The sequence below is a fragment of the Streptomyces sp. NBC_00461 genome (genome assembly GCF_036013935.1).
Taxonomy (GTDB): domain Bacteria; phylum Actinomycetota; class Actinomycetes; order Streptomycetales; family Streptomycetaceae; genus Streptomyces.
Map to the genome: position 1 here is coordinate 9,877,730 of NZ_CP107902.1, position 114,154 is coordinate 9,991,883.

Genomic DNA, 114,154 nt, shown 5'->3' on the forward strand with positions numbered 1-114,154 from the left:
TTCGTCGAGATCATCGGTGTGAGCCCGCGCCTGGAGGAGCAGCGCCTCGCCCGTCGCTCCCGATGGGTGGACCTCATCTGCGCCGAGGCGGAATCGGCCGCCGCGCGGGGAGAGGCGGCCCCGCGTGACTACCGCATCGCCGCAACCGCCTTCATCGGCAGCGTCAACGGCCTGCTTCACGACTGGAGCGCCGGGTGGGTCGACGCGACGCTGGACGAGGTGGTGGACGAACTGGTGCAGCAGTTGCTGGCGATTCTGCGTCCGCCGGGGTGGGCCGCGCCGGCGGACTGACGGGTGCGGTGCGTCCCCTCGGGGGGTATTGCGTGCGCGTGGGCGGCAACCTCGGTGTGCTCGTCTCGGTCGGCGAGCGTGCGATCACCCCGGCTTTAGGACATCCGGAACGTTCACCGAGTCCGGCCCATTCCGCACGCCTGGTCCGTTCTCCGCGCCCAGTCCATTCACCACCCCAGGGCCTTGACCGCGCCCAGTCCCTACACCGCGCCGAGCCCGTTCACCGCGGCCAGCACCGGCGCCACGCCGTCCTCGTCCCGGATCCGCGCCCCCAGTCGCGCCGCGCGCCGCCCGAACGCCGGATCGCCGGTGGCCCGCAAAAGGGCCGCGGCCAGGGTGTCGGCGGTGAGGCGGCGCAGCGGCAGGGCGCGCGGGGCCACTCCCAGGGCGACCAGACGGGCGGCCCAGAAGCCCTCGTCGAACTGGATCGGTACCGGCACGGCGGGTACGCCGGCGCGCAGACCCGCCGCCGTCGTGCCCGCGCCCGCGTGGTGGACCACGACGGCCATGCGGGGGAAGAGCGCGGAGTGCGGGACCTCGTCGACGCTCAGCATGTCGTCGCCGACAGCCCCGAGGCCGGCCCAGCCCCGCTGGATCACTCCCCGCAGCCCGGCCCTGCGCAGCGCGCGCACGATGGCGCCGCTGAGCCGCTCGGGGTCGGGCACGGTGGCGCTGCCCAGGCCGACGTACACGGGAGGTGGTCCCGCGTCGAGGAAGTCCCGCAGAAGGGGCGGGAGTTGGGAAACCGTGTCGTACGGCCACCAGTATCCGGTAACGGTGAGACCCGGCCGCCAGTCTCGCGGCCGCGGTACCACCAGGGGGCTGAAGCCGTGCAGCACCGGCCGCTCCCGGGCCCGCCGGGCCACGGCGGCACTCGCGCGGGGCAGTCCCAGCCGCTCCCGCACCGCGGGCAGCGCCCCGGCGAAGACCTGCTCGACGGCCAGACCCACCCCGTGCCCGGCGATCCGGTTGCCCACGGCCCCCAGTGAGCGGACGCCCAGCATCGGAGGCCCGAACTCCCTTGTGGGGGCCAGTGGTTGGAGCGGCACGTCCAGGTACGGCAGCGACAGTCCCTCGGCGATGGTGTGCCCGAGCGGGCCGACCGAACCGGACAGCAGCAGGACGTCGCTCGACCGGGCGGCCGCCACGAGGTCGTCGGTCATCCGCCCGACCAGTGTGCGTGCCATCGCCACCACCCGCACCAGCTTCCCCACGCCGGTCCCGCTGCGGTGCAGACCACGCCCGCGTGAGGACTCCAGCTCGGCCCGCGGATCCACGGGCAGTGCATGGAAGTGGACCTTCGACCCCGCCACGAGCGGCTCGAAGCGGGCGTGGGTGACCAGGGTGACCTCGTGTCCGGCACGGGAGAGCCCGTGCCCGAGTCCGGTGTAGGGGGCGACGTCGCCCCGGGAACCCGCCGTCATGATCGCTACGCGCACGACCGCCAGTATGGCGCCGCCGCACGCCACTCAGCCAGAACAACCCGTGGAGAGCGGCCAGTTCAGGCCTGTCGCACCCGTTGACTTCCCTCTCTTCGGGGCCTTACTTTCGGCGCGCGACATGTTCGGTTAACCGATCCATGTTCGATATATCGAATATGGATGGAGTGCGCCGCTCGAACGCGTTGTCGAATGCTTTCCCCCCTGGGGTCCCCCCTGTCGAAGGAGCCGCATGTACCCCCCTCCGTGCTCGCCCCGAAGAGGTCTCGTGCACCGGTGCAGGGCCGCCGCTGTACGTCTCCTCGCCCTCGCCCTGACCGCGGCCGCCGCATTGCTGTTCGCGGTGCCGGGCCCGGCGCAGGCGGCGACGGCCCGTCAGATCGCCGTGCCCACCGCCCCCATGGGCTGGGCCTCCTGGAACAGTTTCGCCGCCAAGATCGACTACAACGTGATCAAGAAGCAGGTCGACGCGTTCGTCGCGGCGGGGCTGCCGGCAGCCGGATACAAGTACATCAACATCGACGAGGGCTGGTGGCAGGGCACCCGCGACAGCGGCGGCAACATCACCGTCGACACAGGTGAGTGGCCCGGCGGCATGAGCGCCATCGCCGACTACATCCACAGCAAGGGCCTCAAGGCCGGTATCTACACGGACGCCGGCAAGGACGGCTGCGGCTACTACTACCCGACCGGCCGCCCCGCCGCGCCGGGCAGCGGCAGCGAGGGCCACTACGACCAGGACATGCTGCAGTTCTCGAAGTGGGGCTTCGACTTCGTCAAGGTCGACTGGTGCGGCGGCGACGTCGAAGGGCTCGACGCGGCGACGACGTACCGGTCGATCAGCGACGCGGTCACCAAGGCGTCGGCCGCCACCGGCCGTCCGCTGACCCTGTCGGTCTGCAACTGGGGCAAGCAGAACCCCTGGAACTGGGCGCCGGGCCAGGCCCCCATGTGGCGCACCAGCACGGACATCATCTTCTACGGCAACAAGCCGTCGATGACGAACCTGCTGTCCAACTTCGACCAGACCCTGCACCCCACGGCCCAGCACACCGGCTACTACAACGACCCGGACATGCTGATGGTCGGCATGGACGGCTTCACCGCCGCCCAGAACCGCACCCATATGAACCTGTGGGCGATCTCCGGCGCACCGCTCCTCGCCGGTAACGACCTCACCACCATGACCTCCGAGACCGCCTCGATACTGAAGAACCCCGAGGTCGTCGCCGTCGACCAGGACCCGCGCGGCCTGCAGGGCGTCAAGGTCGCCGAGGACACGAGCGGACTGCAGGTGTACGGCAAGGCGCTGGCCGGCACCGGCAACCGCGCCGTCGTCCTCCTCAACCGCACCTCCGCCGCCCAGAACATCACCGTCCGCTGGTCCGACCTGGGCCTGACCGACGCGTCCGCGACCGTGCGTGACCTGTGGGCGCGCTCCAACGCCGGTAGCCACGGCACGAGTTACACGACCAGTGTCCCGGCGGGCGGCTCGGTCATGCTGACGGTCACCGGGGGGACCGAGGCGTCGAGCAGCACCTACACCGGCACGTCGAGCTTCAGCGGCGTCGCCGCCGGGAGCACCGGGGTCAAGGTCGTCGACGTCTCGTACACGAACAACACCTCCGGTGCCCGCACCGGCACCCTCACGGTCAACGGCCAGCGCTCCACCGCGGTCTCCTTCCCGCCGACCGGAGCCGGCCCAGGCACGATCTCCGTCCAGGTCGGCCTGTCCAAGGGCGCCACCAACTCGCTCACCTTCTCGGGCGCCCCGACCCTCGACTCGATCACAGTCAGACCCCAGCCCGGGACCGACGGCACCCAGGTCGTCGGCAAGCAGTCCGGACGCTGCCTCGACATCTACGACCACACGATCACCAACGGCACCCAGGCCGAGCTGTGGGGCTGCAACGGCGGCCAGAACCAGGCCTGGACGTCCACCTCCCGCAAGGAACTCGTGGTGTACGGCAACAAGTGCCTGGACGCCTACGACAGCGGCACGAGCAACGGCACCAAGGTCGTCATCTGGGACTGCAACGGCCAGAACAACCAGAAGTGGAACATCAACAGCGACGGCACGATCACCAACGTCAACGCGGGCCTCTGTCTGGACGCCTACAACAACGGCACGGCCAACGGCACCTCCATGGTGCTGTGGACATGCGGTACGGGCGACAACCAGAGGTGGACGCTCAACTAGCCCCGGCCCAGGCGCAGGAGAGCAGCACGACACCCGCGGACATGACCGCGGCGCACGCCAGCAGCCAGCCGGCCAGCAGGCGGCGCCGCAGGCCGCGGTAGGACTCCTCGTACTCGCCCCGCAACTGACGGGCACGCTCCGCCGTGCGCTGCCAGGAGGTGCGGGCGAGTGCCAGGTACTCCTCCTCGAACCGGCGCTCCACGTCCTCCCGTTGTGGGTCCGTGAGCCAGTCGAGCCGGGCACCGAAGCGCGCGGCGGCCCGGCGGCCTTCCTCCCGGGCGGCGGACAGGAGCAGATGCCCCTCGATCTCGTTGAGGAGCACCTGGGTGTCCTTGCTGCTCACGGTGCGACCACTTCCCTTTCCGGGGCCGGGGGCCGGACGTGGTGCAGGTCGAACGCCGGGGATTCGCTGCGGATGCGGGGAAGGGTGACGAAGTTGTGGCGCGGCGGCGGGCAGGAGGTCGCCCATTCCAGTGAACGGCCGTAGCCCCACGGGTCGTCGACGCCGACCGGCTTGCCGTACTTGGCCGTCTTCCACACGTTGTAGAAGAACGGGAGCATGGACGAGCCAAGGAGGAACGAGGAGATCGTCGAGACCGTGTTGAGCGTCGCGAACCCCTCCACCGCGAGGTAGTCGGGGATACGGCGCTGCATGCCCTCGGCGCCCAGCCAGTGCTGGACCAGGAAGGTGCCGTGGAAGCCGATGAACAGCGTCCAGAACGTGATCTTGCCGAGCCGCTCGTCGAGCATCTTGCCGGTGAACTTCGGCCACCAGAAGTGGAAGCCGGAGAACATCGCGAAGACGACGGTGCCGAACACCACGTAGTGGAAGTGCGCCACCACGAAGTAGCTGTCCGAGACATGGAAGTCGATGGGCGGCGAAGCGAGCATCACGCCGGTGAGGCCGCCGAAGGTGAAGGTGACCAGGAAGCCGGTGGCCCAGAGCATCGGGGTCTCGAAACTCAGGGACCCCTTCCACATCGTTCCGATCCAGTTGAAGAACTTCACGCCGGTAGGTACGGCGATGAGGAACGTCATGAAGGAGAAGAACGGCAGCAGCACACCGCCGGTGACGTACATGTGGTGGGCCCACACCGTCACGGACAGGCCGGCGATCGCGATGGTCGCGCCGATCAGGCCCATGTAGCCGAACATCGGCTTGCGGGAGAAGACCGGGATGACCTCGGAGATGATGCCGAAGAACGGCAGCGCGATGATGTACACCTCTGGATGGCCGAAGAACCAGAAGAGGTGTTGCCACAGCAGCGCGCCGCCGTTGGCCGCGTCGAAGACATGCGCCCCGAACTTCCGATCCGCCTCCAGCGCGAACAGCGCGGCGGCCAGGACGGGGAAAGCGAGCAGCACCAGCACCGCGGTCAGCAGCACGTTCCACACGAAGATCGGCATGCGGAACATGGTCATGCCGGGCGCGCGCATGCAGATGATGGTGGTGATGAAGTTGACCGCACCGAGGATCGTGCCGAAACCGGAGAAGGCCAGACCCATGATCCACAGGTCGGCGCCGATGCCCGGGGAGCGCACCGCGTCCGACAGCGGGGAGTAGGCGAACCAGCCGAAGTCGGCCGCGCCGGACGGGGTGAGGAAGCCGCCGACCGCGATGGTCGAGCCGAACAGGTACAGCCAGTAGGCGAACATGTTCAGCCGCGGGAACGCCACGTCGGGCGCGCCGATCTGCAGCGGCATGATCCAGTTGGTGAAGCCGGCGAACAGCGGCGTCGCGAACATCAGCAGCATGATCGTGCCGTGCATCGTGAACGCCTGGTTGAACTGCTCGTTCGACATGATCTGCAGACCCGGCCGGGCGAGCTCGGCGCGCATCAGCAGCGCCATGACGCCGCCCATCAGGAAGAACGCGAACGACGTGACGAGATAGAGCGTCCCGATCGTCTTGTGGTCAGTGGTCGTCAACCACTTGAGGTGCCTCATACCCCGCCTGTGTCCGGGCCCGGCACACCGGTCACACTCGGATGACGCGACGAGAATCACGGAAGCGGGTGTGACGATCCGGCCGGTGCCGGACACGAACGGAACATGAGCAACGACGAGATCTTCGCCGCTGCCTATCGCGAGCACTACTGGGCGGTCAGCCGCTATGTCGCGCGGCGACTGGACGGGCGGGCCGACGAGGTGGAGGAAGTGGTGGCGGAGGTGTTCACGGTCGCCTGGCGGCGCCGCTCGGACCTGCCCGGCTCCCCGCTGCCCTGGTTGTACGGCGTGGCACGCAACTGCCTGGCGAACGCGGTACGCGGCTACGGCCGGCGCCGCCGGCTGGTCGACCGGCTGGGCAACGACGAGACCGCGCGCGGCAGGCAGATCGTGGACAGTCCCGACGCGGAGACGGCGGGTTCCTGGGTGCATGACGCACTGGCCCGGCTCTCCGAGGCCGACCGGGAGGTGCTGCGCCTGACGGCGTGGGAGGAACTGGGCATCGACGAGGTCGCCGTTGCCCTCGGCTGCGGCAGCCGGGCCGCGTCGATGCGGCTGCACCGCGCCCGGCACCGGCTCAGAACCGAGATAGACCGCATGCGCCCCGCACCCACGGCCGGTCCGACAGCCGCGAAGGAGCACGACCATGGCTGACGAACTCGAACTCCTGCGCCGCGCCAACCCGGCGCCGTCCGACGGCCCCCACTACGGCGACGGCCCCCTCGACCACCATGCCGAGCGCCGGCTCAACCAGTTGCTGCACGAACGGCCTCCAGGCCGCCGCCGCACCCGGCTCGTGTGGAGTCTCGCGGCCACCGCGGTCGTCGCCGCGACCGTGCTGACGCTGACGCTCGGCGGCCCGAGCACGGCCCCCGCGGTCGCCGCACCCCGCGCGCTCGTCGTCCAGGCCGACTCCACCCCCGTACCCCTGGATCAGCTCGCCGGCCGGGCACAGCAGCAGATCGCCGCGGACGGTGCGCCGAAGCTGCGCAAGGGCACGCACGTGCAGTCCTGGAGCATGGGCATGAGCGAGGACAAGCCCCCGATCACGCTGCCGGAGGAACGAATCGTGCGCTGGAAGGCCGACGGCAGCCACACCGAGCTGGTGGTGGCGACCGACCCGCGACACCCCGGCCGGCCGGTCCTGCGCGACGAGGGCGGCGATCCGCACCTGGTCGAGGACGGCCATGTCATCAGCAGCCAGACGTATCCGCCGAGTTGGAGCGACGCGCCGCCCGAGTCGCCCCCTCCGGCCGACCCGGCCCGGCTGCGGGCCTATCTGCAGGAAGCCGCGTACACCCACCACACTGGGCTGACGACTCCCGAACTCCTCGACGTCGTCGCCGAGTTGCTGGACCACTGGACCCTCGGCGCCCGGGAGTCCGCGACGCTTGCCCGGCTTCTGGCGGACGCCGAGGGGCTGCGCCCGGTCGGCCAGGTGACCGACCGGCTCGGGCGGCGCGGCCAGGCGTACGTGTACGACGCTCCCGGCAACCGCCGGATGCTGATCATGGACCCGTCCACCGGCGCCGTGCTCGGCCTGGAGACCGTCCTGACCAAGGCCGAGCCCGAGTACGGCGTCAGGGCCGGCGATGTCGAGTCGTACAGCGCCTGGATGCGCTGATCACACTCCGAGCTGCCGGGCGGCGGCATCGACGGTCTGCTCCAGCAGCGTGGCGATCGTCATCGGACCGACACCGCCCGGCACGGGAGTGATGAGACCGGCACGCTCCACGGCGGAGTCGAAGTCCACGTCGCCCACGTTGCCCGGGTTGTAGCCGGCATCGATCACGACGGCGCCGGGCTTGACGTCCTCGCCCCGGATCAGCCGCGGCCGCCCCACGGCGGCCACCACGATGTCGGCCTCCCCGGACCACGGAGGACAGGTCCCGGGTGCGCGAGTGGCAGTACGTCACCGTCGCGTCGCGGGCGAGCAGCAGCATGCCGACCGGCTTGCCGAGGATGGCGCTGCGGCCCACGACGACGGCCCGCTTGCCGGACGGGTCGACGTCGTACGCGTCGAGCAGCCGCATGATGCCGCCCGGCGTGCACGACACGAAGCCCGGCAGGCCGAAACTCATCGTCGCGAAGGAGGCGAAGGTGACGCCGTCGACGTCCTTCTCGGGCGCGATCGCCTCGAACGCGGCCCGCTCGTCGATGTGTTCACCCATCGGGTGCTGCAGCAGGATGCCGTGCACGCCGGGATCGTCGGACAGTGAGCGCAGGGTGGCGACGAGTTCCTCGGTGGTCGTGGCCGCGGGCAGTTCCACGTGCCGGGATTCGATGCCGGCCTTGCGGCAGCGGTTCTGCTTCATGCGGACGTAGGTGACGGAGGCGGGGTCCTCGCCGACCAGCACCGTCGCCAGACAGGGCGCCGTGCCGGTGCGGTCGGTGAGGCCGGCCGCCCGCTCGGCGGTGTCCTCGACGATCCGCCGGGCGAGCGACGTGCCGTCCATGAGCCGGGCCTGGGACATGATCCACTCCTGGGCTGGTGTGACCTGATCGCCCAGGCGCACGGCATCGACTCCGCGTGGCCGCTCCCCGGTGGTACTCCACCTCAGCGCCAGTCACGGCCCGCCATGACCCTAACCGATGTCCTCGCTGTGCTGCGGCGGGGCCGTCGGATCGACCCCGGCGAGGAAACCGGTCGCCTGGGCCTCGATGCGAACGGCACCGATGACCCCGGCCCAGCGGGCGACCTCGGTCGCGAGCGCCCTGGCCCCCGCCTCGTCGCCGGTGTCACGGGCCTGGCTGATCACCCGCACGCACGAGACGGCCGACCGCCGGCGCGTACGGGTCCGGCTCACCGATGCGGGAAACGCCGCCTTCGAGCAGCATGCGGCGACGGAGGAAGCGGGCGAGATCGCGCTGCTCTCAGCACTGAGCGCAGTAGAGCAACGGACACTGGCCGAACTACTGCGGAATTTGGCAGTGGCCGCCGAGGCCGGGCAGGACGTACCCGCCCCAGCGCCGCACGGGCCGAGAAGGTCCAGGTCAACCGGGTGCTGACCTGGACCCTCGCGGTTCTGCCTCCTACTCGTCCCATGCCTGGATCAGGATTTCTTCGGTGATCTTTCCGTCGCGCAACGTGATCATCGACTCGGCCAGGACGCGCGTACCGTCCGAGTACTCGCAGGACTGGCTGTAGGCGGCATGGTCGCCCTCGATGATGCAGTGATCCACCTTGTGCGTCATGTCACGGCTGTAGATGTCCTCGAACAGCGCGCCGATCTCGTCGCGACCGTGCAGGACCTTGGGCTTGCTGGGTTGGGTGTTGCGGTCCACGATGCGCACTTGCGCGTCGTCCGCATAGAGCGACAGAAGGTCTGTCGCCGTGTGTCCCTCGACGCCCCGGCGCAGGGTGTCGGCGTTGAAGGCAGGGGTTGCCGCGGTGCCCATGATGACCTCCTTCGAGGGCCGCGACCCGACGAGGAGCGGGCCGCGGAGGGCCTCTCATCCGAGACTCCTCCGCCAGGGCGGCCTCGGCAAGCGCAGCCGGAGCGCTGCCCCTGATGGGTGAGCGCAGCGATGTGCCCGTGTCCGCCGGAGGCCCGGTGACGTTGTGAAAAGCATGATCTCAACACGACGTATCGTTGCCGCGGTTGGTCTCGCCGCCGGCATCACCGCCCTTGCGGCGCCCCTTGCCAGCGCGTCCGACTCGACCATCCAGAACCGGGACGGGAGCGAGCTCAACCCGATCAGCACGATTGACTCCCTCGCCGCGACCGGCATCCCGGCGGACCGCAGGGCCGAGGTGCCGCGCCCCTCCGAGCAGCTGCAGCAGCTGAACCGGCTCAACAACCTCGGGCAGCTGGACCGGGTCGCCCACATGGGAGCCGCGGGGACCGGGCTGCCCGAGGCCCTCTAGCAGACCGACGCCGCATCGCACGCACCTGTCAAGGGCCGCCCGGAACACCGGGCGGCCCTTGACTTTGCCGCAGGCTGGTCGCGTCCCGCCGAGGATCGTGAATCAAATGTCACGTGGCGAACACATGCATCCTCGGCAGCGGCGTGCCCGCCGCCGACGGACCGCTGTCACGCCGCCGTGGGAGCGGCGGATCCGGCGTCGAGGAAGTGGAATCCGGGCCCGGGGTGCATCAGGAAGTCGTGGTGGGAGATGTTCCACGCGTAGGCGCCCGCCAGTGAGAACACCACCCGGTCGCCGGCCCTGAGTCCGGGTGCGGGCACCCGGCGTGCCAGTACGTCCTTGGGCGTGCACAGCTGCCCCGCCACGGTGACCCGGTCGCTCCCGGCGGCCGGACGCGGCCACGGATGCGGCCAGTCCTCCGACTTCAGCACGGTGCAGGGCTGATCGTGGCCCTTGGTCGCCGGGGTCCGCAGATGGTGGGTGCCACCCCGGACGACGGCGAAGTCCTCGCCGTGACTGCGCTTCACGTCCAGCACCTCGGTGGCGTACCAGCCGCAGTACGCCGTCAACGCCCGCCCCGGCTCGATGCGCAGGGTCAGCCCGGGGTGTGCCTCGGTGAGCCGGGCCAGCCCGCTGCCGTACGCGGTCCAGTCGAAGCGGCGCTCCGGCTCGGTGTAGTCGACGGTCATACCGCCGCCGACGTTCACCTCGGCGAGCGGAACACCGAGACCCATGGCCCAGTCCACGACCGACTCGGCCACCACCAGCTGCTCGGCCGCCTCCAGCCCACTGGCCAAGTGGGCGTGAACGCCCCGCAGTTCGAGGTGCGGATACGTGCCGTCGGTCAGCGCCCGGACGACCTCCACGGCCCGCTCCGGATCCAGCCCGAACGGCGTCGGACGACCTCCCATCGCCAGCGAACTCCCCGCCAGCGACCCGTCCGGCACCGGCAGGTTGACCCGGGGCAGCACCGCCACCCGCCGCCCCGGCGCACACCTCCGGGCCAACTCGCCCAGCATGCGGAGCTCGTACTCGCTCTCCACATGGAAACGGCCCACGCCCAGCTCCAGAGCGGCCGTCACCTCGGCCGGCGTCTTGCCGGGACCGCCGAAGGCAAGAGCGCGGCCCGGCACCGCCTTGGCCACGTGGGCGAGCTCACCGCCCGAGGAGACCTCGTAGCCGTCGACGTACGGGCCCAGCGTGCCCAGGATCTCCGGCTCCGGGTTGGCCTTGGCGGCGTAGTACACCTCGACCCGCTCGGGAAGTGCGGCCCGGACGGTGGCGGCATGCGTGCGCAGCGCCGCCAAGTCATAGACGTATGCGGGCAGTTCGGCCGAGGAGAGAGACCGGACGCGGTCGTGGACCGCGGGGGTCGGGTCGGTCATCGGGTGCTCCCGGTCGTGTCGCGCAGGACGTCCTCGGCGAGCGGGGAGGGCAGCCGGACATAGCCGGCGTCCCGGTCCGCCTTGCGTTCCCATCGGGTGAGCAGGTTGGCCTTGGCGGGCAGGGGCACCCCGGCGAGCAGGGCGGCGAGGCGGGGCGGGCAGCCGTAGCGGTCGGAGTACGTCCGGAGCGTGGCGCGCACCCGGGCCCACAGGGCCGCCTCGGCCTGCGGGTGCAGGTCGGCGAGGGCGGCGAGCAGCTCGGCGACGTGGTTGACGAGCAGGCAGTACACGACCCGGTCCCAGCCGCGTTGTGCGTCGTACGTCATCGGGCCCGCGACCTCGGGCGGCAGCGCGGCCAGCGTGTCGGCGTGGTGTTCGGGGACCAGCTTGGTGCCCTCGAGGTCGCGGAAGAGGACCTGGGCGGGCATCCCGTCGGCGCCGACGCAGATCAGGACGTTCTGCAGATGGGGCTCGAAGACCACGCCGTGGTCGAAGTAGGCGGCCAGGACGGGCGGGACGAGCAGGTCGAGGTAGGCCGACCACCAGGCCAGGGTGGTTCGTACGTCCGCCCCGTCGAGCAGGCGGGAGACGTGCGCGGCGCCGGTCGGGTACTCATCGGCGACGGCCGCCGCGAGCAGGGGGACCGTGCCCGGCGCGAGACGGCGCGGCAGGCCCTCGCGGACGATGACGCCGAAGCCCTCGAACAGCTCGCGGTCGACAGAGCCGTCCGGGCCGGGCAGGGCGAGCGTGCGGTAGGCCGGCTCGCGGAGCACGGCGCTGCCCGGGAAACGGTCGGCCAGATCGGCGAGTGCCGGGGCCAGGGCACGGGTCAGGGCGACGGCGCCGGCCAGCTCGTAACTGCTGTTCTTGCGCAGGCAGTTGGTGATCCGGACGTTCAGGCTGAACTTGAGGAAGGTCTCCCCGTCGTACAGGGTCCGCACCGACGCGGTGGCGGCGAAGGGGCGTCCGCCCGGGCCCAGGTCGAGGATGTCGCCGCGGTCGAGCGCGGCACCCAGAGCCGGATGCGCCCGGAGCGTCTCGTACTGCCAGGGGTGGGCGGGCAGCAGCCGGTACCCCTGCGGCACGTCCGCGCGCAGCCCGTCCAGGAGGGCGGTCGCCGACGGGTCCGCGAACTCCTCGGCGATCAGGTGGGCGCGGACGGCGAGGTGCCGTAGTGGGAAGGAGGCGCCGACCTCCGGCGCGTACGCGGCCCAGGCGCGCGGGTCGCCGGTGCGGGCCTTGGGCGTCGGGTGGAAGCGGTGCCCGAACAGCAGCGACCGCTCGGAGGACAGATAGGCCGAGAGACGGTCCTGCGGGAGACGGTCGTCCGGGAGGCGGGCGGAGTGCGGGGCGGCGAGCGTCGTGGAGACGGCGCCGTGGCTGGAGGCGATCTGGTCGAGGAACTCCTCGTTGCGCACGCCCGTGCGCAGCGACAGCTCGTCGTGCGTGTACTCGGCCAGGCGCCGCCAGTCCACCTCCGACCAGCCGCCGTCGCCCTGCTCACTCACGGGGCCGGTGAACCGGTGTGCGCCGAGCAGCGAGGTGCGGCGCAGGGCGATGCGCAGCAGCACTCCGCGGCGCGGCAGCCGCAGCAGGAGGTGGCCGTCGGCGACGACCGACTGGTGCTCGGGTCCGGAGACCTCGCGCAGCAGGCAGTTGAGGAGCGTGTGGGCCACGGCGTCGTCGGCGGAGGGGAGTACGGCCGCGTTGCCGGGCGGGCGAAGCGAGATGGGGGTCCCCCCGGACGAGGTCTGGGGGAGGCTCAGCGAGGGCATCAGCGGCTCCTGCGGGTGCGGTCGTTCAGCGGGGGGAAGGACGAGGTCACCACGGTGGCGACGACGGTGACGGCGGCGGCCGCGCTGCCCGTCAGCACGGGTGCGGCCGGGCCGAAGCGGGCGCTGCCCGCCGCGGCGGCCAGACCGGCGGCGACCGCGCCGGCCTTGGAGAAGAACTCCAGTGAGCCGAACATCCCGCCCGGCGACCGTCCTTTGGCGCAGTCGGCGGCCAGGACCGACAGACACACCAGGCCGAGGGTGAGGCCCGCGCCCAGCAGCAGCCGGACGGCGATCAGCGTCGTCAGGGAACCGGCGATCCCGTGCCCCGCGAGACCGAGCGCGATGCAGGTGAACCCGAGCGCGATCCCGGCCCGGGGCCGGTCGCGGAACGCGGAGTGCACGGCCAGCGCCGACACCAGGTAGCACAGGTGAGGGAGGGCGAACAGCACGCCGGAGAGGGTGGCGGAGGTGCCCGGGAGACGGTCGTCGACCAGGGCGATCAGATAGGGGAAGGAGATGACGGTGGAGAAGACGAAGGCGAACTCCAAGGCGTACAGGGCCTTGAGGGAGATCACCGGCGTCCCGTCCGCGCAGGTCGTCTCGACGGGCCGCGCCGGCTCCGGTGCGGCCCGCTCCGGTTCGGGCAGGGCCGCCAGCAACAGGGCGGCCGTCAGCGGCAGTACGGCGAGCAGGGCGTACTGGCGGTGAGGCGACAGCCAGCCCGACAGCGAGCCGATCACGATCGGCGCCACGACCAGGGCGGCTCGGGCGCTGCCCTGCATCAGGGTCAGCGCCCTGGACAGGGCGGGACCCTCCAGGGCGGCGCCCAGGTACCCGTTGGACGCGGCGAAGGTGCCGCCCAGGATGCCCTGCAGTACGAGCGCGACGGTGAACGTGGCCAGGGAGTCCGACCAGCCCGCGAGGAGAAAGGCCACGGCGAGGCCCAACTGGGCGCGCAGCAGCAGCCGCTTCCGGCCGTGACGGTCGGCGAGCCGCCCCCACAGCGGGGCGCCGAGCGCACCGAACACGGTCGGGACGACGTACAGCACCCCCGCCCAGCGGGCCCCGTGGTCGCCCAACTCCGGCAGGATCTCGGTGAGGTACGGCGGCAGCCCGAGCGCCGCGAAGGATGCCACGAAGTAGCAGCCCGCCACCGCGTGCACATGCCCGCGGGTGAACGCCCGTTCCGGCATGCGCAGGACTTCGGCGCTCATGCCGTGCCCCCGGTGGGCAGCAGGTAGTTGGGGCCGGTCGTGTAGTGCTTGTTGACGTCCGCGGCGCCCGAACGCTCCTTGGAGAGCAGCGTCCCGGCCGTGACCATCGCCTTGACCGGCAACCGCGGTGCATCGAGGACCCGCTCGCGCAGGACCGCACCGGCGTCACCGCCCAGCCGGTCGACGGCCCGGGTGAGCCGGTCGCGTACCAGACCCAGCAGCTCGTCCCGGTGCCGAGCGAGCCCGAACGCGTAGGCCCCCGCGCACAGATGGACCGTGATGGTGGCGAACAGGTCCGCGACGGGTCCGTCCCCGGCGCTGTACGTCCGCGGATCGTCGAAGCCCCACGGCCCTGGCAGCCTGGCGGCCAGCCGCGAGGCGTTCACGCGGGGCCCGTCGTTGTCCTTGAACAGCAACCGCAGGGTGCCCGGCCCCAGCACCAGCGAGACGTTCTGCTGATGCGACTCCAGCGCGATGCCGTAGCCGAACAGGGTCGTCTGCCAGTCGAACAGCAGCGTCAGGAAGGCGTCCAGCAGGGCCAGTGGGTCGCCGCCGTGGAAGCGGTCGGCCAGCAGGTCGAGGACCAGCCGCCCGCTCGGCGCCTCGGCGAGGAGCGCGGCCAGCGGGACGACGACGGAGTCCTCGCGTGCGGCCGGGTGGCGACGGCACAGCACGGCCAGCAGCTCGTGCCCGGCGTGTGCGTACGTGGCCTCGTCGGCGTGCAGGACCGTGTCCCGGAAGCGGGGCTCACGCGCGATCACCGCCTCCAGCAACCGCTGCCCCGCCGCGCCGTCGACGAGGGTGCCCGGCTTGATGGAGCGCTTGTTGCGCAGACCCAACGTGGCGGTGGCCAGAGGGAGTTTGAGGTGCAGGGAAGGATCCGCGGCCACCGCCACCGTGCGCATCGACAGCGTGGGCACGACTTCGAGATGGGCGCGCTCGGCGAGCAGCGCGCTGCCCGCGAGGCCCGTGGTCCGCAGGGCCTCGTCCAGCGGCGCTCCCACGGTCAACGGGTGCACGGGCAAGGCCACGTGGGTGTGCTCGACCTCGGGCAGGCCCAGCAGCGCGGGCGTGGGCCACAGCTCGGGGAGCGGGCCGGTCACGGTCACCGCGGCACGCGGCACGGCCAGCCAGCGCAGTGCGAAGCGGGGATGGAACTCCGGTGCGTACGCCCGCAGTTGTGACTCGGTGAGCCCTGAGCGGCCGCGTGCGGTCGGGTAGACGGGATGGTCGAGGCGGGCGGCGAGAGTGTCGTACGCGAGCCCCGGCCATCCGGCCGGATCGTCCCCGTACCGGTCGGTCAGCCGTCGCATGACGTCGTCCCGCGTGCGGGCGTGCAGCCGCATCGTGTCCAGCGTCTGACGGCACTCCTCGGCGAACGCGTCGAAGCCGTCGCGGTCCTCGGGCTCGGCGAGATCGCGCAGCGCGCCGAGCACGGCCTCGTGCGAGGTCAGCTCGGAGGTGTCCGACTCGCGTGCCAGCAGGGGCAACCGGGCCCGGTACTCGCCCTGGTAGCCGTCCTCGGCGATCGGCAGCAGCAGGGCGTCACCGGCAGCCGGCAGGCGCAGCCAGTCGCCGTCCGGCCGGTGCACGAGAGCGCTGCGGCTGCGCAGCCCGACCACGTCCTCGCGCAGCAGGGCGCCGAGCACGCGGGTGAGCAGCTGCGTCTCGCAGGTGTCCGTCGCGGTCGGCGCGCTCACGACTGGATCTCCCAGCTCCGGGCGGCCAGGAATTCCGCCGACACCCGGTCCACCGTCCGCTGGTCGGTGCCGACGGCCCGCAGCACGCCCAGGTAGTCGCGGTTCGTGCGATACAGCTCGTGTCGCTCGCCCACGGCACGCAGCGGACGGTACGTCAGATGGACGCCGTCGACGGTCAGTTCCCCGGAGTCGGGGGCCTGAACAAGGGTGCCGGCCCGGTCGGCGCACGGGTACTCCAGACGCGCGGCGCCGTCGCGGCGGGCTTCCAGGTGGGCAGGGAGCGGCTCGCCCAGATGGGTGCGCAGCACCAGCTCGAAGAGCGGTATCTCCAGCAGCCGGGCCAGCAGCAGATCGCACTGGTCGCCGATGGCACGGTAGTTGACCTCGATGATCCTGGCGCGTCCCTCGTGCACCACGAACTCGGTGTGACAGGCGCCGAACCCGACGCCCAACGCGTCCAGTTGGGCGAGCACCTGGGCCACGACGGGCTCAGGGTGGGCCGGGACGAAGGTGAGGCGTTCCTCGATGAAGTACGGCGGGGCCGACAACTCGGTGTGGAAGCCGCCCAGCACATGGCGGACCTGCCCGTCGCCCAGCGTCTCCAGGGTGTACAGCTCGCCGGGGAGGTACTCCTCGACGACCAGGACGGCACCGGGCCGACGGTCCAGGATCTCCTTGGCCCGTGTCACGAGCTGTTCCGGGGCGTCGACCAGGACGACGTCCTCGCTGGCCACGCCCTCGCGCGGCTTGAGGACACACGGGTACGGCGCGTCCGAGGGCGCGACGGGCTCCGTGAGCTCGGCCGACCACACGGTGTCCACACCGGTGGCGGCGAGCCGGCGCCGCATCTCGGCCTTGTCCTTGGTGCGCAGCGTGGCTCGCCAGTCCTTGGCGGGGAGGCCGAAGTAGGCGGCGGCCAGGGCGGCCTGGGTCTGGAGGTGGTCGCTGTTGGTGAAGACGGCGTCGGGGCGGTGGTGTGTGGAGATCCGGGTGACGACCGCCCGGTGGTCGCGGACGTCGCACTCCAGGACCTCGATGTCCGGGTGGGTGCGGCGATGGGCGGCGGGCTGGTCGGTGAGGACGGTGACATCCAGGCCCAGCCGGGCGGCGGCGGGCAGGAAGCCCTCGGTGACGGAGTCGGTCGGATTGAGGGCAAGCAGGTAGATGCGCACGGTGTGCAGGCAACTTCCTCTGGCGGGTGGGGGGTTGGGGGCGGACCGGGCGGACGGCGCGGTCCGCCCCCGGGGAACGGGAGTTACTTCTTGGGGAGGTCCACGCCGGTGGCCTTCGCCACGTCCTTGAGCACCTGTTCGGCGGCCTGGACGCCGATGCCGGACATCCACGTCTCGTCCGCGACCTCGTGGACCCTGCCGTCCTTGACGGCCGGGAGGGCCTTCCAGACCGGGTTGGAGGTGACCTGCTTCTTCTGGGTCTTGTCGTCGACGTCGGCGGAGGTGACGAAGATCAGATCGGCGTCGGCCCGGTCGATCTCCTCGGGGCTGACGTCCTTCATGGTGACGTCGGGGTCGTTCGACACCTGGGACTTGGGCCGCTTGAGACCGATGTCGTTGAGGACGACACCGCTGTAGGAGTTGGACTGGTACAGGCGGGTCGGACCGGCGATGAAGCGGACCACGGACGCGGTCGGCATCGTGCCGCCGTCCATCTTCCGGATGGCCTCACCGAGCGCCTTGGCCTGCGTCTCGTACTCCTTGAGCTTGGCCGCGGCCTCCTTCTCCAGGCCCAGCGCCTCGGCGTGCACCTTCAGGTTCTGCTTCCAGACCCCGCCGGTGGTCTCCGTGAAGACGGTCGGGGCGATCGCGCTGAGCTTGTCGTAGATCTTCTCGTGCCGGACCTTCGACGACAGGATCAGATCGGGCTTGAGGGAGGCGATCTTCTCCAGGTTGGGCTCCAGGAGCGGTCCGACGTCGGCGGTGCCGCTCAACTCGCCCTTGAGGTACGTCGGGAAGCCGCCCTCGGTCTTGAAGTGCGGGGCGACCGCGCCGACCGGGTCGATGCCGAGCAGGGTGACGTCGTCCAGCTCACCGGTGTCGAGGACCACGACCCGCTTCGGCTTCGACGGGATCTCGACGTTGCCCATCACGGTCTTGAGGGTGCGCGGGAAGCCGGCCGAAGCCGAGCCGGAGGACTTGGCGGTGTCGCCGCCGTCGGTCTTCTCACTGCCGCAGGCGGCCAGTACGGCCGTACCGAGCACCACGGAGAGCAGCACGGCGAGGAGTCTGCCGATTCCGTGCAGGGGAGAGCGCTTGAACATGGGGGGTCGGTCTTTCTGGTAGGTGCTTACGGGTCAGGCGGACACGGCGGCGTGCCGCACCGCGCTGCTCTTCGGTACGACCAGCGGGGTGCCGGTCTCCGGGTCGGGGATCACCCGGCAGTCCACGTCGAACACGGACCTGACCAGGTCCGCGTCGAGGACGTTCGCCGGGGCGCCGGCGGCGGCGAGACGGCCGTCCTTGAGGACCACCATGTGGTCCGCGTAGCGGGCGGCCTGTCCGAGGTCGTGCAGCACCATCACCACGGTGCGGCCCGCCTCGGCGTGCAGGGCGGCGACGAGGTCGAGGACGTCGAGCTGGTGCCGAAGGTCGAGGAAGGTGGTCGGTTCGTCGAGCAGGAGCAGTTCGGTGTCCTGGGCCAACGCCAGCGCGATCCAGGCGCGTTGGCGCTGACCGCCGGAGAGCTGGTCGACGCTCTGGTCGCGCAGGGACGTGGTGCCGGTGCGCTCCAGCGCCTCGTCCACGGCCTGCTGGTCCGACGCCGACCAGGGGCTCAGCAGCCGCTGGTGCGGATACCGGCCCAGGCGTACGAGCGCCTCGACGGTGATCGCCTCGGGCGTGACCGGCTGCTGGGGGAGCAGTCCCATCCGGCGGGCGAGCGTCCGCGCGGACATGCGGTGGATGTCCGCGCCGTCCAGGGTGACGGTCCCGGCGGCCGGGGCGAGCAGCCGGCTCAGTCCGCGCAACAGGGTCGACTTTCCACAGGCGTTGGGTCCGACGATCGCGGTGACGGCGCCACCCGGCAGCGTCAGATCGAGTCCGTCGACGACGAGCCGGTCGCCGTAGCGGAGCTGGAGGCCCCGCGTGGAGAGCTGGTTGGCGGTGGTCATGTGCGGCTCCTGACGCGCTTGCTGTGCTGCGGTCGCATGTGGCTCGTGGCCGGTTTCCGGGGCGCCCGTCATGCCCGGCTCCTCTGGAGGGGCGAGCTCTGCCGGAACATCAGCACCAGCAGCCAGGGCGCGCCCAGCGTGGCGGTGACCGCGCCCACCGGCAGCCCCTCGATCGGCAGCAGGTGCTGCACCACCAGGTCGGAGGCGAGCAGCAGCACCGCTCCCGTGAGACCGGCCAGCCCCAGCGAGGCGGCCGTGGGCGGACCGGTCACGAACCGCACGAGGTGCGGCACGGCGAGCGCGACAAAGGTCACCGGACCCGCGACCGCGGCCGCGAGGGACGCCAACGTGACCGCGACGAACAGGAGTTGGAGACGAGCGGCCGACGTCCGCAGGCCCAGCGCGCCCGCCGAGTCGTCCCCGAGGTCCAGCACGGCCAGCCGGCGGTGCAGTACGAGGGTGACGGCGAGCGCGAGCACCATGGAGCCGCCGGCTCCCCACACCTCCGTCCACGTCCGCCCGTACAACGATCCGGTGGTCCACTGCAGCGCGGACCCGGCGAGTTCGGCCGGGAAGCGCACGATCATCAGGTTCACGGCGGCGGCCAGTCCCGCCTGCACGGCCAGCCCGGTGAGCACGAGCCGGGTGACGGCGAGCCCGGACCGCCAGGCGAACACGCCCAGCAGCAGGGCCGCGAGCAGGCCTCCGCCGAGGGCCCCGAGCGGGATCAGCGTCTGTGAGGCCCCGGCGGCGATGAGCGCGACCGCGCCCAACGACGCCCCGCCTGTCACGCCCATGACATCCGGGGATGCCAGGGGGTTGCGGAACAGCCGTTGCAGCACACAGCCCGCCGCGCCCAGCCCCGCACCGGCGACGATGGCCGCCACGGTCCTCGGCGCCCGGAACTGCTGCACCACCAGCACGTCTCCCGGATCGCCCAGGCCGACCAGCGCACGCAGCGCCGTGCCCGCGGGCATCCGCATCTCACCCGTCGTCAGGGACACGGTGAGCAGCACGAACAGTGCGACGAGACCGGAGACGGCGAACACCAGGACACGCCGCCGCACCCGGCTGCGGGACACGGACTTCGTACGAACGGTGGCGACGGCGGCGGTCATCGGGCCACCTTCCGGGCCAGCAGCGCCAGCAGGGGCGCACCCAGGAACGCGGTCACGATGCCCGCCTCCAGCTCCGAGGGGCGGATCACCATCCGGCCGAGAACATCGGCCGACAGCAGGAGCACCGGTCCGGCGATCAGGCAGCCGGGCACCAGCAGCCGATGGTCGGCGCCGAGCAGGGGGCGTACCAGATGGGGCGCGGCAAGACCGATGAAGGCGACCGGCCCGGCCATGGCGACCGCCGAACCGGCGAGCAGGACCACCGCGATGCCGCCGGCCAGCCGGATCCAGGTCACCGGCACACCGAGCGCCTGGGCCGAATCGTCGCCCAGGGCAAGGGCGTTGAGCGCGGGGGACACGGCCAGTGCGACCACCAGCCCGAGCAGCAGGGCCGGCAGCACCGGCCACAGCACGTCCAGGGGCCTGCCGGACAGGGAACCGGCCAGCCAGAAGCGGGCCTCGTCGAGGGTGCGCTGGTTCATCAGCATCACCGCCGACGTCCAGGACAGCAGCACGAGTTGGAGCACGGTGCCGCCGAGCGCCAGCCTCACGGGATCGATGTCCCCGGCACGGCGGGCCAGCGCCTGGGCGAACAGGGCGGCACCCGCGGCGCCGGCGAACGCGAACCACACATATTGCACAGGGTCGTTGAGCTTCAGTGCGAAGATCGCGACGACGACCGCGAAACCGGCGCCGGCGTTGATGCCGAGGGTGGTCGGCGACGCGAGCGGGTTGCGGGTGATGCCCTGGGCCACGGCGCCCGCGACCCCGAGCGCCGCGCCGACCGCGAGGCCGATGACGGTGCGTGGCAGCCGCAGCCCGGTGACCACGAGCGCCTCCCGGCCCTGGGCGTGACCGAACAGTGCGTCGGCAACCGTGGACAGGGGCACCGACCGGGCGCCGAGCGCGAGGCTCAGCGCGGTGCAGAGCGCAAGGGCGCCCAGTCCGGCGAGGAACACGGGGACGTGTCTGAGGGCAGGGGAGGGCACACCAGTGGGAGCGGCCCGTTGGGTCACGATCACAAGCCGTGAGCTTAGGTGAGCCTTCCTTTACTTATCAACCGGCTGTGAGGTGACCTCGACCTGGGAGCTCCATGATCCCGGGCTGCGGACGCCCCGTAGATCAAGTCGCCGGGCGTGAAGTAAGGTAAGCCTGACCTTGCTGGCTGTCTTTGAACCTCCCGTGCTGGAGCGCCCATGTCCGTGGCTGTGAAGGCCCACTCCTCCGGTGCCGTCACCCGTGCCCTCGGCGGTGTCTACCGGAAGCTGGGCGAGGTCTGCGAAGCGCTGACCGTGCGGGTCGTGGAACCGGGCCACGAGTCGGCCCCAACCACGGTCACCGCGGCCGAGTTGGCCTCGGACCGGGCAGCGCTCGACGCCTTCGTCGACGCCGAGGCGGCCCGCATCCAGGACCGCTACGAGGTCGCTGCCCGCCGTGACGTCGCCGCCTCGCGGGCCCTGCACGCCTACGCCTGGAACCTCGGCGTGCTGATGGGCGGGACGTGGTACCTCCAGCGGCGCGTGCCCCTGATCGGGCTCGACGACCTGCGACTGGACCTGGCCACAGGCGGGTACGAGATCACACCCGGCGCCGAACTGGCCTGCCTGGCAGGCGACTTGGTCGCCTCCCGGCCCGGTGTGCTGACGCTCCGCCATCAGGACCAGCTGCGGGCCGCGCTGCGCAAGACGATGGCTGATCACATGCGTCCGCTCCTGACCGCGATCGGCCCCACCGCGCGACGCGGGGAACGGTCGCTGTGGGGCATGGTCGCCGACGATCTCGTGTCCGGCATCTGGCACCTCGGCCGGATGCTGGGCCAGGAGGCCGACGCCGTGCGCGCCGCCACCGAAGTGCTGCCGATCGGTATGGCTCCTTACCCGTCCGGCGCCGGCTTCCGTGACCTGGTCGGAGACGACGGCCGACGGCACATCACCCGTACGCGTACCGGCTGCTGCATGTTCTATGCGATCCGGCCCGCCGAGTCCTGCGTGACCTGTCCCCGCACCGGCGACGCGGAGCGGCTGCGCAGACTGGGAAGCTGAGCGGCCGCGCGGACCGGGAAGCGGAGCGCGTCAGTCGGCCGTGGCCAGGAACTGGGTGGCCGCCAGCTCGGCGTAGAGCGGATCGGCGGCGACCAGTTCGCGATGGGTGCCGACTGCACGTACCCGTCCCGCGTCCATGACCACGATCCGGTCGGCCATCGTCACCGTGGACAGCCGGTGGGCGACGACGAGAACCGTCGTCGTACGCGCGACATCGGAGACGGTGTCCCGCAGCGCCGCCTCGTTGACCGCGTCGAGCTGCGAGGTGGCCTCGTCGAGCAGTAGCAGCCGTGGCCGGCGCAGCAGTGCACGGGCGATGGCGACCCGCTGCCGCTCGCCGCCCGACAGCTTGGTGCCGCGGTGCCCCACCAGCGTGTCGAGGCCTTTCGGCAGGCGGGCGACCAAACCGTCGAGACGGGTCGTCTTGAGCACGCGGTCGAGCGCGTCCTCGTCGGCGTCCGGGTTGCCCAGCAGCAGATTGTCCCGCATCGAACCCGACAGCACCGGCGCGTCCTGCTCCACATAGCCGATCGCCGCACGGAGCGGGGGCAACTCCCAGTCCGTCAGGCCGAGTCCGTCGAGGGTGATGGTGCCGGACTCGGGATCGTAGAACCGCTCGATGAGGGAGAACACCGTGGTCTTGCCCGCGCCGGACGGTCCGACGAACGCCGTCATGCCCCGTGCGGGCACGGCGAACGTCACCCCGTGGTGGACGTACGGCAGATCGTCGGCGTACCGGAAACGGACCTCGTCGAAGGCGAGGGCGGCCGGCTCGGCGCCCGTGGAGGGCAACGGAGCGGGCGCGGCGGCCGGTTCGGACGGCAGGCTCAGTGCCTCCTGGATCCGGGCGAGCGCGGCGGCGCCCGTCTGGTACTGCGTGATCGCGCCGACCACCTGCTGGATCGGGGACATCAGGTAGAAGACGTACAGCAGGAACGCGACCAGCGTGCCCACCTGGATGGCGCCGGTCGCCACCCGCGCCCCGCCCACCGCGAGCACCGTGATGAAGGCGATCTGCATCGCGAGACCGGCCGTGTTGCCCGCCGCCGCCGACCACTTGGCGGCCCTCACGCTCTGCCGCCACGACTCCTCGGCGGCATCGTGCAGCGTCCGCTCCTCCCGGTGCTCGGCGCCGGACGCCTTCACCGTGCGCAGCGCGCCGAGGATCCGCTCCAGCGAGGCGCCCATCACGCCGACCGCGTCCTGCGCCTGCCGGCTCGCCCGGTTGATGCGCGGCACGATCACCCCGAGGACCGTGCCCGCGCCGAGGATCACGCCCAGGGTGACGGCGAGCAGCACGGGGTCCACCAGCCCCATCATCACCACGGTCGCGACGAGCGTGAGCCCGCCCGTGCCCAGCCCGACCAGCGAGTCGGTGGTGACCTCGCGCAGCAGAGTGGTGTCCGAGGTGATACGGGCCATCAGGTCGCCCGGCTCGCTGCGGTCCACCGCCGGGATCCGCAGCCTCAGCAGATACGACGACAGGGCACGCCGCGCACCGAGCACCACCGACTCCGCGGTGCGCCGCAGTACATACGAGCCGAGCGCGCCCACCGCCGCGTTGACGACCACCAGGACCGACATGACCACCAGCGCACCGGTGATGGCCCGATCGTGCGACAGGTCGTCGATCAGGCCCTTGGCCACCAGCGGCAACAGCAGTCCGGTGGCCCCCGTGACCAGCGAGAGCAGGGCCCCCACCAGCAGCGCCCACCGATGCGGCCGTACGTAGGCGAGGAGCAACCGCCAGGCGGGCGGGCCGGACACGGTCTCTGCGATGCTCACGGCGCTCCTCGGAATTCGGCTGAAGCGTTCAGGCTACTTCGGCCTCCTCCCGCACGGCCTGCCAGTTCCGTGCCATCGAGAGGGTGAGCGGTCGGCCGGCGTGCGACGTAGGCGTTCGACGCAGGCGGTAGGCCGGTCGAAGGCCCGACTCGGCGAGGGTGCGACCCCGTTCGGACGCTGTGCGCGGATGGCGCCGCCGCCAAGGGCTTCGCCCGGGTACGGGAGGGGCTCGCCGTGGGCGCCACCCTCGACCCCGTGCTGCGCGCCACCCTCGGCCTGGACCTGGCCGTCCTCTACGGCGCGACCATCGGGCCCGTCGACGAGATCGGCCCGCGCACGGCCGTCCTCGCGGCGGATCACGCCGACGTGGTGCTGGTCGAGCCCGGAATGCCCTGCATCTCGGCCCGGCAGGTCGCCGAGACCCTGGTGCACGTGCCGCATCGGTTGCTCGCCCTGGGGGCAGCGGACGGGTACGACGCGCACGCCGTCGCACGGGCCGTGCGGGAGTCCCTGCGGTGAGCGGCGGCGCGGGACCACCGCCGCCGTTACTGATCAGTCACCCGTAGGGTCGCAAGGACGGACAGCGGCCGACGAAGGGCTCACCACCATGGCGCAGGAAGTACGCGGCGTGATCGCGCCGGGCAAGAACGAACCGGTGCGGCTGGACACGATCGTCGTGCCCGATCCGGGGCCCGGGGAGGCGGTGGTACGCGTCCAGGCCTGCGGTGTCTGTCATACCGACCTGCACTACAAGCAGGGCGGGATCAGCGACGACTTCCCCTTCCTGCTCGGCCATGAGGCCGCGGGTGTGGTGGAGTCGGTGGGCGAGGGCGTCACGGACGTCGCGCCAGGCGATTTCGTCGTCCTCAACTGGCGTGCGGTGTGCGGCAATTGCCGGGCGTGCCTGCGGGGCCGGCCCTGGTACTGCTTCAACACGCACAACGCGAAGCAGAAGATGACCCTCACCGATGGCACCGAGCTGTCGCCGGCGCTGGGCATCGGCGCGTTCGCGGAGAAGACGCTGGTCGCGGCGGGTCAGTGCACGAAGGTCGACCCGTCGGTCTCACCTCAGGTGGCCGGGCTGCTGGGCTGCGGCGTGATGGCCGGGATCGGGGCGGCCATCAACACCGGCGGTGTCGGCCGGGGAGACAGCGTCGCCGTGATCGGCTGCGGCGGGGTCGGCGATGCCGCCGTCGCCGGGGCGAACCTCGCGGGCGCTGCGAGGATCATCGCGGTGGACATCGACGACCGGAAGCTGGCCACGGCGCGCGAGATGGGCGCCACGCACACGGTGAACTCCAGGCAGCACGACGCCGTGGAGGCGATCCGCGAGCTGACCGGTGGCTTCGGCGCGGACGTGGTGATCGAGGCGGTGGGCCGCCCGGAGACGTACCAGCAGGCCTTCTACGCCCGCGACCTTGCGGGCACGGTCGTGCTGGTCGGCGTGCCGACCCCGGAGATGAAGCTGGAGCTTCCGCTGCTGGACGTCTTCGGGCGGGGCGGATCGCTGAAGTCGTCCTGGTACGGCGACTGCCTGCCCTCCCGTGACTTCCCGATGCTCATCGACCTGCATCTGCAGGGCCGCCTGCCGCTGGACAAGTTCGTCACCGAGACCATCGAACTCGACGCGGTGGAGAAGGCGTTCGAGCGGATGCACCACGGTGACGTGCTGCGCTCGGTGGTGGTGCTGTGATGACCGCGCGCATCGAACGCCTCGTCACCTCCGGCCGGTTCACCCTCGACGGCGGCAGCTGGGAGGTCGACAACAACGTGTGGATCGTCGGCGACGACCACGAGGTGATCGTCATCGACGCGGCGCACGACGCCGATGCCATCGCCGAGGCCGTCGGGAACCGGCGCCTGTCCGCGATCGTGTGCACCCACGCCCACAACGACCACATCGACGCCGCACCCGCGCTCGCCGACCGCACCGGCGCAACCATCTGGCTGCACCCCGACGACCTGCCGCTGTGGAAGCAGACCCACCCCGACCGCGACCCCGACGCCCATCTGGTCGACGGCCAGGTCATCGAGGCGGCGGGCGCCGACCTCACGGTGCTGCACACGCCGGGGCACGCGCCGGGCGCCGTCTGCCTCTACGACCCCGCACTGGCCACGGTCTTCACCGGCGACACCCTCTTCCAGGGCGGCCCGGGCGCCACGGGCCGCTCGTACTCCCACTTCCCGACGATCATCAACTCCGTCCGCGACCGCCTACTGACCCTTCCGCCCGAGACCAAGGTCCTCACCGGCCACGGCGATGCGACCACCATCGGCGCCGAAGCCCCCCACCTGGAGGAATGGATCACCCGCGGCCACTGAGAGCGGCCGGCGGATACGATCACCGAGCATGACCACCAACACACTCGAAACCATCCATGGCGTACGCGTGCTGCGCGGCGCCCTTGAGGGCCCGTCGCTCGACGGTGAACAGGCCGCGCTCGATCTGATCGGCGATGCGATGGGGCACGACGCGCAGCTGGTCGCGCTGCCCGTGGAGCGGGTGGCGGACGAGTTCTTCCGGCTGAGGTCGGGCATCGCGGGTGCGGTCATGCAGAAGTTCGTGAACTACCACGTCCGCCTCGCCGTCGTCGGCGACATCTCCCGGTTTGTCGCCGACAGCACGGCACTGCGCGATTTCGTCCACGAGACCAACCAGGGCGCCCACATCTGGTTCCTCACCGACGACGACGCACTCGACGCGAGACTGCGGCCGGCCGGGTGACCGGTCCGGGTTCTCAGTAAAAGGCGACAGAAGATGTCCGGCTTCCCCGGCACCCTCGACTCTGACAGCAGTCGTGGGGAAACGGGAGGTCGAAGATGTCCGCACCGCTGAAGGGCAAGGTGGCGCTGGTCGCCGGGGCGACGCGTGGCGCGGGCCGGGGGATCGCGGTGGAACTCGGTGCGGCGGGCGCCACGGTCTACGTCACCGGCCGCACCACCCGCACCCGCCGCTCCGAGTACGACCGCCCCGAGACCATCGAGGACACCGCGGACCTCGTCACCGAGGCCGGCGGCCAGGGCATCGCCGTCCCCACCGACCATCTCGACCCCGCACAGGTCGGCACCCTGGTCGACCGCATCGCGGACGAACAGGGCCGTCTGGACGTTCTCGTCAACGACATCTGGGGCGGCGAGAACCTCTTCGAATGGGAGAGCCCGGTCTGGGAGCACGACCTCGACAACGGACTCCGGCTCCTGCGGCTCGCGGTCGACACGCATGCCATCACCAGCCACCACGCGCTGCCCCTGCTCCTGCGCCACCCCGGCGGCCTGGTCGTCGAGGTCACCGACGGAACCGCCGAGTACAACCGCGACACCTACCGGAACTCCTTCTTCTACGACCTCGCCAAGACGTCCGTACTGCGCATGGCCTTCGCCCTCGGCCACGAACTCGGGCCGCGCGGCGCCACCGCCGTCGCGCTGACCCCCGGCTGGCTGCGCTCGGAGATCATGCTCGACCACTTCGGTGTGGGTGAGGACAACTGGCGCGACGCCCTCGAACGCGTCCCCCACTTCGCCATCTCCGAGACACCGCGCTACGTGGGCCGAGCCGTCGCCGCCCTCGCGGCGGACCCCGACGTGGCCCGCCGCAACGGCGACTCCCTCTCCAGCGGCTCACTCGCCCAGGAGTACGGCTTCACGGACCTCGACGGCAGCCGCCCGGACGCCTGGCGGTACGTGGTCGAGGTCCAGGACGCGGGCAAGCCGGCGGACACCACCGGATACCGCTGAGATCAGGCGGGGGGCACGGGCGGCAGCGGCCAGCGCGCGGAGTGGCCGGGCGGCAGCCCGAGATCGTCGCGTACGGAGGTGTAGTAGCCCTCGCGCCCGGCCCGCTGCCGCTCCAGCAGGCCCTGCCAGGCCGCGGGATCCCGCGTGCCCTCCCGAACGAATCGCTCCATCTCCAGCACCGTGACGATCCACTCCCGGGCCTGCTCCACGACCTTCGGGCTGCCCAGCAGGATGAGCGCCTCGCCATGCGGCTCCCGGGCCGTCTGGACCTCGGCGAGCAGCGGCTCCGCGTCCCGCTGTGACAGGGGATGCGGATGCGGATCGTTGCCGAGGTGCGCCGCCACCCGGTAGGTCAGCGCGACCTGCTGCTTCAACGCCTGGGCCCAGTCCGCGTACACCGCGAACCGCCGTTCCTCCCAACGGGCCACCCGCTCGCGGCGGAAGCGGGCCCGGTCTCCCCGGACGACCGCCAGATACGAGCCGAGCGCGCCGATCACGACGCCTATCAGCGCGGGGAGTTGCTGCACGAACGCGGACATGGACGCACGCTATCTGCCCTGTAGATCTTGGGGGGAGTACGTTCGGCCCATGGCTGACACCAAGCGCTTCGAAGGGTACGGAGTTCTCGTCACCGGCGCCGCCCGCGGCATCGGAGCCGCCGTGGCGCGCAGGCTCGCCGAGGAAGGGGGCCGGGTGCTGGTGACCGACGTGGACGCGCCCGAGGCCGAGAGGACCGCGGCCCAACTGCGTGAACAGGGCCTGGCGGCCGAGGCGTTGGCGTGCGACGTGGCAGTGAGGGCCTCGGTGGAGGCGGCCGTCGCGCACGCCGTCGAGGCCTTCGGCTCGCTGGACGTCCTGGTCAACAGCGCGGCGAGCTGCACCCCCGACACCCCGCTGTTCGAGGACGGGCCGGACGAGGCGTGGACCCGCGACCTCGACATCACCCTGACCGGAACCTACCGCTGCTGCCGCGCCGCACTCCCGCACCTGGCCGCCTCCGGCCGCGGCGCCGTCGTCACCATCGGCTCCGTCAACGCCCTTCAGGACTTCGGCAACCACGCCTACAGCGCCGCCAAGGCCGGCCTTGGCTCCCTGACCCGCACCATGGCCGCACACGTCGCCGCCCGAGGCGTCCGCGTCAACCTCGTGATGCCGGGCACCGTGCGCACCTCGGCATGGGAGGGCCGTGACGACGAGCTGGAGACCCTGCGCGCGCTGTACCCCCTCGGCCGGGTCGGCGAGCCGGACGACATCGCCGCGGCCGTCGCTTTTCTCGCCTCCCGCGACGCGTCCTGGATCACCGGCACCGCGCTCACCGTCGACGGTGGCCTCACCGCGGTCAACACGGGATTCCTCCTGGCGACGCGACAGGAGAGGGACGCTTAGGGTCCGTCCGGCGGATCATGCCGACGTCGCGGGCCCTGGCACGCACTCCTCCACTGCCTTGCAGCTGCACGCACCAGACCCCGCTCGGGTCGGCGACAACGCGCAGTCCCTTCCAGCCGGCCTGATCCGCCCGACAGGCCCTAGCGGTGCCCCTCATCACTCTGTGACCTGGGGCACTGCGAATGTCACCGTTTCGTCGCATCGTGGGGAAGCCTTGCAACCGATCGCGCCGGACGTCGGTCTAGGTGGCAGAGACCGCGGACAGACGACCATTTCGCACGAAAGGCAAGGCCGGCCATGGGGGACATACGCAGACGGGGAGCCGTCGCACTCGGGATCACCGGACTGGTGGCACCGCTCGCACTCGCACTGGGCACCGCACCCGCACAGGCGGCGACGAGCTGCACCACGTCGACCGGGCCCTACCAGAAGAAGGTCGAGAAGTTCCTCGGCCTGACCGTCGACGGCAGGCAGTCCGCCACCGACTGCAAGGCCATCAAGGCGTTCCAGACCAAGCACGGCATCACGCCGAACATCGGCTACGCCGGGTCCGTCACCTGGGGCGTGATGGACCTCATGAACAAGCAGAAGGCCGTCGGGAACAACCCCAACAGGGACGGCGCGTGCCCGACGAACAAGGGCCGCATCGCCTGTGTGAACCTCACCCTCCAGCTCAGCTGGATCCAGGACGGCAGCAGGCTCGTCTACGGCCCCGTCCCGGTCCGCACCGGCCGCGACGGCTACGAGACCCGCACCGGCCTCAAGAAGATCTACTGGCGGGACAAGAACCACGTCTCGAACATCTACAACGTGCCGATGCCCTACAGCCAGTTCTTCGACGGCGGCCAGGCCTTCCACTCGGTCAACCTCAGCATGTGGAACCCGCCGGGCTCGCACGGATGCGTCAACATGACGACCGCCACGGCCAAGAAGTACTGGTCGCTGCTGAAGACCGGCGACGACGTCTTCGTGTACGGCCGCAAGCCGGGCACCTGAGCAGAGCGCAGGCACCCGGCCGGGTGGCTCAGCTCTCCGGCGCGTCCCCGAAGTCCGGGATCTCCAGCCTGGCCCCGCCCTGCCGTGCCGAATCATGCGCGACGATGCCCGGCAGGGTGTAGCGGGCGGCCACCCACGCGTTCACCGACGGCAGCGACCGCGTGTTCACCGCGGTCACGAAGTCGTCGACCAGGAAATGGTGGCTGCCCTCGTGTCCGTTGTGCAGGTTGTCGAACTCCCGCGGCAGCCGGGCCCGGTCGTGCACCGGCGCCGAACCGGAGGTGAAGGCGGCCCGCAGATCCGGCGCGATGTGCTGGAGTGACGGGTCGTCAGGAGCCATGGTGGGCTTGGGCTCCAGCAGCTCGCTGATGTCCTGCACACCCTTCTTGTCCTGCCACAGCGCGACCGTCGCGAGCTGCTCCATGCTCGCGTCGGTGCCGAAGAAGCGGAAGCGGGATTCGCGGATGTGCGAGGGGTAGCCGACCCGCCGGAACTCGTTCGTACGGAACGAACCGCCGCCCGCCACCTCGAACAGCGCGGTCGCGTTGGAGAAGTCGTTGCCGAACTGGCTGACGTCCTTGTCGAAGACACCGTCGCCGCGCTCGTCGACCACACCGATCGCCGACACGCTCACCGCGTGCGTCTGCCACGCGCCGAGCACCCCGCCCACCGAGTGCGTCGGGTAGAGCAGCGGGGGATAGCTGGCGGTCGCCTTCCAGTTCTCGCCGCCGCTGTACTGGTACGCCTCGTAGAACCCCAGGTCCATGTCGTGGACGTAGTCGCCCTCGGCGTAGAAGATCCGCCCGAAGGCGCCCTCGGCGATCTGGTTGCGGGCGTGCACGGTCGCCGGGTTGTACTGGCTCGTCTCGCCCATCATGTAGGTCAGTCCGGTCGCCTTGACCGCGTCGATGATCGCCGCGATCTCCTCCGTGGCGATCGCCATGGGGACCGCGGAGTACACGTGCTTGCCGGCGTCGAGGCCCTGCAGCACCAGCGGGCCGTGCGTCCAGCGCTGGGTGAAGATCGCGACCGCGTCGACCGCCGTCGACTCCAGCATCGCCTCGTACGACGGGAAGGTGCCGGTGAGGCCTTCGGCGGCGGCGAGCTGCTCGGCCCGCTCCGGCAGGAGGTCGGTGACATGGACATCGCTCACGCCGGGATGGGCCAGGAACAGCTTGGCGAACTGGCCCGAGAACTGTCCGGCACCGACGATGCCGAGGGAGAACGTCATGGAAGGCATGCCCTTCATCAGTGGATTCACTGGTCGAGAACCAGGTTGATCTGGCTGTTGGTCTGGTTCAGGCTGGTCACGGACCTGCCGTTGCCGAAGATGTCCTGCATGGCCGGGTGCATCAACGCGTACACGTCGGCCGCGTAGTTGGTGATCGGATAGGAGAACGTCGTGAAGTCCCTCTTGTCGGCGACCGGCTTCGTGAAGGCCGAGACGTCGATGCCCTTCTTCTTGTACGCCGCCACCGCCGCCCGGGTGCCGTCGGGCGTGGCAGGGAAGACGATCCCGTAACTCCCCACCGTCTTCTGGCAGTCGTTCGACGCCAGGTATCGCACCCACTTCTTCGCGCCGGCCTTGTTGCGGGCGTTCTTGGTGATCGAGTCGGCGAGGCCGTTCATCATCGTGGCGCGCTTGCCGGTGGGTCCGGCGGGTGTGAGCGCCGTGTGCATGTCGCGGCCCTTGAACCCGGCGTAGGTGGAGATCATCCACGCCCCGTCGAACGCGGTCGCCGCCTTGCCCGCCGCCACCTGTGTGTTCGCCTGGTTGGACTGGGAGTTGTAGTCGACGAAGGGGGCCATGTAGCCCTTCTTGGCCAGCCCGAAGTACCACTTGACCACCGACTGGAACTTCTTGCTGTCGTACCGGTACTGCGTGCCCCACCGCTTCTTGTCGGTGTAGGTCCAGCCCGCGGAGGCCGCGAAGGTGCTCCACTGGGTCTGTCCGTCGCCGTCCCCGCCGCCGTTGGTGGCGAGGCCGTACACCTTGACGTTGTTCTTGTCGAAGCCGGGCTCATCACCCCGCTTGCCGTTCCTGTCGACGGTGAGATGGGCAATGGCCTTCTCGAAGGTGCCGCCGTCCTTCGGGTTCCAGGACAGCGTGTCGAGCCGTGCGGCGCTGAGGCCGGCCGCGTCGGTCTGCTTCCTGTCGTAGAAGAGGGACACGGTGTCCCAGTCCTTGGGGGCGCCGTAGCGGTGGCCGTCCTGGCCCATCCAGTGGGCGGCGAGGCCCGGCTGGTAGGCGGAGTCGTCGATGCCGAGGTCGTCCAGCGGAGCGAGCACCTTCAGGTCGGCGAACTGGCCGAACTTCTGGATGTGGTCGGTGAACACGTCCGGCTGGGTGCCCGCGATGAAACTCGCCGTGAGCTTGGTCCAGTAGTCGTCCCAGCCCAACTGGGTGATCTTTACGTGCAGTCGGGGGTTCTGCTGCTCGAAGTTCTTTGCGCAGGCCTGGTAGGCGGGCAGCTGGTTGGCGTCCCACAGCCAGTACGTCACCGTGTTCGGGCCCGAACCGGCCGCACCGCCCTTCGCGCACCCTGTGAGGGCCACCAGGCCGAGCGCCAGCGCCCCCGCCAATCGCGTGTGAAGTCGCATCATCAGTCCCTTACTTGATCCCGGTGAAGCTGATGGAACTGACGATGCGGCGCGCGAAGAACCCGAAGAGCAGCAGCATCGGGAGAGCCGCGATGAGGGTCGCCGCCATCAGGCCCGACCAGTCGACGCCCGCCGCCGGGGTCTGCGCCCGGAAGATGGCCAGAGCGACCGTCAGCACGCGCGAGCTGTCGCTGTAGGACACCATCAGCGGCCAGAAGTAGTCGTTCCACGAGGTGATGTACGTCAGCACGGCCAGCGTCAGGACCGGCGTGGACGCCATCGGCAGCAGCACCCGGAAGAAGATCCGCACCTTCCCGGCGCCGTCGAGGAGTGCCGCCTCCTCCACCTCGCGGGGCACGTTCATGAAGAACTGCCGCAGGAAGAAGACCGCGAACGGCGTCATGAACATCGTCGGCAGACCGATGCCCAACAGCGTGTCCACCAGGCCGAGTTGCTTGATGAGGACGAAGTTCGGCAGCAGGGTGAAGATGGTCGGCACCATGAGCCCGGCGAGGAAGAGGCCGAACATCTTGTCCCGGCCGCGCCAGCGCAGTCGGGCGAAGGCATAGGCGGCCATCGACGAGAAGAAGATCTGGCAGACGGTGATCATCGTCGAGACGATCACCGAGTTGAGCAGATAGCGCCAGAACTTCAGTCCGCCGCCCGCGCCGCCCTGCGCGATGGCCTCCTTGGTGGACTCCAGGCCAAGGGCCCGGGCGAAGCCGGAACCCGTGAGGTCGACCGGCAGTGGATCGGTCGGGTGGGCGTTCAGTCCGGCGTTCGAGGACAGCGCGGTGCGCAGGATCCAGTAGAACGGCAGCAGGGTGATGAGGATGATCGCGGCCATCACCGCCCAGGCCAGGATCCGGCCGGGGTTGAGGCGTCGCCGGACGGGCCGTACGCCCGTCGTCGTGGTCACGGCAGTCATGTCGACTCCTTCCGCTCAGCCGAGGTCGCTGTGGCCGGCCCGGGTGAGCCGGTACTGGATGACGGTGATCGCGCTCAGCACGACGAGCAGCGCCACGGACATCGCGGAGGCGTAGCCGAACTGGAAGCGGGCGAACGCCGATTGGTAGATGTAGTACTGGAGGACGTTGGTGGCGTTCGCCGGTCCGCCCGCGGTCGTCACGGCGACCGTGTCGAACACCTGGAACGAACCGATCACCGTCATGATCAGCACGACCGCCAGCACCGGGCGCAGCAGCGGCATCGTGATGCGCCAGAACATGCGCCACTCGCTCGCCCCGTCGACCCGCGCCGCCTCGTACATGTCGTTCGGGATGGCCTGCAGACCGGCGAACAGCAGCAGTGCGGTGTAGCCGACGTGCCGCCACACGTTGATCAGGGCGATCGTCGGGATCGCCCAGGTCTCGTCGGCGAGGAACGGAATGCGGTCGAAGCCCAGCCCGCCGATGATCTGGTTCCCGATGCCCAGCTGGTTGTCCAGGATCCAGAGCCAGACGAGGCCCGCGACGACGTTCGACATCAGATACGGCGTCAGCACGATCCCGCGCAGCAGCGCCGACTGGGTCAGCCGCTGCAGCAGGACGGCGATGGCGAGCGCCGCCACCGTCTGGATCCCGATGTTGATCAGCACGTACTCGACGGTGACCGTCAGCGAGTCCCAGAAGATCGGGTCGTGGACCATCCGCACGTAGTTGTCCAGGCCCACCCACTCGGCCGGGGTGAGCAGGTTGAAGCGGGTGAAGCTCAGGTAGATGCCCCGCAGCGTCGGCCAGAGCAGGAAGACCGTGAAGCCCAGCAGTGCCGGAGCGATGAACACCGCGGCGAGGCGCCCGTCGCCCCCGTCCTCACGGGCCTTGGCCCGCCCCGTCCTCAGGGTGCTCCCTGCTCCCTCGGCGCCGCTCAGTGGCAGGCGCGACGGGGGCCTGCTGGAGGCGATGGTCATCGGAAGACTCCCTCGGCTGCGGCGGCTCATCCTCGGCCACTTACTTTTGGTGCGAAAGAATCCATGCGTCAAGAGTCCGGTCCGGATTCTTTTGAAGTGAGGTCCGGAGCGCTATCCTGGGCTGGTTGCTTTTATGGCGAAAGAAATCATGTGGGAGTCTGACCTTCATGACCACAGTTGCCGCCAGCTGGCTTCCGCTGAGCCCCGGTGAGCGCTCGGTGGCGATCGAGGTGCTGGTCCACGGCCCGCTGTCGCGCACCGAACTCGCCCGGAGGCTCGACCTCTCCGCGGGCAGTCTCACCCGGCTGACCAAGCCGCTGATCGAGTCGGGCCTGCTGATCGAGGCCGCCGAGGCCGGATCCCCGGCGGAGGTGCGTCAGGGGCGCCCCTCGCAGCCCCTGGCGGTCGTCGCCGAATCCCGCTCCTTCATCGGCTTCAAGATCACCGAGGACATGGTCTACGGCGTCGTCACCACCCTCAGGAGCGACATCGTCGCGCGCCACGACCGCCCGCTCGCCACCCACGACCCGGCCGAGGTCGCCGACCTGCTCGCGGAGATGGCGGGTGAACTGGCCCGCTCCCACCCGCGCCTCGCGGGCATCGGCATCGGCGTGGGCGGTCTGGTCGAGGACCGTGCCGTGGTGGGGGAGTCACCGTTCCTGCGGTGGCGGGACGTGCCGCTGGCCGGCCTGGTCGAGGAGCGCACGGGGCTGCCCGTCGTCGTGGAGAACGACGTCGCCGCCCTCGTCGAGGCCGAGACCTGGTTCGGGGCCGGCCGAGGCCTGGACCGCTTCGTCGTCCTCACCATCGGCGCCGGCATCGGCTACGGGCTCGTCCTGGGCGGCAGGCGGGTGCCCTGCGCCGAGGAGGACCGAGGATTCGGCCGTCACTGGATCATCAACCCCAACGGGCCGCTCACCCCTGACGGTGAGCGCGGCAGCGCCGTCTCGCTGCTGACCATCTCCAACATCCGCTACCAGGTCCGCGCCGCCACCGGCCACGACCGGACGTACGAGGAGATCCTCGGCCTCGCCGCCGCCGGAGAACCCATGCCCGCCCGCGTCATCGACGAGGCTGCACGCGCTCTCGGCACCCTTGTCGCCCAGATCGCCAACTTCGCGATGCCGCAGAAGATCCTGCTCGCAGGTGAGGGGGTCGGCCTCATGGATGTGGCCGGAGACACGGTGCGGGAGACGATCACCGCCCAACGGCATCCGATGGCCGCCCCGGTACCCTTGGAGACCAAGGTCTCCGACTTCCACGACTGGGCCCGTGGCGCCGCCGTCCTGGCGATCCGGGTGCTGGTGCTGGGAGCGGCCGAGGTGTGAACTCGACGACCGGCCTTGTCGGATGGACGTGATCAGTAACACGGTCCCGAACGGTCAGATATGTCCATTTTGGTTGGGCTTACTCACAATGCCTTCACCTCCGGAGCCGTATGCTTCACACCATGTCCACCACTGTTGAACCCGCCTCCGATCGCTCGGCAGACGAGGTCAACGAGGAGATCCGGGCCCTGTGGCACCGGTCGGGCGGGACACTGAGCGGCGAGCAGCGCGAGGAATACCAGCGTCTCGTCCTGGAGTGGGCCGCCGCGGCCCCACAGCCGGCGCGAGCGGCCTGAGCACCGGCTGAGGCCCGCCGCGCATCGGAGCCCCGCACCGGGGCACCCCGCACCGGATGGGCCCTCTCCTCGCACTGGCCTCGGCTGTCTGCTACGGCATCGTCGACTTCACCGGCGGCCTGCTGTCCCGCCGTACCTGCCCCCTTCACCGCGATCACCATCCTCGGCCGCGCCCTGCCCGTCGTCCTCGGGCTTGGCCCTCCTGCACGAACGGGTCACCGCGCGGCAGACGGCGGGGCTGCTGGGCGCCGCGGCCGCCATCGTCCTGCTGACGCTCGGCCGACCGGTCAGCTCCAGCGCGCCGAGTAGTAGCGCCGGTACTCCTTGCGGTCCTGCTCGGCGCGGATGTAGCGGGTGGCCACCAGCGCGAGCAGACTGCCACCGATGACCAGCATGCCGGGGCCGACGTTCTTGGGGTTCGCGAGCCGGGCCAGCAGCGTCTCACCGTTCGCGGCACCCGTCGTGGGAGCCGAGGAGCCGGGGGAGGTGGCTCCGGGTGCGATCGCGCTGTGCGTGGCCGAGGTGGACGGCGCGGGCGTCTGCGCCGCGCCCTGCCCGGCGGCCTGCTTCGACACGATCATCTGGACGCCGAGCGCCTGCATCGCCTTCGTCACCGGCTGGAAGAACGTCGTGCCGCCCGAGGTGCAGTCGCCGCTGCCGCCCGAGGTCAGGCCCAGTGCGATGCCGTCGGAGAACATCGGGCCGCCGCTGTCCCCGGGTTCGGCGCACACGTTCGTCTCGATGAGGCCGGTGACGGTGCCCTCCGGGTAGTTGACCGTGGCGTCGAGCCCCTTGACCTCGCCGTCGTGCAGTCCGCTGGTGCTGCCGCTGCGGAACACCCGCTGTCCGACGGCCGGGTCGGCGACGCCGGTGATGCGCACACCGTTGCCCTTGCCGATGGCCACGATGTCGGCTCCGTTGCCCGCCGTGCCGTTCGCGTACTGGACCAGGGAGAAGTCGCTGCCGGGGAAGTTCTGCTGGACCGTCTTGCCCAGCTGCTGGTTGCCCTGGTTGTCGGCGAACCAGATGGACCCCGTCGGCCCGCAGTGGCCGGCGGTGAGGATGAAGTCGCTCTTGCCGTTGGTCACGTTGAAACCCGCCGAGCAGCGCCCGCCGGTCGACAGGATCGGCGAGGCTCCGTTGAGCCGGGTGGTGAACTCGCCCTGGGTGCGCTCCATGCGGACATAACTGCCGATGCCGGTCGCCACCTTGGTCATGCTCGACCAGTCGGTGGCCGAGACGGTGCTGTCGGCCTGCACCACCACCTTGTTCGTCCGGTAGTCCATGACCCACGCGGTGCCGGCGACCCGGGGCGCCGAACGCAGCGTCGCCGCGGCCGCCCTGAGTTCGTTCATGCTGTGGCCGACCATCTTCGACGCGACCCCGGCGCGCTCGACGTCGGCCGCCGCCTTCGCGTCGGTCACCGCGACGACCGGACGTCCGTCGGTACCGATCCAGGTGCCTGCCGTACGGGCCGTGCCCAGACTGGACACGAGCGCGGCACCGGGGTTGTCCGAGGTCCCCGAGTCGCTGAGCGGGAAGGCGGAGGTGCCGGACGGTTCGCTCGCCATGGCGGCCTGCGTCACCATCGCTCCTCCCAGGAGGAGTCCGCCGACGGCCGCCAGCCGCGTCACTCGCCGGACGATCCGTCGTCGTGCGTGCCTCATGCATGGCTCCCGAACCCGAACGCGCGGCGTCAACGCCACGGGGCCCTCCGGTCGTTGAGTGCCCTCTCTCCATACGTGGCAGCGGGCGATCGCGTTCAGCGCGCGGGTGATCTTCTCAGCTCTTGCGGCCCACCCCGCCGTACATGGCCACTTCCCGCGGTCCGCCCCCGTGCGTCTCCTCGGGACGCCAGCGCGAGCACGAGACCACGCCCGGGTCCAGCAGCTCCAGGCCGTCGAAGAAGCGGGCCACCGCCTCGGGGGTGCGCTGGGTCAGCGCCGGGGTGCCGTGCTCGTTCCAGAACCGGACCGCCGCGTCCACCTCGGGCAGTCCGGGGCCGGTGATGGTGTGGGACAGGACGAGATGGCTGCCGGACGGCAGCGCGTCCATGAACCGCCGCACGACACCGGACGGGTCCTCGTCGTCGCGCAGGAAGATGATCACTCCGAGCAGCATCAGAGCCACCGGCTGGGTGAGGTCCAGGGTGTCGGCGGCCCGCTCCAGAACCGACTCGACGTTGCGCAGGTCCTCGTCCAGATGATCGGTGCGGCCCTCCGGCGAGCTGGTGAGCAGCGCGCGGGCATGGGCCAGGACGAGCGGGTCGTTGTCGACGTACACGATCCGCGCGTCCGGGGCCAGACGCTGGGCGACCTCGTGCGTGTTGTCGGCGGTGGGCAGGCCGGTGCCTATGTCGAGGAACTGCCTGATCCCCGCGTCGGCCACGAGATGACGCACGGCGCGTCCCAGGAAGAGGCGGTCGGCACGGGCGTACTCGCCGATGGCCGGATGGAGCTCGCGGATCCGGTCGCCGGCCACCCGGTCGACCTCGTAGTAGTCGCCGCCGCCGAGCCAGTAGTTCCAGATCCGGGCGGTGTGCGGGCGCACCGTGTCGATGCGTCTGCGCAGCGCCGCGGCCGGATCTTCGGTGACTGCCGGGTTCTCCGTCACGAGGTCTGCTCCAGGAATGACTGATGATGCGGTGCGTACGACGACAACTGGCAATCTAGACGGCGGAGTTGATGTCTGCCGAGGGCGAGGGGAACATCTTTTTCGGCGCTGGGTGCCCGTCGCCCCCGCGGAACAGGTCGTTCCAGGTCGGACCGGAGCCCCCTATCTTGTGCCCCATGACCAGGATCCCGCACGACACGTCCGGCGAACCGAATCCCCTCCGCGCACTCTCCCTCGACAGCCTGCGATGTCGTACGAGCATGAAGTGGCGCACCTACCCGGCCGACGTGCTGCCCCTGTGGGTGGCCGAGATGGACGTACCGCTCGCCGAACCCGTCGTCCGCGCGGTGACCGACGCGCTCGCGCTCGGGGACACCGGATACCCGGCGGGCACCGCCTACGCCGAGGCGCTCGCCGGGTTCGCCGAGAAGAGGTGGGGGTGGGACGGGCTCGCCGTGGAGCGCACGGCGATCGTGCCCGACGTCATGCTGGGTGTCGTCGAGATGCTCAAGCTGGTCACCGCGCACGGGGATCCCGTGGTCGTGAACTCGCCGGTGTATCCGCCGTTCTACCAGTTCATCGAGCACATGGACCGGCAGGTCAGCCAGGCCCCGCTCGGCGCGGACCTGCGCCTCGACTTCGGCACGCTGGAGGACACCTTCCGGCAGGCGGTCGCCGGCGGACGCCGGGCCGCCTACCTGCTGTGCAGCCCGCACAACCCGACCGGAACCGTGCACACCGCCGAGGAACTCGCCGCCGTGGCGGCCCTCGCCGACCGGTACGGGGTGCGCGTGGTGGCGGACGAGATCCATGCCCCGCTCACCGCCTCGGGCGTGGACTTCGTGCCGTACCTGAGTGTGCCCGGCGCGGAGAACGGGCTGTCCCTCATGTCCGCGTCGAAGGCGTGGAACCTGGCGGGGCTGAAAGCGGCCCTCGCCCTCGCGGGCCCCGCGGCCGCCGCCGACCTCTCCCGGCTGCCCGAGGAGGTCAGCCACGGCCCCAGCCACATCGGCGTCATTGCCCACACGGCCGCGCTGACCGACGGCACGGCCTGGCTGGACGCGCTGCTCGCGGGCCTCGACGACAACCGGCGGCTGCTCGCAGGCCTGCTCGCCGAACACCTCCCGGCGGTCGCCCACCGGCCGGGCGAGGCCACCTACCTGGCCTGGCTCGACTGCCGCGCCCTCGACCTCGGCGACGATCCCGCGGCCGTGTTCCTGGAGCGGGGGAGGGTGGCCGTGAACTCGGGAATTCCCTTCGGCACCGGCGGGGCGGGGCATGTACGCCTGAACCTGGCGACCTCGCCCGAGGTGATCACTGAAGGCGTACGGCGGATGGCAGCGGCACTCGACTGAACCGGAGGCCGAGTGCACCTGGCGGCAGCGTGCACCAGGCGGCAGGGCGACCAGGCAGCAGACGGGGTGTCATGGACATGTGGCGGCGCCCTGTCATGATGACCCCATGCGCGTGCTGATGCCGGTCCCCGACCACGACTTCGACGTCACCGAGGTGGCCGTGCCGTGGCGGCTGCTCACCGACGCCGGACACGAGGTCGTCTTCGCCACCGAGCATGCCGGAACCCGGCCCGCCGCCGATCCACGGCTGCTGACGGGGGTGCTCCTCGGGCAGCTCGGCGCGGAGGACGAACCCAGGAGGTTCTACGAACAGCTCGCCGCGGCACCGGAGTTCACCGCCACGGTCGCCTGGGCCGAGGTGGACATGACGGCGTACGACGGACTGCTGCTGCCGGGCGGACACGCACCCGGCATGCGGCAGTACCTCGGCTCGGCTCAGCTGCAGGCGCAGGTAGCCCGCTTCTGGGCACTGGGCCGGCCGGTCGGCGCGATCTGCCACGGAGTGCTGGTCCTGGCCCGGACCCAGGACCCCGGCACGGGCCGCAGCATTCTGGCCGGCCGGCGGACGACCTGCCTGCCCAAGTACATGGAGCGCACCGCCTACCTGACCACCGCCTGGCGCCTCGGCCGCTACTACCGGACCTACCCGGCATACGTGGAGGACGAGGTGCGCGCCGCCCTCACGGACCCGGCCCGGTTCGAGCGTGGCCCCCGGGTACTTACCCGGCGCGGCACGGCGAGCGACGACACGCACGCCTTCGTCGTCCAGGACGGCACTCTTCTGTCGGCGCGCTGGCCGGGGGACGCGTACCTCTTCGCCCGCCGCTACCTTGAGCTCCTCGGGGCGTCGGCCGCTCCCTGAGGGCGCCGCCGCACGGTCCCGGACTTCGCCGCACCTGCTTAGACTTCCCGGTATGGACGACTCGTCGCTGGAGCGGCTCGGTGCGGGCAAGTACGTACTGATCACCAGCTACCGTAAGAACGGCACGCCGGTCGCCACCCCGGTGTGGGTGGTGCGCGACGGCGACACCCTCGGTGTGTGGACGCCCGCCGACTCCTGGAAGGTGAAGCGGATCCGGGCCCGCGGCGACATCCTCGTCGGCCCCTGCGACCTGCGCGGCAACCCCACCGGCAGCCAGGTCCCCGCCACCGCGGAGATCGGTGACGAGGCGACCGTCGCCCGCTACCGCGAACTCATCGCCCGCAAGTACGGAATCTCCGGCCGTCTGACCCTTCTCGGCAGCCGCCTGCGTCGGGGCCTGAAGGGCACCGTCGGTATCCGGGTCACGCTCAAGCCCTGAAACGCCGACGGCCGCGCGGTCCTCCCGAGAGGAACCGCACGGCCGCCACCACGGCGCTTCCTGTCCTACGACGCGTCCAGCACCGTGCCGGTCAGCACCGTCTCGCCGGGCTGCGACCCGTCGTTGGTGCCGAGCAGCTGCAGGCGGACGGACTCGGCGGGCTCCGCCACCTGGTCCCCGATGGTGGGCAGCGTCAGCTCCGCGCTCAGCTCACCCGGGGGCACCTCGATGTACAGGTAGACGGCTGCCTGGGACAGCGGACGCTCCGGGTCCGGCTTCTCGCTCGCGACGGATTCGAGCCATTGCGGGTCCACGTCCTTCGTGGACAGCTCCGGACCGTCGGTGACCGGTACGACCAGGTACACCGGGCCGAGGTCCACGTCCGCGGCCTCCGACAGCGTCGCCTTCCACTTCAGGGGCTGCCCCTCGGTCACCCGGTCGGCGATCGGCGTGACCGAGAACGTGGGCATCGGGTCGTCGTTCTGCACGCTGACCCCGCCCCGGTCCGAGCCGATGACGGCGTTCTTCACGGCTTTGACGAATACGTTGTCGTCCACGTCGTCGGAGTAGCGCTTGTTGCCCTTCACCTGGATCGACACGTCGATGCCGTGGCCGCCGGGGTGCACCGTCACCAGGTGCGCCTTCGCCTCGCCGGTGACCGGATCGACGACGTACACGCGGACCTGGCCGGTGCCGCGGCCGGACACCCGCACCGGCACCTGGTACATGCGGACGCCCGAGTCGCCCTCCTTGACCGTGGTGCGGCCGAGGTCCACGCGCGGCAGCGCGGCCTCCCGCACCGCCGGGGTGCCTGGGCGCCAGCCCCAGGCGTCCATCAGCCAGGCCTGCCCCTTGGCCGAACGCGGCGTCAGCTCAAGGGACTTGACGTGCTTCAGGTCGAGACCGGGCCGGGTGGCGGCGGTCAGCGGGACGCGGACCTCGCGGGCCCAGTAGGAGGCGGTCAGCGCGCTGCCAGGCAGTCCGTCGACACGGACGCGGCCGAGCGCGGCCCGCCTGCCGTGGGTGTCGGTGAGGGCCACGTCGAGCCGGGTGCCGGTGGAGTTGGGCGGCACGATCACCCGCAGGGCCAGGTCCTTGGCACCGTCCAGCGAAACCGGTGCGTCGGGCTGTACCCGCGCCGCCGATCCGGGCGCCGACCAGCTCAGCGCCACCGCGCGACGGCCGACCTCACGGGTTGTCTCCCACCCGGCGAAGTGCGGTGAGCCACCCTCGGTGTCGCGCCCGAGGCAGGCCACGTGCCGGTCCGGGTCCACGGCCGAGCACAGCCGTCCGCCCGCCACCGTGACCTTGCCGTCCGGCAGGAACCCGCCCCGGCGGTTCGCCCCGACCGCGTGCGTGAGCACACGCGCGGGGTCGGCCGAGGGTGCGCGCCGGCCCGACCCGTCGAGCAGCGGACGCACCCGGTCGTCACCGGCGACGAACAGCCGGGCCGCCGCCGCGATGTAGGTGCTGCCCGCCTGGTGCTGCTGGTTCGCGGTCAGCCGGGTGGCGGTGCCGGGTGAGCAGACCGGGTCCGGGTGCTCGGGGTCGTCGGAGAAGTCGTCCTGCGCGGGAGCCTGTGCCTGCCCGGGAGTCCACTGCGAGTTGAAGAAGTTGTGGTTGGCGCCGACCACGTACACCGCGCTGTGCAGCGCGGCACCGCGGCTGACCGAGCGGGTGCCGTCGACGTACACCTCGCCCTGCAGATCGGAGACGTCGCCGTCGCAGCCGGGCAGGATCGTCACCGACGCGACGTCCGCGACCGGATTCTGGCCGAAGATCGTCGGTCCGATCAGAACGGTGCCGCGGATGTGCCAGCGCACCGGGCCGTGATATCCGTCCTGCGCCGCGGGCGGCGGGTAGAGGCTGTCCATCGCTGCACGGTTGACGCCCTCGCCGCCGCGCGAGTGGCCGACGAGGAGGACGCGTGAGAGGTCGGCCGCCGGTGCGTTGCGTACGACCGCGGGGGCCGAGCCGGGGTGCGCGGCCCAGTCGGCCCAGCGGGCCAGGTGCTGTCGCACCAGGGACGAGCGGGCCTGGGCGCCGGCGTCCTCGGCGCCGTCGTCCTGGGCGTTGATGCCGTTGGCGGAGATCGACACCGTCACATAGCCCTGGGACGCCAGGAGTTGCTGGTCGAGCAAGTAACCCCGGTAGCTCGGGATCGACTTGGTGCCCGCCGGGCAGGGCCAGGCCATGGAGTCGTCGTCACCGGAGTAGCAGGTGGCGTGGCGGCCGTGCAGGAACAGCGCGAGCGGCCGGTGGCCGGTGGCACCCTTCGGCGCGACCACCACGGCGCGCATCTCGACCGGCTCGGGGAAGCCGGGCAGCTTCACCGGGTCGAGGGCGTACTCACCGGTGGCCGTGCGGTACTGACCCGGCTTGCCGGGGTCGACGGAGTTCGCCGGGAGCCTGGCAGGCGGCTGCGCGGCGACCGCGTCACGCCGGGCGCGCGGGGCGAGCGTACGGCCCGCGGCATCCAACTGCCGCCCTCCGGCCCGTACTTGAAGATCCTCAAGTCGCCCTGTTGCCCCTGCTGCCGTTCCCTGTTCGAGAGCGAGGCGGAAGGTGCGTCCGTCCTTGCCCGATGTCGGGTGACCGAGCAGCCGGTCGCCGGAATAGAAACCGACGCGTGCGTCCCCCATCGGCACGCGGGCGGTCGAGCGCCAGACGAGTTGTCGTGCGTCGTGCGTGCCGGTGATCCGCCAGCCGGGCGGGAGACCGCCGTCGCTGACGGCGGCTGCCGCAGAGGGTCTGGCGTCCGGCGGCGGTGCCGCCTGTGCCAGCCCTGGCGATCCCCCCGCCACCGCGAGTACCGCCGCAGCGGTGACCCATATTCGCCGGGCACGGAACAAGGTTGCCCTCCTCAAGTCCGATGTGCGGGCACCCCGTTGGTCGGCGGGGGGCCTCTCGTGTTCCGGAGGACGACTCGGGGTGTCTGTGGGTTGTCTGTGCCAGGAGATTCGGGTGGGGCCTCGCGGTGCCATCAGGCCAACCGGGGAAGGAGGCATGGGCCCCGGGCTTTCGGGACAGGACCCCTCAATGAGCCGAACTCCGTTGCGCGCCGCCATCGTCGGGACCGGCAGCCGTGCCCAGACCTTCACCCGTGGCCTCGCCGCCCGCCCGGGCCATCTGGTGGCCGCCCTGTGCGATCCGAGCCCGACGCGGATGGCCTTCCACAACCGGGTGCTGGCCGCCGCCGGTGAACCCGCCGCCACCGAGTGGGAACCGGACCGCTTCACCGACATGCTCGCCAAGGAGGACATCGACGAGGTCGTCGTCACGACCGTCGACGCGGCACACGACCGCTACATCGTGCCGGCACTGCGGGCGGGCTGCCGCGTCGTCACCGAGAAGCCCATGACCGTCGACGCGGACCGCTGCGCGCGCATCCTCGAAACGGTCGAGGCCACCGGGAACTCCCTCACCGTCGCCTTCAACTACCGCTTCAACCCGGTGCACGAGACGGTGCGCGCGCTGCTCGCGGACGGCGCCGTCGGCGAGATCCTGTCCGTGCACTTCGAGTGGCTCCTCGACACCCGCCACGGCGCCGACTACTTCCGCCGCTGGCACCGCGAGAAGCGGCACAGCGGTGGTCTCATGGTGCACAAGTCGAGCCACCACTTCGATCTGGTCAACTGGTGGCTCGCCGACGAGCCGCACGAGGTCTTCGGCTACGGACGGCTCGGCTTCTACGGTGCCGAGGCGGGCGAACGCCATGGCCTGCGCCGGGACTACGACCGCGCCCACGGGGCGGCCCCCGCCGACGGCGACCCCTTCGCCCTGGACCTCACCGCCAACGACACCCTCCGTTCCCTCTATCTGGACGCCGAGCAGGACGACGGATACCTCCGAGACCGCAACGTCTTCGGCGGCCCGGTCACCATCGAGGACGACATGGCGCTCCTCGTCCGCTACGCACGCGGGGCCACGATGACCTACCACCTCACCGCCTACTCCCCGTGGGAGGGCTACCGGGTCATGTTCAACGGCAGCGCCGGCCGCCTGGAGTTGGAGGTCGAGGAGAGCCGCTGGGCCCAGCCCCGCACCCCGGTCGCATCGGACAGCGGCGCACTGCACGGAGGCACGGCCGCGGAGCATGCGGGAGGCGCACGACTCACCCTTCGCCCGCTGTGGCGGCCTCCGCTCGACATCCCGCTCGACACCGCGCACGAGGCCCACGGCGGGGGAGACCCGCGCATGCTCGACGCCCTGTTCGGCCCCGTGGACACCGGCATGCCGACGGCTCCGGAGAAGCCGGCCCACCCCACGGCCACGGAACGGGACGGCGCCCTCGCCCTGGCCGTGGGAGTCGCGGCCAACAGGTGCTTCGAGACGGGGCGGCCGGTGGCCGTGCGGGATCTGATACCTGGGCTGTGGGGGCGATGAGGGGTGCCGGTGCGAGCCGTGCCATCGGCCGCAGACGAGCGTTCAGGTTCGGATGGGACTCGGTCGCTCCGTGCCTACATCGAACCGTCTCTCAGGACACGATCGAGTGCCGCCCGGCCTGCGGGGCCCCATGTCGGCTTGCCACCAGGCAGGCCCCGGTCTCCGTTCTGGCCCATCAGCATGAGGAACAGGCTTTTCATGGCGGCCAACCCGCGGGCGCGCCGGATCGTCCCCTCGTCTGCCTGCGCGTATGCCTCGAAGAAGGGTGAGGCGGCGTCGGCGGGAAGGAGGAGCCATGCGGCCGCGAGGTCCCACGCCGGATCGCCGGCGAACATGGCGTCGAAGTCGATCACCCCCGACAGCGTCCCGTCCGAGACGACGACGTTCGCGGGATGAAGATCGCCGTGCACCCAGAGCGGCGGTCCCTCCCACTCGGGCGCCGCGACGGCGTCGTCCCAGACGGCCCGGACATCGTCGGCGAGGTCGTCGGGGACGACGGCATGGAAGAAGTGGTCGAAGCCGTCCGTGCACTTCTTGGGGTGGTCGCCGCGGTCCTCCATGATCGGCGCGTCTTCGGGTGCCTCCGCATGGAGTGCGGTGAGGAAGCCCGCCAGAGTGTCGGCCGCGTGGTCGCCGCGGCTGATGGAGGTGTGGTCCAGCGGCTCGCCGGGGACCCACGTCATGACGGCCCAGGGCTTCGGGAAGCGCGCAGACGGTTCCCCGATCCGTACGGGGTTGGGGACCGGAAGCGGCAGGCGCGGGGCCAGGACGGGCAGCCACCGGCACTCCTTGCGCAGGAGATCCGGGGCACCTTGTGGACGCGGCATGCGCACGGCCAACTCGTCCCCAAGGCGCCACATTTGGTTGCCCCACCCACCCGCCACCTCACGGATGGCCAGCCCTGCGAGGTCCGGATGCTGCTCCTGCAGCAGGTCATGGACCAGGTCTTCGGTGATCTCGATCTCGGAGTCGGTCATGCGAAGCCAGGCTACTGGAGCCCGCCGCCGGTCCGACTCCGGCTCCGCTCGTGATCTCGCACAGGTCGACCACGTGCAGGTCCACATCGTCTCCGAGCCGCCGCCTCGCCAGTGTCAGCAACCCGGCGCCGGCGTCCAGGATCCGACGGCCAGTCACGTCTCCGGCGAGGGCCAACATCGCGGGCCGCTCGTAGTTGCTGCGACAGTTCTGCGACCGATGGGAGCCGAACGGTCCGGGTGTGAGGCAATGGCAGGAGCGCGCTACCGCGACAGCGGACTGGCACGAGTAGCCGTTATGCAGGCTCGGTAGAGCCGGCTCGGGCCTGTATGCGACCCGCCGCTCAGGACCAGGCGCGGAAGGGCTCGTCGATCAGCTGGAACACCGGCTCGCCGCGGACCGGGTCCTTGGCCGTGGACAGCCGGACCCGGTCACCGCTGTGGATGCCGATCAGCGGACCCATGACCCGGCCGCGCACCACGAACCCCTCGGCCATCTCGACGAGCGACACATTGCGCGCGGCGGGGGTGTTGCGGTGCACGACCGTGGAGTGGCGGACCGTGCCCGTGCCCGCACTGCGCTCCGTCCGCAGCTCGCCGCCCTGGCAGACCGGACACAGCAGCCGGTGGTACGTGGCGGTGCCGCACCATGTGCAGCGCTGGAAGAGGACGGTGTCCGAAGCGGCTGTCATGGGTTCGAGGACGCCTGCCGCGGAGCCGGCTGCCTGCATAGCAACGTTTCCTGAGTGGTGGTACACGCTGGTCAACTCCCTGCTCTCGGCCGGAATCCCACGTGCGCGGGTCAACCGTGCACGCACGTGCGCGGCTCACCGTGCCACCGTGCACGCCCACAATGTATGGCACTCAGTGTCACGCGTAAAGGCACTCCGTACCCTCAATTTCGTCCCAGCGCGGACTCGATCTCCTGGACGACCCGCCACAGAGGTGTGTCCCGGCGAGAGACGACGACCACCACGTCCTCGGGCTCCTCCGCGCCGTGGTGTGCGGGAGGCGTGCCGCCGAACGCCGCCCGGACGTACCCCAACGCGTGGTCCACAGCGGCGTCGGAGTCGCCCTTCCCGTCCGAACGCAACCAGGACCGCAGCGCGTTGTTGTGCGCCGCCACCACGGCGGCGGCGATCACGTCGGCCCGCAGGGTCCTGTCGCGGCCGGTGAAACGGGTACGCAGATACTCCGCGAGGGCACGCTCGTAACGCCACACCACGGACAGCTCGTACGCCCGCAGCCCCGGCACCTTCTTGGTGAGGCGGTAGCGCTGCACGGAGAACGTCGGGTTCTCGGCGTACATCCTCAGGACGAGACGGGCCGCGTCACAGACCCGGTGCACGGGCTCCTCCGCCTCACCGCTCTCGGCGAGGAAGGCCGTCATGTCGGCCAGGCACCGCTCGTGGTCGGGGAAGACCACGTCCTCCTTCGAGGGGAAGTAACGGAAGAACGACCGCCGTCCCACACCGGCGAGCGCCACGATGTCGTCGACCGTCGTCTGCTCGTAGCCCCGCTCCAGGAACAGCTGGAACGCCGCCGCCACCAGGGCGTCCCGCATCGGTGGCTTCACGGCCGCCGCCTCCGTATTCATGGACGGAACGTAGCATCGGACCGCGCTGATGGCACTCAGTGCAGCCCTGGCGGGGAACTCGGTGCTCCCACCTTTCCGCGGCGAGCGCATGGAGCGCATTGAGCGCAAAAGTGGAGGGCAACGACCGATACGGTCGCCGGCGCGGAGCTGCGGATCGGGACCGCGGCGCTGTGAACCCCGATTGAATCCCCAGGTCAGACGTTTGCGCGGCAGGCCTGCGGCGGCATACGCTGCGGCACCCGCAGCCGCCGAGGAGCACCCCATGACACGCGCCCGTCCCCGCATCCTCTACGTCACCGACCTGGCGTATCCGGCACGCGGGCGCCGCTATGGCGACGAGGACACCTTCCTCACCTCGCGCCTGCGAGAGGACTTCGACCTCGCCCTGTGCCATCCGCTGGACGCGGCCGCACTCATGGGTGCCTTCGAAGCGGTCGTCGTACGCAACAGCGGACCCGTCCTGTCCTACCAGGAGGCGTACGAGGACTTCCGTGAGCGGGCGATCGGCAGCGGGGCGCGCGTCTACAACCAGCTCTCCGGCAAGGGCGACATGGCCGGCAAGCAGTACCTGCTCGACCTCACCGCCGCGCACTACCCGGTCATCCCCACCGTCGACCGCACCGAGGACCTGCACCGGCTGCCCGAGACGGACCGCTACGTCGTCAAGCCCAGGCTCGGCGCCGACTCCATCGGCCTGCGGATCGTTTCCGCGGACCAGCTGTGCGACCTCGTGGACGGAGACGTTCTCGTCCAGCCGTGCGTCGACTTCGCCTACGAGGTGTCCTTCTACTTCGTCGACCACGACTTCCAGTACGCCCTGTACGCGCCGCACCTCGACCGACGCTGGCAGCTGGAACCGTACGATCCGACCGACGACGACCTCGCATTCGCCCGACACTTCATCGACTGGAACACCGTCGACCACGGTATCCAGCGCGTGGACGCCTGCCGGGCGCCCGGCGGTGAGCTGTTGCTGGTCGAGCTGGAGGACCTCAACCCGTACCTGTCGTTGGACGCACTGGCACACCCGGCACGGGACGCCTTCGTCAGCGCGATGAAGACATCCCTGCACCGCTTCCTCGGCACCCAGGCCTGAGCGCGCTCTCACTTCAGCGCCGAGGCGGAGGGAGACCGCATCCGCTGAACTCCCGGGGCGGCAGCCGCGTATCACTCCTCGGGGAACGGTGGAGGCCCCTGCCACGGGGCGTAAGGAGAGCACAGTGCCCACACCGCCTGTATCCGGGTCGTCGCACGACCGCCCGCCGCTGGAACCGATCCATGTCCTGCGCCCGCGCCGCACCGACGCCCTGGCGGAGTTGTTCCGGGAGATGGAGCAGAGCCGCGCCGATCTTGAGTCCGTCGCCGTGCGGGACCCGCGGTCCTGGGACGAGGGCGAGACGCAGGAACTCCCGCCCGTGCGCACCCGCGACGTCGACCCGCCGCGCGCAGGCGGCCGTTTGGGGTTCGGGCCCGGGCTGCGCCGTGCCGCCGTGACGGTCGCCGTCTCCGCGGCCGCCCTCGTCGGCTTCGGCTGCGCCCTGCTGCTGGTCGGCAGGAACGACGACGCGGCCGCGCAGGAGCCCCAGCCCACCGCGCCCGCGCAGCCGACCGCGACCGCCTCCGCCGCCGCTCCCGGCCCGGCGGACCCCGACGGCGCCGGCACCCTCCGCGACGGCGACAGCGGCCCGGCGGTGACCGACCTGCAGGAACGCCTGCTGCACATCCCCGACGTCTACAAGAACGGCTCCACGAGCGGCACCTACGACGCCACCCTCAGGGAGGCGGTGGCCCGCTTCCAGCTCTGGTATGGCATCAGAGGCGACGAGGACGGCGTCTACGGCGACGACACGCGGCAGGCGCTGGAGTCCCGGACGGCCTCCGGCACCGGCTGACCGGCCGGCCGCCGGCCCTCGAACACGGGGCAACGGGTGCGGAAATCCCTGTGAGTGAGGGACTGCCAGGCGTCACCCTGGGCACAGGGGCGACGCACCCGGCGCCCCGCCCGTTCGACCCGAAAGCCACGCCCATGAACGGCTCCCGCATCCCGGGCCTGGTCCTGCCCGTCCTGTTCCTGGTGGCCCTGGTCGTGGGCGCGCTCTGGTACTGGCGCCATCGTGGCGACGAGTGAACGGTGACCGGCCGCCGAGCCGCGTCACTCTCCGCACCGGCGACCGGTTCGCGTCACCGTCCGCACCGCGGCCGTCTGCTCCGCGGCCGTCTACTCGGGAACCGGCTACTCCAGATCCATCGGAGCCCTGATGTCGAGCAGACACACGTCGTCCCGACGCTCGCCCTCCAGCATCGCGGCGAGCAGCGGCCCCAGGGACAGGGAACCGGGGTCGTCGGAGTGGTGGCTCAGGACGGCCTCGGAGAGCCGCTTCAGGCCCCGGTCGATACTCTCCTCGGGCCGCTCGACCAGACCGTCGGTGTAGAGGATGACGCGGTCGCCCGGTTCGAGCCGGCACTCCGCCTCCACGTAGACCGGTGCCGCACTCGCCCCGAGCAGCATGCCGCGGGGACGGTCGAGATAGCGCACCTGGCCGCCGCGCAGCAGCAGAGGCGGCGGATGACCGGCCTGTGCCCAGACCAGGCGTCGCTCCGCCGAGTTGTAGCGGGCCAGGACCAGCGTCGCGGTGCCGTGGGAGTCACGGGAGTGCAGCAGCAGCGTGTTGAGCCGGTCGAGCGCACCCGTCAGCGAGGACCCCGTGATGACCATGCCCTTGGCGGTGAAGCGGAGTTGGGCCATGGTGGCGACCGCGTCGATGCCGTGCCCGGCGACGTCGCCCACCACGAAGAGGGCGTCCCCGTCGGGCAGTTCGATGGCACTGAACCAGTCACCGCCGACATGGATGCCCGACTGGGCGGGCAGATAGGCGACCTCGACGCGCAGCCCGGCCAGGCGCACGGGCCGGATCGGCAGCGGAAGCAGGGCGTGCTGGAGCCGGCCCGCCAGCGTCCGCTCGGCACGCAGCACGTCGTGCTGGGTGAGCATGGCCCGCTCGCTCTCCACGAGGGCGAGCTCGGCGCTGCGCTGCGCGGTGAGGTCCTGTACGACGCCGTGCACCTCGACGGGCGTTCCGGCGGCGTCCGGCACGGCTTCGGCGACGACCCGCAGATGCCGTAGCCCACTTGCCGTCCTGATGCGGAACGGAATGTCGAACGTCCGCCCCTCGCCGAGGAGTTCCGCGATGGCGTGGGCCAGCGCGGGCACGTCCTCGGGCAGGGTGAGCTCGGGGAGTTCGGTGAGGCCGACCGGCCCGCGCGCGGGGTTCCGGTCGAAGAGGGTGAACACCTGGGAGGACCAGGTGACTTCGTGCGTGACCAGGTTCCAGCTCGCCCAGCCGAGGCTGCCCAGTCGCTGCACGTCCGCGAGGCGCTGCTCCTGCCGGTCGGAGGAGCCGTGCCGCACCCAGGTGATGACCAGCCCCGCGCCCAGCCGCGCCGCCCGCACCGAGTAGGTGGACAGCTCGGTGACCCCGGCGACGACCTCCTGGTGCGCGAACGGCTCGCTCTCGTAGGGCTTCCCGGTGGTGAGCGCTCGCCGCAGGCCCTGCCACAGGGGCTCGGTCGCCAGCGCCGGACAGCACTCGCGGAACCGACGGCCGATCAGTTGCCGCCCGGCGCGCCCGACGACGTCGACGGCCTGTGTGGTCGCGGCGTCGATGCGGTAGTCCTTGATGCCTCCCGACGCGGCGGGCAGCGGCGTCAGCAGCATCGCCGCGTCGGGCAGCGCGTCGAACACGGCCTGCACGGTGTCCACCGAGGCGTCGGCGATGTCCTGGGAGCGGGTGTCGAACGCGCGCAGCCGGCCGGCGCACAACTGCGCCACCGCGTGCAGGTGCTGCCGGACATCGGCGCTGAACGGTCCGACGCGGGTGCGCAGGACCCCGATGCACACGTCGGGCACGTCACCGGTGGGCACGGGCAGCCAGGCGCGGGACGGCCAACGCTCGGGCGAATCCCCGATCATCAGATAGCGTTTCCGGTCCGCCGCGGCGTCCTCCAGCCAGCGCGGCTCCTCGGCCCGCAGCGCGTCGAGCGCGGGAACCCCGGCCAGCGGCGGTACCCGGTGCCACTGGGTGGCCAGGGTGTCGTCGATGCCGGCGTGCCCGATCAGCTCCAGGCCTCCCGATGACAGCAGGGAATAGATCATGACGGCGCCCGCGCCGACCTCCGGCGCGAGATGTCCCAACAGGCACCGGGCGAGTTCCTGCGGTGTGGCCACATGGACGAGTTCCCGGCCGAGCGGGCCGAGGGCCGCCGAACCCTCGTCGGTGGTGGCCACGTCGTGTGCGGAGGCGGGGGAGGACTCGGGGGTGAGGTCGGGGTCCGGTCGGGGTGCGGTGGCGGCCGGTGCCGTTGCCAGGCCGCCGAGGGTGACCCAGCACTCCTCGAGCAGTGTGCGGGTCCCGTCCGCGGCGCGTCGCTGCAACTCCTCCTCGGCGGCGTCCGGGGAGCAGCCGGTCAGCGCCATGACGGCGCCCTTGGCCTGCTCCAGGACGGCTGTCTTGGCGGCCAGGTCGCGCAGCCGGTCCATCTCGGCGCGCTGCCTGGCGACCACCTTGGCCAGCGCAACGGTGTCCGGCGCGGGGCGGGACTCAGCCGGCGTTGCGGGCTCGCTCGTCACGCGTTGAGCATCGCACATCGGGAGGTCTTCGATCGTGGTCTTGCCGGCCCGGGCTTCACTCGAAAGGGGAAGCTCGCAGGCCTCGTGCTGACGATCTGGACGGTACGGGCGGCGGCAACGTCCGCGCATCCGGTACGGCCACCGCCCCGGAGCCGGCCGGGCACGGGTGGGGACAGGTATGCCGGCGCCGGCCGGGAGCGGGAGTTCGAGGAGTGACGCGAGGGCGGGCTGCCGTCAGCGGCCGGAGTCGACCAGGGCCTGGGTGACCGTACGGACGCTGCGCGCGATGTGCTGGAGCTGCAGCACCTCTGCCGCGTAGAGCTTGATCGTGTGCTCGATGACCGACTCGTGCAGGCCCAGCGCGGGCAGGTCCGCGCGCGCGGTCTGCAGGGCGGTACGCGCGACCCGGATCTCGTGCTGGACCTGAATCTGGGCATGGCGGGCCAGGAGCACGGGGTGGCGGATCAGGGCCGGATAGCTGGCGTAGCGCGCGGGCACCAGCTCGCGCAGCCACCTGGCCGCCGAGCGCTCCCAGTCATAGGAACCGGGCGTCTTGACCTGGCACGGCCAGTCCGGGCTGATGCGCGTGGTCGTCAGTTGCATGATCATCGCTTCCGGTGTGCGGCGTCGGGAGGGTTGGTCCGACGTGGTCGGGCGGCCCCGGTCTAGGGGATGACCGGGGCCGCCAAGGGCGCTCGCACGGAAACGAGGCCCGACCGGACACCCTGGGCGCCGACGCGGGTAGGAGACGGCGGCTTCGGGTGTCCGGGGTGACGCGTGAGCAGTATTTATATATGCCGTCCGCTTTGCAAGACGCATGAAAACATTCATGCGTGATTTGTTGTGAAAGGTCCCTTTGTTATGCCGCACAACCGGAGGGGTGCGGGGTGCGGGTGGGGGCCGTCAGTCGCGCAGGAAGAAGTGGTGCTGGTCGGAGATCTGCTCGTACTCCTCGAGCCGGGCCTGGGTGCGCTCGGGGTCCGCGTCGGTCATGGCCTGCAGCAGCGCGGCGGCGATCACGCCGGGTGCCGCGTAGGAGTCGAAGACCAGGCGGGAACCGGTGCCGGTGGCGAAGACGACGTCCGCCTCGTCGGCCACCGCCCCCAGCGCCAGGTCTGTGACCAGGGCGACCTTCAACCCGGCGCCGCGCGCGACCCGTACGGCCGTGAGGGTCTCATGGGCGTGGCGTGGCATGGAGAACGCCAGCACCCAGATGCCGCCCGCCTCGCGCGACTGCAACAGCGCGTCGTAGGCGACGCTGCCGCCCCGCGTCACCAGCCGCACGTCCGGGTGGATACGGCGCGCCGCGTACGCGAAGTACTCGGCGAGCGAACCGGAGATACGCAGCCCGAGGACGGTCAGGGGGGTGGACGCCGCCAGCCGGCGCCCGATGGCGATCAGCTGGTCGGGGTCGGCGAAGTCGCGCCGCAGGTTCTCCAGGTTCTCGATCTCGGCGTCGACGGCCGCCTGCAGCTCGTTGCTGCCGTTCTCCTCGGTGGCGGCGGGGCCGCCGGCCAGCGTGCCGAGGGCGATCGACTGGAGCTTCTCGCGCAGAGCCGGGTAGCCGCTGAAGCCGACCGCCGCGGCGAAACGCGTCACCGACGGCTGGCTCACGCCCACGCGTTCCGCGAGGTCGGTGATCGAGAGGAACGCCGCTTCGGTGATGTGCTCGATCAGATACTGGGCGATGCGCCGCTGCCCGGGGGAGAGCCGGGGCCGGTCGAAGAGCGTCCTGAGCTGGGAGGCCGGGGCGGCCTCCACCTCCGGAGCCGTCTTGCCCGAGGTGATCGCGGATGCCTGTGCGCGTGCCTGCTGCGGCGATGGCACCGGTGTGCCTCCTTTGTCTCCCACAGTGCTTCAACATAGCCCACACACCGTCGTGACCAGGGCTTGTACGGCCGTATCCGGGACCGCCGGATGTGTACTCACATAGCTTGTGGGGTGTGCGTCACCGGCGGTAGATCGTGATCGAATGACCGACCTCGTCGATCGGGTGGCTGCTGTCGATCAATGCGGCCAGCCTGCCCTGGGCCTTGGCCACGGCCGAGTCCGACACGACCAGCAGCCCGCGCACCTGGCGCGGGGGCGCCTTCCGTGGGTCGGACGCGTCGATGCCGTAGTACGAGGGCACACCGCTGCCCTTGTACACCAGCCAGATCCGCTGACCCCGGTAGCGCTCGTGCAACCGGTCGGCGAGCCGGCCCAGGTCCTGGCCCCAGTCCACGTTCGAGTCGTGCAGCCGCAGATGGGTCTTGACGGGACCGCCGAACGCCTCGTTGGAGTACGGCAGATAGTAGGGGAACGTCCGCAGCGAGCTGACGGCGACGAACAGCACCAGCGCGCCCGTCACGAGCGGCGCCCACCGCCACCGCACGGCGAGCACGCAACCCGCGGCCACCGCCAGGAACATCGGCACGAAGATGGCGTACCGGGTACCGAAGTCCCGTGCCCCGGTCATGGCGGCGGCCAGCAGCACACCGGCGGGCACGAGCACGTACGGCGCGGCGGGCCGCAGTCGCCGTACCGCCACCACCACGACGGCGCCGGCCGCCCACAGCGCGAGCATGCCCAGCGGCGTCTTCACCAGCAGCGCGGCCGGCAGGTAGTACCAGCGGGACCCGGTGTACAGATGCCCGAACAGGAAGCCCTGCCACGGATAGTCCTCCAGGCCGAACTGGATGCGCATGCCGTCCCGGTACGCCTCCGGGAACGGCAGCAGCTGCACGATCAGCCCCTTCAGGCCGTGCACGGCGGGCACCTGCTGCCCCGGCGACCAGCGCAGCCGCGGATCGACCGCCAGATACGACGTCCATACGACGGCGACGGCTGCCGCGCCGACGACCAACGCCGCCGTGGCGGCCCGCACCAGTGTCCTTCGCCGGTCCCCGGAACCCGCCCGCCACACCGACCAGGCGGCCAGCGCCAGCAGCACCGGAACCACCGGGAGCACGTTCATCTTCGTGGCCAGCCCCGCACCGAGGGCCACCCCCGCCCACGGGACGTACAGCCGCGGCCGCCGGCGCGCCCGCCACAGCAGCCACGCAGAGGTCAGCACGAACCCGGCCGCGGGCACGTCGAGCGTGGCCAGCGAGCCCTGCGCGATGACGTCGGGGGAGAAGGCGTACAGGGCCAGAGCCGCCAACCCGGCCGCGGCGCCCGCCAGTTCACGCGCGAAGGCGAACACCACGAGCCCGAACAGCAGGGTCAGCACGATCATCGGCAGGCGGGCCCAGAACATCAGCCGCCACGGGTCGTTGCCGGACTCGTACAACAGATGCCGGCCGAACCGGCTCTGATCGCCCTTGTACGAGGTGTCGACGTGCGGGCCGGCGACCGCCACCCCGGCCGCGACGACCAGCTTGCCGAGCGGCGGGTGCTCGGGGTTGAGCCGCACCCGGTGCTCGTGCAGGTAGTCGGCGGCCGTGGCGACGTAGATGGGCTCGTCGATGGTCGGCGTCTGCTGCACGGCGGTCGTGACCATCGCCGCCGCCATCTGGCCGAGCAGCACGACCACCAGCAGTGGCACCAGCCACCGCCGGCCGGGCCGGGGCGCCTTTCCGGCGGCCGTCGCCCGCGGCGGGGGGTGTTCCTCGTCGTCGCGTGTGCCCGGCTCAAGGACCGAGTGCTGTTCGTGCGCCATCATCCGCCCCGCGGTGACACCGACCGCGAGTGGGCGGGAGCGATCCGGGCCCGTCTCATGGGTCCCACTTTCGCATCAGCTCCCGCCCCCGGGCGTCACCGCTTCAGGAGTCGTACCGACAGACCTTCCGTCGTGTAGACGGGTACGGCCCGCAGCCGGTCGGAGTTCAGTTCGACGCGGTCGAACCGGCCGCGCAGGTGCGGAGCCGACAGGACGCGCACCGTGCTGCCCGCGGTCGGCGCCTTGTGCTCGTCGAGCTGCAGCGACAGCACGCTGCCGCTTCCCAGCAGTACGCGCCGGGTCACCTTGAGGGCGGGTTCGTGACCCGAGCGCAGCGTCAGCTCCAGCGCGGAGGTCTCCTGCACGTACGCGCCGTGCACCTGCACGGGATGCTGCACCCGCAGCGTCCCGCCGGACACCCGCACATCGCCGTGGCCCAGCGCGTGGGACGAGGCGGCGACCAGCGTGCCGTCCTTCACCACGGTTCCGCCGGTGTACGTGTTGTGGCCGGTCAGGGTGAGGGAGCCGCTGCCCTTCTTGGTCAGCCCGCCGTCGCCGTCGATGTCGTTGCGCCAGCTGTCCGCCGCGCCGAAGCCGCCCGCCGCCGCGTCCAGCGCCACGGTCACGTCGCGGTCGAAGCCGGCGTAGCCGTCCGCCGCGGCGAACAGGTTGAGCCGGCCCCACTGCTCGAAGCCGTCCAGCAGCACATAGCCGGAGGGCAGCGCGGTCGTGCGCAGCACCTCGCGCCGCTGGGCCGCGTCCAGGTACGGCAGCCGAGTCTCCAGCAGCACCTCGGCGCCCTTCGGCACGGTCAGCGGCTCGCTGTGGCCGTGCCGGGTCAGCACGTACGTCAGGCGGGGCCCGACCGCGCGGGCGTTGGCGTCCCGGTCCGCGTACGGGTCCGTGCCCGGGCCGGCCGAGTGGGCGTAGGCGTACAGGGTGTCGGTGTTCGTCCCGGTCCGCGCCGTGAAGTAGGCGAGGGCCTGAGCGCGCGCCGCCGCCTTGAGGTCGGCGTTGGCGGGGTCCGCGAGGGTGGCGGCCGCGAGGGCCGTCGCCATGATCCGGCCGCCGATGACGTCGACGGTGGAGTGCATGCCCGCCAGGATGCGCGTGTCGCTGAGCTCCAGGGCGCGTGTGACGAGTTCCTGGAAGCGCTCGGGCACGGCGTACGCGTAGGCCAGGGAGGCCAGGTGGAAGGCGTTGGTGTGGCCGCTGGGGAAGCCGCCGTCGTCCGCCGGCGAGGTGCTGCGCTGACGCAGCAACTGTGGGGCGACGACGACCTTCGAGTCGTACACCGGGTAGCCGAGAGCGTCCGTCCTGCCGGTGTCGACGACCTGGCTGTCCTCGTTCATCCGCCAGGGGCGCGGATACAGGTAGGCGTACTTGGACGGGTTGCCCGAAGCCCAGGTGCCGCGCAGCGTGTCGACCAGTTCGGCCACCTTGCCCAGCTCGGAGTCGTGGGAGCCCGCGCCGAGTGCGGAGCCGGCCGGGGCATCGGCGGGAACGGCGTCGTCGATGGTGGTCGCCGGGGTGCCGTCGGGCGCACTCGCGATCGACGTGACCGCCTTGGCGCCCGTCCGGTACAGGTCGGTGAGCGGGCCGAGGCCGCCGGAGGCCGCGTAGCTCTGGTGCTGGCGGTCGTAGAGGAACGCCAGCTTCGCCTGGGCCGGGGTGCGCCGTGTGGTGACCTCGATGCAGTACCGCATGTTGGCCCGCAGGATCTCGGGCCGCAGCGGGGCACCGCTGTTCCAGGCGCCGCCGGTCTTCCAGATCTGGGCGAAGCCGCCGAGGGCCCGTACGACCGCGTTGGTCTCCGGTGTCCGGTTCGCCGGGAGGTTGGTCCTGTAGTCGTCGACGAACGCGAGCGGCGCGGTCGCCGCCTTGGCGTCGGCGGCCGACAGCCACGACGCGAACGTGGGTGCGGCCAGCACACCGGCCGAGGCGCCGAGCGAGGTCTTGAGGAATCCCCTTCGGCCGACGGCGGGCCGACCGGTCGACGAGGGGGAGTGGTGCCCGGCTGATGACGGCATGCGTGTGCCTCTCCTGAGTGTCTGCGGCCCTGCGGCCGGGAGGAAGATCGTGCGAACAGAAGTGGTCCGCGGGACACGTGGGGTGTGCGAATCCAGTGAGTCCCGTGAAGCTTTGAGCGAAGATCTACGGCCGGGTCCTGACCCGTCGGCGATGGCCCGGCGGCCGGGACGTGTCGTGTGCGTGAACGTGGGCCGATCCGTTCACAGGATCGAGCGGGCCAGTGCCACCGCACCCTCCACCGGTGCCGCACGCAGCGGTTGCGGGCGTGCACCGGGCACGGCTGCGGCGAGCGCGGAGGCGAACGCCTCGTACAGCGAGGGCTGGGCGAGGACGGTGCTGCCCGCGACCACCACGTCGTCCACCGCGACGCCGCGGGCGGCGATCCGCTCCACCAGCGCGGCCAGCGAACGGCCTGCCTCGGCGATCACGGAACGGGCGAGCGGCGAGCCCGCCTCCGCGGCGGCGAAGACCACCGGCGCGTGCCGCCCCCATTGCGCGGAGACGTCCGTGGCGCTCTCCAGCGCGGCCCCGAGTGCGGGTACTTCAAAGACACCGAAGGACGCGAGGAGGGCCCGGGCCAGTTCGTCGGGTCCTTCCCCGCGGTCGTGCGCCGCCCATGCGGCCCGCGCGGCCTCACGCACGAGACCCGCGGCGCCGCCCTCGTCGCCGAGCACCGCGCCCCAGCCGCCGACCTGGACGGGACTGCCGTCCGCTAGGCGGCCCACCGCGACGGATCCGGTTCCGGCGACCAGGCCGACCCCCTTGTCCAGGCCCGCGGCGGGCACGAGCAGTTCGGCGTCGCCGACGACCAGCGCGGGCGCGTCGAAGTGCAGCTGGAGAGCGGTACGTATCTGGGCGCACTGGCGCGGGGTCTCGCAGGCGTGGCCGCCCACGGCGATCGCGGTGGGGCGTGCGCCCGTCGGCAGTGCCTCGGCGACCAGGGCGGCCAGCCAGGCCGCTGCGGCCACGGGGTCGTGGGGCCGCCAGCCACTGCTTGTCCGCACGTGGTCGGCGACGGGCTCCGTCCCGACGTAGGCACGCAGATGTGTCTTGGTGCCACCCACGTCGATGCCGGCCACGAGGGGGGTGAAGTCCTGCACGGAACCTCTTTCGTCGTTGCGCTGGGCTGCGACGGCGGGCGAACCGTGCCCGGGCATAGGGGAGTTGAGGAACCCCGGGCATAGGGGAGTTGGGGAACTAGGGAAGCCCCGGGACGGGCTTCTGACGGACACGGCAGGCGAGTACCGTGAAGTTCGTTAGGAAGTTAACTAACGAAGTACAGTGCGTCAAGAGGTGTCGCCCACCCGACCGCCCGGACCGCCGTATGACTCCTGGCGGGCATGCGCGACACCGGACATCCCATCGCCGCATCCCGAAGACGACCCGCCCCCGGGAGCGGCCCGCGACCTGTGGGAGAACTGTGGAATACGACGTGGTGCAGGCCCCGCGCCTGACCGAGAGCGCCAGCGCGGTCTTCGCCGTGCTGGCCCAGGCGGGCAGCGCGACCCGGCCGCAGCTCGCGAGCCTGGCGGGCCTGTCCAAGCCGACGGTGTCCTCCGCCGTCGCGGAGCTGGAGAGTGCCCACCTCGCGGCCCACTCCGGTACGACCTCCAGCGGCACCGGCCGCAGCGCCGCCGTCTACCGCCTCGGACCGGCCGCAGGGGCCGTGCTCGCGGTGGACCTCGGCCCGGCCGCCACCCGGGTCCGTGGCTGCGCCCTGGACGGCAGTCTCCTGGCCGAGGCCACCGGCACGCGTGCGGAGGCCACCGACGCCGTCCGCGAGGCCCTCGGCGCGCTGCCCGCCGACGCCCCGCTGCGCACCATCGTGGTCGCCGTCGGTGACGTCACCCGGGAGGGCACCGGAGTGCGCCCCGCCACCGCCAAGGCGGGCCCGGTCTTCGACGCGGTGGCCGTCGCGCTGCCCCCGGGCGTGCCCGTCCACCTTGAGAACAACGTCAACTGCGCCGCACTCGCCGAGCTGCACGAGGGCGCGGCCCGGGGCCGTCGGACCTTCGGCTACCTGCGCATCGGCGTCGGTATCGGTCTCGGCGTCGTCATCGGCGGCCAGGTGCTGCGCGGGGCCAACGGAGCCGCCGGTGAGGTGGCCCGGCTGCCCTACCCCTGGGACGACGGCCTGCAGCCGCGCCACGAGGCGCTGGAGGAGCACGTCGGGGCCCGCTCCCTGCTGCGGCGGGCGGCGACGGCCTGGCAGGACGCCGACGGGCCGTGCCCCACCACCACCGAGCGCCTCTTCGCCCTCGCGGACGAGGGCCGCAGTGCGGCACGCGCGATCGTGGGCCGGCACGCCGCCGACGTGGGCCGGCTCGCCGCCGCGGTCACCGCCGTGCTGGACCCCGGGCTGATCGTGCTGGGCGGCAGCACCGGTGCGTATCCGCAGCTCCTGCCGGGTGTGCGGGCCGAACTGGAACGCCTGAGCTGGCCCACCGAGGTGGTCAGCAGCACGCTCGGCGATCTCGGCACCGTCGTGGGCGCCGCCCGGCTCGCGGTCGCCCGAGGAGTCCAAACCGTGACCGAGGCCGCGCATGCGAAGGATTGACGGCCTCCGACTCGGTCTGCCAATGTCCGGACAAGCGCTTTCTAAGTCGGCCGGGACGCCGACACCGGGTGAGCATCCCGCCCGTACGCGAAGTACGGCAGGCGCACGAGGGCGTGCTTGTGCGACGCCGGCCGTCATGGCCGGGGACCCCACCCGTCAAGGCGACACGGCCGGGCGAGGCCGTGCCCCCGGAAAGCGAAGTCTCCTTCAAAATGCACCCGTGCCGCCTCGGCTGGCGCCGTGCTTCCTTCAGTACGACGAAAAGGGATCGAAGATGACCAGTGTGGGTGTGCGGCGCTCCAGCCGACTCGGCCGCGGCGGCATGCGCCGCGTGGTTCCCCTCGCTGCCGTGGCCGCGGCAGGTGCCCTTCTGCTCTCCGCCTGCGGCGGATCGGGGTCCGGCTCGGGCGGCACGTCCAAGTCGCTGACGTTCTGGATTTCCACGGTTCCCGGGCAGGACGCGGGCTGGAAGAAGCTGGTGGCGCAGTACAAGAAGGAAGCCGGCGTCACCGTCCACCTCGTCAACATCCCCTACGACGGCTACACGACGAAGCTGCACAACGCCGCGCAGGCGAACTCCCTGCCCGACGTGGCGGCCGTGCCGTCGCTGGACCCGATCTGGTCGAACAAGCTGATCGACCTCAGCTCCATCGCCAGCACCAAGAGCAACAACATCAACGCCAACTTCCTCGCCAAGGACTCGTCCGGGAAGGTGCTGTCCATCCCCTCGGACGTCACCGCGTCCGGCCTGTTCGTCAACAAGTCGCTGTTCAAGAAGGCCGGCGTCTCCTTCCCGGACTCGCCCCAGAAGACCTGGACCTGGACCGACTTCATCAAGGCGGCGAACAAGGTCCGGGAGAAGACCGGCGCCAAGTACTCCCTGACGTTCGACCAGTCGCCGTCCCGGCTGCGCGCCATGGTGTACGAACTCGGCGGGAAGTACGTCCACGCGGACTCCTCCGGCAAGTTCTCGGTGGACGCCGCGACCAGGAAGGCCGTGAAGACCTTCGTCGGAATGAACGACGACAAGACCATGCCGAAGTCGGTGTGGACCAGCGGCGCCGACCCGTCGGCCATGTTCCAGAGCGGTGACGTGGTCGCCTACTGGTCCGGCGTGTGGCAGGTTCCCGCCTTCGCGGAGAGCGTCAAGAAGTTCGAATGGGCCAGCGTCCCGACTCCCGCCGAGCCGGTCCAGGCCAGCGACGTCAACGCCGGCGGCATGATGGTGGGATTCAACAACAACGGCGCCGCGGCCACCGCCACGAAGAAGTTCATGTCCTGGCTGTACGAGCCGGACCACTACCGCGAGCTGTGTGAGACGTCCGGGTTCCTGCCCGTCGAGAGCGGTCTGAACCCGAAGTACCCCTTCAAGTCCGAGGCGGCGCAGGCGGCGTTCAAGCTGTACAACGAGGAGATCCCGCTCTACGCCCCGATCTCGGGCTACTTCAACGGCGCGCAGACGGACTGGGTGCTGAAGGGCAAGAGCATCACCACCGACCCGACCAAGACGGAGATCGGCAAGGCGATCAACGGCCAGCAGTCGGTCGACAAGGCCCTGGACAACATCGTGGCCGGCTACAACCAGCAGGTCGGCGGCGGATCGTAGGCCTCAGGGCCGGGCGGCGGGGTCGAGACCCCGCCGCCCAGCCCTCGGGTGCCCATGTGATGCCGGGCTCATGGCGTGAGCCCACCGGAATCCCTTCCACCAGCACGGAGTCAGGAAGATGAAAAAACGCGCCTCGGACGTGTCCGCGAGCCCGCCCAGCAGACGCAACAGCTACACCATCGCGCCGCTCGTCCTCATCGCGGCCAATGTCGTGCTCTTCGCGCTGTTCTTCGTCTGGCCTGCGGTGATCGGGCTCGTCTACTCCTTCACGAACTACACGGGTGTAGGGGCGTTCCAGTTCATCGGACTGGACAACTACCACAACCTGTTCGGGGACTCCACGTTCTACGACGCGCTGACCCGGACGCTGCTGTACGCCGTGCTCTTCGTACCGCTGAACTTCGCGCTCTCGCTGCTCGCAGCCAACCTGGTGGTGAGCAAGCACGCCAAGGGCACATCGGTCGCGCGCGTCATCTTCTTCATCCCGTGGCTTCTGTCGCCCATCGTCGTGGGTGTCCTGTGGCGGTGGCTGTTCGGTGAGAACTTCGGACTGGTCAACTACGTCATCGAGAAGCTCGGCGGAAGCGCCGTTCCGTGGCAGTCGGACGCGGACCTGTCGCTGCTGGTGGTGGTGATGGCGGCGTCCTGGATGTGGACGGGTTTCACGATGCTGCTGTTCATCGCGGCGATCAAGAACGTACCGGTGTCGTACTACGAGGCGGCCTCGCTCGACGGCGCCGGACCATGGCGCCAGTTCATCAGCATCACGCTGCCGAGCATCGCACCCACCTCGTTCATCGTCATCCTGCTCAACACGATCAACGCGATGAAGGAATACCCGGTGTTCGTCGCCCTCAACAACGGCGGACCCGGAACGTCGAACAACCTGCTTGTCCAGTACATCTACCAGACCGGCTTCCAACGGGGCCAGATCGGCTACGCGAGCGCCGCGTCATTCGTGCTCATGCTCATCCTGATGGCCGTCGCGATCATCCAACTGATCGTCAACCGGCGGGTGGAGAACCGATGACAACCACAGACATGCCCCGCAAGGTCGACGCCGGTGCCGGACGGGCCGGTTCCAGGAAGCGGCCCCGCAGCGCGGGCGGCGGCGGGGCCCGGCGTGCGGTGTCCGCGACGACACTGCTGTGGTTCCTGGCCTGCCTGTACGGGTTGCCGGTGCTGTGGTTCATCCTCAGCTCCTTCAAGCCGGCCGGGGACCTGTTCTCCTATCCGTTGACACTGGTTCCGCACAACCCCACCCTGTCGGGTTACTTCCAGGCGTGGCGCAGTGCCAACTTCTCCCAGTACTTCATCAACACGACCATCGTGTGCGTGATCACGACGATCCTCACCGTGGGAGTCAGCTGCTGCACCGGGTACGCCCTTGCCAAGTACGACAACAAGTGGCTCAAGGCGTTCTTCCTCTGCATCCTGGCCACCACGATGCTGCCGGGCGAGGTCATGCTGGCCCCGGAGTTCCTGGTGGTCCGCAACCTCGGCCTCTACAACTCGTTCACAGGCATCATCCTCCCGGCCGTGCTCACCGCGACCGGATGCTTCATGTTCCGCCAGTTCTTCCTGACGGTCCCCGACGAACTCGTGGAAGCCGCACGCATCGACGGCGCCCGGGAACTGTCGATCTTCCTGCGGATCATGGTGCCGCTCTCCAGGCCCATCATGCTGACCCTCGCGATCCTGTCCTTCCAGTGGCGGTGGAACGACTACATCTGGCCGCTCCTGATGCTCAACGACCCCAACAAGTTCACCGTGCAGATCGGCATCCAGAGCATCGTCGGCGCGCAGAACATCAACTGGTCGGTACTGCTCGGCGCATCGGTCATCTCCATGATCCCGCTGATCGTCATCTTCCTGGTCTTCCAGCGCTACGTCATGAGCGCCGACATCAATGCCGGACTGAAGGACTGACCGTGCCCACCCCGCTCGACCACGAGTTCGTCCGCGCGGTGGCCCGCGCCGCCGACCGGCCGGCCGCCCCGCTCGCGGCCGGCCCCGACGAGGAACCCGCCGGTGTGGCCCACCGCGCCCTGGCGCGCCGGGTGAAGACTCTGGTCGCGGCGTACCGTTCCCCGGACTCGGCACTGCACGGCAGCGGTCAGGCCGTCGCCGCCTCGATGACCCACGTCCGTGCCCTGCGGGCGGCGCAGACCGCCACCGGTCTCTTCGCCGGCGGCGACAACGTGCAGTCGCCGCCGGACTCCGCGTTCACCGTCAACGACGTGTGCGACGCGCACGTCCTCGCCGCGGGCGCGGGGCCGGAGCTGCGCCACGTCACGGACGCGCTCGCCGAGATCGCCGGCGCCGCCACGGGCAGTCTCCTGACCGGTGGGGTGCACACCCCGAACCACCGCTGGGAGCTGTGCGCGGCGCTGGCCCGGCTGCACCGGTCGTTCCCCGACGACCGGCTGCTCGCCCGCGTCGAGGAGTGGCTCGCCGAAGGCATCGACATCGACGCGGAGGGCCTGTACTCGGAACGCAGCGCCAACTACGCGGCCCACGTGTCCAACCCCTCGCTGCTGCTGCTGGCCGACGTCCTCGGCCGCACCGACCTGCTGGACGCCGTCGAACGCAACCTCGCCACCACCCTGGACCTCATCAGGCCGGACGGCACGGTGGAGACCGTCCACTCGCGGCGGCAGGACCAGCACCACCCGTTCCCGCTGGCGCCCTACCTGCCGCACTACCGGCTGCTCGCGATCCGTACCGGACGGGGCGACTTCAGCCGTGCGGCGCGACTGGCGGCCGCCGGCGGCATCGACGACCCCGACCTGCTCGCCCAGACCCTCCTCACCCCGGACCTGCGCCGCCCGCTGCCGGAACCGGCCGCCCCGACACTTCCGCGCCACCGGTACCTCGCCACCGCGCGCCTCGCCGCACGGGCCTCCACCACCGCGCACACGGTGGTGTACGGCGGCTCGGACGTGCCCGAGCACCGGCGCATCCGCTCGGGCCTCGCCTGCAATCCCACCTTCCTGCGCCTGTTCGCCGGCGACGCCGTACTCGACGCGGTCCGGCTGTCGCGGGGATTCTTCGACCTGGGCCCGTTCCGCGCCGCCGGCATGCAACGGCTCGCCGACATCCGGTACCGGCTCGCCGAAACCCTCACGGCCGCCTACTACCAGCCGCTCCCGCCCGACCGGCGCCAGGGCGACGGCGTCCACCGGATGGCGGACGAGGGACGCTTCTCGGCCGCGATGGCCTTCCCGGACCGGCCTCGGGACGAGGTCACACAGACGACCCGCGTCGACGTGGACCTCCGGGACGACGGTGCCGACCTGCGGATCGACATCAGCGGACCACGGGTGCCCTGGGCCCTCGAACTGACCTTCCGGCCGGGCGGCGTCCCGGACGGCGCCGTACCCATCGGCGACGCCCGCTGGTGCCTGACGAGCGGACCGATGACCTACCGGGTGGGTGAGGACGAGATCCGGGTCGAGGTCGGCGTCGAGGCCGGGGAACCACTGGCCGGGCCGGACCGGAGCGACGTACTGCGATACGACCCGGGTGAGGAATACACCGTGGTGGGCGGCACGGACGCGACGACCGGGAACCGGGTCTACGTCGGCGGCCAGGGCCCGCAGACACTGACGGTCGCGCTGCGTGCCCACCGGCCCGCACCTGCCGTGTGACCCCGACACCCACGCCATGGCCACCTCAGGCATGAAGGGCTGAACCCCGTGCACCTCCCGCACCCTCCCGTGTACCTCCCCCACCAGCGCGGCCCGCTGCACGACCTGCCGGACAGCCCCGAGGCGTACGACACCGTCCTCGCCGACGTCGTCGAGCAGGCCCTGGCCCGGATCACGCCGGAGGGCAATCTCGAACACCCCGACTGCGTCGACGACATCGGCGACACCTCCCTCGGCATGACCTCGTTGCTGGTGCTCGCCCTGCAGCGCACCGGGGACCCACGCCTGCCCGAGGCGGTGCACCGCAGCCTCGCCTTCCACCTGCGCGAACGGGTCCACGTCGAGGACAACCCCGGCTACCCGAACCTGCGGATCCGCAACTCGGGTTTCCCGTACGCCCGTTACGTCCTGGAGGCGGGCAACCACCCCATCGGCGACTGGCCGAGCACCGTGTGGGCGCTGCTCCAGGCGGTCACCATCCTCGACGCCCCGGACGGCCTCGTCGACACCGGCCGGCGCGCCCAACTCCTCGACGTGGCACGGGGCTACTGGCGCTGGCTCACCGAGGCGACCTTCTTCAACCCGCAGGAGGCCGGCAACCAGGCCATCGGCTGTGTGGTCGGCGGCCTGATGCTGGCGCGCCATCTGCCGCCGGAGGAGGGGGAGTTGGTCCGCGCTCGGGCGATCGGCCTCTACGCCGACGAGATCCGCGCCCACCGTGTGAGCGACCGGGGCGCCCTGCTGCCACCCGAGCACGGCGGCGCCTACGACAACAACTACGGCCCGATCTCGCTCTCCTTTCTGGCCCAGGCCCACCGCGTCAGCGGCGAGGAGATCTTCGCCGAGGACGGTGACGCGCTCGCCCGCTACATCGACGCCCGCCTCACGGGCGGCGGCTTCGACAACGGCGGACCCCGCTACAGCGAGCAGCACTCCGGCTTCGAGTCGGTCCTCGGCCTGCGCTACTTCAGCCGCCGTATCAGCTCCGACCTGGGCCGCTACCGGGGCGACACCCGCTGGGGGCGGCACGCGGCCAAGCCCGACGGAGGGGTCGACGGCCACTTCGCCTGGATGCTGGTCTGGCAGATCCAGGACCCCACCCGCTGGCACCGCACACCGTCGGCCACGCCCGCACGGCACCAACTCCGGGCGGGCACCGTCTCGGTGGCCTTCGACGACCGGATGGCTCCGTCACTGGTCGAGGCGGCGGGCACCTACTACCTGCCGGCCGCCGTGAACCGGCAGCACGGCTTCGGCCCCGTGCTGGACGGGTTCGTGTTCTGCCGGCCCATGGGCGAGGTCCGGGTACGGGACCTGAGCGCCGACGGGCTCGTGGCGAAACTGGTGACCAAGCCGGTCGTCGGCCGCGACCACGTCCTGCGGCATGTGCGGTCCCTGTACGTCACCGACGGCACCGCCCTGTGGACGACGGTCGCAGTGGAACGCCTGCCCTCGGACGCGTATCTGCTCGCCGGGCTGCCCTACGCGGCCGACGACGGCGACCGGGTGCGCCGGACGGCCGAGGGCGCGGTGGCGTCGGCGGGCGGGCTGCGGCTGACCCATCCGACGGCGCAGGGCACGGAGCACTTCGACGCCCGTGCCGAACTCACCCAGGAACAGGCGGCGTTCGAGCTCGCCGCCGACCCGCGCGGCTACGGCAACCCCGACGAGGGCTGGCGGCACCTGGTGAGCTCCACGGCCCTGGAGGCGGGCCCGGTCCCGGGCACGCCGGACGACCTGCGCGTGTTCGCGGTGCGCTACGGCTCCCAGGAGGCGCCCACGGTATCCGTGGAACGGACGGACGCGCGGCTCACCGTACGAACGGACGCCTTCACCGCGGTGATCGGCGCCGACGACGAGCGGGGGGAACCAGGGCTGACGCTGTGCGCGGTCAGTGAGTGAGGGCGAGTTCACCGACCGCCACCACCAGGTCCGCCCGTTCCCGGCTCGCGGCGACCAGCTCGGCATTGCGCTGGTCGCTGCGCAGCACCCACTCCACCGCCTCCTCGTGCCCCTTGCCGAACTCCTCGTGCCGGGCGATCAGCCGGCGCAGGCGCTCCCGCTCGTCCAACTCGCAGAACCACACCTCGTCGAGCCCGCTGCGGACCCGCGGCCACAGGCCCGTGTCGAGCAGGAAGTAGTTGCCCTCCGTCACCACCAGCCGGGCCGTCGGCGGCACCGGGACGGCCCCCGCGATCGGCTGCTCCAGCACCCGCTCGAACGTCGGCGCGTACACCACCTCGTCGGCCCCCTGCCCGTCGTTCTCGCGCAGACGCCGCAGCAGTGCCGCGTACCCGGCCGCGTCGAAGGTGTCGGGCGCCCCCTTGCGGTCCCGGCGCCCGAGCCGCTCCAGCTCGGCGTCGGCGAGATGGAAACCGTCCAGGGGGACGTGCGCGACCCACGGCCGACCGGCCCCGTTCAGCTCGCGCACCAGGTTCTCGGCGAGCGTGGTCTTGCCCGCCCCGGGGCTGCCGGCGATGCCGAGGACCGCGCGGCGGCCGTCCCCGACGAGGGCGCGGGCACGGGTCAGCAGGTCGTCGAAGGTCAGCGGCACACAGCGAAGTGTGTCACCCGGCCGGCAGACAATGAATCCGGGCGGGCCGGGGAGTCGTCCCAGTACCACGGGGACACCACCACGGAAAGGAGCCGGTGCCGTGCCCGACGACGCAGCACAGATCCGCACACTGATCGAGAAGTGGGCCGAGGCCGTCCACCGCGGTGACCTCGACGGCGTACTCGCCGGCCACGCCGAGGACATCGTGATGTACGACGTCCCGCCACCGCACGAGGGCATCCACGGTCTCGCCGCCTACCGCGCGACCTGGCCGCCGTTCTTCGAGTGGCAGGCCCAGGGCGCCCGCTTCGACATCGAGACCCTCGACGTCACCGCCGGCGCCGACGTCGCCTACGCGCACGCGTTGCTGCGCTGCGGAACCCCGGAGGAACTGGCCGAACGCCCCACTCTGCGCCTGCGGCTGACACTCGGGCTGCGCAAGGAGCGGGAGCACTGGCTGGTCGCCCACGAGCACCACTCGTTCCCGCACGACTGACCCATGTGGCGTGCGCCACGATGTGGATGCGCCAACGTGGGGAACCGAAGGGGTATGACGCAGCTCGGGCTCCCCGAAAACATCCAGGCGTGCCTCTTCGACCTCGACGGGGTCGTGACCCGGACGGCCGTCGTGCACGCGGCCGCATGGAAGGAGACGTTCGACGCGTTCCTGCGGGACCGCGAGGGCGACGGCTTCCGGCCCTTCGACTCCGGTGCCGACTACGACGAGTACGTCGACGGACGGCCACGCGCCGACGGCGTCCGCACCTTCCTCGCCTCCCGGGACATCGAACTGCCCGAAGGCAAGACCGACGACCCACCCGACGCACCGACGGTGAACGGCATCGGCAACCGCAAGAACGCCCTGGTCCTGGAGAAGATCCGCACCGAGGGCGTCGAGGCGTACGACGGCACCCTGCGCTACATCGAGACCGTGCGCGCGCAGGGCCTGCGCACCGCGATCGTGTCCTCCAGCGCCAACACCCGTGACGTACTGCGCTCGATCAAGGCTGAGCACCTCTTCGACGTACGCGTCGACGGCGTGGTGGCCGCCGAACGCGGGCTGCCCGGCAAGCCGCACCCCGACACCTTCCTCGCGGCCGCCCGCGACCTCGGGGTCGAGCCGTCGCAGGCCGCCGTCTTCGAGGACGCCCTCGCCGGCATGGACGCCGGCCGTTCCGGTCACTTCGGATACGTCGTCGGCGTCGACCGCGTCGGACAGACCGACGCCCTGTACACACACGGTGCGGACCGGGTCGTCAAGGACCTCGCCGAACTGGGAGAGAACGCATGATCACCCACCGGTCCTACACCGTCGAACCGTGGACCGTGCGGGAGACGCGCCTCGATCTGGACGTCCTGGCGCAGAGCGAGTCCGTCTTCGCGCTCTCCAACGGCCACGTCGGCTGGCGCGGCAACCTCGACGAGGGCGAACCGCACGGCTTGCCCGGTTCCTACCTCAGCGGAGTGCACGAGGTGCATCCGCTGCCCTACGCGGAGGCCGGATACGGGTATCCGGAGTCCGGCCAGACGGTCATCAACGTCACCAACGGCAAGGTGCTGCGGCTGCTGGTCGACGACGAGCCGTTCGACCTGCGCTACGGCCGTCTCGTCTCCCACGAGAGGGTGCTCGACCTGCGGCGGGGTGTACTGGAACGGACCTGTGAGTGGACCTCGCCCGCCGGAACCACCGTCCGGGTGCGCTCCACCCGCCTGGTCTCGCTCACTCAGCGTGCCGTCGCCGCCATCGCCTACGAGGTCGAGGCCGTCGGCAGCCGCTCCCGTGTGGTGATCCAGTCGGAGCTGGTCGCCAACGAGAGCCTGCCCGGGCCGGACGGCGACCCGCGCGCGGCCCAGGCACTGAAATCACCCCTTGAGGCCGAGGAGGACATCGCCGTCGGTCACCGGCTGCGCCTGGTGCACCGCACGCGTCGCAGCGGCCTGCGCGTGGCGGTGGCCGCCGACCACAACGTCACCGGTCCCGATCGGACCACGACCAGCAGCGAGAGCAACGTGGACGTGGCCCGGTTCACGATCACCTCGGTGCTGGAACCGGGCGAGCGCCTGCGCGTGGAGAAAATGGTCGCCCACGGCTGGTCCGCCGTACGCTCGCGGCCCGCGATGAGCGACCAGGTGGAGGCGGCGCTGGCGGCGGCAGGCCACAGCGGCTGGGACGGCCTCCTGGAGGACCAGCGGGCCTACCTCGACGACTTCTGGGCGCGTGCGGACGTCGAGGTCGACGGCGACGAGGAGATCCAGCAGGCCGTCCGCTTCGCGCTCTTCCACGTCCTGCAGGCCGGCGCCCGCGCCGAGCAGCGCGCGATCCCCGCCAAGGGCCTGACCGGATCCGGCTACGACGGTCACGCCTTCTGGGACACCGAGACCTTCGTCCTGCCCCTGCTCACCTACACCGCGCCCAATGCCGTGGCCGAGGCGCTGCGCTGGCGGCACAGCACCCTGCCCGCCGCCCGTGAACGCGCCGCCCAACTCGGCCTGAACGGCGCCGCGTTCCCCTGGCGCACCATCGAGGGCTCGGAAGGCTCGGCGTACTGGCCGGCCGGCACCGCGGCCTTCCATGTGAACGCCGCCGTCGCCCACGCCGTCGTGCGCTACACGGCGGCGACCGGAGACGACCGCTTCGAGCGCGAGGCCGGCGTCGAACTCCTGGTGGAAACCGCCCGTCTGTGGCGCTCGCTCGGTCACCACGACCACCGGGGCGCCTTCCACATCGACGGCGTCACCGGCCCGGACGAGTACAGCGCGATCGCCGACGACAACACGTACACCAACCTCATGGCCCGCCTGAACCTGCTGGCCGCCGCCGACGCCTGCGAGCGCCACCCTGATCTGGCGGCATCCCTCGGCGTCGACGACGAGGAGAGCGCGGTCTGGCGGGACGCCGCCGAGGCGATGCACATCCCGTACAACAGCGAACTCGGCGTGCACGAGCAGCACGCCGGCTTCACCCGCTACCAGCGCTGGGACTTCGCCGCCACCGGCCCCGACCGGTACCCGCTGATGCTGCACTACCCGTACTTCGACCTCTACCGCAAACAGGTGATCAAACAGGCCGACCTGGTACTGGCGATGTACACCTGCGGCAGCTACTTCGACGAGGAACACGTCGCCCGCAACTTCGCCTACTACGAGGCCCTGACCGTACGGGACTCCTCGCTGTCGGCGTGCGTCCAGGCCGTCATCGCCGCCCAGGCGGGCCATCTGCGCCTCGCCTACGACTACACGGCCGAGGCCGCCCTGATGGATCTGGCGAACCTGGAGCACAACACCCGCGACGGGCTGCACATCGCGTCGCTGGCCGGCACCTGGATGGCCCTGGTCATCGGGTTCGGCGGTCTGCGCCGCGAGGGCGACTCCCTGTGCTTCGCGCCGCGCCTGCCCGAGAAGTTCAGCCGCCTCGCCTTCACCCTCCAGCTGCTCGGTCGCCGGCTGCGCGTGGAGATCGGCCCGGACAAGGCCTCGTACACCCTGCTGACCGGGCCGCCGCTGACGATCCGGCACCACGGGGACCCGCTGACGGTGCAGGGCGGCGATCCCGTCGTCCGCGCCGTACCTCGGCCACCGGCCGGCCCTGCTCCCGGACAGCCACCGCACCGCAGCCCGGGCCCCAACTCCCGCTGACCGGGCCCCGCCGACCCCTCAGCCGCGCAGCTTCAGCTCCTTGCGCCACTTCATGAACTGCTGCTCCGGATCTCCCGTGTACGACCAGGGAGTCCGGGTCGCCCGAGGGCCCAGCATCCGCAGCAGGGCGGCGGCCTCCTCCTTGTCGCCCGAGTTGCAGGCCGCATGCGTCAGGTAGTTGAGGTCGCGCAGCTCACCGGGGGCGATGCCGCTGTGCGTACGCCCCATGATCCAGCGCTGCCAGGTTCTGCGTACGTCACTGACGGCCCCGTCGTGGTTCCAGTGCTGCCCGAGGCCTACCGCCGACTGGCTGCCCTTCGCCGCGTCGAGGGCGTACCGGTACTCCTCCACGCGCGCGTACTGCACGAGCACTGGCAGGGCGCAGCCCGGGGGTGCCACGCCGGCCGCGTCGCGGGCGAAGTCGTACATGAGGCCGTGTGTGCCGTGCCAGCGTGCCGAGTAGTAGTGCAGGACCTGAAGATGACCCTCCACGCTGTACGGGTCGCGCTGGTGCAACTCGTCCCACCAGCGCGCCAGTTCCTGCCGCCGCACCCCCGCGGCGTACAGCCGGGCCACCGAGATCAGCGAGATCCACGGCGTCGGGTCGTCCAGATAGGCCTCCGCGGCCTGCAGGCACGCCGTCACCGCGGTGTCGATGCGGTGCTGGTCGATGGGCACGCCCCGGCCCGCGGCGATGGCCAGGTTGAACGCCCGGGCCGTCTCCGTCGCCGCCCGCAGTACCAGCGCGTCGCCGCTGCGGGGCTCGGCCGCCAGCCAGGTCTCCGCCGTCGAACTGCTCGCACAGGCCTGTGCGAGCAGCCGCACCCGGTGGCCGCGGGCGAGCCAGTTGGGGCCGGTGACCCGCAGCAGGTCCCTCAGGCCCTGCCAGCGGCCGATGACGATGTCGTGGCAGGTGTCGCTGAGGGCCGTGTCCCCGCAGGCCTGGTCGAAGTCGGGAACGAATCGGTCTCTCGCCATCGGGGTCTCCCTCAGAAGTCGGTGGAGAGACCCTCGTGGACACGGGAGTTCGGGGCCGTCTCGCCGTCGGGGACGTACTCCGTCTCGACGGTGCGGGTGGCGTCCAGTCGGGCGGGCCGGTAGTAGTCGCTGCCCTGTTTCCAGTACCAGAGCATGGGGACCAGGCCGACGGCGAGTCCGCCGATGCCGATCGTGATCGCCGCGGTGTCGAGCTCGCCCAGTGACTCGACGAAGATCCAGAACATGAACACGGCGCCGATCAGCGGCCACAGCCCGCCGAGCAGGAAGTTGGCAGGCGACTTCAGCAGCATCTTGCGGTACGCCACGACCACCGCGAGGCCCGCTAGGCCGTAGTACACGGCGATCTGCAGGCCGATCGCCGAGATCGCGTCGGAGAGGATGTCGCCCACCGAGCCCAGGGCGTTGGAGGCGATGAACATCGCCAGTGCCACCCCGCCGACCACGGCGATGGCCACCCACGGGGTGTTCCACCTGCGGTGCACCCGGCCGAGCGCGGACGGCATCGTACGGTCGCGGCCCATCGCGAACAGGGAGCGCGTGACCTGGATGAGGGTGGTCTCCAGCGTGGCGATGGTCGACAGCATCACCGCCACGATGAGCAGCTTGCCGCCCCAGCCCGGCCAGATCTCCTCGCCGAGCACGCCCAGCACGTTCGCGTCGTTCTCCTCGATCTGCTTCGAGGTGAGGATGACGTTCACCGCGACGGTGAACACCTCGAACAGCAGGAAGACGATGCCCACCCCGATCAGACCCGCGAGTCCCGTCGTGCGGCGGCTGTTGCGGGTCTCCTCGCTGAGGTTGCTCGTGACGTCCCAGCCCCAGTAGTAGAACGCGGCGACCAGCGCGCCCGACGCGAAGCCCGCCGTCCCGTGGAAGTGGCTGAAGCCGAACCAGGACCAGTCGAACGTGCCGGGGTTGCCCGTGTGGAACAGGGCGAGCACGGCGAACAGCGCGAGGATCGTGAGCTCGACACCGGACATGAGGAGCTGCGCGCGAACGGTGAGACGGGCACCGCCCAGCACGACGAGCAGCATGACGACGAACCAGGCAGCGCCGACCACCGTGGAGAGCGCGGTGTTGTCGGCGAGGCCGTCGTCGAACAGGGCGAGGGTCATCGAACCGGCGGGCAGCGAACCGGCCACCATGAAGATGGTCGCCGAGATCACCAGTGCCCAGCCGCTGATGAACCCGAGAAAGGGATGGAGCGTCCGTCCCACCCAGGAGTAGCTGGCGCCCGCGTTCACGTCGATGCGGCCGAGGTAGCTGAACGCCAGCGCGATACCCAGCATGGGTATCGCGCAGTACAGCAGTGCGGCCGGGCTCGCCAGGCCCACCGCTCCGACCAGGACGGCCGTGGTGGCGGCGATGGAATAGGCCGGAGCGCTGCCCGCGACGGCCATCACCACGGTGTCGAACGTACCGAGGACATTGGCCTGCAGCCCTCTGCCCCTGATGTTGCTCATGGTTGCGCTGCTTTCCGTCGTGCACGACGTGGGGGCGACCTTGCCCAGACGACGTAGGGGGAGGTGGGGGGTGACGAACCCGTCCCGGACGAACGAGGGTTGGCCTCGGGTCAGGGGCGGAGAAAGACGTGGAGCATCCCGCACGGCCGGTGCGTTGCCGGGCAGTCACAGCGTGTGTGCGAGTGATGATAGCCCCACCCTTTGAGCTTTCAAGATTGACCAGGAAGTAACCTCCCGGGCCGCCCGGGACTGCCGAGGTTGGACCGCGCGCAACGGGAAACGCGGACCGGGACACCGTAAGGAAACGACCCGCCGCGACGCGCGAGGGAGGCATCCATGGACAGCGAACGCATGGACTCCGAACCGATGGCCGACGACGCCTACCAGCCCACCGGAACCAACGAGGAACAGGCGGACGCGACGCCGCTCGATCTGCAGGACGCCGTCGACGAACGCACCTACGACGACACCCTCGACGAGGGCTACTCCCCACCGGAAAAGCCGCTCGGCGTGACCAGGTACGGCACGACGGCCGCCGAGCAGCATGCCGGCGAGACCCTGGACGAACGGCTCGCCGAGGAGGTTCCCGACGTGACCGTCCTCGCGGGCGACGACGTCGGCGACCTTCCCGGGGGCGAGGGCGAACCCGTCGACCCCGAGGCCGGTTCGCAGCGCGCGGGCCGCCTGGTCGCCTCGGGCGAGGGAGCGCACCCCGACACGACGGTCGCCACCGACGTGGGCATCGACGGCGGGGCCGCCGGCGCCGAGGAGGCCGCCGTCCATGTCGTCGAGGACGACACCGAAGTGCCGGACCGCTGAGCGCAGTTCAGTCTCCGATGTGGTCGATCTGCCGCAGTTTGTTCGTGGCGTCCAGGGCGGCGACCTTGTAGGACTCCGCCAGCGTCGGGTAGTTGAACACCGCGTTGACCAGGTAGTCGACCGTGCCGCCGCAGCCCATCACGGTCTGCCCGATGTGGATCAACTCCGTTGCGCCGGAGCCGAAGCAGTGCACGCCGAGCAGCCGGCGGTCCTCCGGGGAGACCAGCAGCTTCAGCATGCCGTGGGAGTCACCGACGATCTGGCCGCGCGCGAGTTCTCGGTAGCGGGAGATGCCGACCTCGAAGGGCACGCTGTCCTCGGTGAGCTGGTCCTCGGTCCGGCCGACGAAGCTGATCTCCGGGATGGTGTAGATGCCGATGGGCTGCAGGTTGTGCATCTGCCCGACCGGCTCACCGCAGGCGTGGTAGGCCGCGGACCGGCCCTGCTCCATGGAGGTGGCGGCGAGCGCCGGGAAGCCGATGACGTCACCCACGGCGTAGATGTGCGGCACCTCGGTGCGGTAGTGCTCGTCGACGGTGATCCGGCCACGCCGGTCCGCCGTCAAACCGGCCTTGCCGAGATCGAGTTCGGCGGTCAGGCCCTGCCGGCCCGCCGAGTACATCACCGTGTCGGCCGGTATCTTCTTGCCGCTCTCCAGGACGGTCAGCGTGCCCCGCGGATGGCGCTCGACGGCGGCGACGGTCTCCCCGAAACGGAACGTCACGGCGAGGTCCCGCAGGTGGTACTTGAGCGACTCGATGATCTCGACGTCGCACATGTCGAGCATCCCGGCCCGCTTCTCGACGACGGTCACCTTGCTGCCGAGCGCGGCGAACATCGACGCGTACTCCATGCCGATCACACCGGCACCGACGATGACCATGGAGCGCGGGACGCGTTCGAGGGCGAGGACGTTGTCGGAGTCCATGATCGTACGGCCGTCGAACTCGACGCTGTCCGGCCGTGCCGGGCGGGTGCCGGTCGCGATGACGATGTGGTCCGCGCTGAGCAGCCGTTCGTGACCGGTGACCTCGCGCAGCACGACGGTGTGCGGGTCGACGAAGCTTCCCGTGCCGGCGAAGAGGGAGACGTGGTTGCGGGAGAGCTGGCTGCGGATGACGTCGACCTCCCGGCTGACCACGTGCTCGGTGCGCGCGGTCAGGTCGGCGACGGTGATGTCCTCCTTCAGCCGGTAGCTCTGCCCGTACAGATCGCGCTGGGTGAGACCGGTCAGGTACAGCACCGCCTCCCGCAGGGTCTTGGAGGGGATGGTGCCGGTGTGGATGGAGACCCCGCCGACCATGTCGGGGCGGTCGACGATGGCGACCCGGCGGCCGAGCTTGGCCGCGGCGATCGCGGCCTTCTGGCCGCCGGGGCCGGATCCGATGACAAGCATGTCGAAGTCGGGCACCCACGGAGTCTGTCAGCCGCGAGCCCCTCTTCGAAAGGGTGAACGGGCAACGGCCGCCCAATGATCCATCGGAACTCCCCTTGATCAACCGGTAGTTGCGTCCCGTCACCGGTTACCTGCCCCCTTCGACTGCTCCAGCCGCCCGCCCGGGGGGATAATGCGCTCATGGGCCATCGACTCGGTGACACGAGCGCACCCGCGCGGCTGGCCGCACCCGACGAGGGCATCGGCCGGGACGAACTGGCGCTGGCCACCCGCAACCACGGCCTGCCGCTCGAGGCGCTCCGCTACGACGTCTCCCCGCCGGGCCTGCACTACGTACTGACGCACTACGACATCCCCTACGTCCCCGACGACACGCCCTGGCCGCTGACCGTCGGAGGCCGGGTCCGTCGCCCGCTGCAGCTGGACCTGGCTGATCTGCGGGCATTCCCCCAGATCACCACGCGCGTGACGCTGGAATGCGCGGGTAACGGCCGGGCTCTGCTCACACCCCGCCCGGTCAGCCAGCCCTGGCTCGTCGAGGCGGTGGGCACCGCCGAGTGGACGGGCGTACCGCTGCGGCTGCTGCTCGCCGAGGCCGGAGTCGGGGCCGATGCCGTCGACGTGGTGTTCACCGGCGCCGACCACGGAGTGGAGCGCGGGGTCGAGCAGGACTACCAGCGGTCTCTGCCGGTGGACGTGGCCACGGGCACCGAGCCCGAGGTGCTGGTGGCGTACGCGATGAACGGCGGCCCGCTGCCTCCGCAGCACGGCCGTCCGCTGCGCCTGGTGGTGCCCGGCTGGTACGGCATGGCGCACGTGAAGTGGCTGCGCGAAGTCACCGTCACGGACGTGCCGTTCACGGGATTCCAGCAGACCGTGGCCTACCGGCTTCGGCAGGAGTCCGGTGAGGAGGGCGAGCCGGTCACCCGGATCGTGCCGCGCGCCCTGCTGGTCCCGCCCGGATTCCCGGACTTCATGTCGCGGGCCCGCGTGGTGCGGCCTGGCCCGGTGCCCGTCGAGGGGCGCGCCTGGTCGGGGCAGGCGCCACTGGCGCGGGTCGAGGTGAGCACCGACGCGGGGCGCAGCTGGCACGAGGCCGAACTGGAGCCCGACGGAGGGCGGCGGTGGGCCTGGCGGCGCTGGCACTTCGGCTGGACGGCGACTCCCGGCGACCATGTGCTGAGCGCGCGGGCGACCGACGCCGAGGGGCACTGCCAGCCGCTGGAGCAGCCCTGGAACCGCGGTGGCTTCGCCGTCAACCTCGTCCAGCGGGTGCCGGTGCTGTGCCTGGAGCCCGACGCGGACTGAACCGGTACCGGGTCTCCAGGCGGTCGTGAGGCGGGGGTTACGGCAGCAGTTTCTCGAGGGCGACGGGGCCCTCCGTCTCCAGCTTGCGCCTGGCCCATTCGAGATTGCGCGGGGTGATGTCCCTGCCGGTGGCAAGGACGAGGTCCTCCGGTGACACATCGGTGCCGGTACTGGTGTGGAGCAGGTCGTCCGGGGTGACGCGGTCCTCGGACGACCCGGACGCGTCGGGCTGTGACGTCATGAGTGCTCCTTGGGTCCGAACGCTTCTGCTATCACCATTCAACGCCCAAGCCCGGCGTGCATCCGGAAGGGGCGGAGACATTCCATTCCCGAGATGCCGGAGCGACCGGGCGGGCGTGTAATGAGAGACAACGACCGTCCCGACCGGCAGAGAAGGCCGAGGCCATGTCACCGACCCGCACCGACGCGGGGGGATCGGGCACCGTTGCCAAAGGGGTGTTGCGACGGCTCGGGGAATGGTGTGCCCGCCACTTCGTGATCGTCATCGTCGCCTGGCTCGTCGCCCTGGTGGCGCTGCAGTTCCTCAACCGGTCCTTCGGGGGCGACTACTCCGACAACTTCTCCCTGCCGGGTGTCCAGTCCCAGCAGGGCCTTGACGTGCTGAAGAAGCACGACCCGGCGGCGGGCGGATACGGCAGCCAGATCGTTCTGCACGACGCGCAGAAGTCCGTGACGTCGCTCGGTTCGCAGATGTCCACCACGGTGGGCGACCTGCAGAAGCTGCCGCACGTCCTGTCCGCCCAGAACCCGCTGTCCACCTCCGCCTCGAAGGTCGGGCCCGTGTCCTCCGACGGGAAGACGGCCTACATCACCGTCCGCTTCGACGTCCAGCCCTCGACGCTGGGCGACAGCTACCTGAACGGAGTCGACAAGGCGGTCCAGCCGCTGCGCTCGGCCGGAGCGCAGGTCGAGTACGGCGGACCGCTGGGCGAACTGGCCCGGCCCGCCGGCAACGACCGCGTGAGCGAACTCATCGGCTTCGCCGTCGCCATCATCGTCCTGATCATCGGCTTCGGCAGCGTGATCGCCGCCGGGCTGCCCCTGCTGACCGCGCTCCTCAGCGCGATCACCGGGCTCGCCTGCCTCGGGCTGCTCGCCGCCGCCTTCACCTTCGCCACCGTCTCGCCGACCCTGGCCACGATGATCGGCCTCGGCGTCGGCATCGACTACGCCCTGTTCCTGATCACCCGGCACCGGCAGAACCTCATGAACGGCGCCGATCCGGTGCACTCGGCCGGGCACGCCACCGCCACCAGCGGGCGGGCGGTCCTGGTCTCCGGCTGTACCGTGATCGTCGCCCTCTGCGGGCTGTACGCCTCCGGTGTGAGCTTCATCGGCAAACTCGGCCTGGCCGCCGCCGTGACGGTCGTCTCGGCGGTCGCGGGCGCGCTGACCCTGGTCCCGGCCCTGCTCGGGCTCATCGGCAGACGCATCGACCGCTACCACCTGCGCCGCCCCGTCGCCGAGACCGACGCGGAGCCCGGAGCCGCACCCCAGGGGACCTGGCACCGCTACGCCCAGCGCGTGGAGCGCAGGCCCTGGCAGTTCCTGGCGGCGGGCGTCAGCGTCGTGGTCGTCCTGGCGATCCCGGTGTTCTCCATCCAGCTGGGCCACATCGGTGACGGTGCCGACCCCACCTCCTTCACCGACCGTCGCGCCTACGACCTGATGACCGACGCGTTCGGCCCCGGCTCCAACGGCCCGCTCACCGTCGTCATCGACCAGACCAACGTCTCCTCGTCCCAGCGCTCCACCCTGTCGTCCCAGGCGCAGAAGACCCTCAACTCCGTCGCCGGCGCCTCAACGGTCACTCCGCTGACGCCCACCCAGGACGGCGACGTCCTCATCGGCACCGTCTACTCGAAGCAGTCCCCGCAGGACGCCGACACCACTGCCCTGACCAACCGCATGGTCCACGACACCCTCCCGGACGCGGTCTCCGGCACACCCGCCAAGGGCTATGTCACCGGCACCACGGCGGCCCAGGTCGACTTCCGCGACATCGTGGCCGCCCGACTGGCCCTGATCATCGGCGTGGTGGTCGCCCTGGCCTTCCTGATCATCCTCGCCGTCTTCCGCGGCCTGCTCGTCGCCGTCAAGGCGGCCGTCCTGAACGTGCTGTCCATCGGGGCCTCGTACGGCGTCGTCGTGGCCGTCTTCCAGTGGGGCTGGGGCGGGCCCGCGCTGGGTGTCCACGGCAAGGTGCCCATCGAGAGCTATGTGCCGATGATGATGTTCGCGATCATCTTCGGCCTGAGCATGGACTACGAGATCTTCCTGCTCTCCCGCGTCCACGAGGCCTGGCTGCGTACCGGGGACGCCAAAGCCTCGGTCGCCCATGCCCTGGAGATCACCGCCCGGGTGATCACCTGCGCGGCACTGATCATGATGAGCGTGTTCGCCGCCTTCATCGTCAGCGACAACATCGTGGTCAAGATGCTCGGACTGGGGCTCGCGGTGAGCGTGCTGATCGATGCGACCGTGGTGCGGCTGCTCATGGTGCCCGCCGTGATGACCCTGCTGGGCAAGCACGCCTGGTGGACTCCGCGCTGGCTCGACCGGGTCCTGCCGCACATCGACGCGGAGGGCGACCAGGAGCTCGGCGCCGAGCAGGACGTCAGCGAACGTCCCGTGACGCGGGCGTGAGGACGAGCATCGTCACGTCGTCGACGACGGCGGGGCAGTGGCGTACGAGATCCGCCCAGACCCGGTCGGCGAGCACGGCCGGGTCGGTGTCGGCGAGCGCGGACAGGCGGTCGGTCAGCGGATAGAAGGTGCCCGAGGCGTCCCTGGCCTCACTCACGCCGTCCGAGGCCAAAAAGAGGCTCTGGCCGGGCTCCAGCCGGAGCGTGAGCGCGGAGTCCGGGCCGCCGTCGGACAGGCCGAGACCGAGCGGCGTCCAGGCGACGAGGTCGACCTCGGTGACCTTCCCGCCGCTCAGCAGCAGCGGCGCGGGATGCCCGCAGGAGACCATCCGGACCGCCTGGGCGTCGCGGGAGAACTCCAGGAGTACGGCGGTCGCGAACAGCTCGGCGTACCGCGAGGCCGCCGAGTCCACGACCAGCCTGCGGTCGAGGCGGGCGGCGACCGACTCCAGGTCGGGCAGGTCCAGCACCGCCTCCCGGAAGGCCCCCAGCAGCGAGGCGACCGTGGCGACCGCGGACAGCCCGTGCCCCTGGACGTCACCCATCACGGCCCGCACGCCGTGCGGCCCCTCCCGCACGTCGAAGAAGTCACCCCCCACGAGCGTGCCGCGCTCCGCGGCCCGGTACAGGCCCACACAGCGGACCGGGCCGACCCGCTCGGGCAGCGGCGGCACGACGGCGCGCTGCGCGGCCTCGGCGACCGTGCGCTCCAGGTCCAGCTGGGCGTCGCGACGACTGCGCACGTACGACACGAACACGCTCAGCACGGAGACGAAGGTGATGGTCAACAGGTCGGTGTTGCCGGGGTGGTTGAGATTGAAGGCCGGGATATTGAGCACGGCGACCACGAGTGCGCCGAGGACCGCGGTCGCCCACGGACCGTACGACAGGACGGCGAGCGGTGGGATGGCTCCCAGCAGGAAACCGATGTCCAGGGCATCGGGGCTCAGCAGCGTGGCCGCGCACACGCCGGCGATCAGGACGACCGGAAGGACCTTCACCCAGCGCGGCGGCGGCGCGCCCCGCAGCCAGCCCCGCCGGGCGTGGTCCCGGCGCGGTGACAGGACGGGCACTTTTCCCACACCACCACGCTCCTACGTCGGGGCGCGTCCCGCATGCCGGAGGGGTCGCCGTCGCGTCAGCCCGCGGCGCCGTCCAACAGCGCCTCGGCCTCCGCGAGGATCTCCGTGACCCGCAGGCCGAAGGCCGCGTCGCAGGGGTGCGGCCGGCCGGTGCCGGCGGCGGTGACCAGGGCGTCGGCAGCCCGGACGAGGGCGGTGACCGGCCCGTCGCCGCCGTCCGGAAGCACGGCCACCCCTGCCCTGCCGCGCAGCTCGACCGTGGCTCCGGCCGCCGCGGCCGGCGCCGAGAGGCTGAGGGTGAGGGTGCTCGACGCGCCGCCGACGTGGTCGAGGACCAGATGGACGGTGTCGCCGGGGCCCGGCGCCGCGGCGGTCACACGACGGGCATCGCCGAGGACCGGCAGCAGCACGGAGAGGGCGTGCGGCCCCACGTCCCACAGCGGGCCGCCCTTCGCCTGCCGCCACGGCGAGTCCGCGAACGGGCTGTCGCTGTCGCCGCCGAACAGCGTCCCCAGCCACTCCGCGCGCCCCGTGAACCAGCCCCCCGCGTCCGCCTGTTCGGTGATCCAGGCCTCGGTGCCCGGCACGAAACGGCTGGTGAAGAAGACCACCGAGGCGACCTGGGCCTCCCGCACGGCGTCGGCCACGGCCCGCCCCTGCTCCACCGTCGTCGCCAGCGGCTTGTCCAGCAGCAGATGACGCCCCGCCCGCGCCGCGCGCACCGCGAGATCCGCCTGCACGGCCGGCGGCAGGGCCACGGCGACCGCGTCCACGTCGGCGAGCAGCGCGTCGACGTCGTCGTAGGCACGCGTGCCGTGCCGGTCGGCGAGTTCCTTCGCGGCATCGGAACGGCGGCCCCACACCCCGACGAAGTCCAGTCCCGCGTGCTCGCTCAGGGCGGGGGCATGAGCCATTCCCGCCCAGGGGCCGGTACCGAGCAGACCGATGCGCATGCCGCCGCCTCTCCACCGCGCCGCCCGTCGTGGCGGCTGCTCGGCAGTGAGCCTCGCACACCCACCGGCAGGCCGTGCAAGCCGGTTTACCCTGCTCCGCGATTCAGTTGCCCGGCTGCTTAATGCGTTCTCTTTCCTCTATTGGACCTCCGGCCCGCAAGAGGGTCAGGCTGGAACCAGTTCCGGCGCCGCCGTACGCCATGTGCGGTGGGTCGAACGCCATTCGGTCCCGCGCCACCATCCGCGCCACCATCTGAAGAGGTCACGAGCACATGCACATCCGCCGCATCGGTGACATCGACATCAGCGCGATCGGTCTGGGCGGGATGCCCATGTCGATCGAGGGACGGCCGGACGAGGCACGCTCCCTCGCCACGATCCACGCCGCCCTCGACGCCGGCGTGACGCTGATCGACACCGCGGACGCCTACCACCGCGACGCCCACGAGGTCGGCCACAACGAGACCCTCATCGCCAAGGCGCTCGCCTCCCACGACCGTGGCGGGGACGTCCTGGTCGCCACCAAGGGCGGCCATCTGCGCCCCGGCGACGGCAGCTGGACCCTCGACGGGACCCCCCGCCACCTCAAGGAGGCCTGCGAGGCGTCCCTGCGCCGGCTCGGCGTGGAGGCCATCGGGCTCTACCAGTTCCACCGCCCCGACCCGAAGGTGCCGTACGCCGAGTCCGTCGGTGCGGTGCGGGACCTGCTGGACGAGGGCAAGATCCGCATGGCGGGCATCTCCAACGCCGACCCCGACCAGATCATGGAGGCCAACGAGATCCTCGGCGGGCGCCTGGTCTCCGTGCAGAATCAGTTCTCCCCGGCCTTCCGCTCCAGCGAGCCGGAGCTGGACCTGTGCGACGAGCTCGGCATCGCGTTCCTGCCCTGGAGCCCGCTGGGCGGTATCTCCCGGGCCGGCGAACTGGGCTCCACCTACGCGCCGTTCGCCCGGATCGCCGAGGCCCACGCGGTGAGCCCGCAGCGCGTGTGCCTGGCCTGGATGCTCGCCAAGTCGCCGGTGGTGGTGCCCATTCCGGGTTCCAGCCGCCCGGAGACCATCCTGGACTCCCTCGGCGCGACCGACCTCGAACTCAGCCCCGAGGAAATCGCGCAGCTCGACGCCGTCTGACACGACACACACGGTCACTACGGAGGACCCCGCCGATGGCGTCGTCGTTGGAAAGACCCCTCGACCACCGCTACCGCGGCGAACACCCGGTCCGCACCCTCGGGTACCTGTTCCGCGCCGACCGCCGCCACCTGATCGCGGCGGTCGGCGTGTTCACCGTCAAGCACAGCCCCATCTGGCTGCTGCCGCTGATCAGCGCGTCCATCATCGACACGGTCGTCCAGCACCAGCCGATCGGCAAGCTCTGGCTCAGCACCGGGATCATCCTGTTCATCCTGCTGATCAACTACCCGCTGCACGTGCTGTACGTCCGTCTTCTGTACGGCAGCGTCCGCCGCATGGGCACCACCCTGCGCTCCGCGCTGTGCACCCGTATGCAGCAGCTGTCCATCGGCTACCACTCGCGGGTCAGCGCCGGCGTCCTGCAGGCCAAGGTGGTCCGGGACGTGGAGACGGTCGAGCAGATGGTGCAGCAGACCGCCGAGACCGGGCTCGGGGCGATCACCGTACTGCTCGGCGGACTCGTCATCATCGGCGTACGCACACCGGAGTTCGTGCCCGTCTTCGTGGTCGTCGTGCCCGCCGCCGCGCTCGTCGTGGCCCGTCTGCGGGCCCGCCTGCGCACCCACAACGAACACTTCCGGCACGAGGTCGAGACCCTGTCGTCCCAGGTGACGGAGATGACCCGGCTCGTCCCCGTCACCCGCGCCCACGGCCTGGAGGGCAACGCCCTGCGCCGCATGGACGGCACCCTGAGCCGGCTGCTGACCTCCGGCATGCGCCTCGACCTCCTCAACGGCCGGTTCGGCTCGCTGGCCTGGGTCGTCCTCAACGTGGTCGGCGTCCTGGTCCTCGCCGGCGCCGCCACCGTCTCCTACTACGGCGTCTGGGGCGTCACCCCCGGCGACGTCGTCATGCTCAGCGCCTTCCTGACCACCCTCACCAACTCCACCACCACGCTGGCCGGTCTGGCCCCGGTCATCACCAAGGGCCTGGAGTCGGTGCGTTCGGTCGGCGAGGTGCTGCAGGCGCCCGAACTCGAGGACAACGAGGGCAAGACGGAACTCACCTCGCTGCAGGGCGCCGTCACCTTCGAGAACGTCGGCCACGCCTACGACAGCGGCCGGCCCGCCGTACGCGACTTCACCCTCTCCGTCCCACCGGGCGAGACCATCGCGCTCGTCGGTGCGTCCGGCGCGGGCAAGTCCACGGTGCTCAACCTGGTCATCGGGTTCATCCGCCCGACCTCCGGCCGGCTGCTGCTCGACGGCGCCGACATGAACACCCTCGACCTGCGCACCTACCGGCGCTTCGTCTCGGTGGTGCCGCAGGAGTCGGTCCTCTTCGACGGCACCATCCGCGAGAACGTCGTCTACGGCATGGACGAGGCCGACGAGGAGACGGTGCGCGCGGCGCTGCGCGACGCCAACGCGATGGAGTTCGTCGAGCGGCTGCCGCAGGGCCTGGACACCGTGGTCGGCGAGCGCGGGGCCCGGCTGTCCGGGGGACAGCGCCAGCGCCTCGCCATCGCCCGCGCGCTGATCCGGGACCCCAAGGTGCTGATCCTGGACGAGGCGACCTCGGCCCTGGACACCCGCTCGGAGGCACTCGTCCAGCAGGCGCTGGCCCGGCTGCTGAACGGACGGACGACGTTCGTGGTGGCGCACCGGCTGTCCACCGTGCGGGGCGCCGACCGGATCGTGGTGATGGGTGAGGGCCGCATCGTGGAGACCGGCACGCACGAGGAACTGCTGCGTGGCGGCGGGGCGTACACGCAGCTGCACAGCGGACAGGTCGCCTGAGGGTCCGGAAGCCTCAGGCGGCGCTGCTGCGTCGCATCCCGTGCGGGCAGCGCACGTCGTGGTCGCGGCCGAGGCTCGTCCACCAGCGTTCGCAGCAGGCGGCGTCCAGCTCCCCGCGGACGATCTCGTCGGCGGCCGTGGGCGCGGGACGGCGCGGCCCGGCGGCGGACTTGCACAGGTCGCGGATCAGGGTCTCGCGCACCACGGCGATGACCGGAACCAGACTGGCCGCGGCGAACAGGAACGCGGCCCACCGTGGGCCGTGGAGGAATTCGAGGACCGTGGTCCAGGAGAGTCCGCCGCAGGTGGCGACGTAGAGGGCGCAGAGAAGGCGGCCGGAGCGGTTCATTGGCTTCACCGTTCGTGCTCGGAGGGCTACTCTCTGTTCAACGCCTCGGGGCGCGCCGGGAATCGGGTCGAGCGGCGGTATTGCGTCAATTGAGGCCCGGGGCGCGGAAGATGTGAATGGTCCGGCCCTGCCCGGGAACACGAGGCGAAAACCAAGAGAGGGGCGCTTCGTGCTCGTTCCGGACCCGAAGGTCGTCAGAACGTTGCTCACCAGATACGCGTCGCTGCGCATCGCGCAGGCCGAGCGGGAGAAGCCGGAGGCGGCACGGGAGTTGGCGGACGTCAGCCGCACACTGTGCACGACGATGGGAGCCACGAGCGTCGAGGACGCCATCGCGAGGGCCGACGCCCTGCTGATCGCCTCGCGGGGGTCGGCAGACGGGGAGGACGGTCTGTCGTTGGCCGTCTGAGGCGGCGACGGCTTCCGCCACCGGCACGCTGAAGTGCCTTGCACCGGCGCTCAGGAGTGCCCGGCCATGACGCGCTCCTTTCCGTGGAACGCCGAACGGTACGCCTGCGGAGTGGTCCCGACCACCTTGCGGAAGCGCTCACGGAACGCCGTCGGAGACCCGAACCCCGCCTGCTGCGCGATCCGTTCGATCGGACGGTCGCTGTTCTCCAGCAGGTACTGGGCCCGCCGCACGCGCGCCCGCAGCAGCCACTGCAGCGGCGTCGTCCCCGTCTGCTCACGGAACCGCCTGCTGAAGGTGCGCTCGCTCATCCCCGAGCGCGCCGCCAGCGCGCCCAGGGTGATCTCGTCGGCGAGATGGTCCTCGATCCACTCCAGGACCGGTTCCAGGGTCGAGCCACGCGGCACCGGCGGCTGCTCGTGCACGATGAACTGGGCCTGCCCGCCCTCCCGTTCGAGGGGCATCACACAGAGACGCGCGGCATCCGCCGCGACGGCCGATCCGAGATCGCTGCGGATCATGTGCAGGCACAGGTCCAGTGCGGCGGCGGCGCCGGCCGAGGTGAGGATCTGCCCGTTGTCGACGTACAGCACGTCGGGCTCCACCTTGACCTCCGGGTAGCGGCGCGCCAGTTCGTCGGCCGCCACCCAGTGCGTCGTGGCGCGCAGGCCGTCCAGCAGCCCCGCCTCGGCCAGCACGAAGGCGCCCGCACACACCGACGCGATCCGGGCCCCGGCGTCGGCCGCTTCCCGCAGGGCGGCCAGCGCGCGGGGAGAGGGTGCTCCGGCGTGTTCCGAGCAGCCCGGGACGATGACCGTGTCGGCACCCGCGAGTACGTCGAGGCCGTGGGAGACCCGGAGCTGGAATCCGTCCGCGCGCACGTCCGGCGACTCGGCACACAGCCGTACCCGGTAGGGGCTGCGCCCGTCGGGCAGCCGTGTGCGGCCGAACACCTCCATCGGCGCCGCCATGTCGAACGGCACCACATGATCGAGAACCAGGATCGCCACGGTGTGCATGAACGACACGATAGGCGGATTCCCGCCATGCCCGTGACCTGGGCATGGTCTCGGAGAGGCGGACAGATCGCCTGGCGGGAATCCGTCGGGATCTGTCGTTTCCGCCCCTGTGCGATCACTTCGAAGATCCCTAACGTGAGCCGCGAACGGCTGATCGCACCCCGGAAGGCGCCCGATGACCAAGGTCCTGCTCTCCCTCCACGTCCTGGCGGCCATAGTCGCCGTCGGCCCGATCACCGTCGCGGCGAGCATGGTGCCGCCGGCGGTGCGCCGCGCCGGCGCCGACGACGGGGGAGCGGACGCGGCGGCCGTGGGCACGGTCCGGCTGCTGCACCGCATCTGCCGGGTCTACGTGGGCCTCGGTATCGCGGTCCCCGCGTTGGGCTTCGCCACCGCGGCCGCGATGGGCGTCCTGGGCAGTGCGTGGCTCATCGCGTCCATCACTCTCACCGCCGTGGCCGCGGGCATCCTGATCGCCTTCGTCCTGCCCCGCCAGGGCGAGCTGCTCGAACAGCTGGACGCGCGCCGGCCCGTCGAGCGGGCGAGCACCGCGCAACTGGCCATGTTCACCGGTCTGTTCAACCTGCTCTGGGCGACCGTGACGATCCTGATGATCGTGCGGCCCGGCTCGACGACCGGCGCCTGACGGCCCGGACCGACCGCAGGCGCAGGTCATCCAGACCGCGGTGCCGACGTCAAGTGCTCCTGGGGAATTCACGCCACGGTCTGCCGGGGCGCATACACTCGACAGCCGTGCCCATGCGCATGGGCCACCACACGAAAGGCGCGTTGGTGTTCCAGGATTCCCCGATCTACGACCGACTCGTCGCCGAGCGCGGCGACGTCCCCACTCAGGCTCGCAGGGAGGCCGAGCGCGTGACGCGGGAACTGGAGTACGTCATGCGACCGCTGCAGTCCTTCGGCGTACCGTCCCCCGAGCGCCAGGCCTCCCCGGGCGCCGGCTGGCAGCGCAGCGCGCTGATGCCCGGCTCGCTTCCCCACTGACCTCCCCCTCCATTGACCTCCTCCCACCGACCCCGCCGTCAACACACCGTCGTGTTGGAGCCGTTGGCGTGTCTCTGCGGCTCGGGGCCCGGACGGGCGAGCCACTCCGCCACGGTCCGGGCGATCGGCAGTCCCGTCTCCACCTCGACGAAGCCGAACTGCCCCGACTGGTTGCACTCCAGAAACCACCAGGTCCCGTCGGCGTCCTCGGCGAAGTCGAAGGCGCCGTAGGACAGTTCGGCCTCGTCCAGATACGAGCGGACGCCGACGGCGATGCCCGGCGGAACCTCGGTGGCCTCCCACGGAATGTCCGGCGAGGCGAAGCGCACGTCCACGGCGCCGGGGTCGTCCGGATCCGTATCCTCGGCGGCCGCCTTGCGGGCCGCCAGCAGCCGCCGGCCCACCACGGTCAGCCGGATGTCGGCCCGTTTTCCCACCCGCCGCTGCAGCAGCGTGGGGCCGAACGCCACGGCGGAGAAGTCCGTGTCAGGCGCGACCCGGCTCGTCGGCACCGCCCTGGGCGGATCCTGCGGGTGCGCCCCGGAGACCGGCTTGACCACCAGATCCGGATAGCGGTCGGCGAACTCACGGGCCGCCTGCGGGTACGTCGTGATCAGGGTGGCCGGGACGGGCAGCCCGCAGCGCTGGGCGAGCCGCAACTGCCAGGGCTTGTGGCGAGCGCGGCGGGCCGCGTCGGGATGGTTCATCCAGCGGGCCTCCGAGCCACGGAGCATGCCGTAGAGCGCCTGCGAGGACTCCTCGGTCAGCCACGCGGAGGGCTCGGCCGCCCGCGAGGCGACGTCCCCCGGCCTGCGCACCCACACCGACCGCAGCCCGGAGACGCTCACCAGGCGGCCCGCGGACTGGAGGTGGCCGCGGAAGGAGCCGTGCACGAACTCACCGGACAACGCGACCCCGCCGGGGAGGTCTGCGGGGTCGAGGCGGACCACCGGGACTCCGGACGAGTTGAGGTGCACGACCACCATGTCGGCCGTCACGTCCTCTTCAGAGGTCAGGATCAGCACGGTCATCGTCGACGGATCCGTGTTCAGTCGTCGAAGTGTGTCTTGGAGCCCGCGGTGGAGGTCGTGGTTCCGAGCTCTCTGAGCAGAGCCGCGTCGCCGGCGGCGACCCGGCCGTCCATGAGCACGTTCAACTGCAGCCCGGAGTCGTAGACGTACGGAGTCGTGGCCTCCAACTCCACCGCCGGACGTGCGTAGTTGAGCGCGAACGGTTGCATCGTCTCTCCCTCGTCAGTGCAGCACCGACCCAGTCGTCCCCGCCCTGCGGCGCCGCCCGGTCCGCCGACTGCATTGCCCTTCCAGTCACTTATACGAATCGAACGAGTGATTGGTTTCCTTACTCTGCGTAGTCACAGGGAGGATTCGTGACGATTCGGCACGTCGAGAGAGCCGCGCATGGTGCGCAGAGCGAGGAGAAGGACGCCGATGTCGTCCAGGTAGATCGGGTCGGGGAGCAGGTCGGTCGGCAGTACGAAGTAGAGAACGGCACCCCAGAAGACCCAGCGCGGCCCGGTCGGCAGCCCGGCGCGCCTCAGGTCGCGCCGCGCCCGCACCAGTCGCACCAGCAGGATGACGGCCACGGTGAGGATGAGCGCCGCGAGGGCAATGGTGACGACGATCACCGTTGTGGTCGGTTTCACGGATTCTCCTCCGTCCGGCGTGCCGTCCGGCGCGCCCTCTTCACGGATTCCCGCATCCGGCCGTCGTACGTGTCCTTATCGGCCGTCAGAAAGGCGTCAGGGGTTCATACCCGTGGCCCACCCGAGTGGCACGGGGTGGGAGCAGCACCTAGTACTGGCACTGCACAGCAACGTCGTGAAAGGCGTCGGGAGACGCGTGAGTCGGCGAACCGTTCCATCTCTTCCATGGAGGAGATTCATGAGCATCCGCTCTTCGTCATCCCATTCCCACGACCCCTCCATAGCCGCCCCGGACGACGACCCGGTCAGCGCCCTGGTGCACGCCGCGGTCGCCGACCGACCCCTGGAGGAGGTCGCCGACCTGATCACCCTGCTGGAGGAGTCCCCGCAGTACGCGCGGGCCACCGTCGACGCGCTGCGCGCGGTCGGTACGGACCGCTCCGTGGAGGACATCACCCGGCTGGTCACCCTGCTCACACGCCCACCGCGCGACGCGGCCAGCGCGGACGAGGCCATCCGCGCGGCGGCCGAGAACCGTCCGGTGGAGGAGGTGACGCGCCTGATGGCGCTGCTGCACCGGACGCAGACGGAACGCCACTTCGGTCAGGAGGCGGCACGGGCGGCCGCCCAGGCACGGCCCGTCGAGGACCTGGTGGAACTCATCGGCCGGCTCAGTGAGGAACGTGAGGCTCTCGCCGCCCTGCCCGAGACGGAGCCGCCGGGACAGCCGCACGGCGAGACGGAGTGGGGCCCCGGCGGCGTCTTCCCGCCGCCTGTTCCCCTGGCCCCGCCCCTCTTCGGTGCCGACCGCCCGCCGCCACGCCTCGCCCGTACGCCGGACCACCCCGCCGAGCGCCTGTCCTGGCCGGGCCTGCTCGTGGCAGCCGCGCTCTTCCTGTGCGCGATGCTCTGGTTCCCGCTGTACGAGGACGGCGAGCCCTTCGGCCTCTACGCCTCGTCTGTCGCGGTGTCGGCGCTGTGCGCGATGCTCGCCGTACTGGTGACCCTGCGGCCCGTCCCGCCCGCTCTCGCTCTCGCGGTCGTGGTGCCGGCGGTGCTCGCCGCGGCCCAGCTGTACCAGGGGCGGTTCCACTCGGCGTGGCTGTCCCGGGCGCTCGACCTCACGCTCGCGCCGAGCTGGGTCGCGGGCCTGGCCGCCGTCATTGCGGCACTCGCGGCTCTGATGGCCCTGGTCGTGCGCATCGCCTCGAACCAGCTGCCGGTGCATGCCGACGCCCGGCACCTGGCCACGGCGAACCGGTCCGACTGACCGCAGGCTGCGCACGGTCCGCAGCCCGTCACGGTCTCGCGCCCGCGGTCCCGAGGACCGCGGGCGCCCTTGCGGGGCTCAGCGACCGGAGCCCTCCGGCCGCTCTCCCGGACCGTCGGCCTTGGCGCCGTCCCCGGAGGAGGCGGGCCGCAGAGCCTTGGCGGTGTCCTTGAGCCGCTCCAGCCTTCGGGTCAACTGCTGGAACGGGGAACTCTGCGGCGTGGTGGCGGACTGCGGCCGGGCCGGGATCTCGGTGCCGTTCTCGCGGTACACCGCCAGCGCCTCGTGGGCGCGCTCGGCGGCCTCCCGGTACAGGTCCCGGGATTTCGTCATGGCATCGAGCGCCTCGGTGTACATGGCCACGAGCCCGCGCTCGCGCGCGAGCTGCTCCTCCAGGGTCATCAGCTGCCAGTCGTCCCTGAGTGCGGTGACGGCCTGCTCGGCGCCGTCCGGCAGCGGCGTCGGCAGAGTGGCGAAACGGGTCAGGGCGTCGACGAGTTCCGTCGGCCGGGAACCGTCGAGGAAGACCGTGCGTACGGAGAAGTCGTCCGCGTCGAAGTCGTCCGGGGCCGGCACCGGCGGCAGCAGGACGGCACCGCCGCGCGGGACCTGCACACCGAACTCGCGCAGGGCCCGGTTCACGATGCGCAGCTGGTCCGGTGCGACCCGATGCTCCACCATGCGGTGGCGCAGGCTCGGCGGCAGCATCCGGGCGACGGGCAGCCGGCCGCGTTCGTCGGGCGTCATCGCCTCGTGCACCACGAGGTTGACGGTCCAGCCGCCGCGCACCGAGTTCCTGAGCAGGCGCCGGATGTCCTTGTCCTCCTCGGGCAGGTGGTTGACCTGCCGGAAGCGCAGCCCCGTGACGGGCTCGTGGTCCCAGGAGGCGTCCGGGTCGTCGGGCCAGAACACCGTGGCGGGGGAGGGCCACTCCAGGTCCCACGGGCGTTCCGCCTCCGCCGCCAGCAGCCACTCCCGGCCGTGCTCCCTCTCTCTTGCGAGGGTCAGCCGGGCCCGGACGGTCACCGACCCGGCGACCGTCCAGCGCGCCTCGAAGACGGACCGGCCGGCGCTCGACGCGGTCTCCGAGTCGGGCAGCTCGAGATGGTCGTCGATGGTCTCGTCGGCCTTGAGCCGTCGGAGGGTTCGGCGTACGACGTCGTCGGGGGCGGGCCCGCTGTGGCGGCCGCGGGCCAGCCACAGTGCGGGGGAGGGGGTCGGGCGGACGGAGGGGGAAGAGCGCATGAGTCCAACTGAAGGCGGGGGCATGTGCGTAACCCAGTATCGTCGCCGCGGGTCGGGCGGAATCACCCGGGGGGTGGGCGCACGGGAAGTGCGCGGCGCACTCGGGGTGCGCGCGCTCCACCCCACACCGCTCGGTTCACCCGTGTCGCTCAGTGCACCGGGCCCGCCACAATGGCGCCCGCGAACAGGGCCCGCCCACCATCCGCTTTGGGGCGGGCTCTGTTCGCGCCCGGTCCGGTCCGGCCCGCGCCACGCCGAATGCCTCCCCGCGCGAGATATATCGGCATCCGAGATATCATGGCTGCATGGCATCGAGGAACATGACTCAAGCGGCGTTCTTCGTCCTCACCGCTCTGGCCGACCAGCCCCGGCACGGCTACGGGATCCTGCGGGAGGTCGAGGAACTGTCCGACGGCACCGTGCGGTTGCGCGTCGGCACCCTGTACGGCGTGCTGGACCGGCTCACCGCGGACGGGCTGATCGTCCTGGACCGCGAGGAGGTGCACGAGGGCCGGCTGCGGCGCTACTACCGCCTCACCGACGAGGGGATGCGGGCCCTCGACGCGGAGGCGGAACGCATGGCGGCCGGGGCCAGCGCCGCCAAGGAGCGGATCGCCGAGGGGCGCAAGGCGCCCGGAGCGGCCGCGAACCCGGTCACCAAGCCGTCCGTCAACCCGTCCGCCGGTCCCGGACTCGCAGGAGGTATGGCATGACGACGCTGCTCGAGACGCGCTACCGCACGGTGCTGCGACTGCTCCCCGCCTACTACCGACGGGACCGGGAGGAGGAGATGGTCGAGGTGTACCTGTGGGACGTCGACCAGGAGATGCAGGACCAGAGCAGGCCCACGCTGGGTGAGGTGGCGAGCGTCGCCGCCCTCGCCGTGCGCAGCAGGCTGGCCGCCACCGGAGCGCCACGGCAGTACGTTCTGCTCGGGTCGGCCGTCCGCCACTTCGCCGTGTTCGCGGTGCTCCTGCAGGCGGCCGCCGCCGTCGTCGACAGGGTCCTCAACCTGACCTGGTCGTCGACCCACGGCGCCGGCGACTGGGAGATGTTCCTGTCGGGATTCACCGGCCGCGGGCCGCTGATCGGCGTCGCCGAGGCCGCCGAATGGACGCTTCCGCTGCTGTGGACGGTCGGCTTCTTCGCCCTCCTGCGTGACCGCCGGCGCCTCGCCCAGGCGGCCGTGCTGCTCGCCGCGCTGCCCACACTGTGGCCGTTCGTCGCACCGCTGGTGACCGAACTGGCGCCGCCGGAACCGTGGTTCGCCACCACCACCGCGCTCTTCGCCTGGCTGCCCGCGCTCGCCCTCTGCGCCGCCTACCACCGCGACGCCCCCGCCGCGGTGCTGCCCGCCGGCTCACCCGGCCTCGTCTTCGCGGCCTGCGGTGTGGTCATGGGGGCGTCCGTCGTGGTGGTGCCCGCCATGGGCGACACGGTCTGGGCGCCGGCCACCTGCTTCGTCGTGGGAGCGCTCGGCTGGCTGCTGCTGCGCAGGCGCCGCACGGACCGGAGTCCCGCCTGCGGTGCCGTGGCCCTGGCCGCACTCGGTCTGCTGCTCCTGTCGGTGCGGGTGGCCGCGCTGTATCCGTGGTTGGGTGCAGGGGTCCCCTTCGTGTTCATCGGCGGCGCTTTGGGTCAGGCGGGCGCGCTCACGCTGCTGACCGTCGTGCTGGCGGTGGTGGCCAGGCGCGACCTCACGGCACGCTGACGCTCGTGGGCGCGGGCGGGCGCGTCCTGCTCGCCCGCGCCGTCGCGGTCACCCGTGGAACGAGATGTACCCGTTGCCGTCCCTGTCGTTGTTGCTCTTGGTGTACGCGTGTGAGTCCGCGCCGGCGCCGGACGGCTTGTACAGGTAGATCGTGTCCTTGTCGTTGTTCCAGATGAAGTTGCAGTTGTTGCGGTAGACGACGTTGTTGCTGTCGGAGTCGGTGCCGTGGCCGCCACGGAGCTTCACGTAGTCACCGGGCTCCAGGTAGTGGTTCTTGGTGAACGTGAACTTGTTGCCGGTCTTGTCCTTCACCACGTAGCCCTTGAGGTTCACGGTGGTGCCCGACGAGTAGTTCTTGATCGTCAGGTACTCGTTCTTCGTGTTCCCGCTGGTGCAGCTGTTGGAGTCTCTGCCCGGCGCGTCGTACTGGACGCCCTTGAGCTTCAGTGCCGACGAATACTCGGTGGCGTGGGCCGGCACGGCGGCCAGCACGGCGAGAGTGCCCGCGGCGGCGGTGGCGGCGACAAGACGTATACGCATGGAGATAGTCCCCCCTGTGTGGACATTCGGTGAAGGATCTGGAGCGTATACAACTGGGCGGATTCGGGAGCCGACTTCACCGAAATGTGGCCGACCTCGCCGGGCCGTGCTCAGTGGGGATAGGCGCGCGGCGGTCGCTGCAGGGGCAGTTCCCCGCGGAACTCCTCGATGACGGTGCTGATCTGCCGCATCAGCACGGTGTTCTCCAGCCGGTCGAGGTAGAGGTTGCGGCGAGCCAGAGCGGGTGCGTCCACGCAGAAGTACAGGGCCATCAGCGGGTTGATGAACAGTTCGCTGTCCCTGGTGCGTTCCGTGAACCGGACGTCACCGAACTCGCCGTTCACGGCCGCCGCGACCGAGCCGTTGACGATGCTCGGGTACTCGGGCGTGTTCCGCCGGGCGTGCTCCACAGCGTCGAGGTAGCGGGCGCCCTCCCGGCTCGCGCGCGGGAGGGAGAACGCGCCCAGGTAGGCGCCGGCCCGGTCCAGGGCGGCCAGGTTCTCCAGCACCAGGGAGTGGTTGACCCCGTGATGGGCGTCCACCCCGAACCCCAGGCAGGCCACGAGCCGTTCGGGTATCTCGTCCAGCCCGTGCACGGCGGCCAGGCTGGCCATGTCCTCCTCCGGGGTGCCCAGCCCGTGCTCGTCGCCCCGCATGAGGATGTCGGTGCCGCCGTCCACGAGCACCACCGCGTCCACCCCGCCGAGATGCCCGATGAGCGCGCGATAGGCGGCGCGCAGCGGCTGGACTCCCGTGCGCGGGAAGGCGTGGACCGTGGCCGGCAGATCCTGCCCTTCGAGCCACCGGGCGAGCGTGCGCTCGGGGAAGTAGTCCCCACGCGCCACGGTGTCCGGGCGGATCGCCGCGACGTCCTCCTCCAGCCACACATCCAGGGAGAGCCCGTTCAGGTCGGCGAAGGAGAGGTTCGCCAGATGGACCTCCTTGCCCGCCGAACGCAGCGCGAGGGCCAGCGGGAGACCGGCGTACACGTCGAAACCGCCGCCTGCTCCGGCGATGAGCACCCGCCTCGCGTCACGCAGGCGGGTGAAGAAGGCGGGCTCGGTGAGGGAGAACATCGGGGGACGGTAACAGGGTGAGGGTGTGTCAGGCCTGTGCGGTGTCCCGCAGGTCCGACTCCCACTCCAGGAGCCGTGCCAGTTCGTCCTCCCCGGGCCGGGACGCGGCCGGGCTCCGGGTGGCGGGCGGCGTCGAGGCGCCACCGCGGGAGATGTTGCCGCTGACGGCGATGTTGTGCTCCACGCGCGGACGGCGCAGGCTCTCGTAGAGGGAGAGCGCGGTATCGGTGTCCGGTGCGTCGCGCAGCGCCTTGCCGAGGACCACGGCATCCTCCAGCGCCATCGACGCGCCCTGCCCGGTCGCGGGGGAGGCGGCATGGGCGGCGTCGCCGACGAGCAGGGTCCGGCCGGAGCGCCAGGGCGTGCCGGCGGGCAGCTCGGTGGCGTTGGTGACCAGGAGGTCGTCACCGGTGGCGGCGACGATGTCCGCGGCAGGCGTGGCGTCCTTGCGCAGCGACGGCACCAGCAGCTCGCGCCATCCGGCCGGTGAGCCGTGCGCGAGTTCGTCGGCGGACAGCGGGTCGCCGGACACGCGCGCGAACCAGTACGTCTCCCCGTCGGGTGATACGGCGAAGCCGAAGGCGGCCGTGCTGCCGCGCACCATGGTGATGCGCGCGGCCGGTTCGGACAGGGGCGCGGCGCCGGTGTAGCCGTAGAAGACCCGCTGGCCGGCGTGGAGCGGCCGCCTGTCGGGGCTGATCAGCTGTCGGACCGTGGAGTTCAGGCCGTCGGCGCCGATCAGCAGGTCGCCGGTGGCGGTGCTGCCGTCGCTGAAGTGCGCGGTGACGCCGGCAGGTCCGTCCTGGACGGAGGTGAGGCGGGCGCCGTGCCGGACGGCGATACCGCGGCGTGCCGCCTCCTCCTGCAGCGCGGAGTTGAGGTCGCCGCGGCGCAGGCAGCGGAACTGGAGGAGGGGGTCGGCGGCCTCGCCCAGCGGCACCTGGGCCAGCTCGGCGCCCGCGTCGTCCAGGACCCGCATCGATGTCAGCGGGAAGCCGAGTGCCGTGACCGCGCCGGAGGCGTCGATCTGGGCGAGCGCCCGCATGCCGTTGCTCGCGAGGGTGAGAAACGCGCCCAGGTCCTCGGCGGAGTCGGGATGCGCCTCGTACACGGCGACGTCGAGGCCCGCCTTGCACAGGGCCAGCGCCGTCGCGCTACCGGCGATTCCGCCGCCGATGACAAGTACTCGTGCCACGCCCCACCCCGTTCGAATCCGTACCGTCACGCGCACGTACGCCCAAAGACGCACGCGCACTTGGAGGAACGCCTGAGACACGGCAGGGGTTCCGTGGACAGGCGGCGATCTCTGCCGGCGTGATGAGGTGTCGGTGAGTGAGACCACCACCCCGCTCCCGCTGGAGACGTCATGACGGACAAGATCACCCTGTCGACCTGGCCCACACCGCTGGAGCCCATGCCCCGCCTCGCCACCCACCTGGGCCTGCGCGCGGACGATCTGTGGATCAAGCGCGACGACCTGATCGGCCTGGGAGGAGGCGGCAACAAGGTCCGCAAACTGGAGTGGTTCGCCGGCGCCGCCCACGCCGCGGGCGCGGACACGCTGGTCACCACCGGAGCCGCACAGAGCAACCACGCGCGGCTCACCGCGGCCGCCGGTGCCCGCCTCGGTCTGGACGTGGTGCTCGTCTTCCCCGGTACGCCCGACGGCGCGGCGAACGGCTCCGGCAATCTCGTTCTGGACAGCCTCTTCGGGGCGCGGATCCGCTGGGCGGGGGACGGCGATCCGAGCGCCCTGGGAGCCGTCGCGGAGGGCGTCTGCGAGCAGTTGCGGCGCGACGGAGCGCGCCCCTTCCTGATCCCCTTCGGAGGATCGAGTCCGCTCGGGGCGCGCGGATACGCCGAAGGCGGCGAGGAACTGCGGGCCCAACTGCCGGACGTGGCACACGTGGTGGTCGCTCTCGGCTCCGGCGGCACCATGGCCGGTCTGGTCGGTGCCCTCGGCGAGGAGCGGGTGCTGGGCATCCACGTCGGTGCGGTTCCGGAACCGGCCGCCACCGTGGCCGGCCTCGCCGGTGCGCTCACTCACCGCACCCTCGACCCGGGCTCACTGCGGGTGCGCACCGACCAGGTCGGCGCGGGATACGCGGTGCTGCACGAACCCGTCCTGGAAGCGATGAGGACGGCCGCGGCGACCGAGGGGATCGTCCTGGACCCCGTCTACACCGGCCGGGCCATGGCGGGCCTCGTCGCAGCCGTCCGCGACGGGGACATCCGGTCCGGCGAGCCCACCGTGTTCCTGCACACCGGCGGGCTTCCGGGACTGTTCGGTCATACGGTGACGGTGCGCCGCTCCGTCACCGCACTGCCGTCCTACGAGCCCGTGTGAGGAAGCCGGTCGCGCCGCGCCGCCAGGGGGCGCGGGGCACGACCGGCTTCGGCCGGCGTCAGGCTCCGCTGGCCCCGAGCATGTCCTCGCGCTCGACGATCTTCACGCGCTCACGGCCCTGCGGCTCGCCCAGCGCCTTCTCCGCGGCGTCCAGCCTGTACCAGCCCTCCCAGGTGGTGAAGCGGACGTCGCGCTCGGCGAGGAACGCGTCCACCGCCTCGGGCTCGGGCGAACCCGGCGTCTGCAGACGGCCGTTGGCATGGTCGGCCAGCAGGTTGGACACCGTCTCGTTGGCGTCGCCCTTGGTGTGGCCGATCAGACCCACCGGACCGCGCCGGATCCAGCCCGTGACGTACGTCGACTGCAGGTGCTCGCCGGACTCCTGGATCACCCGGCCGCCCTCGTCCGGGACCGTGCCCGAGTCGACGTCCCAGGGGAGCTTGGGGAGTTTGTCGGACAGGTAGCCGACCGCACGGTAGACCGCGGTGACATCCCAGTCCTTGAACTCGCCGGTGCCCTTGACGTTGCCGGTGCCGTCGAGGACGGTGCGTTCGGTGCGCAGACCGATGACACTGCCGTCCTCGCCGAGGATCTCGGTGGGCGACTCGAAGAAGTGCAGGAACAGCTTGTGCGGGCGGTCGCCGACATCGCGGATCGCCCAGTTCTCCAGGGTCTTGGCGACCATGTCGGCCTGCTTGTTGCCGCGCCGGGTCTCTATGGAGCCCTCGTCGTAGTCGATGTCCTCGGGGTCGACGATGACCTCGATGTTGGGGGAGTGGTCCAGCTCCCGCAGCTCCATCGGCGAGAACTTCGCCTGCGCCGGGCCACGGCGGCCGAACACGTGGACCTCCAGCGCCTTGTTGGCCTTGAGGCCGTCGTGGACGTTGGCCGGGATCTCCGTCGGCAGCAGCTCGTCAGCGGTCTTGGCGAGGATGCGGGCCACGTCGAGGGCGACGTTGCCGACGCCGAGCACGGCGACCTTCTCGGCCTCCAGCGGCCAGGTGCGCGGCACGTCCGGGTGGCCGTCGTACCAGGAGACGAAGTCGGCGGCGCCGTAGGAGCCGTCCAGGTCGATGCCGGGTATGCGCAGCTCGCGGTCGGCCGTCGCGCCCGTCGAGAAGATCACGGCGTCGTAGAACGCCCGCAGGTCGTCCAGGCTGATGTCGTTCGGGTAATCGACGTTGCCGAAGAGACGGATCTGCGGCTTGTCGAGCACCTGGTGCAGGGCCGTGATGATGCCCTTGATACGCGGGTGGTCGGGGGCGACACCATAACGGATCAGGCCGAACGGGGCGGGCATCCGCTCGAAGAGGTCGATGGACACGCCGGGTTCGGCGGCCACGTCGGACTTGAGCAGGGCGTCGGCGGCGTAGATCCCGGCGGGGCCGGCTCCGACGATGGCTACCCGCAGGGGGCGCGGCATGATCAGGTTCCCTTCGAGTGAGGACAGACGACTCGAACAGGAAGCCTAAGCTAAGGCAAGCCTAAGTCGGTACGCGGGTCCGACCTATGGACTCATAAGTCAATTTTATGAGCCAGGAACGGGAACTCGAAGGCGGGCATCGGCCAACAGCAGTCGACCATGCCCGCGACCTCGAGGGAAACCCATGAACCTGAAAGGCGATCAGTGACCGCCTTGCCGAGCATCGGAACCCGGCCTCACCTCGGCCCGTCCGGTGACGACGCCTCCGACGCCACGGTCGTAGAGCGGTCCTGGGACGATCCGGACGCGTTCGCGGTGCTCTTCAACCGCTACGCCGACGACATCCACCGCTACGCGGCGAGACGGCTCGGCACGGAGGCGGCCGACGACCTGATGGCCGAGACCTTCGTGATCGCCTTCCAGCAGCGACGCCGCTACGACCTGTCGCGACCGCACGCACGCCCCTGGCTGTACGGGATCGTCACCAACCTCGTCGGCCAGCACCGGCGCGCGGAGGCGCGTCGTCTCAAGGCCCTCGCGCGCGTCGCCGGCGCCTTGTCGGCCGAGGGCGAGGCTCTTGAGGACCGGGTGGCCGCGAGGGTCAGCGCCGAGAACTCCCGACCCCAACTGGCGGGCGCGCTGGCCAGGTTGCCCGCCCGCCACCGGGATGTGCTGCTGCTGATCGCCTGGGGTGATCTCGACTACGCGGAGGCCGCCGAGGCCCTGGGCGTGCCGGTGGGGACCGTGCGCTCACGGCTGCACCGGGCGCGCACCAGGCTGCGCCAGGCACTGGGCGGTTCGGATCCCACCGCCCTTCACGAGGAGACCGAGGCCACCGAGAAGACCGAGGAGACCGATCGTGGATGACCTGACCGCACTGCGCGAGTTCGAGGCCGACGTGCCTGCGTTGACCGATGAGGCCCGCTTCGCCGCCCGGGATCGCCTGCGGCACGCCATCCGGGAGGAGAGCCGCCCGGGCCGGCTGTCCCGAAGGCTGGTGTTCAGGACCGCAGTGGCCGCAACAGCCGCGGCCGCCGTCGCGGGAGGTGCCGCGGTCGTGGCCGGGCGCGAGGAGGACACGGACGCCCCCCGGATGACCCCCCTGAGCGCGGCGCAGCTGCTGCGCAAGGCCGCGGGCCGCTCCCGGTCCGTCGCCGGCGGTCTGCCGATTCCGCGCAACGACCAGTACCTGTACACGAAGACCTACATCACGCGGACGTATGTGAAGGGTGCGAAGACCAGGACCTGGACGGACGAGAGCTGGCTCTCCGTGGACGGCTCCAAGCCCTCCTGGCGGGAGGAGTACGGCAAGATCCACCATGACCCCCCGCTGGGCAGGCACGAGGTCAGGTGGCCGCCGACCGAATACGCCAAGCTGGCGACGTGGCCCACGGATCCGGACACGCTGCTCAAGCGGCTCATGATGACGGGGGTCGAGTCCCCGGAGGCCAACGGCATGGCGTTCATGAACGCGTGCATGCTGATGACGGGACCGCGTGTCATGCCGCCCGGCCTGGAGGCCGCCACCTTCGAAGCCGTCGCGAAGATCCCCGGCATCAGGCTCGACTACCACGACGTGGACGCTCTCGGCCGGCACGGGATCGGGGTCTCGTACCCGAGGGTCACCTTCTCGTTCGTCTTCGACCCCAGAACCTATGCCTACCTGGGCCTGCGGTTGAAGGGAAGCAGCGCGAAGAAGATCAACGGCACGTGGCGGCAGGTCGGCTGGTACTACGAGATGCGGGGCCTGGAAGAGGCGGGCGTCGTGGACCGTATCGGCCTGCACCCGTAGGCCCGGGGGCCGCCGTACCGCGCGGGGGGCGGTACGGCGGCCCCGCCGGAGCTCAGCCGATGTGGTAACTGTCGCCGTACACCTTCCAGTTGAGCGGAGTGCTCAGGCACAGGTTCCCGTTGCGCAGGAACACCCGCTGCTCCGTGTCGACCCTGCTCGTGTCGCTGTGGGCCTCCTCCTGCTTCATGGCCCACACGCGCGCGTCGAGGAAGGCGCCCAGGTAGGTGACCTCGCTGCCGCCCTGGGCCGGCGGCTTCGCCGAACGCAGGGCGCGCTTGCGTATGTTGCGGAAGCTGGTCGAGTCGTCGCCGTCGCCGTGCATGACGATGGCGTCGTAGTAGGCGAACTGCCCCAGGGTTCCCAGGCCGTCCGTCCGGCCCTGCTGCAGGGCCGGGTTGAAGTACACGCGGTCGCGCTCGTCGTTCTGTGCCTGCTGGAACGCGCTGTCCTGGGCCGCCTTGCGCCAGTCCCTGGGGAAGTTCGGGTCCAGGCCGTCGTGCGAGTCGGATCCGTTCACCTGGCGCAGCGCCGGGAGGTACCTGGCGAGTACGTTGCCGGGCTTGCGGTCGGTGTAGAGCTGGACGAGGTCGAGCATGTCACCCGTGCCCGAGCAGAAGCCGATGATCCCGGCGGTGTAGCCGCGGCCGTCACCGATGTCCTCGATGTACTTGTACTGCGCCTTCCAGTCGAGCGAGGAGTTCTCCGCGCTCGACACCAGCTTCATGGCGATCTCCTTCTTCGCCGGGTCGTCGAGCCCGGCGCAGCCCGCGGCCGCCGACGCGTGCGAGGGCTTCAGGAGGGGGGCCGTGGCCAGGGTTGCGCCGACCGCGGCGAGGACGGTCCGGCGCGAAAGCCGGACAGGACGTGCGGGCTCGCTGGAGGGGTGCCTCACGGGGGCTCCAAGTCGTGGTGGGGGGTGGGGAGTTGGTCGTGCGTCGTACTGATAGGAAGGTTTACTATCAGAGCGCACGGAGGGAGCACACCCGTCGCGGGAGAAGTTCGTAGGGACGTACGAAAAAGGTACGGACCAAATGGGGGTGAGTCAGGGCAGAGACGTCAGGCAGAGACGTCAGGCAGGGGCTGCTCGGCCCAGATGACCTTGCCCTCCGGTGTGTAGCGGGTCCCCCAGCGGTCGGAGAGCTGGGCCACCAGGAAGAGGCCGCGTCCGCCCTCGTCCGTCATCGCCGCATACCGCAGATGCGGTGAGGTACTGCTGCTGTCGTAGACCTCGCAGATCAGGGTGCGGTCGAACAGCACGCGGACGCGGATGGGGTCGGCGCCGTAGCGGAGCGCGTTGGTGACCAGCTCGCTCAGGACGAGTTCGGTGGTGAAGGCCAGCTCGTCGAGCCCCCACACGGCGAGCCGGCGGCTGACGGAGGCGCGGACCTCGGCGACCGCCGCCGGGTCGTTCGGCACCTGCCACTCGGCGATCCTGTCGACGGCGAGCGCCTGGGTGCGGGCGACGATCAGAGCGACGTCGTCGCTCGGCCGGGCCGCCAACTGCGATTCGAGCACCACCCGGCACGTGTCCTCGGGCGACTCACCGGCGCGCTCCAGGGCGCCCCGCAGCAGTTCGAGCCCCTCGTCGATGTCCCGCTCGCGGTCCTCGACGAGCCCGTCCGTGTACAGGACGAGGCGGCTGCCCTCCTCCAGTTCGAGATCGGCCGTCTCGAACGGCAGCCCGCCGAGGCCCAGCGGGGGACCGGCGGGCACGTCCGGGAACTCGACGGTGCCGTCAGGCCGGATGAGAGCCGGCGGCGGGTGGCCGGCGCGGGCGACGGTGCACCTGCGCGACACCGGGTCGTAGATCGCGTACAGGCAGGTGGCACCGGTGACCGGGGCGCTGCCGCCCTCTGCGGCCTCGGTGCCCTCGGCAGCCTCGGCGGCCTCGTCCTGGTCGATACGGCCCACCAACTCGTCGAGCAGCGCGAGGAGTTCGTTGGGCGGCAGGTCGAGGGCGGAGAAGTTGTGCACCGCCGTCCGCAGCCGCCCCATGGTGGCCGCCGCGTGCAGCCCGTGGCCCACGACATCGCCGACGACCAGCGCGACGCGAGCGCCCGACAGCGGCAGTACGTCGAACCAGTCGCCGCCGACTCCGGCCTGCGCGGGCAGATAGCGGTACGCGATGTCCAGCGCCGACTGCTCGGGCAGCCGCCGGGGCAGCAGGCTGCGTTGCAGCGTCACGGCCATGCTGTGCTCGCGCGTGTAGCGGCGGGCGTTGTCGATGGAGACCGCGGCGCGGGTCACCAGCTCCTCGGCGAGCGCCAGCTCCTCCGTGTCGAAGGGCTCGGCCTTCTGCGAACGCCAGAAGCTGACCACGCCCAGGACCAGGGATCCGGCGCGCAGCGGCACGCTGATCAGCGAGTGGATGCCGTACTCCACGACCTGCGCCGCGCGTTCCAGGTCCTGGGCGTGCCAGCCGGGCGCCGAGGCGAGATGCGGTTCCAGCGTGGCCTGCCCGGTGCGCAGGCTGCGGCCCTGCGGCGAGGAGTCGACGAACCTGATCTGCCGGCCCACCTTGTACAGCGGGGCGTCCTCGCTGATGCCGCACGAGGCGGTACGGAGCAAGGGCGTCGTCGCCTCCGGCTGGCCCCCGCCCAGCACGGCGTCGAACAGGTCGACCGTCGCGAAGTCCGTGAACCTGGGCACGGCGAGCTCCGCCAGCTCCTCCGCGGTGCGGGTGACGTCCAGGCTCGTGCCGATGCCCACCCCGGCGTCGTACAGCATGTTCAGGCGTTCGCGGGCCGTCTCGGCCCGGCCGGACAGGGCGCGCAGCTCGGTCGAGTCGCGGAGCGTGGCGACGCTGCCCGGCGGGCCGCCCTGGACGTCGGTGGGCCGCTGGTTGACCGCGAGGAGACGGTCCTTGACCAGGTGCACCTCGTCGGTGGCGACGCGCCCGGAGGCCAGCAGCTCGGCGGTGTCGGCGGCGAGGCCGAGGTCGAGGACGTGCCGCCCCTCGGCGTCCTCGGGCAGGTCGAGCAGACGGTGCGCCTCGTCGTTGGCGAGCAGCAGACGGCCCTCGCCGCTGACGATGAGCACGCCCTCGCGGACGGCGTGCAGCACCGCGTCGTGATGCTCGTACATGCGGGTCATCTCGTCCGGGCCCAGGCCGTGCGTCTGGCGCAGCAGCCGTCTGCTGACGAGCGCGGTGCCCGCCGTCGCCAGGGCGAGTCCCGCGGCCGCGGCGAGCAGGACGAGCGGCAGCTGCCGGTTGGCGGCGCCGCCCACGTTCGCGGTGGTGATGCCCGCCGACACCAGGCCCACGACCTTGCCGTCGGGCGCCTTCACCGGTACGACGGCCTGTACCAGCCGCCCGATCGTGCCGTTGACCTCCTCGACCACCGTCTGCCCGGCCAGCGCGGGCGCGATCGTCCCCACGAACTTCTTGCCGATGCGGTCCGGCTTGGGGTGGGTGTAGCGGATGCCGTCGGTGTTCATGACGACGATGAAGTCCACGCCCGTCGCCTTGCGGGCGGCCTCCGCGCGCGGCTGAAGCACAGCCGTGGGATCGGGGCTGCTCAGTGCCTCGCGGGTGCCCGGCGCGTTGGCGAACGCCTCGGCGACGGCGACCGACCGGTTGCGGGCCTCCTGCCTGCTGTCGTGCCGCACCTGCAGATACAGCGCACCCACCGCGGCGACCACCAGCAGCAGCACGATCACCACCTGCAGAACGAACATCTGCCGGGCGATGCTGCGTCCCGTCAGCGCCGACCGCAGCGCCGTGAAACGCCCCGGATCCGGTTCGCCGGGGTGGATCCCGCGGTGCGTCAGTGAACGGCCCTTCGTCCGCGCCGTTCGATGCCCGTGCGTTCCGTGGGCGCGGTCGTGCGCGCGGCGGGCACGGGGACCGCCGGGGCGGCGGTGCGACCGGGCCCCGGAGCGGTCCGGAAGTCGGACCATGTGCCCATGTCTACACTGCCGGGCCCCATGAGGCGAGAGGCGTCACAGAGGGTGACAGGGTCCGCGCCGCTCCGTGTGCCGGCGTCGCGGGCGGGGGGTGCCCGCGCCGCGGCCGTACGGTCGGCCTCAGCGCTGGTTGCCGTGCGCCGCACGGCGCGTGGCGAGGAGCAGGGCGATGTCGTCGGGGCGGTCCGCTGAGTGCCGGGCGGTCGCGGTCAGGCGATCGGCGACCGCGGACAGCGGTCGGCGGCCCGGACGGGCGGCGGGGGCGCCGGCCTTCGACAGGGCGATCCGCAGGGCCGTGATGCCGTCGTCGATGTCGGTGCCGGGCCGCTCGACGAGGCCGTCCGTGTACAGCGCGAGGACGGCGCCGGGCTCGATCAGCAGCTCCGTCACGGGGTAGTGGGCCTGCGGATCCACCCCGAGCACGACGCCGCCGGGCAGATCCAGGACGTCGGTGTGGCCGTCCGGGTGACGCAGCAGTGGCGGCGGGTGCCCGGCGTGGGCCACCCGTGCCAGGCCGGACGCCGGATCCAGCCGGATGTAGCAGCAGCTCGCGAACTGGCCGGGATCGAGGTCGATGAGCAGATGGTTGGTGCCGCTCATCACCTCGTCGGGCGGACGGTCGCTGAGCGCGAACGCCCGTACGGCGCTGCGCAGTTGGCCCATGGTGGCCGCCGCCTGCACGCCGTGCCCCTGCACGTCGCCGATGACCAGGGCAAGGCCGTCCCCCGCCTCCACGACGTCGTACCAGTCGCCGCCCACCTCCATGCCCTGGGTGCCGGGCAGATAGCGCCCGGTCGTCTCCACCTGCGGGTGGGCCGACAGCCTGCGGGGGAGGAGGGCCTGCTGCAGGCCCCGGGCGAGCGCCGCCTCGCTCTCGTAGCGCTGCGCCTTCTCCATGGCGTTGGCGATCAGCCCGGCGAGCGCGGTGAGCACCGTGCGCTCCTCGGTGCTGAAACTGCGGGGGCGGTCGAAGCCCAGGATGCAGGAGCCGACCGGGCGTCCGGACGCGATCAGCGGCAGGAAGGCGCGGGCTCCCTCGTCCGCATCCAGCGGGATGCCGGGATAGGCGGCCGCCAGCTGCTCCATCGAGTCGAAGAAGAGCGGCCTGCCGGTGGTGAGCGTCTCCACGCCGGGCAGCTGGACGTCCAGGCTCACACCCTCGAACGGGGTGAGGAACCCCGTGGGGAAGCCGCTCTCCAGGGCCAGGTACAGGTGGCGGTCCTGCAGCAGGTAGATGGCCAGGTGGCAGCCGCCGAACGCGGGCAGCACCTCCCGCATGACCACGGCCGCCACCTGGCGTGCGGTGACCGCCTCGGTCAGCGCGATGGCCAGGACGATGGGTTGGTACAGCGGAGCCATCGACGGGGCCGCGGGCGCGGACGCCCTGACCGGCTCCGGCCCTTCCTCGCGCCCCGGCGCGAGGTCCGCGGCCGCCTCCGCCAGCCGGTTCGCCGGACGGAACGTACACGTCAGCACGTCCGGGCCCGGATAGACGCATACGTCGAGCCAGGCGCCGTCGTGCGAAGCGGCGTCGCTCTCCCCGCCGTCCGGGCCGGGCCGCCACAGGTGGAAGCGCACCGGGTCCGGGGACAGCAGCGCGCTGCGCAGATGGTCCTCGAACGCGGGCTGGTTCAGCCAGGGCACGCCCTCCCACAGCGGACGGCTCAGGAGCTGTGTCCGTGAGCGGCGCAGCAGCTGTCCTGCCCGCGGGTTGGCGTACAGGATCAGCCCCAGCCGGTCCAGGCAGAGCACGCCCTCGGGCAGCAGGTCGGCCGCGGCGTCGGCTGCCGCGCCGGGACCCGGGTCGACGACGAAGCCCCGTACCGGATGGGCGCCGGACGGTGTGCCGGGCGGGGCGGGGGCGGCGTACGGGCTCCACAGCTCCAGCAGTCGCAGCGCGCCGTCCTCGGAGCGCACATACAACGGCAGGGGCGGCGGCCGGCCCGCGGCCGTCTCGCGCAGCGCGGCCAGGACCCGCTGCCGCTCAGCCGGCGCGACGGCGTCCACGAGGGTTTCGACGGATGTCGCGAACTCGTCGGCGGGCACCCCGAGCAGCGCGGGCAGGCGTTCGTCGGCGGTCACGACATCCGTCACCGGGTCCCACGCGAAGCCTCCCGCGCGGCCGGCGGGCGGGCGGACGCCCGGCGGCCGTACGCACACGGGCTCGCCGTCCCAGGCGACCGACGGCCTGCCGCCGTCGTCCAGGCGCCGCAGGGCCGCGCCCAGGTCCTCCGCCAGCCGCACCATGCGATCGAGGTGATGGAGCAGCTCGGTCGCGTCCGGCGCGGAGGTACACAGCACGGTCAGCACACCGTAGGTCGTCGTCCCGCCCACGATCGGTACGTACAGCGACCCGAACTGGAACGGCAGCCCGGCCGCGAACTGGGGATAGCGGCGCATCGTCTCCGTGGCGTTCGGCAGGACCACCTGAACGCCGAGCCGGTAGGAGTCGGCCACCGGGAAGGGGCGGTCCACATGCATCCGCCACCAAGGCTTGAACAGGGGGCCCGGCAGCCCGGCGAGCACCGCGAGCCGCAGCAGCCCGGGTGTGCCGGAGCGCAGGTAGACCCCTCCCGAGTGCCCGCCGGCCGCACCGATCGCCCTTGTCGAGGCGTCGATCAGCAGCGCGGCCAGTTGTTCGGGCGTCCGGTGTGCGTCCTCCACGCTCCCAGTCATCGGCCCTACCTTGTCCCTGCGCCGTCCAGCGGGCGACACAGTAAGAATGCGCCACCACGTGCTGGTGGCGCACCTGGGCGGACACAGTTCGCACGGGAATCACGGATCCCGGACGTCGCAGGGGGTGTCCGGCCGCCCGGAGGTGACGCGGAGATCGACGGCGCCGGCGACGGGGTCGTGAGAGCGGCGTGACCACGCGTCGCAGCGTGTGACGGCGGCCACCGGCCCCCGGGGGCGCGCACGGTGGGAGCCCACCGCGCCGCCGCCCCCGACCGTCGCGCCAATCTGTGATCGATGCGGTGGCCACCTTCTCGACGCACAGCAACAGCCGTGCGACGCCCCGGTGTTGACGGTCACGGCCTGGCCGACTCCCTGTCGCGCGTTGGCCGCCCTCGCGCGACCTTGTGGGAGCGCTCCCAAAACGGGAGGATGCTGCGATGACCATGACTCCCGCCGTCCGCCCGTACCGCTCCGAGGACAGCGAAGCCCTCGACGACATCTGCGTTCGCACCGCCCACAACGGCCAGGACAGCCGGCCGGTCTACGCCGACCCCGGCATCTTCCCGGCGATCTTCGCGGCCCCCTACGTCCATCTGGAGCCGGAGCTGGCCTTCGTCCTGGACGACGGGCAGGGCAGGGCGGTCGGCTACATCCTCGGCACCGCGGACACGCCTCGCTTCGTCAAGGCCTTCCGGACGACATGGCTGCCCCTGGTCGCGGACCGTCACCCTGAGCCCGCCGGCCCGCCGAGCACCCCCGACGAGGCGATGGTCCCGCTGCTGCACCATCCCGAGCGGATGATCGTCCCCGCGACCGCCCCCTATCCGGCCCATCTGCACATCGACCTGCTCCCCGCATGGCAGGGCCGCGGGTACGGCCGGGCGCTGATGCGGACCTTCCTGCGGGCGCTGCAGGACCGGGGCGTCGCCGCCGTCCACCTGTCCATGGTCACCGTCAACACCCCGGCCAGGGCCTTCTACGACCGCCTGGGCTTCCACGAGATCGACGTGCCGGATCCCGGCCCGGTCACCTATCTCGGGCGCACCACAGGGGAGTTGGAGAAGCTGTGACGTCCGGTCACGCGATCCCCGGCCTCAGATCCAGGTGTCCAGCCACATCCGGGCGTGCCACTCGGAGTACGGGATCGTCCGGCCCGTGTAGAGCGGGAAGAAGTAGATGAAGTTCCATGCGATGAGCAGCACCAGCACACCCGCGCCCACCGTGCCGATCAGCCGGCGTCGCTCGTTCGCCCCCGGCGGCCCCAGCATGGCGCCCACCATCATGGCCACGGCCAGACACAGGTACGGCACGAACGCGACGGCGTAGAACGAGAAGATCGTGCGGTCCTGGTAGTTGAACCACGGCAGATAGCCCGCGCCCACCGCGCACAGCACGGCGCCCGCGCGCCAGTCGCGGCGCAGCGCCCATCGGAACAGGAGGTAGACGAGCGCGCCGCAGGCCGCCCACCAAAGCAGCGGAGTGCCGAGCCCCAGAATCTCCTGCGAGCAGCCGGCCGCGGCGTGACAGCCGTCCTGCCCGGCCTTCGGCCCCTCGTAGTGGAACGCGACGGGCCGACCCTGGACCAGCCAGCTCCACGGGTTCGACTTGTAGCGGTGCCAGGCGTGCAGGTTGATGTTGAACTCGTAGACGGCGTGCTCGTAGTGCCACAGGCTGCGCAGGGGCGCAGGGATCCACGACCAGGTGCCGCCGCGACCGTCGGCCCAGTGCCGGTCGTAGCCCTTGTCGGACAGGAACCAACCGGTCCACGTCGCCAGATACGTCAGCACGGCCACCGGCACCAGCGACAGCACCGACCAGCCGAGGTCCTTGCGCAGCACGGACCGGTACGGATGGAAGGCCCCGGCGACCCGTCGCGCACCGACGTCCCAGAGGACGGTCAGGGCTACGAAGAAGACCAGGAAGTACAGGCCGTTCCACTTGCTGGCGGCCGCGAGGCCCAGGAAGACACCGGCAGCCAGGCGCCATGGACGCAAGCCCGTGCCCGTACCCTCGGCGGCGTCGGCGTCGGGACGCCCGAAGCCGCCGTCGGTCGTGGGCAGGGCGGCCGCGAGACGGGCCCGGGCCCAGTCGCGGTCGACGAGCAGACAGCCGAACGCCGCCAGGGCGAAGAACATGACGATGAGGTCGAGCAGGGCGGTGCGGCTCATCACGAAATGCAGGCCGTCGACCGCCAGCAGCGCTCCGGCCAGGCAGCCCAGCAGCGTCGAACGGAACAGCCGGCGCCCTATTCGGCACAGCATGAGCACCGACAGCGTGCCCAGCAGCGCCGTCATGAACCGCCAGCCGACGGGATCCAGGCCGAACAGCCCCTCCCCGAGGGCGATCACCCACTTGCCCATGGGCGGATGCGCGACGAAGCTGCCGGGGTCCGAGAGCGGGATCACCTGAGGGTGCGCCAGGACCTGCGGGTCGGCGATCTTGCGGTCCGGCCACGTGCCCTCGTAGCCGAGCCGGAGCATCGCCCAGGCGTCCTTGGCGTAGTACGTCTCGTCGAACACGAGCGTCCGTGGCTGTCCGAGCCGCCAGAACCGGAGCGTGCCCGCGAGCACGGCGACGAGGATCGGCCCCACCCAGCCCATGGAGTTCGCGATCCGTCGGGCGAGCCGCGGACCGAGACCCATCGACTCCCAGACCCACGTGCCCGGTCGGGGGAACGGCGGGACCAGGCGGGCCCGGGTGTCGGTCGGTGGGCCGGCCGTGTGTCCGAACCGGCGCAGTCGCCCCGCCCAGGGGGTGGGCTCGGGCCGCGCGGTCGTTCGGGCGTCTTCGTCGACGTCGGCCCGGGTGGGGGTGTCACTCGTCACCGGTTCATCGTAGGGAACGCACGTGCGGGTCGTACGCCGCTCCCGGGGTGTGCGGCGCGACCCCGGTCACGTGAGTGGCGGACTTGGAGTGGATCGGGGCCGGGGCAGGGCCCCGGCCGCACCCGCGCGGCGGTCGGGGCCCTTCGCGCACCGGCTCAGGGGTGCGCGGTCAACTGGAACCTCTGTGCGGCCGATCCGTCACAGGCCCGCTGGGTGAGCTGAACGCCGTCGGCCGCGGTCGCGGCCGCGCTCAGGCACTTGCCACTGTGCCGCGCGACGAGGTGATAGCGGCCGCTCGGCTCCCGCACAGGCTGCCACTGCTGGTTCTGCCCGCCGGACCAGGACCACAGCTGCAGGGGCGCGCCCTCCGCCGTCGACCGGCCGGTGACGTCGACGACCTGCTGCGGATTGCCCCGAGCGGTGATCCGGAAGTAGCCGCCGTCGGTGGCGCGGAACTGGTACTGCTGTGCGCCGGTGTCGTTGCACGTGTACTGCTGGATCGCGGTCCCGTTTGCGGTTTCGGCGGAACGCGCGTCGGCACAGGTGCCGTTCGCGTCATTGCGGACGCTGTACCAGGAGGTCTCGGAGACCGGGCCGGCCGGCGGCTGGGTGCTGTCCGCACCGCCGAGCCATCTCAGCCCGTCGAGCAGGAAGCGGTTCTGCGTCGCGCTCGCGAACGTCGAGGACAGGGTGGTGTTGGTGTTGTAGTCCATCGCGTTGTGGCCGAAGTTGGCGTACAGCATCCGGTACTTCGTGTTCGTCCACAGGATCGGGTAGTAGCCGCTGTACCAGGACTGGTTCGGGTCGGTGCCGAGCGGGAAGCTGCTCGGGTCGACCGAGGCGAGGATCTTGATGTCGGGGTTCTGTCGCAGGTCGTTCGACCAGCTGTACCACTCGCTGACGGACGAGGTGAACGTGGCCGGCAGGCTCTTCGTCGCGGGATGCGTGTGGTCCTCGACCCGTAGGACCGCGGTGGTCGGCCCCCAGGTGTTGGACTTGAAGTCGCCGCTGCCGAGGAACTGGTCGTGATACCAGGGCCAGCTCTGCGCGTCGGTGGTGAAGGCGGAGACGTGGAAGCCCATCCAGGCCCCGCCGCCGCGCATGTAGTTCTCGAATCCGGCGCGTTGGGCGGCGGTCTGCGGCAGGTCGTCGAGGAACAGGACGACTTGGTAGCCGTTGACTCCGCCGTTCGCGAGCAGGTCCCAGTTGTTGCTCGCCGTGTAGGTGAAGCCGTTCTGCGCGGCCTGCTCGGGGAACCAGGTGTTGGCCTCGTGGACGAAGCTGATGTGCGCCGCGTCCCAGGTGCCGTTGTAGAGGGCGAGCACCTTGAACGGCTGTGCGGCCGGGGCGGCTTGGGCGCGTGGCGCGGACAGTCCCGTCAGCAGGATCGCCAGGAGGACCAGGATGCGTACGGCGCCGGATCTGATGGCATGCATCGGATGAGATCTCCCGTCCGGTTCAGGGGTAGCTGACGAGGTCGGCCACGTTCGTGGACGAGTTGGACGGTCCGCCGCGGTCGTTGACGACGTGACGGATGGTGCCCTTGCCGCCGAGCGACACGGTGACCATGTCGGTGAAGCGGACGTTCGGGTTGTCCGGAGCCTCGATGGCGTGCTCGGCCGTCACACCCGGGTCGGAGCTGAAGTAGCAGTAGCTGCCGAAGCCGTGGACCTGGTGGCTGGTGACGGAGTTCGCCACCTTGTAGGCGGCGTAGCCCTGGGTGGAGCCGTTCATCCAGGCCGCCTGATTCGGCGGGTCGTAGGGCATTTCGTTCTGGTAGAAGTACGTGCGGCCGCCGTTGCCGTTCCAGATCGTCTGGTGCTTCTGGTAGTGCTCGACGAACAGGCCGTACATCGTCACGTCGTCGCCGTTGACCACGAGCCCGGTGTCGGCGGTGTTGCTCGTCCAGCCGACTCCGCCGCCGTGGTCCGCGCGCCAGATCCACAGGTGGTCGCCGATGACGTCGTCGCTGTTCACGGTCAGGCTGGTGGTGGCCTTGCCGACGCCCGCGCCGCCGACGCGGAAGAACACGTCGTGCAGGGAGCTGGGGTCGGCGCCGTGGTCCGCCGACGAACCGCTCGGGCCCATCTCCAGCAGCTGCGCGGAGTTGGTGGTGCCCGCGTCGATCAGCAGCCCGGCGAGCTGCACTCCGTCGACGTCGGCGACGGTCAGGGCGGTGACGCCGTTGTCCGGAACGAGCGTGGCCAGTCCCAGGCCGAGCACCACCGTGTCCGGCTTGGTCACCTTGAGCGTCTGGGAGAGGTGGTAGACACCCGGCGTGATCAGCAGGTGCTTGCCCGCCTCCAGCGCGTCGTTCATCTGCGCGGCCGTCGCACCGGGCTTGACGATGAAGAAGTCGGACAGCGGAAGCGAGGTTCCCTCAGGAGTGCCCGAACTCCAGCTCACGCCACTGGAGTTGGTGCGTGACGCCGGCACGAACACCTTCCAGGCGCCGGCCGAGTCGACGTACAGGAACGGCTTCTCCCGGGTGACCGGGCTCTGCGCCACCGTCGTGTACGGCGGGTTGGGGAAGCTGGTGGCGGGCACGCCCTTGCTGCCGACGAAGACCATGTTCCAGTTGGAGCCGGTCCAGCTGCCGAGCTGGGAGTTGCGG

At 71.1% G+C, this 114,154-nt stretch carries 101 protein-coding genes, 2 pseudogenes and 1 riboswitch (2 of these 104 cut by a window edge); of the genes and pseudogenes, 46 read left to right on the forward strand and 57 right to left on the reverse strand.

All coding sequences use genetic code 11. From position 1 onward, the window contains the following. Positions 1 to 291 carry the 3' end of a TetR/AcrR family transcriptional regulator gene (locus OG870_RS45630; RefSeq protein ID WP_266527869.1) on the forward strand. It extends 372 nt beyond the left edge of the window, so only the last 291 of its 663 coding nucleotides appear in the window; its start codon lies off the left edge, out of view; its stop codon occupies positions 289 to 291. A gap of 200 nt (positions 292 to 491) precedes the next feature. Here the strand turns inward: OG870_RS45630 and OG870_RS45635 are convergent, their stop codons facing one another. Continuing rightward, entirely contained in the window at positions 492 to 1,715 is a 1,224-nt protein-coding gene (locus tag OG870_RS45635; protein ID WP_266842306.1) for a glycosyltransferase, read from the reverse strand. A gap of 247 nt (positions 1,716 to 1,962) precedes the next feature. On the opposite strand from OG870_RS45635, the gene OG870_RS45640 reads away from it, so the two are divergent. Then, entirely contained in the window at positions 1,963 to 3,930 is a 1,968-nt protein-coding gene (locus OG870_RS45640) for an RICIN domain-containing protein (protein ID WP_266928295.1), read from the forward strand. Here the strand turns inward: OG870_RS45640 and OG870_RS45645 are convergent. Beyond that, positions 3,923 to 4,273, reverse strand: a complete 351-nt coding sequence (locus OG870_RS45645; protein ID WP_266928293.1) for a hypothetical protein — start codon at positions 4,271 to 4,273, stop codon at positions 3,923 to 3,925. The two genes, OG870_RS45640 and OG870_RS45645, sit on opposite strands and share 8 nt — an antisense overlap. Beyond that, complete coding sequence (gene ctaD, locus OG870_RS45650; protein ID WP_266928291.1) at positions 4,270 to 5,877, reverse strand: aa3-type cytochrome oxidase subunit I; 1,608 nt, start codon at positions 5,875 to 5,877, stop codon at positions 4,270 to 4,272. The genes OG870_RS45645 and ctaD overlap by 4 nt, the downstream gene beginning before the upstream one ends. A 105-nt stretch (positions 5,878 to 5,982) precedes the next feature. Between ctaD and OG870_RS45655 the strand changes: the two genes are divergently transcribed. After that, the gene (locus tag OG870_RS45655; protein ID WP_266527878.1) at positions 5,983 to 6,531 is read left to right on the forward strand and encodes an RNA polymerase sigma factor; all 549 of its coding nucleotides are present in this window, start codon (positions 5,983 to 5,985) and stop codon (positions 6,529 to 6,531) included. Continuing rightward, on the forward strand, positions 6,524 to 7,501 hold the full coding sequence (locus OG870_RS45660; protein ID WP_266527881.1) for a CU044_5270 family protein: 978 nt from the start codon (positions 6,524 to 6,526) through the stop codon (positions 7,499 to 7,501). Before OG870_RS45655 ends, OG870_RS45660 begins: the two co-directional genes overlap by 8 nt. On the opposite strand, the pseudogene OG870_RS45665 reads toward OG870_RS45660, so the two are convergent. From OG870_RS45665 to OG870_RS45675, 3 genes and pseudogenes are all read right to left on the reverse strand, one after another. Then, positions 7,502 to 8,351, reverse strand: a pseudogene (locus OG870_RS45665) (bifunctional 5,10-methylenetetrahydrofolate dehydrogenase/5,10-methenyltetrahydrofolate cyclohydrolase). A gap of 23 nt (positions 8,352 to 8,374) precedes the next feature. Next, positions 8,375 to 8,458, reverse strand: a riboswitch (ZMP/ZTP riboswitch). Positions 8,459 to 8,462: 4 nt separating this feature from the next. Next, complete coding sequence (locus tag OG870_RS45670) at positions 8,463 to 8,642, reverse strand: hypothetical protein (RefSeq protein ID WP_266928288.1); 180 nt, start codon at positions 8,640 to 8,642, stop codon at positions 8,463 to 8,465. A gap of 268 nt (positions 8,643 to 8,910) precedes the next feature. Next, positions 8,911 to 9,276, reverse strand: coding sequence for a nuclear transport factor 2 family protein (locus OG870_RS45675; protein WP_266527890.1), 366 nt, complete (start codon positions 9,274 to 9,276; stop codon positions 8,911 to 8,913). Positions 9,277 to 9,448: 172 nt separating this feature from the next. Between OG870_RS45675 and OG870_RS45680 the strand changes: the two genes are divergently transcribed. After that, positions 9,449 to 9,745, forward strand: coding sequence for a hypothetical protein (locus OG870_RS45680; protein WP_266527893.1), 297 nt, complete (start codon positions 9,449 to 9,451; stop codon positions 9,743 to 9,745). 167 nt (positions 9,746 to 9,912) lie between these two features. Here the strand turns inward: OG870_RS45680 and OG870_RS45685 are convergent, their stop codons facing one another. From OG870_RS45685 to OG870_RS45725, 9 genes are all read right to left on the reverse strand, one after another. Then, positions 9,913 to 11,130: a type III PLP-dependent enzyme gene (locus OG870_RS45685; RefSeq protein WP_266527896.1), complete on the reverse strand. Its 1,218-nt coding sequence runs from the start codon at positions 11,128 to 11,130 to the stop codon at positions 9,913 to 9,915. Beyond that, entirely contained in the window at positions 11,127 to 12,905 is a 1,779-nt protein-coding gene (locus OG870_RS45690; RefSeq protein ID WP_266928285.1) for an IucA/IucC family protein, read from the reverse strand. Before OG870_RS45690 ends, OG870_RS45685 begins: the two co-directional genes overlap by 4 nt. Next, positions 12,905 to 14,119, reverse strand: a complete 1,215-nt coding sequence (locus tag OG870_RS45695) for an MFS transporter (protein ID WP_266928283.1) — start codon at positions 14,117 to 14,119, stop codon at positions 12,905 to 12,907. Before OG870_RS45695 ends, OG870_RS45690 begins: the two co-directional genes overlap by 1 nt. Then, positions 14,116 to 15,819, reverse strand: a complete 1,704-nt coding sequence (locus tag OG870_RS45700; RefSeq protein WP_327692200.1) for an IucA/IucC family protein — start codon at positions 15,817 to 15,819, stop codon at positions 14,116 to 14,118. Before OG870_RS45700 ends, OG870_RS45695 begins: the two co-directional genes overlap by 4 nt. Next, positions 15,816 to 16,991: an ATP-grasp domain-containing protein gene (locus OG870_RS45705; RefSeq protein ID WP_327692201.1), complete on the reverse strand. Its 1,176-nt coding sequence runs from the start codon at positions 16,989 to 16,991 to the stop codon at positions 15,816 to 15,818. The genes OG870_RS45700 and OG870_RS45705 overlap by 4 nt, the downstream gene beginning before the upstream one ends. An 83-nt stretch (positions 16,992 to 17,074) precedes the next feature. Beyond that, on the reverse strand, positions 17,075 to 18,094 hold the full coding sequence (locus tag OG870_RS45710) for an ABC transporter substrate-binding protein (RefSeq protein WP_266928278.1): 1,020 nt from the start codon (positions 18,092 to 18,094) through the stop codon (positions 17,075 to 17,077). Between the two features lie 33 nt (positions 18,095 to 18,127). After that, on the reverse strand, positions 18,128 to 18,943 hold the full coding sequence (locus tag OG870_RS45715; RefSeq protein ID WP_266928276.1) for an ABC transporter ATP-binding protein: 816 nt from the start codon (positions 18,941 to 18,943) through the stop codon (positions 18,128 to 18,130). A gap of 68 nt (positions 18,944 to 19,011) precedes the next feature. Further along, entirely contained in the window at positions 19,012 to 20,061 is a 1,050-nt protein-coding gene (locus OG870_RS45720; RefSeq protein ID WP_266587919.1) for a FecCD family ABC transporter permease, read from the reverse strand. Further along, on the reverse strand, positions 20,058 to 21,050 hold the full coding sequence (locus OG870_RS45725) for a FecCD family ABC transporter permease (protein ID WP_266928392.1): 993 nt from the start codon (positions 21,048 to 21,050) through the stop codon (positions 20,058 to 20,060). Before OG870_RS45725 ends, OG870_RS45720 begins: the two co-directional genes overlap by 4 nt. 207 nt (positions 21,051 to 21,257) lie before the next feature. On the opposite strand from OG870_RS45725, the gene OG870_RS45730 reads away from it, so the two are divergent. Continuing rightward, complete coding sequence (locus OG870_RS45730; RefSeq protein ID WP_266928274.1) at positions 21,258 to 22,103, forward strand: (2Fe-2S)-binding protein; 846 nt, start codon at positions 21,258 to 21,260, stop codon at positions 22,101 to 22,103. Between the two features lie 30 nt (positions 22,104 to 22,133). Here OG870_RS45730 and OG870_RS45735 read toward each other — a convergent pair whose 3' ends face one another. Continuing rightward, positions 22,134 to 23,888: an ABC transporter ATP-binding protein gene (locus OG870_RS45735; protein ID WP_327692203.1), complete on the reverse strand. Its 1,755-nt coding sequence runs from the start codon at positions 23,886 to 23,888 to the stop codon at positions 22,134 to 22,136. Positions 23,889 to 24,122: 234 nt separating this feature from the next. Between OG870_RS45735 and OG870_RS45740 the strand changes: the two genes are divergently transcribed. The 5 genes from OG870_RS45740 to OG870_RS45760 all read left to right on the forward strand — a co-directional run bounded on the left by OG870_RS45740 (position 24,123) and on the right by OG870_RS45760 (position 27,623). Continuing rightward, entirely contained in the window at positions 24,123 to 24,407 is a 285-nt protein-coding gene (locus tag OG870_RS45740; RefSeq protein ID WP_266928272.1) for a hypothetical protein, read from the forward strand. 88 nt (positions 24,408 to 24,495) lie between these two features. Continuing rightward, a complete protein-coding gene (locus OG870_RS45745) occupies positions 24,496 to 25,581 on the forward strand; it encodes an S-(hydroxymethyl)mycothiol dehydrogenase (protein WP_266928270.1) in 1,086 nt (361 codons plus the stop codon). Beyond that, on the forward strand, positions 25,581 to 26,210 hold the full coding sequence (locus OG870_RS45750; protein WP_266587926.1) for an MBL fold metallo-hydrolase: 630 nt from the start codon (positions 25,581 to 25,583) through the stop codon (positions 26,208 to 26,210). The genes OG870_RS45745 and OG870_RS45750 overlap by 1 nt, the downstream gene beginning before the upstream one ends. Positions 26,211 to 26,238: 28 nt before the next feature. Then, the gene (locus OG870_RS45755) at positions 26,239 to 26,613 is read left to right on the forward strand and encodes a DUF4180 domain-containing protein (protein WP_266587928.1); all 375 of its coding nucleotides are present in this window, start codon (positions 26,239 to 26,241) and stop codon (positions 26,611 to 26,613) included. A 95-nt stretch (positions 26,614 to 26,708) separates the two neighbouring features. Next, positions 26,709 to 27,623, forward strand: coding sequence for an SDR family oxidoreductase (locus OG870_RS45760; RefSeq protein ID WP_266587930.1), 915 nt, complete (start codon positions 26,709 to 26,711; stop codon positions 27,621 to 27,623). Between the two features lie 2 nt (positions 27,624 to 27,625). Here OG870_RS45760 and OG870_RS45765 read toward each other — a convergent pair whose 3' ends face one another. Further along, the gene (locus tag OG870_RS45765; protein WP_266527937.1) at positions 27,626 to 28,162 is read right to left on the reverse strand and encodes a hypothetical protein; all 537 of its coding nucleotides are present in this window, start codon (positions 28,160 to 28,162) and stop codon (positions 27,626 to 27,628) included. A 49-nt stretch (positions 28,163 to 28,211) separates the two neighbouring features. On the opposite strand from OG870_RS45765, the gene OG870_RS45770 reads away from it, so the two are divergent. Both OG870_RS45770 and OG870_RS45775 read left to right on the forward strand, forming a co-directional pair. Further along, positions 28,212 to 29,009 carry an SDR family NAD(P)-dependent oxidoreductase gene (locus OG870_RS45770; RefSeq protein WP_327692204.1) on the forward strand — a complete coding sequence of 266 codons (798 nt, stop codon included), beginning with the start codon at positions 28,212 to 28,214 and terminating at the stop codon, positions 29,007 to 29,009. A gap of 297 nt (positions 29,010 to 29,306) precedes the next feature. Further along, positions 29,307 to 30,005: a L,D-transpeptidase family protein gene (locus OG870_RS45775; RefSeq protein ID WP_266527943.1), complete on the forward strand. Its 699-nt coding sequence runs from the start codon at positions 29,307 to 29,309 to the stop codon at positions 30,003 to 30,005. 28 nt (positions 30,006 to 30,033) lie between these two features. On the opposite strand, the gene OG870_RS45780 is transcribed toward OG870_RS45775, so the two are convergent. Genes OG870_RS45780 through OG870_RS45795 form a run of 4 tightly spaced genes read right to left on the reverse strand, consistent with a single transcriptional unit; the run spans position 30,034 to position 34,515 of the window. Next, a complete protein-coding gene (locus OG870_RS45780) occupies positions 30,034 to 31,236 on the reverse strand; it encodes a Gfo/Idh/MocA family protein (RefSeq protein ID WP_266528604.1) in 1,203 nt (400 codons plus the stop codon). Positions 31,237 to 31,262: 26 nt separating this feature from the next. Beyond that, positions 31,263 to 32,609, reverse strand: a complete 1,347-nt coding sequence (locus tag OG870_RS45785; protein WP_327692205.1) for an ABC transporter substrate-binding protein — start codon at positions 32,607 to 32,609, stop codon at positions 31,263 to 31,265. 7 nt (positions 32,610 to 32,616) lie between these two features. Further along, positions 32,617 to 33,534 (reverse strand): carbohydrate ABC transporter permease, encoded by a 918-nt coding sequence (locus OG870_RS45790; protein ID WP_327692206.1) that lies wholly within the window; start codon positions 33,532 to 33,534, stop codon positions 32,617 to 32,619. 15 nt (positions 33,535 to 33,549) lie between these two features. Continuing rightward, on the reverse strand, positions 33,550 to 34,515 hold the full coding sequence (locus OG870_RS45795) for a carbohydrate ABC transporter permease (protein WP_266527952.1): 966 nt from the start codon (positions 34,513 to 34,515) through the stop codon (positions 33,550 to 33,552). Positions 34,516 to 34,682: 167 nt separating this feature from the next. Between OG870_RS45795 and OG870_RS45800 the strand changes: the two genes are divergently transcribed. Together OG870_RS45800 and OG870_RS45805 are read left to right on the forward strand one after the other, a co-directional pair. Next, complete coding sequence (locus OG870_RS45800; RefSeq protein ID WP_266527955.1) at positions 34,683 to 35,843, forward strand: ROK family transcriptional regulator; 1,161 nt, start codon at positions 34,683 to 34,685, stop codon at positions 35,841 to 35,843. 110 nt (positions 35,844 to 35,953) lie between these two features. Then, a complete protein-coding gene (locus OG870_RS45805; protein WP_266527958.1) occupies positions 35,954 to 36,139 on the forward strand; it encodes a hypothetical protein in 186 nt (61 codons plus the stop codon). Positions 36,140 to 36,426: 287 nt separating this feature from the next. On the opposite strand, the gene OG870_RS45810 is transcribed toward OG870_RS45805, so the two are convergent. Then, a complete protein-coding gene (locus tag OG870_RS45810; protein ID WP_327692207.1) occupies positions 36,427 to 37,806 on the reverse strand; it encodes a S1 family peptidase in 1,380 nt (459 codons plus the stop codon). Positions 37,807 to 37,921: 115 nt separating this feature from the next. Continuing rightward, a complete protein-coding gene (locus OG870_RS45815) occupies positions 37,922 to 38,752 on the reverse strand; it encodes an SAM-dependent methyltransferase (RefSeq protein WP_266527964.1) in 831 nt (276 codons plus the stop codon). Between the two features lie 176 nt (positions 38,753 to 38,928). On the opposite strand from OG870_RS45815, the gene OG870_RS45820 reads away from it, so the two are divergent. The 3 genes from OG870_RS45820 (at position 38,929) to OG870_RS45830 (ending at position 41,408) form a co-directional block, all read left to right on the forward strand. Continuing rightward, the gene (locus OG870_RS45820; RefSeq protein WP_266527967.1) at positions 38,929 to 40,107 is read left to right on the forward strand and encodes a MalY/PatB family protein; all 1,179 of its coding nucleotides are present in this window, start codon (positions 38,929 to 38,931) and stop codon (positions 40,105 to 40,107) included. Positions 40,108 to 40,213: 106 nt separating this feature from the next. Next, positions 40,214 to 40,969, forward strand: coding sequence for a type 1 glutamine amidotransferase domain-containing protein (locus tag OG870_RS45825; protein ID WP_266527970.1), 756 nt, complete (start codon positions 40,214 to 40,216; stop codon positions 40,967 to 40,969). 52 nt (positions 40,970 to 41,021) lie between these two features. After that, on the forward strand, positions 41,022 to 41,408 hold the full coding sequence (locus OG870_RS45830; protein ID WP_266527973.1) for a PPOX class F420-dependent oxidoreductase: 387 nt from the start codon (positions 41,022 to 41,024) through the stop codon (positions 41,406 to 41,408). A gap of 65 nt (positions 41,409 to 41,473) precedes the next feature. Here OG870_RS45830 and OG870_RS45835 read toward each other — a convergent pair whose 3' ends face one another. Continuing rightward, entirely contained in the window at positions 41,474 to 44,260 is a 2,787-nt protein-coding gene (locus OG870_RS45835) for an alpha/beta hydrolase family protein (RefSeq protein WP_327692208.1), read from the reverse strand. A gap of 187 nt (positions 44,261 to 44,447) precedes the next feature. Here OG870_RS45835 and OG870_RS45840 point away from each other — a divergent pair, with 187 nt between their 5' ends. After that, positions 44,448 to 45,794, forward strand: a complete 1,347-nt coding sequence (locus tag OG870_RS45840; RefSeq protein ID WP_327692209.1) for a Gfo/Idh/MocA family protein — start codon at positions 44,448 to 44,450, stop codon at positions 45,792 to 45,794. A 74-nt stretch (positions 45,795 to 45,868) separates the two neighbouring features. Here OG870_RS45840 and OG870_RS45845 read toward each other — a convergent pair whose 3' ends face one another. The 4 genes and pseudogenes from OG870_RS45845 to OG870_RS45860 all read right to left on the reverse strand — a co-directional run bounded on the left by OG870_RS45845 (position 45,869) and on the right by OG870_RS45860 (position 48,332). Further along, a complete protein-coding gene (locus OG870_RS45845) occupies positions 45,869 to 46,771 on the reverse strand; it encodes an aminoglycoside phosphotransferase family protein (RefSeq protein ID WP_327692210.1) in 903 nt (300 codons plus the stop codon). Positions 46,772 to 46,832: 61 nt separating this feature from the next. Then, positions 46,833 to 46,964, reverse strand: a pseudogene (locus OG870_RS45850) (SAM-dependent methyltransferase); the annotation flags it as partial. Positions 46,965 to 47,112: 148 nt separating this feature from the next. Next, complete coding sequence (locus tag OG870_RS45855) at positions 47,113 to 47,526, reverse strand: Zn-ribbon domain-containing OB-fold protein (RefSeq protein WP_266587951.1); 414 nt, start codon at positions 47,524 to 47,526, stop codon at positions 47,113 to 47,115. Positions 47,527 to 47,663: 137 nt separating this feature from the next. Further along, positions 47,664 to 48,332 (reverse strand): TetR family transcriptional regulator, encoded by a 669-nt coding sequence (locus tag OG870_RS45860; RefSeq protein WP_266928389.1) that lies wholly within the window; start codon positions 48,330 to 48,332, stop codon positions 47,664 to 47,666. 295 nt (positions 48,333 to 48,627) lie between these two features. Between OG870_RS45860 and OG870_RS45865 the strand changes: the two genes are divergently transcribed. The 3 genes from OG870_RS45865 (at position 48,628) to OG870_RS45875 (ending at position 50,493) form a co-directional block, all read left to right on the forward strand. Further along, entirely contained in the window at positions 48,628 to 49,461 is an 834-nt protein-coding gene (locus OG870_RS45865; protein ID WP_266928243.1) for a hypothetical protein, read from the forward strand. Between the two features lie 124 nt (positions 49,462 to 49,585). Further along, a complete protein-coding gene (locus tag OG870_RS45870; RefSeq protein WP_266928241.1) occupies positions 49,586 to 50,257 on the forward strand; it encodes a peptidoglycan-binding domain-containing protein in 672 nt (223 codons plus the stop codon). A 50-nt stretch (positions 50,258 to 50,307) separates the two neighbouring features. After that, on the forward strand, positions 50,308 to 50,493 hold the full coding sequence (locus OG870_RS45875) for a hypothetical protein (RefSeq protein WP_266527994.1): 186 nt from the start codon (positions 50,308 to 50,310) through the stop codon (positions 50,491 to 50,493). A gap of 105 nt (positions 50,494 to 50,598) precedes the next feature. On the opposite strand, the gene OG870_RS45880 is transcribed toward OG870_RS45875, so the two are convergent. The 6 genes from OG870_RS45880 to OG870_RS45905 all read right to left on the reverse strand — a co-directional run bounded on the left by OG870_RS45880 (position 50,599) and on the right by OG870_RS45905 (position 59,763). Further along, the gene (locus tag OG870_RS45880; protein WP_323180331.1) at positions 50,599 to 52,902 is read right to left on the reverse strand and encodes a SpoIIE family protein phosphatase; all 2,304 of its coding nucleotides are present in this window, start codon (positions 52,900 to 52,902) and stop codon (positions 50,599 to 50,601) included. A gap of 324 nt (positions 52,903 to 53,226) precedes the next feature. Further along, positions 53,227 to 53,601 carry a hypothetical protein gene (locus OG870_RS45885; RefSeq protein ID WP_266527999.1) on the reverse strand — a complete coding sequence of 125 codons (375 nt, stop codon included), beginning with the start codon at positions 53,599 to 53,601 and terminating at the stop codon, positions 53,227 to 53,229. A gap of 294 nt (positions 53,602 to 53,895) precedes the next feature. Further along, positions 53,896 to 54,819, reverse strand: a complete 924-nt coding sequence (locus OG870_RS45890) for a MurR/RpiR family transcriptional regulator (protein WP_266528002.1) — start codon at positions 54,817 to 54,819, stop codon at positions 53,896 to 53,898. Positions 54,820 to 54,940: 121 nt separating this feature from the next. Further along, positions 54,941 to 56,635, reverse strand: a complete 1,695-nt coding sequence (locus OG870_RS45895) for an ArnT family glycosyltransferase (RefSeq protein ID WP_266928236.1) — start codon at positions 56,633 to 56,635, stop codon at positions 54,941 to 54,943. A gap of 92 nt (positions 56,636 to 56,727) precedes the next feature. Further along, positions 56,728 to 58,662 carry a phosphatase PAP2 family protein gene (locus OG870_RS45900; RefSeq protein ID WP_327692212.1) on the reverse strand — a complete coding sequence of 645 codons (1,935 nt, stop codon included), beginning with the start codon at positions 58,660 to 58,662 and terminating at the stop codon, positions 56,728 to 56,730. Between the two features lie 201 nt (positions 58,663 to 58,863). Continuing rightward, complete coding sequence (locus tag OG870_RS45905; protein ID WP_327692213.1) at positions 58,864 to 59,763, reverse strand: BadF/BadG/BcrA/BcrD ATPase family protein; 900 nt, start codon at positions 59,761 to 59,763, stop codon at positions 58,864 to 58,866. A 332-nt stretch (positions 59,764 to 60,095) separates the two neighbouring features. Between OG870_RS45905 and OG870_RS45910 the strand changes: the two genes are divergently transcribed. From OG870_RS45910 to OG870_RS45935, 6 genes are all read left to right on the forward strand, one after another. Further along, positions 60,096 to 61,220, forward strand: coding sequence for an ROK family protein (locus OG870_RS45910; protein ID WP_266928230.1), 1,125 nt, complete (start codon positions 60,096 to 60,098; stop codon positions 61,218 to 61,220). Positions 61,221 to 61,494: 274 nt separating this feature from the next. Further along, complete coding sequence (locus OG870_RS45915; RefSeq protein ID WP_266928228.1) at positions 61,495 to 62,826, forward strand: extracellular solute-binding protein; 1,332 nt, start codon at positions 61,495 to 61,497, stop codon at positions 62,824 to 62,826. Between the two features lie 118 nt (positions 62,827 to 62,944). Continuing rightward, on the forward strand, positions 62,945 to 63,856 hold the full coding sequence (locus tag OG870_RS45920) for a carbohydrate ABC transporter permease (protein ID WP_266528020.1): 912 nt from the start codon (positions 62,945 to 62,947) through the stop codon (positions 63,854 to 63,856). Next, positions 63,853 to 64,755, forward strand: coding sequence for a carbohydrate ABC transporter permease (locus OG870_RS45925; RefSeq protein WP_266928226.1), 903 nt, complete (start codon positions 63,853 to 63,855; stop codon positions 64,753 to 64,755). The genes OG870_RS45920 and OG870_RS45925 overlap by 4 nt, the downstream gene beginning before the upstream one ends. A gap of 2 nt (positions 64,756 to 64,757) precedes the next feature. After that, positions 64,758 to 66,476 carry a hypothetical protein gene (locus OG870_RS45930; protein WP_266928224.1) on the forward strand — a complete coding sequence of 573 codons (1,719 nt, stop codon included), beginning with the start codon at positions 64,758 to 64,760 and terminating at the stop codon, positions 66,474 to 66,476. Positions 66,477 to 66,545: 69 nt separating this feature from the next. Continuing rightward, a complete protein-coding gene (locus tag OG870_RS45935; RefSeq protein ID WP_266928222.1) occupies positions 66,546 to 68,378 on the forward strand; it encodes a hypothetical protein in 1,833 nt (610 codons plus the stop codon). Here the strand turns inward: OG870_RS45935 and OG870_RS45940 are convergent. Continuing rightward, positions 68,368 to 69,030, reverse strand: coding sequence for a nucleoside/nucleotide kinase family protein (locus tag OG870_RS45940; protein WP_327692214.1), 663 nt, complete (start codon positions 69,028 to 69,030; stop codon positions 68,368 to 68,370). The genes OG870_RS45935 and OG870_RS45940 overlap by 11 nt on opposite strands. A gap of 100 nt (positions 69,031 to 69,130) precedes the next feature. Here OG870_RS45940 and OG870_RS45945 point away from each other — a divergent pair, with 100 nt between their 5' ends. From OG870_RS45945 to OG870_RS45955, 3 genes are read left to right on the forward strand one after another with little or no spacing between them, the layout of a single operon-like run. Continuing rightward, positions 69,131 to 69,526 carry a YybH family protein gene (locus tag OG870_RS45945; protein WP_266528032.1) on the forward strand — a complete coding sequence of 132 codons (396 nt, stop codon included), beginning with the start codon at positions 69,131 to 69,133 and terminating at the stop codon, positions 69,524 to 69,526. A gap of 54 nt (positions 69,527 to 69,580) precedes the next feature. Beyond that, the gene (locus OG870_RS45950; RefSeq protein WP_327692215.1) at positions 69,581 to 70,321 is read left to right on the forward strand and encodes an HAD family hydrolase; all 741 of its coding nucleotides are present in this window, start codon (positions 69,581 to 69,583) and stop codon (positions 70,319 to 70,321) included. After that, positions 70,318 to 72,666: a glycoside hydrolase family 65 protein gene (locus OG870_RS45955; protein ID WP_327692216.1), complete on the forward strand. Its 2,349-nt coding sequence runs from the start codon at positions 70,318 to 70,320 to the stop codon at positions 72,664 to 72,666. Before OG870_RS45950 ends, OG870_RS45955 begins: the two co-directional genes overlap by 4 nt. A gap of 18 nt (positions 72,667 to 72,684) precedes the next feature. Here the strand turns inward: OG870_RS45955 and OG870_RS45960 are convergent, their stop codons facing one another. Then, complete coding sequence (locus OG870_RS45960; RefSeq protein WP_266528041.1) at positions 72,685 to 73,644, reverse strand: hypothetical protein; 960 nt, start codon at positions 73,642 to 73,644, stop codon at positions 72,685 to 72,687. Positions 73,645 to 73,655: 11 nt separating this feature from the next. After that, the gene (locus tag OG870_RS45965) at positions 73,656 to 75,128 is read right to left on the reverse strand and encodes an APC family permease (protein ID WP_266928213.1); all 1,473 of its coding nucleotides are present in this window, start codon (positions 75,126 to 75,128) and stop codon (positions 73,656 to 73,658) included. A 351-nt stretch (positions 75,129 to 75,479) separates the two neighbouring features. Between OG870_RS45965 and OG870_RS45970 the strand changes: the two genes are divergently transcribed. Next, entirely contained in the window at positions 75,480 to 75,947 is a 468-nt protein-coding gene (locus OG870_RS45970; RefSeq protein ID WP_266528643.1) for a DUF5709 domain-containing protein, read from the forward strand. A 7-nt stretch (positions 75,948 to 75,954) separates the two neighbouring features. Here the strand turns inward: OG870_RS45970 and sthA are convergent, their stop codons facing one another. Further along, complete coding sequence (gene sthA / locus OG870_RS45975) at positions 75,955 to 77,358, reverse strand: Si-specific NAD(P)(+) transhydrogenase (RefSeq protein WP_327692217.1); 1,404 nt, start codon at positions 77,356 to 77,358, stop codon at positions 75,955 to 75,957. A 165-nt stretch (positions 77,359 to 77,523) separates the two neighbouring features. Here sthA and OG870_RS45980 point away from each other — a divergent pair, with 165 nt between their 5' ends. Beyond that, a complete protein-coding gene (locus tag OG870_RS45980) occupies positions 77,524 to 78,651 on the forward strand; it encodes a sulfite oxidase (RefSeq protein ID WP_327692218.1) in 1,128 nt (375 codons plus the stop codon). Positions 78,652 to 78,688: 37 nt separating this feature from the next. Here the strand turns inward: OG870_RS45980 and OG870_RS45985 are convergent, their stop codons facing one another. Beyond that, complete coding sequence (locus tag OG870_RS45985) at positions 78,689 to 78,892, reverse strand: hypothetical protein (RefSeq protein ID WP_266528053.1); 204 nt, start codon at positions 78,890 to 78,892, stop codon at positions 78,689 to 78,691. A gap of 164 nt (positions 78,893 to 79,056) precedes the next feature. On the opposite strand from OG870_RS45985, the gene OG870_RS45990 reads away from it, so the two are divergent. Then, complete coding sequence (locus tag OG870_RS45990) at positions 79,057 to 81,318, forward strand: MMPL family transporter (protein ID WP_266587987.1); 2,262 nt, start codon at positions 79,057 to 79,059, stop codon at positions 81,316 to 81,318. On the opposite strand, the gene OG870_RS45995 is transcribed toward OG870_RS45990, so the two are convergent. Next, a complete protein-coding gene (locus OG870_RS45995) occupies positions 81,290 to 82,399 on the reverse strand; it encodes a PP2C family protein-serine/threonine phosphatase (protein ID WP_266528059.1) in 1,110 nt (369 codons plus the stop codon). The genes OG870_RS45990 and OG870_RS45995 overlap by 29 nt on opposite strands. Before the next feature lie 56 nt (positions 82,400 to 82,455). Then, on the reverse strand, positions 82,456 to 83,352 hold the full coding sequence (locus tag OG870_RS46000) for a Gfo/Idh/MocA family protein (protein ID WP_327692219.1): 897 nt from the start codon (positions 83,350 to 83,352) through the stop codon (positions 82,456 to 82,458). A gap of 272 nt (positions 83,353 to 83,624) precedes the next feature. Here OG870_RS46000 and OG870_RS46005 point away from each other — a divergent pair, with 272 nt between their 5' ends. Both OG870_RS46005 and OG870_RS46010 read left to right on the forward strand, forming a co-directional pair. Beyond that, positions 83,625 to 84,482 (forward strand): aldo/keto reductase, encoded by an 858-nt coding sequence (locus OG870_RS46005; RefSeq protein WP_327692220.1) that lies wholly within the window; start codon positions 83,625 to 83,627, stop codon positions 84,480 to 84,482. Between the two features lie 35 nt (positions 84,483 to 84,517). Further along, positions 84,518 to 86,284: an ABC transporter ATP-binding protein gene (locus tag OG870_RS46010; protein ID WP_327692221.1), complete on the forward strand. Its 1,767-nt coding sequence runs from the start codon at positions 84,518 to 84,520 to the stop codon at positions 86,282 to 86,284. Positions 86,285 to 86,297: 13 nt separating this feature from the next. Here OG870_RS46010 and OG870_RS46015 read toward each other — a convergent pair whose 3' ends face one another. Further along, a complete protein-coding gene (locus tag OG870_RS46015) occupies positions 86,298 to 86,633 on the reverse strand; it encodes a hypothetical protein (RefSeq protein ID WP_266528071.1) in 336 nt (111 codons plus the stop codon). Positions 86,634 to 86,802: 169 nt separating this feature from the next. Between OG870_RS46015 and OG870_RS46020 the strand changes: the two genes are divergently transcribed. Beyond that, the gene (locus OG870_RS46020) at positions 86,803 to 87,042 is read left to right on the forward strand and encodes a DUF5133 domain-containing protein (RefSeq protein ID WP_327692222.1); all 240 of its coding nucleotides are present in this window, start codon (positions 86,803 to 86,805) and stop codon (positions 87,040 to 87,042) included. Between the two features lie 50 nt (positions 87,043 to 87,092). On the opposite strand, the gene OG870_RS46025 is transcribed toward OG870_RS46020, so the two are convergent. Next, positions 87,093 to 88,061, reverse strand: coding sequence for a GlxA family transcriptional regulator (locus OG870_RS46025; RefSeq protein ID WP_266928201.1), 969 nt, complete (start codon positions 88,059 to 88,061; stop codon positions 87,093 to 87,095). A gap of 175 nt (positions 88,062 to 88,236) precedes the next feature. On the opposite strand from OG870_RS46025, the gene OG870_RS46030 reads away from it, so the two are divergent. Continuing rightward, positions 88,237 to 88,707, forward strand: a complete 471-nt coding sequence (locus OG870_RS46030) for a hypothetical protein (protein WP_266587999.1) — start codon at positions 88,237 to 88,239, stop codon at positions 88,705 to 88,707. Between the two features lie 146 nt (positions 88,708 to 88,853). Beyond that, entirely contained in the window at positions 88,854 to 89,066 is a 213-nt protein-coding gene (locus OG870_RS46035) for a hypothetical protein (RefSeq protein WP_266528645.1), read from the forward strand. Positions 89,067 to 89,104: 38 nt separating this feature from the next. Here the strand turns inward: OG870_RS46035 and tgmB are convergent, their stop codons facing one another. The 3 genes from tgmB to OG870_RS46050 form a co-directional block, all read right to left on the reverse strand. Continuing rightward, positions 89,105 to 90,097 (reverse strand): ATP-grasp ribosomal peptide maturase, encoded by a 993-nt coding sequence (gene tgmB / locus OG870_RS46040; RefSeq protein WP_327692223.1) that lies wholly within the window; start codon positions 90,095 to 90,097, stop codon positions 89,105 to 89,107. A gap of 17 nt (positions 90,098 to 90,114) precedes the next feature. Next, positions 90,115 to 90,306, reverse strand: a complete 192-nt coding sequence (gene tgmA / locus OG870_RS46045) for a putative ATP-grasp-modified RiPP (RefSeq protein WP_266528085.1) — start codon at positions 90,304 to 90,306, stop codon at positions 90,115 to 90,117. A gap of 132 nt (positions 90,307 to 90,438) precedes the next feature. Continuing rightward, on the reverse strand, positions 90,439 to 90,729 hold the full coding sequence (locus OG870_RS46050; RefSeq protein WP_266528088.1) for a YkvA family protein: 291 nt from the start codon (positions 90,727 to 90,729) through the stop codon (positions 90,439 to 90,441). Between the two features lie 238 nt (positions 90,730 to 90,967). On the opposite strand from OG870_RS46050, the gene OG870_RS46055 reads away from it, so the two are divergent. After that, complete coding sequence (locus tag OG870_RS46055) at positions 90,968 to 91,999, forward strand: hypothetical protein (protein WP_266528091.1); 1,032 nt, start codon at positions 90,968 to 90,970, stop codon at positions 91,997 to 91,999. Between the two features lie 78 nt (positions 92,000 to 92,077). Here the strand turns inward: OG870_RS46055 and OG870_RS46060 are convergent, their stop codons facing one another. After that, positions 92,078 to 93,244: a hypothetical protein gene (locus tag OG870_RS46060; protein WP_327692224.1), complete on the reverse strand. Its 1,167-nt coding sequence runs from the start codon at positions 93,242 to 93,244 to the stop codon at positions 92,078 to 92,080. A 320-nt stretch (positions 93,245 to 93,564) separates the two neighbouring features. On the opposite strand from OG870_RS46060, the gene OG870_RS46065 reads away from it, so the two are divergent. After that, positions 93,565 to 93,957, forward strand: coding sequence for a PadR family transcriptional regulator (locus OG870_RS46065; protein WP_266528647.1), 393 nt, complete (start codon positions 93,565 to 93,567; stop codon positions 93,955 to 93,957). Further along, a complete protein-coding gene (locus tag OG870_RS46070; protein WP_266928194.1) occupies positions 93,954 to 94,955 on the forward strand; it encodes a hypothetical protein in 1,002 nt (333 codons plus the stop codon). The genes OG870_RS46065 and OG870_RS46070 overlap by 4 nt, the downstream gene beginning before the upstream one ends. Positions 94,956 to 95,003: 48 nt before the next feature. Here OG870_RS46070 and OG870_RS46075 read toward each other — a convergent pair whose 3' ends face one another. The 3 genes from OG870_RS46075 to OG870_RS46085 form a co-directional block, all read right to left on the reverse strand. Next, positions 95,004 to 95,495 (reverse strand): lamin tail domain-containing protein, encoded by a 492-nt coding sequence (locus OG870_RS46075; protein WP_266528100.1) that lies wholly within the window; start codon positions 95,493 to 95,495, stop codon positions 95,004 to 95,006. A gap of 110 nt (positions 95,496 to 95,605) precedes the next feature. Continuing rightward, positions 95,606 to 96,571 (reverse strand): DUF1152 domain-containing protein, encoded by a 966-nt coding sequence (locus OG870_RS46080; protein ID WP_266928192.1) that lies wholly within the window; start codon positions 96,569 to 96,571, stop codon positions 95,606 to 95,608. Positions 96,572 to 96,599: 28 nt separating this feature from the next. After that, positions 96,600 to 97,766, reverse strand: a complete 1,167-nt coding sequence (locus tag OG870_RS46085) for an FAD-dependent oxidoreductase (RefSeq protein WP_327692225.1) — start codon at positions 97,764 to 97,766, stop codon at positions 96,600 to 96,602. Between the two features lie 171 nt (positions 97,767 to 97,937). On the opposite strand from OG870_RS46085, the gene OG870_RS46090 reads away from it, so the two are divergent. After that, on the forward strand, positions 97,938 to 98,918 hold the full coding sequence (locus OG870_RS46090) for a D-cysteine desulfhydrase family protein (protein WP_266528111.1): 981 nt from the start codon (positions 97,938 to 97,940) through the stop codon (positions 98,916 to 98,918). 58 nt (positions 98,919 to 98,976) lie between these two features. Here OG870_RS46090 and OG870_RS46095 read toward each other — a convergent pair whose 3' ends face one another. Further along, positions 98,977 to 100,341, reverse strand: a complete 1,365-nt coding sequence (locus OG870_RS46095) for an FAD-dependent oxidoreductase (protein ID WP_266588015.1) — start codon at positions 100,339 to 100,341, stop codon at positions 98,977 to 98,979. A gap of 204 nt (positions 100,342 to 100,545) precedes the next feature. Between OG870_RS46095 and OG870_RS46100 the strand changes: the two genes are divergently transcribed. Both OG870_RS46100 and OG870_RS46105 read left to right on the forward strand, forming a co-directional pair. Beyond that, positions 100,546 to 101,208, forward strand: coding sequence for an RNA polymerase sigma factor (locus OG870_RS46100; protein WP_405623090.1), 663 nt, complete (start codon positions 100,546 to 100,548; stop codon positions 101,206 to 101,208). Beyond that, a complete protein-coding gene (locus OG870_RS46105; protein ID WP_327692226.1) occupies positions 101,201 to 102,133 on the forward strand; it encodes a CU044_5270 family protein in 933 nt (310 codons plus the stop codon). Before OG870_RS46100 ends, OG870_RS46105 begins: the two co-directional genes overlap by 8 nt. A 52-nt stretch (positions 102,134 to 102,185) precedes the next feature. On the opposite strand, the gene OG870_RS46110 is transcribed toward OG870_RS46105, so the two are convergent. From OG870_RS46110 to OG870_RS46120, 3 genes are all read right to left on the reverse strand, one after another. Beyond that, on the reverse strand, positions 102,186 to 103,025 hold the full coding sequence (locus tag OG870_RS46110) for a chitosanase (protein WP_266528124.1): 840 nt from the start codon (positions 103,023 to 103,025) through the stop codon (positions 102,186 to 102,188). A 164-nt stretch (positions 103,026 to 103,189) separates the two neighbouring features. Continuing rightward, on the reverse strand, positions 103,190 to 105,811 hold the full coding sequence (locus OG870_RS46115) for a SpoIIE family protein phosphatase (RefSeq protein WP_405626668.1): 2,622 nt from the start codon (positions 105,809 to 105,811) through the stop codon (positions 103,190 to 103,192). 348 nt (positions 105,812 to 106,159) lie between these two features. Beyond that, entirely contained in the window at positions 106,160 to 108,715 is a 2,556-nt protein-coding gene (locus OG870_RS46120) for a SpoIIE family protein phosphatase (protein WP_327692227.1), read from the reverse strand. 437 nt (positions 108,716 to 109,152) lie between these two features. Here OG870_RS46120 and OG870_RS46125 point away from each other — a divergent pair, with 437 nt between their 5' ends. Further along, positions 109,153 to 109,785, forward strand: a complete 633-nt coding sequence (locus tag OG870_RS46125; RefSeq protein WP_327692228.1) for a GNAT family N-acetyltransferase — start codon at positions 109,153 to 109,155, stop codon at positions 109,783 to 109,785. A 24-nt stretch (positions 109,786 to 109,809) separates the two neighbouring features. Here the strand turns inward: OG870_RS46125 and OG870_RS46130 are convergent, their stop codons facing one another. The 3 genes from OG870_RS46130 to OG870_RS46140 all read right to left on the reverse strand — a co-directional run. After that, positions 109,810 to 111,540, reverse strand: a complete 1,731-nt coding sequence (locus tag OG870_RS46130) for a dolichyl-phosphate-mannose--protein mannosyltransferase (protein ID WP_327692229.1) — start codon at positions 111,538 to 111,540, stop codon at positions 109,810 to 109,812. 155 nt (positions 111,541 to 111,695) lie between these two features. Beyond that, positions 111,696 to 112,976, reverse strand: coding sequence for a ThuA domain-containing protein (locus OG870_RS46135; protein WP_327692230.1), 1,281 nt, complete (start codon positions 112,974 to 112,976; stop codon positions 111,696 to 111,698). Between the two features lie 22 nt (positions 112,977 to 112,998). After that, positions 112,999 to 114,154, reverse strand: the 3' portion of a protein-coding gene (locus OG870_RS46140) for an RICIN domain-containing protein (RefSeq protein ID WP_405623086.1). Its footprint extends 1,061 nt past the window's final position; the window shows 1,156 of its 2,217 coding nt (coding positions 1,062–2,217); the start codon falls outside the window, past its right edge; its stop codon occupies positions 112,999 to 113,001.

Excerpts from the sequence above, each read along its gene's own strand:
- OG870_RS45635 (WP_266842306.1), bottom strand. The coding sequence starts at position 1,715 with ATGACGGCGGGTTCCCGGGGCGACGTCGCCCCCTACACCGGACTCGGG.
- OG870_RS45640 (WP_266928295.1), top strand. The coding sequence starts at position 1,963 with ATGTACCCCCCTCCGTGCTCGCCCCGAAGAGGTCTCGTGCACCGGTGC.
- ctaD (WP_266928291.1), bottom strand. The coding sequence starts at position 5,877 with ATGAGGCACCTCAAGTGGTTGACGACCACTGACCACAAGACGATCGGG.
- OG870_RS45655 (WP_266527878.1), top strand. The coding sequence starts at position 5,983 with ATGAGCAACGACGAGATCTTCGCCGCTGCCTATCGCGAGCACTACTGG.
- OG870_RS45660 (WP_266527881.1), top strand. The coding sequence starts at position 6,524 with ATGGCTGACGAACTCGAACTCCTGCGCCGCGCCAACCCGGCGCCGTCC.
- OG870_RS45675 (WP_266527890.1), bottom strand. The coding sequence starts at position 9,276 with ATGGGCACCGCGGCAACCCCTGCCTTCAACGCCGACACCCTGCGCCGG.
- OG870_RS45680 (WP_266527893.1), top strand. The coding sequence starts at position 9,449 with ATGATCTCAACACGACGTATCGTTGCCGCGGTTGGTCTCGCCGCCGGC.
- OG870_RS45685 (WP_266527896.1), bottom strand. The coding sequence starts at position 11,130 with ATGACCGACCCGACCCCCGCGGTCCACGACCGCGTCCGGTCTCTCTCC.
- OG870_RS45690 (WP_266928285.1), bottom strand. The coding sequence starts at position 12,905 with ATGCCCTCGCTGAGCCTCCCCCAGACCTCGTCCGGGGGGACCCCCATC.
- OG870_RS45695 (WP_266928283.1), bottom strand. The coding sequence starts at position 14,119 with ATGAGCGCCGAAGTCCTGCGCATGCCGGAACGGGCGTTCACCCGCGGG.
- OG870_RS45710 (WP_266928278.1), bottom strand. The coding sequence starts at position 18,094 with ATGTTCAAGCGCTCTCCCCTGCACGGAATCGGCAGACTCCTCGCCGTG.
- OG870_RS45715 (WP_266928276.1), bottom strand. The coding sequence starts at position 18,943 with ATGACCACCGCCAACCAGCTCTCCACGCGGGGCCTCCAGCTCCGCTAC.
- OG870_RS45720 (WP_266587919.1), bottom strand. The coding sequence starts at position 20,061 with ATGACCGCCGCCGTCGCCACCGTTCGTACGAAGTCCGTGTCCCGCAGC.
- OG870_RS45730 (WP_266928274.1), top strand. The coding sequence starts at position 21,258 with ATGTCCGTGGCTGTGAAGGCCCACTCCTCCGGTGCCGTCACCCGTGCC.
- OG870_RS45745 (WP_266928270.1), top strand. The coding sequence starts at position 24,496 with ATGGCGCAGGAAGTACGCGGCGTGATCGCGCCGGGCAAGAACGAACCG.
- OG870_RS45750 (WP_266587926.1), top strand. The coding sequence starts at position 25,581 with ATGACCGCGCGCATCGAACGCCTCGTCACCTCCGGCCGGTTCACCCTC.
- OG870_RS45755 (WP_266587928.1), top strand. The coding sequence starts at position 26,239 with ATGACCACCAACACACTCGAAACCATCCATGGCGTACGCGTGCTGCGC.
- OG870_RS45760 (WP_266587930.1), top strand. The coding sequence starts at position 26,709 with ATGTCCGCACCGCTGAAGGGCAAGGTGGCGCTGGTCGCCGGGGCGACG.
- OG870_RS45765 (WP_266527937.1), bottom strand. The coding sequence starts at position 28,162 with ATGTCCGCGTTCGTGCAGCAACTCCCCGCGCTGATAGGCGTCGTGATC.
- OG870_RS45770 (WP_327692204.1), top strand. The coding sequence starts at position 28,212 with ATGGCTGACACCAAGCGCTTCGAAGGGTACGGAGTTCTCGTCACCGGC.
- OG870_RS45775 (WP_266527943.1), top strand. The coding sequence starts at position 29,307 with ATGGGGGACATACGCAGACGGGGAGCCGTCGCACTCGGGATCACCGGA.
- OG870_RS45780 (WP_266528604.1), bottom strand. The coding sequence starts at position 31,236 with ATGACGTTCTCCCTCGGCATCGTCGGTGCCGGACAGTTCTCGGGCCAG.
- OG870_RS45785 (WP_327692205.1), bottom strand. The coding sequence starts at position 32,609 with ATGATGCGACTTCACACGCGATTGGCGGGGGCGCTGGCGCTCGGCCTG.
- OG870_RS45790 (WP_327692206.1), bottom strand. The coding sequence starts at position 33,534 with ATGACTGCCGTGACCACGACGACGGGCGTACGGCCCGTCCGGCGACGC.
- OG870_RS45795 (WP_266527952.1), bottom strand. The coding sequence starts at position 34,515 with ATGACCATCGCCTCCAGCAGGCCCCCGTCGCGCCTGCCACTGAGCGGC.
- OG870_RS45800 (WP_266527955.1), top strand. The coding sequence starts at position 34,683 with ATGACCACAGTTGCCGCCAGCTGGCTTCCGCTGAGCCCCGGTGAGCGC.
- OG870_RS45805 (WP_266527958.1), top strand. The coding sequence starts at position 35,954 with ATGCTTCACACCATGTCCACCACTGTTGAACCCGCCTCCGATCGCTCG.
- OG870_RS45810 (WP_327692207.1), bottom strand. The coding sequence starts at position 37,806 with ATGAGGCACGCACGACGACGGATCGTCCGGCGAGTGACGCGGCTGGCG.
- OG870_RS45820 (WP_266527967.1), top strand. The coding sequence starts at position 38,929 with ATGACCAGGATCCCGCACGACACGTCCGGCGAACCGAATCCCCTCCGC.
- OG870_RS45825 (WP_266527970.1), top strand. The coding sequence starts at position 40,214 with ATGCGCGTGCTGATGCCGGTCCCCGACCACGACTTCGACGTCACCGAG.
- OG870_RS45830 (WP_266527973.1), top strand. The coding sequence starts at position 41,022 with ATGGACGACTCGTCGCTGGAGCGGCTCGGTGCGGGCAAGTACGTACTG.
- OG870_RS45840 (WP_327692209.1), top strand. The coding sequence starts at position 44,448 with ATGAGCCGAACTCCGTTGCGCGCCGCCATCGTCGGGACCGGCAGCCGT.
- OG870_RS45845 (WP_327692210.1), bottom strand. The coding sequence starts at position 46,771 with ATGACCGACTCCGAGATCGAGATCACCGAAGACCTGGTCCATGACCTG.
- OG870_RS45860 (WP_266928389.1), bottom strand. The coding sequence starts at position 48,332 with ATGCGGGACGCCCTGGTGGCGGCGGCGTTCCAGCTGTTCCTGGAGCGG.
- OG870_RS45865 (WP_266928243.1), top strand. The coding sequence starts at position 48,628 with ATGACACGCGCCCGTCCCCGCATCCTCTACGTCACCGACCTGGCGTAT.
- OG870_RS45880 (WP_323180331.1), bottom strand. The coding sequence starts at position 52,902 with ATGGACCGGCTGCGCGACCTGGCCGCCAAGACAGCCGTCCTGGAGCAG.
- OG870_RS45885 (WP_266527999.1), bottom strand. The coding sequence starts at position 53,601 with ATGATCATGCAACTGACGACCACGCGCATCAGCCCGGACTGGCCGTGC.
- OG870_RS45895 (WP_266928236.1), bottom strand. The coding sequence starts at position 56,635 with ATGATGGCGCACGAACAGCACTCGGTCCTTGAGCCGGGCACACGCGAC.
- OG870_RS45900 (WP_327692212.1), bottom strand. The coding sequence starts at position 58,662 with ATGCCGTCATCAGCCGGGCACCACTCCCCCTCGTCGACCGGTCGGCCC.
- OG870_RS45915 (WP_266928228.1), top strand. The coding sequence starts at position 61,495 with ATGACCAGTGTGGGTGTGCGGCGCTCCAGCCGACTCGGCCGCGGCGGC.
- OG870_RS45920 (WP_266528020.1), top strand. The coding sequence starts at position 62,945 with ATGAAAAAACGCGCCTCGGACGTGTCCGCGAGCCCGCCCAGCAGACGC.
- OG870_RS45925 (WP_266928226.1), top strand. The coding sequence starts at position 63,853 with ATGACAACCACAGACATGCCCCGCAAGGTCGACGCCGGTGCCGGACGG.
- OG870_RS45950 (WP_327692215.1), top strand. The coding sequence starts at position 69,581 with ATGACGCAGCTCGGGCTCCCCGAAAACATCCAGGCGTGCCTCTTCGAC.
- OG870_RS45955 (WP_327692216.1), top strand. The coding sequence starts at position 70,318 with ATGATCACCCACCGGTCCTACACCGTCGAACCGTGGACCGTGCGGGAG.
- OG870_RS45960 (WP_266528041.1), bottom strand. The coding sequence starts at position 73,644 with ATGGCGAGAGACCGATTCGTTCCCGACTTCGACCAGGCCTGCGGGGAC.
- OG870_RS45965 (WP_266928213.1), bottom strand. The coding sequence starts at position 75,128 with ATGAGCAACATCAGGGGCAGAGGGCTGCAGGCCAATGTCCTCGGTACG.
- OG870_RS45970 (WP_266528643.1), top strand. The coding sequence starts at position 75,480 with ATGGACTCCGAACCGATGGCCGACGACGCCTACCAGCCCACCGGAACC.
- OG870_RS45980 (WP_327692218.1), top strand. The coding sequence starts at position 77,524 with ATGGGCCATCGACTCGGTGACACGAGCGCACCCGCGCGGCTGGCCGCA.
- OG870_RS45985 (WP_266528053.1), bottom strand. The coding sequence starts at position 78,892 with ATGACGTCACAGCCCGACGCGTCCGGGTCGTCCGAGGACCGCGTCACC.
- OG870_RS45990 (WP_266587987.1), top strand. The coding sequence starts at position 79,057 with ATGTCACCGACCCGCACCGACGCGGGGGGATCGGGCACCGTTGCCAAA.
- OG870_RS46000 (WP_327692219.1), bottom strand. The coding sequence starts at position 83,352 with ATGCGCATCGGTCTGCTCGGTACCGGCCCCTGGGCGGGAATGGCTCAT.
- OG870_RS46005 (WP_327692220.1), top strand. The coding sequence starts at position 83,625 with ATGCACATCCGCCGCATCGGTGACATCGACATCAGCGCGATCGGTCTG.
- OG870_RS46010 (WP_327692221.1), top strand. The coding sequence starts at position 84,518 with ATGGCGTCGTCGTTGGAAAGACCCCTCGACCACCGCTACCGCGGCGAA.
- OG870_RS46015 (WP_266528071.1), bottom strand. The coding sequence starts at position 86,633 with ATGAACCGCTCCGGCCGCCTTCTCTGCGCCCTCTACGTCGCCACCTGC.
- OG870_RS46025 (WP_266928201.1), bottom strand. The coding sequence starts at position 88,061 with ATGCACACCGTGGCGATCCTGGTTCTCGATCATGTGGTGCCGTTCGAC.
- OG870_RS46030 (WP_266587999.1), top strand. The coding sequence starts at position 88,237 with ATGACCAAGGTCCTGCTCTCCCTCCACGTCCTGGCGGCCATAGTCGCC.
- tgmB (WP_327692223.1), bottom strand. The coding sequence starts at position 90,097 with ATGACCGTGCTGATCCTGACCTCTGAAGAGGACGTGACGGCCGACATG.
- tgmA (WP_266528085.1), bottom strand. The coding sequence starts at position 90,306 with ATGCAACCGTTCGCGCTCAACTACGCACGTCCGGCGGTGGAGTTGGAG.
- OG870_RS46055 (WP_266528091.1), top strand. The coding sequence starts at position 90,968 with ATGAGCATCCGCTCTTCGTCATCCCATTCCCACGACCCCTCCATAGCC.
- OG870_RS46060 (WP_327692224.1), bottom strand. The coding sequence starts at position 93,244 with ATGCGCTCTTCCCCCTCCGTCCGCCCGACCCCCTCCCCCGCACTGTGG.
- OG870_RS46065 (WP_266528647.1), top strand. The coding sequence starts at position 93,565 with ATGACTCAAGCGGCGTTCTTCGTCCTCACCGCTCTGGCCGACCAGCCC.
- OG870_RS46070 (WP_266928194.1), top strand. The coding sequence starts at position 93,954 with ATGACGACGCTGCTCGAGACGCGCTACCGCACGGTGCTGCGACTGCTC.
- OG870_RS46075 (WP_266528100.1), bottom strand. The coding sequence starts at position 95,495 with ATGCGTATACGTCTTGTCGCCGCCACCGCCGCCGCGGGCACTCTCGCC.
- OG870_RS46080 (WP_266928192.1), bottom strand. The coding sequence starts at position 96,571 with ATGTTCTCCCTCACCGAGCCCGCCTTCTTCACCCGCCTGCGTGACGCG.
- OG870_RS46090 (WP_266528111.1), top strand. The coding sequence starts at position 97,938 with ATGACGGACAAGATCACCCTGTCGACCTGGCCCACACCGCTGGAGCCC.
- OG870_RS46095 (WP_266588015.1), bottom strand. The coding sequence starts at position 100,341 with ATGCCGCGCCCCCTGCGGGTAGCCATCGTCGGAGCCGGCCCCGCCGGG.
- OG870_RS46115 (WP_405626668.1), bottom strand. The coding sequence starts at position 105,811 with ATGTTCGTTCTGCAGGTGGTGATCGTGCTGCTGCTGGTGGTCGCCGCG.
- OG870_RS46120 (WP_327692227.1), bottom strand. The coding sequence starts at position 108,715 with ATGACTGGGAGCGTGGAGGACGCACACCGGACGCCCGAACAACTGGCC.
- OG870_RS46125 (WP_327692228.1), top strand. The coding sequence starts at position 109,153 with ATGACCATGACTCCCGCCGTCCGCCCGTACCGCTCCGAGGACAGCGAA.
- OG870_RS46135 (WP_327692230.1), bottom strand. The coding sequence starts at position 112,976 with ATGCATGCCATCAGATCCGGCGCCGTACGCATCCTGGTCCTCCTGGCG.